This is a genomic window from Brachybacterium sp. AOP29-B2-41, from assembly GCF_052378395.1.
GTDB lineage: Bacteria > Actinomycetota > Actinomycetes > Actinomycetales > Dermabacteraceae > Brachybacterium.
Window position 1 is genome coordinate 57,672 of record NZ_JBQSXR010000008.1, and the last position, 112,753, is coordinate 170,424.

The following is a 112,753-nucleotide window of genomic DNA, read 5'->3' on the forward strand; positions in this document are numbered from 1 at the left end:
CGGCCGCCGCCTGGGCGCAGCAGCACGCACCGGTGCTCGACCGGCAGCCCTTCGCGTTCTTCTCCTGCTCCGGTTCGGCCTCCGACCCGGCCAAGGGCGGGAAGCAGAAGGCGACCGACGCCTTCCTCGAGAAGCTCCCGGTCAGCCCGGTCGCGGTGAAGAACTTCCCCGGCTGGGTGCTCATGGACCGGATCCCCCTGCATGAACGGGTGCTGCTGAAGTCCATGCGCACCCCCACCGGCGACTTCCGCGACCTGCCGGCCGTCGAGGCGTGGGGCCGTGAGATCGCGCCGTTGCTGCGAGGCTGAAGCCCTGGGGCCGCGTCAGGAGGCTTCGGCGGTGCCTTCTGCTCGTCGCACGGCGGCGCTCTCCAGCAGCAGCCGGTGGAATCGCAGCTCTCCGGAGACCTCCGGGTGGAACGCCGTGGCCAGAAGATTCCCCTGCCGGACGGCCACGATGCGGCCGTCCTCGAGGCGCGCGAGCACCTCGACGTCCGGGCCCGCCAGGACCACCTCCGGGGCACGGATGAAGGTCGCCGCGACCGGCTCGTCGCCGAGCGCCGGGAGGAGGAGCGTCGCCTCGAAGGACTCCTGCTGCCGGCCGAAGGCATTGCGGCGCACCGTGATGTCGAGCCCGCCGAAGGTCTGCTGGCCTGCGATGGCATCCTCGAGCCGCTCCGCCAGCAGGATCATCCCGGCGCACGTCCCGTAGACCGGGAGGCCGGCAGCGATCTCCGCCTGCAGAGGCTCTCGCAGCCCGATGGATCGGGACAGCTTGTCGATCACGCTCGACTCGCCGCCGGGCAGCACCAGGCCGTCGAGGCCGACGAGATCCGCCGGTCGGCGCACCCGCACCGTCATGGCGCCGAGGGTCGCGAGCGCGCGCTCATGCTCACGGACGTCGCCCTGCAGAGCGAGGATGCCGATCCGCAGCGTGGGGGACTCCGCAGGCCCCTTCGCGTCGGTGACGGCAGCCCCCTCTGCGGCTGACGACGGTGCGGGGGCGCTGGTCACCAGCCGCGCTCGGCCAGGCGATGCGGAGCGGGCAAGTCGGCGACGTTGATGCCCACCATCGCCTCACCGAGCCCGCGCGAGACCTCCGCGATCACGGAGGGGTCGTCGTAGAAGGTGGTGGCCTTGACGATCGCCGCGGCACGCTGGGCCGGGTTGCCGGACTTGAAGATCCCGGAGCCGACGAACACCCCGTCGGCCCCCAGCTGCATCATCATCGCGGCATCCGCCGGAGTGGCCACGCCGCCCGCGACGAACAGCACCACGGGCAGGGCGCCGGTCTCGGCGACCTCCTTGACCAGCGCATAAGGGGCCTGCAGGTCCTTCGCGGCGAGGTAGAGCTCGTCCTCGCTCTTCGCCGCGAGCGCGCGGATCTCGGAGGAGATGGTGCGGATGTGCTTGGTGGCCTCGGAGACGTCACCGGTGCCGGCCTCGCCCTTGGAGCGGATCATCGCGGCGCCCTCGGTGATGCGGCGCAGGGCTTCGCCGAGGTTGGTCGCGCCGCACACGAAGGGCACGGTGAAGCGGTGCTTGTCGATGTGGTGGAGGTAGTCGGCGGGGGAGAGGACCTCGGACTCGTCGATGTAGTCCACGCCCAGCTCCTGGAGGATCTGCGCCTCGACGAAGTGGCCGATGCGGGCCTTGGCCATCACCGGGATCGACACCGTCTCGATGATGCTGTCGATCATGTCGGGGTCGCTCATGCGGGAGACCCCGCCCTGGGCGCGGATGTCCGCAGGGACCCTCTCGAGGGCCATCACGGCGACCGCGCCGGCGTCCTCGGCGATCTTCGCCTGCTCGGCGGTGACGACGTCCATGATGACGCCGCCCTTCATCATGTCGGCCAGGCCGCGCTTGACGGTGCCGGTGCCGGTGGTCGGCGAACCCGTGGTGGCCGCACTCGTGGTGGGCGTGCTGGTGCTGGGGGTGGTCTTCATGGGGAATCCCTCGTCGCTCGCGCGGCGCGGGCCGACGGCATCCAGCACGTCGGCCCTCCCTGCACCACATTGGCCTAGGTCAAAACGTAGCACGGCCCAGGTCGAAGTACGAGGAGGGGTCCGGGGAGTGGCCCGGGATCGACGAGGCCCGCCTAGACTCGCAGGGTGAGCACGGACAGCGACGTGGTGATCAGCGGCGGGACCGCTGCGGAGATCGCCGACAGCGTGCGGGCCCTCGTGGACCGCGGCGAGTTGGTCCCCGGGCAGAGCCTGCCCCCCGTGCGCGCCCTGGCCGAGCAGCTCGGGATCAACCGCAACACCGCCGTGGCCGCCTATCGCACGCTCGCCCGCTCCGGGGTCGTGGTCTCCCTGGGCCGCGCCGGCACCCGGGTCGCGCGGCGGCAGACCGTCGCACAGGAGGGCTTCGCCGCTGCCGGGTCTCTCCGGGATGTCGCCACCGGGAACCCTGATCCGCGCCTGATCCCGGACCTCGGCCCGGCCCTGACCGCCGCGGCCGGACGCCCCGTGCTCTACGGAGAGCCCGTGATCGACCCCGGTCTCGAGCAGTGGGCCAAGGAATGGATGAGCCCCGACGCCCCCGCGGAACCCACGGACCTGCATCTGACCCTGACCAGCGGTGCCGTCGACGCTGTCGAGCGGCTGCTCGCCCAGGCCCTGATGCGGGACGACGCCGTGGCGCTCGAGGATCCCTGCTTCCTCGCCAGCATCCAGATCGCCCGGCACGGAGGCTACCGGGCCATCCCGGTCCCGGTCGACGCCGAGGGGATGACCGCCGACGGCCTCCGGGCTGCGCTCGAGCAGGGGGTGCGGGCCGTCGTGTGCACCCCGCGCGCCCAGAACCCCACCGGGGCCTCGCTCAGCGAGCGTCGCGCCGCCGAACTGCGCGAGGTCCTCGCCGCGCACCCGTACGTGCTGGTCATCCAGGATGACTACTACTCGCTCCTCTCCCATCAGCCCTTCCACTCGATCGTCGGCCCCGCGCATCGGCGCTGGGCGCTGCTGCGCTCGGTCTCGAAGTTCGCCGGCCCCGACATGTGCCTGGCGGTCACCGCGACCGACCCCGAGACCGCAGGCCGACTCGCCCAGCGGCTCAGCCCCGGCACCACCTGGGTCAGCCACCTGCTGCAACGGATCACCCACGCCGTGCTGACCGACCCCGCCGCGCTCGCCCTCATCGACCGAGCCGGGGCCCACTACGCCGCGCGGAACACCGACTTCGCCGCCCAGCTCACGGCGCAGGGCCTGCCGGTGGAGGCGGGGGACGGGATGAGCCTTTGGGTCCCCGTGCCCGCGCCCGCCCGACTCGTCGCCGAGCGGCTCATGCGACGAGGGTGGCTAGTGCGCACCGGAGACGACTTCCAGCTTGCACCCGGCGCGGAACCGTCCCAGCACCTGCGGCTGACCGTGCACGACCTCGACAAGCAGGCCGCTGAGCGGCTCGCCGCCGATCTCGTCGCCGCAGTGGGGGAGAGCGCCGGCTGAACTGCCGCCCCGTATCGTGAGGCCGGTGGCGCAGCGCCTGCGTCGCGACGAGGTCAGGAGGCGACAGTGCAGATCGAGCTGGCCCTCCTGATCGTGATCGGCGCGGTGCTGCTCGGCGTCACCCTCCAACGCACCAGCGGCATGGGCACGGGCCTGGTGCTGTCACCGGCGCTGGTGCTCGCGATCGGGCCGGTGACCGGGATCCTGCTGACGAACATGACGACCGTGGTCTCGGCGACATTCCTGACTTTCGCTGTGCGCGCCGACATCGACTGGGGTCGCTATCTGCGTGTCGCGCCCGCCATCGTGGCGGGCGCCGTCCCGGCCGCGGTGCTGGTGCACTCGGTCGAGTCGGGCTGGCTGGAGGTGATCATCGGAGTCACGCTCCTGCTCTCGCTCGCCGTCACCCCGCTGCTCCGGGGGCGCGAGGCCGCGCTCTCGGCCACGCCGGCCGGGCTCCTCGCCGGGGCGCTCGGCGGCTTCCTGAACACCGCCGTCGGGGTGGCCGCCGCGGCGATGCTCGCCTACGCGCATGTGACCCGCTGGGACCAGCGGTCCTTCGCCGCGACGCTGCAGCCGATCTTCCTGACCATGGGCCTGATCTCAGTGATCTCGAAGCTGGTGGTGGGGGCCAGCGGATCAGCAGAACCCCCGCCCTGGCCGCTGGTGATCGCCGCCATCGGCTCCGTTCCGTTCGGGGTGCTGCTCGGCGGGATGGTGGTCAAGAAGGTGTCGGCGAGAACTGCTCGCCGGGTGGCGGTCGGGGTGGTCCTGCTCGGATCCTGCGCGACTCTGCTGCGAGGGCTCGGCCAGGTCGTCGGTCTCTGATCGGGTGGGATCGGGGCAGCCCTCTGCGCGGCTGGATGTGCGGCTGGGCTGGGCTGGGCTGCGCTGAGCTGGCGCACACCTCCGGCCCCGCCCTGAAACGCATCGATCCCCTCTCAGCTGTCGTCACGAGGGGCTCGTGACGACAGCTGAGAGGGGATGGACACTCCTGGCGTCTGGCGACTAACAACCAGGGAAGGAACAGCCAGGGAAGGAACAGTCACACGATGAACAGCAGCCCTGGCGCGAACGCCACCAGGAGCACCACGATCAGCCCCAGCCCGTAGAAGGGCAGCAGAGCTCGCGCGGTCTCCAGGATCGGAACCTTGCCGATCGAGGCGGAGATGAACAGCGTGGTCCCCACCGGCGGGGTGTAGAGGCCCATCGCGAGGGTCACCACCATGATGATGCCGAAGTGGATCATGTCCATCCCGATCGCATTGGCGACCGGCAGCATCACCGGGGTGAGCAGCAGGATCGCCGGCGAGATGTCCAGGAACATGCCCACGATCAGCAGGATCACGATCATGGCGAGCACGACCAGCCAGTCCGCCTGGAGGGTGGAGGTCAGGGTCTCGGCCAGGGCCTGCGGGGCCTCCTGGATGGTCAGCAGCCACGCCAGCGCGGAGGAGAACATGATCAGCAGCAGCACCACGGCGCTCGCCGAGGCGGATTCGATCAGTGCCCTCTTGAACTGCTTGACGCTGAGGTCGCGGTAGAGGAGCACCCGCACGCCGAGGGCGTACAGGACCGCCAGCACGGACACCTCGGTCACAGTCGCGATGCCGGTGAACAGCACGATGCGGATCAGGATGATCGGGATCAGGATCGCGGGGGTCGCGAACAGCAGGTCGATCAGCAGGCGCTTCGCGGTGAACTTCGCCCGCACCCGCGGGAATCCGGCCTTCCAGGCCACCAGCCAGCAGCCGATCAGCAGCAGGATCGCGGCGAGCACGCCCGGGCCGATGCCGGCGGTGAACACCGCCGCGACCGAGGCGCCGGAGGCGGAGGCGAACAGGATCATCGGGATCGAGGGCGGCAGGATCACGCCGAGCGAGGAGGCGGAGGCGTTGACCGCGGTGGCGTAGCCGCCGCTGTAGCCCAGGCGCTTGGTCCAGGGGATGACCACCTTGCCGATGCCGGTGGCGTCGGCGACCGCGGAGCCGGAGATGCCGGCGAACACGGCGTTGGTCAGCACGCTGGTCATGCCCACGCCGCCGCGGAGGCGACCCACCACCCGGGTGGCCAGACCGATCACCTGGGCGCCGAGCTTCCCGCTGAACAGCAGGTCAGCGGTGAGGATGAAGAACGGGATGGCGAGGATCGAGTAGTCCCCGACGGGGCTGAACGACTGCTGGGCAAGGCCCTCCATGGGCAGGGAGCCCACGGCGAACAGGCCCACGATGGCGCCCGCGATGATCGACAGCGCAACGGGGATGCCGAGCAGCAGCAGGATGATGAATACGGCGACTGCGATGAGAGCTTCAAGCACCGGGGGTCTCCTTCGGCGAGTCCTGCGTCGAGGCATCGTCCTGCGCGGACGGGGCGTCCGGGCTGCCCGACGGGACGGTCGCGATGACCTCGTCGGGGATCCCGTGGCGGAAGTAGTGGACGGTGCGGGCACCGGCCTGGATCGCCATCACCGCGACCATCACGATGAAGGCGCTGAAGCTGCCCAGCTGCGGCCAGCCCATGATGGGGGTGGACTGTGCGGCCATCGGCGGGATCAGGTAGACCGCCAGATAGGTGAGATAGGCCAGCAGCAGGGTGGAGAACGCCCAGATGGCGATCTGCGCCCGCTCGAACGCCTTCCCGGTGAGCCTGCTGACCAGGACATCCACCGCGATGTGACCACGGCTGCCCTGCGCCACGATGGCGCCGCCGGCGATCAGCCAGGGGAACAGGTAGGTGGGGCCCTCGGCGGCGATCGCCAGGGAGGAGTTCAGGAAGTAGCGCATGATGACGGCGAGGGTCACCAGGGCCACGATGAGCAGGGTCGAGATGATCGCGATCCAGCCACCGATCTGTGCGGTGACCCGGTTGATCGGCTCCTCGGGCTGGGCGTCGTCGCTGTGCCCGTCGGAGGTGTCGAGGGAGGCGAGGTCCTCCTCGGTGATGACGGGATCGCGCTCGATGGCGCCGCCCACGGTGGGGGAGGTCCGGCTCATGATGCACTCTCCTGATGCTCGGCGCGGACGGCATCCGCAGCGGCGGTGATCTGCTCGAAGAACTCCGGGTTCTTCTGCTGCCAGCGGTCGTACACCGGATGGGTGGCCTCGCGGAACAGGGCGCGGTCCGGATGCGTGACCTCGAGGGTCTGCTCGAACTCGGCGTAGATCTCCTCGCTCTGCTCGTTCATCAGGCGCCGCTGCTCCTGCTGCGCCTCCACGGAGGCCTCCTCGATCACGGTGCGGATGGCCGGATCGAGGTTCTGCCACCGGGTGGTCGACATGACGAAGGGGTTCGTCTCGTACTTGTGCCCGGTCACCGCGAGATGGGTCTGCACCTCCTGCAGCGAGGAGCTGAAGATGTTGACCACCGGGTTCTCCTGGCCGTCGACGGCACCCTGGCGCAGTCCCAGGTACAGCTCGCCGAACGCCATCGGCGTCGGGTTCGCGCCCAGCTCGCCGAAGATGTCGATGGTCATCGGATCATCGGGGGTGCGGATCTTCAGACCGGCGAGATCCTCGGGGGCCTCGATCGGGCGCACCGAGTTGGTGATGTCGCGCATGCCGTTGTCCCAGAAGCCCAGGACGTGGAAGCCCTTCTCCTCGGCGAGGGCGGCGATGCTGTCCTGGATCTCGCCGTCGAGCACCTGGTAGGCGTGGGCCGAGCTCTCGAACAGGAACGGCAGGCCGATCAGCGAGGACTCCGGGACGTACGAGGAGAACGGCCCCTGGGAGTTGATCGACATGTCCAGGGTTCCGGCGGCGACGGAGACCATCATCTCGGAGTCGTTGCCCACAGATTCCTGGCCGAGGATCTGGATCTCGACCTCGCCGTCGGACTTCTCCGCGACGAGGCGCTGGAAGGCGAGGGCGCCCTCGGAACGGGGGTTCCCGGGGGCGGCGCCGTGGCCCAGGATGATGCGCACCGAATCGGTGCGGCGGGGGCCGTCACCGCCGGCGCAGGCGCTGAGGCCGACGCCGGCGAGTCCCGCCAGGGCGGCGCCGCGAAGCAGATCGCGGCGACCCGGCGAGCGGCCGGAGATACGGGGAGGGGTCATGGGGGTCCTCCTGGGGCCAGGGAGCGTCATCGCCCCCTGGGTCGGGGTGGGCCGGGCCGACGGCTGTCGGTGCGGCGGGGAGGTCGTGCAGGTCGGCGCCCCGAGGGCGGGATGCCGGAAGAAGTGGTCGTCAGAGTGAAGAAGTGGTCGTCAGGGCGCGGGGGCGAGCAGCGCCGAGATCTCGGCGTGGCTGCGGGCCGCGTCGCGCTCGCGGTCCTCCTCGGCCACGTCATGGGTCTCGAGCTCGAGGATGTAGGTGCCGGTGAAGCCCTGTCCCTCGAGCGCGGTCACCAGCGCGGGGAAGGCGACCTCGCCGGCGCCGAGGGAGAGGTTGAGGTTCCCGGGGACGGCGTCGCGCAGGTGGACGCGCTCGATCCGGTCGCCGAGGCGACGGGCCCAGGCCAGCGGATCCTCGGCGGAGGCCACCACGTGGGAGACGTCGAAGAGCACGCCGAGCTGCTCGGGGGTGCAGCGTTCGAGCAGGGCGTCGGCCGCTTCGACGGTGTGCACGTACCGGCGGTGGTGCAGGACCTCCACCAGCAGGCGCACTCCGTGGGCGGTGCAGAGCTCGGAGATCAGGCCCAGGTTCGCGGCGATCCGGTCCAGATCCGAGTCGTGGTCCACGATCGGGGCGTGGTCGGCCCGGCCGGCGGGCACGATCAGCGCCGCGCCGAGGGCCGCGGCGAGCTCGACCAGCGGCTGGACCACCGCGTTGAGCGCCGCAGCGGTCAGCGCGGGGTCGTTGAGGTCGCCGGGATCCGCGTTCACGGCCCCGGTGCGTAGACCCGCCGCGGTGATCGCGGCGGCATACTGCGCGGGATCGCCCTCGAAGGGCACCGGCACGTGGTCGGTGACCGCCGGGATCGCGCCCAGGTCGATCTCCTGCGCGCCGATGCCGGCGATCAGCTCCAGCGCCTCCGCCAGCGGGCGGTGACGGAAGGAGATCGTCGAGAGGCCGACGCGCGCGGAGGGCGTGGTCATGAGATGTACGCGCCGCCGTTGATGGCCTGCGTGGTGCCGGTGATGTAGCCGGCGTCCTCGCTCGAGAGCCACACCACGAGCGCGGCGATCTCCTCGGCCGTGGCCTGGCGACCCATCGGGATTGAGGCGGACAGCGCCGCCTCCGACTCAGCTGTGGTGTTGCCGCGGATGTTGGTGTCGGCGGCGCCGGGGGAGACTGCGTTGACGGTGATGCCCTCGGGCGCCATCTCGCGCGCCAGGGAGCGGGTCAGGCCCAGCACCCCGGCCTTCGCCGCGGAGTACGGGGTCTTGGAGAACACGCCGCCGCCCTGCTGGGCGGAGACGGAGGACATGTTCACGATGCGGCCGTAGCCGCCCTCGAGCATGGCCGGCAGGAACGCCCGGCAGGTGTAGAAGCTGCCGGTGAGGTTCACCGCGATGATCTTGTCCCAGAGGTCGTTGGTGACTTCGAGGAAGGGCACGGGCGAGGGGATGCCGGCGATGTTCGCGAGCGCTCCGACGGGAGGGAGGTCCGAGGCGGCGATCTGGGCGGCGACCTCGTCCACGGCGGCGGAGTCGGTGACGTCCAGGGCGTAGCCCTCGGCGGCGATGCCGTACTCGGCGGCGAGCTCCCCGGCGAGCACCCGGGCGCCGTCGCCGTCGAGGTCGAGGATCGCGACCGACCAGCCATCACGGGCGTAGCGGGTGGCGGTGGCGCGGCCGATGCTGCGGGGTCCGGCGCCGCCGGTGACGACTGCGGTCCTGGTCTGGCTGCCGGTGGTCTGTGTGTGCATCGGTGCACTCCCGTCACGTCGGTGTGGAGGGGCGCTGGGCCCCGGTTCGGATCGAGCTGACGCTATGAGTGAACGAGTGGTCGGACAACTCCTCGCCGCGTCCGCGAACCCCCTCGCAGAGCGAATGTGCAGTTCAGAGGCTTGAAAGTGCCAGGGTATTGGTCAGACCAGTGTGGATGGAGGGGTGGCCGGGGGTTGTCGCGGCGCGAGTGGTCGACCAATTTTTGGGCCCGCACTCCCGCCGCTGACCTGCATCGATCGTCCATCGGCCGTCGTTCCGGTGCCGCCCTCCGATTGCCCGTCCTGGAAGTGCGTGCTTGCATCATCCCCACATCGACGGCAGCGATCCGACGCCCTTGGCGCCCGGCACCGCCCCGTTCCGAGACCGACCGAAGGAGGTCAGGTGGACGCCGAGACCCTGGAGTTCCTCGACAGCCTCGTCAGCGAGGGCACCGAGGTCGAGGGCGGGATCCTGATCCCCACCGAGCGGAGGCTCGCAGAGGTCAGCGGCATGTCCCGGGCCCGGGTGCGGGAACGACTCTCCGGCCTGCAGATGCTGGGCATGCTCAAGAAGGTGCAGGGGAGCGGGAACGTGCTGGTCACCCCGTCGTTCGACGGTGGCAGCGGCAACGTGTTCGAGCTGATGCTGCGCGCCGGGATGGTGACCGTCGCGCAGATCGCCGAGGCGCGCGAGATGCTCGAGGTCGCGATCGCGCCTCGGATGGTCGAGCGGGTCACCGATCAGCAGATCCATGCCCTCGAGGACCTCGTCTACGCGATGGTCGACGCCTCCGCCAACCGTGACTTCGTGGGCGGCCTGGAAGCTGACCATGCCTTCCACATCGCGCTGTTCGAGATCCTCGGCAACCCGATCATGAGCTTCGTCGTGGGCGGGATGAACCACGCCCTCCACGACCTGCTGCTCGAGCGGCGGCGCGTGGTGATCGGCAAGGAGATCGCCGCCAACGGCGGTGAGGTGCCGGAGATGTTCGCCTCCGACTCCGTCCACTTCGAGATCACCCGCGCCCTGCGCTCCCGTCGTCGGGAGGCGGTCGCCGCAGCGATGAGCGAGCACTTCGACCGCTGGCGACGCATCTCGCGCACCTCCACCCCCGCACCCCCGGACCCGACGGCCGGCCGGAAGCCCGCCGTGCCCCGAGCAGCCACATCCCCGAACTCAGAGACCACCCCCACACGAGGAGAAGAATGACCGTGACGTCCTCCCAGACGCCGCTCGATGCCGAGCGCATCCAGCGCATCCGAGAAGCTGCCTATCGCATCCGCCAGTACGCCCTGATCCAGGGGGAGGTGCAGGGCCAGGGCTACATCGGCCAGGCCCTCGACATCGCCGATGTGCTCGCGGTGCTCTACGCCGACCAGCTCAACCTGGATCCGCTGGACCCCGAGAGCGAGGATCGCGACCGCTTCCAGCTCTCGATCGGCCACTACGCCCTCGCGCTGTACGCGGCGCTCACCGAGGCGAAGTTCTACCCCGTCGAGGAGCTGCAGACCTACGCGAGCGACGACTCCCGCTTCCCGATGTCCTCGATGCGCACCTACACCCCGGGCGTCGAGATCTCCGGCGGCTCCCTCGGCCACGGCCTGGGGATCGCGAACGGTGTCGCGATGGGGCTCAAGCGCAAGGGGTCCGACCGCTTCGTCTACAACCTGCTCTCCGACGGTGAGCTCGGCGAGGGGTCGACCTGGGAGGCCGCCGCGGTGGCCGCCCACCACAGCCTCGACAACCTGATCGCGATCGTCGACTTCAACGACCAGCAGGCGGACGGCAAATCCACCCAGATGCTGTCGATGGAGCCGGTCACCGACAAGTTCGAGGCCTTCGGCTGGATCGCCCGGCGCTGCAATGGCCACGACATCGAGGCGCTGCTGACGGCCTTCATCGAGCTGCGGGAGAGCACGGATCCGCGCCCCCGCGTGCTGATCGTCGACACCACCCTCGGCAAGGGCGTCGACTTCCTCGAGGCCCGCGAGAAGCTGCATTTCATGAAGGTCGACGAGGAGGAGTGGGCGCGCGCCCACGAGGAGCTGACCGAGAGCCACCAGGCGCTGACGAAGGAGAGCGGACGATGAACCAGAACACCCCCACTCAGAATCTCCGCTCCGGCGCGATGAGCGCGGACCTCGCCAAGGCCGGACAGCGCGCGGTCTCCGCCCCGCTTGGCCATGCGCTGGTCGAGGCGGCGCAGCAGGACGAGCGGATCGTCGGCCTCTCGGCGGATCTCGCCAAGTACACCGACCTGCACATCTTCCGTGATGCGATGCCCGAGCGGTTCTACCAGATCGGCATGGCCGAGCAGGCGCTGCTCGGCGCGGCCACGGGCCTCGCGATGGAGGGCTACGTGCCCTTCGCCTCGACCTATTCGGTGTTCGCGACCCGTCGTGCCTACGACTTCCTGCTGCTGGACATCGCCGAAGCGAATCTCAACGTGAACCTGGTGTGCGCGCTGCCCGGCCTGACCACTGGCTATGGCCCTTCGCATGCAGCGACGGACGACCTCGCGATCCTGCGGGCCGCCCCGAACCTCACGATCGTGGATCCCTGCGATGCGATCGACATCCAGCAGGCGGTTCCGCAGCTCGCGGCGTCCGACGGCCCCACCTATATGCGCCTGCTGCGCGGCAAGGTGCCGGCTGTGCTCGATGAGTACGACTACACCTTCGAGCTCGGCCGAGCCAAGCTGCTGCGCGACGGCGCCGACGTCCTGTTCGTCTCCAGTGGTCTGATGACCGAGCGCGTCCTGGACGCCGCCAAGGAGCTCGAGCAGGACGGCATCGGCGTCGCAGTCCTGCACAGCCCGACGATCAAGCCCTTCGACGAGGATGCTCTGCTGGCCCAGCTCGGCAAGGGCCGCCTGGTGCTCACCGCGGAGAACCACTCGGTGGTGGGCGGGCTGTTCGACACCGTCGCCCGCACCGTGGTCTCCCACGGGCTCGGCGAGAAGATCACCCCGATCGGTCTGCCGGACGAGTTCCTCGAGGCCGGCGCGCTGCCCACGCTGAACGATCGCTATGGCATGAGCGTCGAGAAGATCGTGGAGCGGGTGCGCGGGCTGCTGTGAGCAGGGCTGGGCGGGGCTGAGCTGAGCTGGCGCACCACGCCAGCCGCGCCGGTCAGCCCGCTCGACAGTCAGCTGGCGAACCAGAATCGACCGGATCCTGGCTCGCCAGCTGACTGTCGGCGCCGCTGCCGCTGTCGCCGCTGCCGCCACCGTTGCCGCTGCCGCCGCTGTCGCTGCCGGGCAGGGTCGGCGCAGTCGATGGTCAGCTGCCAGGTGACGGCCATGGGGTTCCCCGTAGTCGGAGGGCGCGAGCATATGCCCCGGGTCCGACTCCGGCCCGGGCGCACCTATTCAAGAATGGGGTTACATAATCCGTCCGCGCTGATAGCGTTCAGGTGTGTACGTCACCGCGGCCGCAAGGCAGTCGCACCGTCCGGCGCCCTTGACCACGGCGCCGACCCCCTCCCTGAGGAAGGACCGCCCGCGCATGACCACCACCCCGCACCGCGAGACCGATTCCGGAGTCGCTGCGCCGGCCGAGCCCGCGCGCCCCTGGCGCGTCGGCGTCGTCGGCACCGGCGGGATCTCCCGCGCCCACCTGCCCGGCTGGACCGAGCTCGGTGCCGAGCTGCACTGCTACAGCCTCGCCGGCGCCGAGGAGTTCGCCGCAGAATCCGGCGCGACCGTGCACAGCACCCTCGAGGAGCTGCTCGCCGCGGTGGACGTCGTGGACGTCTGCACCCCCACCCCGGCGCACCCCGAGACCGTGCGCGCGGCGCTGGACGCCGGCAAGGACGTGATCTGCGAGAAGCCGCTCGCCCTGGATCCGGCCGAGGCGCGCGCCCTCGTCGAGCATGCCAAGAAGGCAGGCCGCAGGCTGTTCCCGGCGCACGTGGTGCGGTACTTCCCGCAGTACGTCGCGGCGAAGCGGGCGATCGACACCGGCGCCGTGGGGAACCTCGCCGTGCTGCGCTTCGAGCGCACCGGCTCCCTGCCCAGCCGTGAGTGGTACGCGGACGAGGAGCTGTCCGGCGGCATCGTGATGGACCAGATGATCCACGACATCGACCAGGCGCTCTGGATGGCCGGCCCCGTCGACCGGGTCTACGCCCAGCAGGCGATCGCCACCTCCGACGCCGCGGTGCGCACCGCGCACGTGGTCCTCACCCACCGCTCGGGCGTGCTCAGCCACTGCCGCGGCTTCTGGGGCCCGGCCGGCACCGCCTTCCGCTACACCTTCGATCTCGCCGGGGACGCGGGCCGCCTGCAGTACGACAGCGCCGGCGACTCCGGGATCGAGTTCGACGCGGTCGCCTCCGCCCGCCAGTCCAGCGGCGACGGCTTCCTCCCCGACGTCTCGGTGCTGGCCGACCCCTACGCGGCCGAGATCGCCGAGTTCATGACGGCGCTGACCACAGGCGCCCCCACCCGCGTGGATGCGGCCGACGGCGCCCTCGCCGTGGAGGTCTCCCGCGCCGCCCTCGAGTCCCTGCGCACCGGACGGAGCATCACATGCTGACCGCACGCCCCACCGACCCTGCTGGCCCGCTGAAGATCGCGCTGATGAGCTGCGCGCACACCCATGCCGTGAGCTATGCGGCGCAGCTCGGGGACCGAGCCGAGGTGGACCTGGTGGTCGCCGATCCCGACGGCTACGGCGACGTGCGCGGGGTGCGCGTGGTCGCCTCCTACGAGGACGCCTGGGCCGCCTGGCCCGAGGGCCCCGACGCCATAGTGGCGACCAGCGCGAACGCCCACCACAAGGACCTGGTGCTCGAGGCCGCGCGCCGCGGCGTGCACGTGCTGTGCGAGAAGCCGCTGGCCACGAACGTTTCCGACGCCGAGGCGATGGTCGCGGCATGCCGAGAGGCCGGGGTGGTGCTGATGACCGCCTTCCCCGTGCACTTCGCCCCCGCGATCCAGGCGCTGCGCACCGCGGTGGCCGACGGCACCCTCGGCGAGGTCATCGGACTCACCGGCACCAACAACGGCAAGCTGCCCTCGGCCCGCGACTGGTTCACCGATGTGGAGCTCGCCGGCGGCGGCGCGATGGTGGACCACACGGTGCACCTGGCCGAGATCCTCGACTCGGTCTTCGGCCCTCCCGCGACCGTCCACGCGGTCACCAATCGGATCCTCTACGCCGAGCGGGCGGGGGAGGGCGCCGAGACCGGCGGCCTGGTCACCCTCACCTACGACTCGGGTGTGGTCGCGACCATCGACTGCTCCTGGTCCCAGCCGGCCGACGCCCCCACCTGGGGCGGCCTGCGCCTGCAGGCCCTCGGCACCGGCGGGCAGCTCCAGATCGACGCCTTCGCCCAGCACGTGGGCGGGCCCGGCCAGTGGCTCCCCTACGGGACGAACACCGACGCCCTCCTGCTCGACGCCTTCCTGGGTGCGGTGCGTGAGGGCCGGACGGCGGATCCCACCGGTGAGGTGGGGCTGCGCACTGTCGCGGTCGTCGCCGCCGCCCAGGAGTCCGTGCGCACCGGCCAGCCGGTGGCGCTCGCCGCGACGGCCTGAGATGACAGCACCCGGCACGGTGCTCGATGATCGCGAGCTGCGCTGCGTCCTGGCGGTGGCACGCTCGGGTTCGCTGCGCGGTGCCGCTCGCCAGCTGGGCCTCGCGCCGTCGGCCGTGCAGCGCACGATCGCGGCGGTCGAACGCCGCCTGGACGGGGTGCTCTTCGAGCGCGACGTCGCCGGGGCACGGATCACCGCGCTGGGCCAGGTCGTGGTGCGCCATGCCCAGGAGCGCCAGGACCTCGAGACCGGGTTCGCTGAGGAGATGGCCCGCGCCCGGACCGCCGAGGTTGGGGAGGTGACCCTGGCGGTCGGGCTCGGATTCCTCGAGGACATCGGGTCCCAGGTGCTCGGCCCCTTCCATGCCGCACATCCCGAGGTCACGCTGCGCGTCCGGACCGGGGGCACGGATTCGATGGTCGAGGCGCTCACGGCGGACGTCGCCGACATCGCGATCGCCCTGCACCCCGCGCCGTCGGCCGAGGTGGCCACCGTGCGCAGCCTGCCGCAGCCGCTCGGTCTGGCCTGCGCCGCCGACCACCCGCTCGCCCGGCGGGGCGAAGGAAGCGGGCCGCTCCGCCCTGCGGAGCTCGCGGGAGAGAGGTTCGCGGTGATGCTGCCTGGCTTCGGCCTGCGCGCCCTGCACGACGAGTTCACCAGGGTCCACGGGGTCCACGGCGACGTCGTGCTGGAGACCGACTCCCAGGCGGTGCTGATCGGCGCGGTCGCTCAGGGGCAGGCGGTGTCGCTGCTTCCACCGGTGTTCCTCACCCCCGCCCCGCCTGGCAGCGACGTGGTGCTGCTCGACGTCGCCGATGAGCATGTCCGGGCCGTGCGCGCGGAGCTGATGGTGCGCCGCGGCCGCCGATTGCCGGCTGCGGCCCGCGCCCTGCTGGACACCTGCGCGCACTGGATGGACTCGCAGGCCGCACGCTGAGCGCGAGGCCGGCGCGGGATGATGACCAGATCCAGCTGTCCCTGCCGCGACGAGCTCGCGTTCCCCCGCTCAGGTGTTCTCTCCTGGGCAACGCCCTGTCCTGTGGGAAGGGGCTATACGGGACATCGCCCGGGGCCCTAGTGTCCGAAGGATCCCCGCCGGGACGTTCTCCTCACTGCCGAGGACGCGCGATTCCGGCCTTCCCCCGAGGAGGTCCCATGGAGACCGCACGTGGTCTGCTCCAGCTGTGGCCCTTGCATCTCGCCGTCCTGGTCATCGGCGTGATCAGCCAGCTGATCGGGATCCGCAGCATCCCGATCGGCATCGGCACCATTCTGCTGCTGCCGATGCTGTTCGCCTTCGCGATGGCTCTGCTGCTGAACCCCAACATCATCGGCGCGGTCAAGAAGGTCATGCCCGCCCGCCGCGCCGCCGCCGCGAGCCCGCTGATCGTCATCGCGATCATGCCGTTCATCGCGCGCTTCGGCGCGGACATCGGCCCCGGCATCGAGCTCGTGATCCGTTCCGGTCCCGCTCTGCTGCTGCAGGAGATCGGCAACCTCGGCACCATCGTGCTGGCCTTCCCGGTCGCGGTGTGGATCCTGAAGATGGGACGCGAGTCCATCGGCGCGGTCCACTCCATCGCCCGTGAGCCGAACATCGCGATCATCGCGGACCGCTACGGACTGCGCAGCCCCGAGGGCACCGGCGTGCTCGGCGTGTACGTGATGGGCACCCTGTTCGGCACCTTCATCTTCGCGATCATCGCCTCGGTGCTCTCGACCGCGAACGTGTTCAGCATCGAAGCCCTCGCGATGGCGTGCGGCGTCGGCTCCGGATCGATGATGGCCGCCTGCGCTGGGGCCCTCGCCGCCGCGAACCCCGGATCCGCAGAGTCCATCACCGCGCTCGCCGGTTCCTCCAACCTGCTCACCTACGCCACCGGCATGTACGTCTCCCTGTTCGTGGCGCTGCCGATGGTGGAGTGGATGTACCGCAGGTCCCGCCCCGACGACCCCGCCAACACCCGCCGCCCCGCCGTCACCTCGAAGGGAGAGGCAGCCTGATGACCACCTCCGACGCCGCCGGCCAGAACCCCAGCGACCACCACCCCATCGGCCAGAACCCCGCCGATGACCTCACCGACCTCGACTTCGCCGAGACCGACGAGCGCAAGGTCGCACTCGTCCCCACCCTGCGCGACCTCGCCGTGATCTCCCTGATCTCGGTGCCGATCCAGCTGATCGCCACCGAGCTGACCGTGCTCGACATCGTGATCGGCCTGGTGGTCCTCTACGGCATGTGCGTGCTGGGGCTGCTGCTGACCAAGTACGTGCCCCTGCGACTGCCCTCGGTCGCCTGGATCTCCCTGGTCGCCGTGGTGCTCACCCTGCCGATGCTGCCCTGGGCAGGCGTGATCTTCCCACTGGTCGAGGGGATCAACTTCCTCGCCCTCGCGGTGCCGCCGCTCGCCTACGCGGGCTTCGCGATCAGCAAGCTCGAGATCGATGTCCTGAAGCGCTCCGGCTGGAAGATCCTGCTGGTCGCGATCATGGTCTTCCTCGGCACCTATGTCGGCTCCGCCGCGATCGCCGAGATCACCCTGCAGATCACGGGAGGCGTGTGATGACGCCGGCCGTGAACACCGAGCGCGTCTCGAGCTTCACCCTCCCGGACCGGATCGTGGTGGGGCTGGGGCATATGGGCGCCGGCATGGCCACGAGCCTGGTGCGCGCCGGTCACCGGGTGCTGGGGGTGGACCCCGGACCGGTGCCCACCCCCGCGGGGGTCGAACGCACCACGCTGCCCGAGGCGCTCACCGAGGCACAGGCACCGGTGCTGGTGCTCTCCCTGCCGGGCACCGAACAGGTCGATCAGCTGCTGCCCGACCTCGAGCATGCCCCGTCCCCCGTGCTCGTCATCGACGCCAGCACCTGCCCGCCAGCCGATGCCCGCCGCCGCGCCGCATGGCTCGCGGGGCACGGGCACGTGCTGGTCGACGCACCCGTCTCGGGTGGCCCCTCCGGTGCGGCCGACGGAGCGCTGACCGTGTTCCTCGGCTGCTCCGAGGAGCACCTCGAGAGGGTGCTGGACGCTCTCGATCCGCTGGCCACTCACGTCAACCATGTCGGTGAAGTGGGCGCGGGAAACACCGCGAAGCTGATGAACAATCTGCTGTGCGGCGTCCACCTCTCCGCCGCCCAGGCCCTGCACGGTGCTGCCGAGGCCTCCGGTGTGGAGGTCGAACGGCTGCTGGCAGCGGTCAACACCGCCTCCGGCCGCAGCGCGGTGACCGAGATGAACCTGCCTCGCTGGGTACTCTCCGGCAGCTTCGACTCCGGCTTCCCCGTCGGCCTGATGGCCCGCGACGTGGGACTGGCCGCAGACATGGCCGAAGAGCTCGGGGTCTCCTCCCCGCTGGTCGGGGCCGCACGAGAGATGTGGGATCGCCTGCTCGAGCAGATCGGACCGACAGAGGACTTCAACAAGATGGTGACCACCCGATGACCCCTGCCTCCGCCTCTGCTTCCCCTGCAGCCACCCCCTCCCCGCCCGAGCTCGACATCTGGCAGCACCTGATGGGCACCACCGAGATCGGCAGCCACGTCGCCGGGCAGGTGCTCCCCGGGACGGGGGAGGAGGTGGAACTCGTGGATCCTGCCGCGGAGACGGTGCTGGCCGGCTACCGCGACGGCGCCGAGGCCGCGGTCGATGCCGCGGTCGACGCGGCCACCTCCGCTCAGCGGATCTGGTGGGGGCTGACCGCCTCCGAGCGGGGCCGCATCCTGTGGGGGATCGGAGCGCAGGTGCGCGAGCACCTCGAGCAGATCGCCCGCCTCGAGGCCCGCAGCGCCGGCAAGCCGCTGAAGGACGCGACCGGGGAGACCACGAAGGTCGCCGAGATGTTCGAGTACTACGCGGGCTGGGCCGACAAGCAGCACGGCGAGGTGATCCCGGTGCCCACCAGCCATCTCACCTATACGGTGCGCGAGCCGTACGGGGTGGTCGCCCAGATGACCCCGTGGAATGCGCCGGTGTTCACCGCGGGCTGGCAGCTCGCTCCTGCGCTCGCCGCCGGGAACGGCGTGGTGCTCAAGCCCTCCGAGCTCAGCCCCTTGACCTCGCTGCTGCTCGCGCAGCTCGTCGAGCGTGCGGGCGCGCCCGTCGGGCTGGTGAACGTGATCGCGGGGCTGGGGCCGACGGCAGGCAATCGCCTGGTCACCCACCCGGGCATCGCCAAGGTGGTGTTCGTGGGCTCCCCGGCCACCGGCCGACGGATCGCGGCCGCCGCAGCCGAGCAGCTGACCCCCTGCGTGCTCGAGCTCGGCGGCAAGAGCGCGAACATCATCTTCGACGACGCGAACCTCGACCGCGCCGTCGGCGGAGCGGCATCCGCGATCTTCTCCGGCTCCGGGCAGAGCTGCGTGGCGGGCTCGCGCCTGCTCGTCCAGCGGTCCGTGCACGACCAGGTCGTTGAACGGCTCGGCACACTCGGGGCCGCGATCCGTCAAGGGGACCCGATGGATCCAGCCACCCAGGTCGGCCCGGTGCAGAATCGAGCCCAGCTCGAGCGGATCACCGCGATGGTGCAGGACGCGCGCGCCGGAGCCGAGGTCGTCACCGGTGGCGCACGCCTGGACCGTCCGGGCTTCTTCTACCCGCCCACCCTGCTGGCCGGAGTGGCCAACACCGACGACATCGCCCAGCGCGAGGTGTTCGGTCCGGTCGTCGCCGCGATCCCCTTCGACGACGAGGAGGAGGCGATCGCACTCGCCAACGCCACCGACTTCGGCCTCGCCGGCGCCGTGTGGACCGGGGCCGTGGACCGCGGGCATCGCGTCGCCGCCGCGCTGCGGGCCGGGACCGTGTGGGTCAACAGCTACAAGACCATCAACGTGATGGCGCCCTTCGGCGGGATCGGGCACTCCGGCTTCGGCCGCTCGAGCGGCTACGACGGCCTGCTGGAGTACTCCGAGCCGAAGGCCGTCTGGGTCGAGACCGATGCTGAGGCCCCGCTGGCCTTCGGGTACTGAGCCCTCCGTGCACGTCGATCCCCTCTGAGCCCTCCGTGCACGTCGATCTCCTCTGAGCTGTCGCTTGGTGTGTTCTTAGGCGACAGCTCAGAGGGGATCGACGGGGTCGTGGGGATCCCACGCCCGCTCAGCGCCCGATCCCCCGCAGGCTCACCGCCCGATGTCGCGCCCGATGTCGCGCTCGAGGACCGGGGCAAGGCGGAAGGGGATCAGCTCGCCCATCGCGAGGGAGGTGTCGGTGCGGATCACGCCCTCGCAGCCGAGGATCAGCTTGTTGACCCGGTAGAGGTCGTCGGTGTCGCGGCACACGCAGCGCACCAGGATGTCGTGCAGGCCGCTGAGCCCGTGCACCTGCACCACCTCGGGGATCTCGCGCAGCTGCGCGATGACCTGCTCGAGCCGCGGCTGGTCCACCTGCGTCTCCATGAACGCCGTCAGCGGATAGCCGAGCGACGCCGCGTGCAGCCGACGGTCGTAGCCCTGCAGCGTCTGCCCCGCCTCGAGCGCCGCCAGCCGGGACTGGACGGTGTTGCGCGACAGGCCCAGCCGCTCGGCGAGGGAGACGATCGTCGAGCGGGGGTTCTCCGTCATGGCCAGCAGGAGACGTCGGTCGGTGTCATCCACGGTGCGCATAGTGCGTGATCCTACGCCCCCGTAGCCTCAGGTGTTGAGCATTGTGCTGAAGTCCAGCGGAATCCGTTGTACGTCCTGCACTCCCGGCGTAGCGTGCACGGTGACGATGACGTCACGCGCACCCACCCGGTGCGGACGTCCCATGCGCCTATCCGGCGCGGCGGATTCTGGAGGTCCGAATGTTGACGACCACGTCAGCTCCCGACCAAGACCTGGTCGCTGGACTCGTACAGCCCCTGTACGTCCTCGCTGAGGACGGCACCCGACACCCCGACCCCACTCTTGATCCTCTTCTGCGCGACGTGGACGAGGCACTGCTGACCCGTCTGTATCTCGACATGGCGGTGATCCGTGCCCTCGACGACGAGGCCGTCGCCCTGCAGCGGCAGGGCGAGCTGGGGCTCTGGCCCCCGCTGCGCGGCCAGGAAGCCGCCCAGATCGGCCTGGCCCGCGCCTTGCCGAGCACGGACTTCTTCCTCACCTCGTACCGGGAGAACGGCCTGGCCTGGTGCAGGGGCGTGAGCCCGGGCGAGATGCTCTCTGTCTGGCGCGGCACCACGCTGTCCGGCTGGGACCCCTTCGCCCACCACATGGCCACCCCCCAGGTGATCATCGGGGCGCAGGCCCATCACGCCGTCGGCTACGCCATGGCCACGAAGGCGCAGGGCAAGGACGACATCGCCGTCGCCTGCTTCGGGGACGGCGCCGTCAGCCAGGGCGACCTCAACGAGGCGATGGTCTTCGCCGCCTCGTTCCGCGCACCTGTGCTCTTCTTCTGCCAGAACAACCAGTACGCGATCTCCGAGCCGGTCGCCCTCCAGGCCACGGTCCCGATCGCACTGCGCCCCACCGGCTTCGGGATCCCCTCCCTGCGCGTGGATGGCAATGACGTGCTCGCGATGCGGGCGGCGAGCCTGTTCGCGGCCCGGCACATCCGCTCCGGGAAGGGGCCGATGTTCATCGAGGCGGTCACCTACCGGCTCGGCCCGCACACCACCAGCGACGACCCCACCCGCTACCGCGACGAGGAGGAGCTGGAGACCTGGCGACGCCGCTGTCCGCTCGGGCGCCTCGAACGTCATCTCGAACAGCTCGACATCGACGTCGAGGAGCTCCTCACCGACGCGAAGAGCCGCAGCCTGGAGGCCACCACCGCGCTGCGGGAGGCGGTGACCACGCTGCCCGACCCCGCTCCGGAGAGCCTGTTCGAGAACGTGCTGTCCACCGAGCATCCGGGCCTCGTCCGGCAGCGGGAGCAGTTCCGGGCCTTCACCGCCTCCCTCGCTCCCGAGGCGCCGGAAGCACGGCCGACGGAGGGATCTCCGGCATGACCACCACCACGAGCACGAGCACGAGCACGACGACCACCACCATGACCATGGCCGCAGCGCTGAACGCCGCCCTGCGTGACGCCCTCGCGGCGGATCCTGATGTGCTGCTGATCGGTGAGGACATCGGCGCCCTCGGCGGCGTCTTCCGCATCACCGACGGGCTCCAGGGCAGCTTCGGCCCCGACCGGGTGATCGACTCGCCGCTCGCGGAGTCGGGGATCATCGGCACCTCCGTCGGCATGGCCTATCGCGGCATGCGCCCGGTGTGCGAGATCCAGTTCGACGGCTTCGTCTACCCGGCCTTCGACCAGATCGTCGCCCAGGTCGCCCGCCTCCATTACCGCACCGGCGGGCGCGTGCAGATGCCGCTGACCATCCGGATCCCCTTCGGCGGCGGCATCGGCGCCGTCGAGCACCACTCCGAATCCCCCGAGGCCTACTTCGCCCACACCCCCGGCCTGCGAGTGGTCACCGTCGCCGATCCCCAGGACGCCTACTCCACGATGCGCGCCGCGATCGAATGCCCCGACCCCGTGATGGTGTTCGAGCCGAAGCGCCGCTACTGGTCCAAAGGCGAAGTGGACACCACCCTCACCGCCGACCTCTCCTCCGCGCGCGTGTTGCGGCAGGGGACCGACGCGACGCTCGTCGCCTACGGCCCGCTCGTGGTCACCGCGCTGGAGGCGGCGGTCGCCGCGGAGGACGACGGCATCAGCCTCGAGGTGATCGACCTGCGCTCCCTGTCCCCACTGGACCGGGACACGGTCGCCGCCAGCGTGCGCCGCACCGGCCGCCTGGTGGTCACCCATGAGGCACCGGGCAACGTCTCGCTCTCCTCCGAGGTGATCGCCTCCGCCGTCGAGGACTGCTTCGACCACCTGGAGGCCGCCCCCGAACGGGTCACCGGCTTCGACACCCCCTACCCGCCCGCCGCGGTGGAGGACCACTACCTGCCCGGCATCGACCGGATCCTCGACGCCGTGGACCGCACGCTGGGCCGGCGCAACTCGAGGGAGGCTGCGCGATGAGCGACTTCCGACTCCCCGATCTCGGGGAAGGACTCACCGAGGCCACGATCGTGGCCTGGCAGGTCGCCGTGGGCGACGAGGTGACCCTGAACCAGGCGCTCGTGGAGGTGGAGACCGCGAAGGCCCTGGTCGAGCTGCCGAGCCCCCGCGCCGGGCGGGTCAGTGCGCTGCACGCCGCCGAGGGCGAGACGCTCGCCGTCGGCTCACCGCTGATCGGATTCGAGGAGGTGGGTGCGGCAGCGTCCTCGGGGGGTTCTCCGGCCGACGGGAGCTCCGCGGCCGACGGGAGCCCTGCGGCCGGAGCGGCCGACGACTCCACGGCCGTGCCGTCGAAGCCCGACGCCCCGCAGCGCCAGCAGGTGCTGGTCGGATACGGGCCCGTGCTGCCCGGCACCGGACGGCCTCGCCGTCGGCCGCGCTCCTTCGAGACCGAGCCGTACGTCGGCCGCAGCGCGGGGGTGGCCGTGGGCGGGACCGCCGCCCATGAGACCCCGAAGGCGATGCCGCCGGTCCGTCGACGCGCCCGTGACCTGGGCGTGGACCTCGCGGCGATCCATGGATCGGGCCCGGGCGGCAGGGTCCTGCGCGCCGACGTCGAGGCCAGCGCGAAAGGGGCGACGGCGGCGTGCGCGGGGCCCTCCGCCCGCACCCGCGCGTCCACCCGGGTGCCGGTCACCGGCCTGCGCCGCGAGACCGCGCGGGCGATGACCGACTCGGCCTTCACCGCCCCGCAGGCCTCGGTGCACACCACGATCGACGTCACCGACACCCTCGAACGGCTGCGCCGCCCGGGGCGGGACGAGAGGAAGTCGTCGTTCCTCGCCGCGGTGTGCCAGGCGATCCTGCCGGCCGCCGCCCGGACCCCGTCGGCCAATGCGCGCTACGACGCTGAGGCCGGGGAGATCGAGCACTTCTCCCGCGTCGCGCTCGGCATCGCCGTCGCCACCGAGCGCGGACTGGTGGTCGCCACCGTGCCGGACACCGAGGAGGCGGACGGCGCGACCCTCACCGAGCGGATCGCAGCGCTGGTCGCCACGGCACGGGAGGGGTCCCTGACTCCGGCGGAGCTGACCGGCTCCACCCTCACCGTCACCAACGTCGGCGTGTTCGGCGTCGAGGGCGGCGTGCCGATCCTCAATCCCGGCCAGAGCACGATTCTCGCGATCGGGGCGCTGCGCAGCCAGCCGTGGGAGCACCGCGGCGAGATCGCGCTGCGCACGGTCGTGACGCTCACGCTCTCCTTCGACCACCGGGTGCTCGACGGCGCGGAGGCCTCGCGCTTCCTCATGGATGTCGCCGACGTCCTGTCCGATCCCGCGATCCTGCTGACGAGGTAGCCATGGATGCACTTCACCACGCCTCCCGTCCCGACGGTGCTTCCCGCGCCCAGGCGATGGATGCCCTGGTCGCCGAGCTGCGAGCCCGCCTCGCGAAGGCCGCGGAGGGTGGCTCCGCCGCGGCCCGGGAGAAGCACCGCGCCCGCGGCAAGCTGCTGGCCCGGGAGCGGATCGATCGCCTCCTGGATGAGGGCACGCCCTTCCTCGAGATCGCGCCGCTGGCCGCCGAGGGGATGTACGACGGGGCCGCGCCGGGCGCCGGGGTGGTCGCCGGGATCGGGATGATCCACGGCCGGCACTGCCTGATCCTCGCCAACGACGCCACCGTCAAGGGCGGCACCTACTTCCCACTGACCGTGAAGAAGCACCTCCGCGCGCAGGAGATCGCGCAGGAGAACCTCCTGCCCTGCGTGTACCTCGTCGACTCCGGCGGCGCCTACCTGCCGATGCAGGACGAGGTGTTCCCCGACCGCGACCACTTCGGGCGGATCTTCTACAACCAGGCCCGGATGAGCGGCGAGGGCATCGCCCAGCTCTCCGCCGTGATGGGCTCCTCCACCGCCGGCGGCGCCTATGTCCCGGCGATGAGCGACCAGACCGTCATCGTGCGCGACCAGGGCACGATCTTCCTCGGCGGACCACCGCTGGTGAAAGCAGCGACTGGCGAAGAGGTCAGCGCCGAGGACCTCGGCGGCGGGCTCATGCACACCGAGGTCTCGGGCGTGGCCGACCACCTCGCCGAGGACGACGAGCATGCCCTGTCGATCCTCCGCGACATCGTCGACACCCTCCCCGCCCCCGACCCGGTCCTGCCGCGTGACCTGTCCTGCGCGCCTGCCGTCGACCCCGAGACCATGGGCGACGCGGTCCCCGCAGACCTCTCCACCCCCTATGACGTGCACGAGGTCATCGCCCGGATCGTCGACGCCGGGGAGTTCTCCGAGTTCAAACCCACCTACGGCGCCACCCTGGTCACCGGCTTCGCGAGGATCCACGGGCACCGGGTGGGCATCGTCGCCAACAACGGGGTGCTGTTCAGCGAGTCCGCGCTCAAGGGCGCCCACTTCGTCCAGCTCTGCGACCAGCGCGAGATTCCGCTGGTGTTCCTGCAGAACATCGCCGGGTTCATGGTCGGCGCCGAGTACGAGCGCGGCGGCATCGCGAAAGACGGCGCGAAGATGGTCACCGCCGTCGCCTGCGCCCGCGTCCCCAAGCTCACCGTCGTGATCGGCGGGTCCTTCGGCGCCGGCACCTACTCCATGTGCGGGCGGGCCTACTCCCCGCGCTTCCTCTGGCTGTGGCCGAACGCCCGCGTCTCCGTGATGGGCGGCGCCCAGGCCGCCGCCGTGCTCGCCACCGTGAAGCGCGACCGCATCGAAGCAGGCGGCGGCATCTGGAGCGAGGCAGACGAGGCCGAATTCCGTCGGCCCATCATCGAGGACTACGAGACCCAGGGCAGCCCCTACTACTCCACCGCCCGGCTCTGGGACGACGGGATCATCGAACCCGCCCAGACCCGCACCGTCCTCGGCCTCGCGCTGGACGTCGTCTCCCGCGCCCCGCTTCCCGCGCTCGCCCGCGGCGTCTTCCGGATGTGAGGCCGACGATGCTCGAACGCTCCCAGAACCACCAGCCGGTGACCCGTGACCCCATGCCCAGCGACCCCGTGACCAGCACCCCTACGTCCGGCACCCGCCTGCTCGATACCGTCCTGATCGCCAACCGCGGCGAGATCGCGATGCGGATCCTGCGCACCGTGCACGCCCTGGGCCTTGCCGCGATCGCCGTCCACACCGACGAGGACTCCGGTGCCGCCCACGTCGCCGCCGCCGACAGTGCGGTGCGGATCAGCTCCTATCTCGACGGTGAAGAGATCATCGCCGCGGCGCTCGCCACCGGCGCCCGGGCGATCCACCCCGGCTACGGCTTCCTCTCCGAACGGGCCGACTTCGCCCGCGCCTGCGAGCAGGCCGGGATCGTGTTCGTCGGACCCTCCGCCGCCGCGATCGAGACCATGGGCGACAAGATCTCCGCCCGCGCCGCGGTCACCGCCCGCGGAGTGCCGGTCGTGCCGGGACTCGCCGCCCCGGGGCTGGACGATGCCGCACTGCTCGCCGGCGCCGCGGAGGTCGGCTTCCCGCTGCTGGTCAAGCCCGCAGCCGGCGGCGGAGGGAAGGGCATGCACCGGGTCGCCGCCGCACAGGAGCTGCCCGCCGCGCTCGCCGCCGCCCGCCGGGAGGCCGCAGGCGCCTTCGGCGACGACACCCTCTTCCTCGAACGCTGGATCACCGCACCGAAGCACATCGAGGTGCAGATCCTCGCCGACACCCACGGAAACGTGATCCACCTGGGGGAGCGGGAATGCTCCCTGCAGCGCCGCCACCAGAAGGTCATCGAGGAGGCGCCCAGCCCCTCCCTCACCCCTGACCAGCGTGCACAGTTCGGTCGCGTCGCCGTCGAAGCCGCCTGCGCTGTGGACTATGTGGGCGCCGGGACCGTCGAGTTCATCGTCGATGGCACGGCGCCCGATGCCCCGTTCTTCCTTGAGATGAACACCCGCCTCCAGGTCGAGCACGCTGTCACCGAGGCGATCACCGGGATCGACCTGGTCGCCGAGCAGCTCCGGATCGCGAGCGGCGAACGGCTCTCGCTGGTCCAGGAGGACGTGCACCTCGAGGGCCACGCGATCGAGGCCCGTCTCTACGCCGAGGATCCCGTCGCCGGGTTCCTGCCCACCGGCGGGACCGTGCTCGCCCTCGCCCTGCCAGAGGGTGCGCGCGTGGACCACGCCCTGGCTGTCGGCGCCACCATCTCCAGCAGCTACGACCCGATGCTCGCCAAGGTCATCACCCACGCCCCCACCCGCGCCGACGCGCTCGCAGCGCTGGACCGGGCGCTCGAACAGACGCACCTGCTGGGAGTGGTCACCAACACCGCCTTCCTCCGTGCGCTGCTCGCCCTCGACGAGGTGAAAAGCGGTGACATGGACACCGGCCTGATCGAGCGCCGCCTCGATGAGCTCACCCCGCCCGCGGTCAGCGCCCGCGCGCTCGCCGTCGCGGCGCTGGTGCGCTGGGAGCAGGTGGCACGCTCCCGTCCGCGCGGCCTCTGGCATGCGCCGTCGGGCTGGCGGCTCGGGGCACCAGCACCCTTCGTGGTCCGCTTCGCGGCGGCTGACGGGGTGGGCGGAGCCGACGGGGCCGGCGGAGTGGGAAGCGGCGGTGCGGCCGACGGCACGGGCGCTGACCACGGAGCTGTTCCCGCCGACGATGGCCTGGTGGTGGTCGCACTGACCGGCTTGCCGGAGCAGGCCCAGGCGACGGTGGGAGAGCAGCAGTTCGCTCTCGCGCTCCATGCGGGAGCTGTCACCGTGGACGGCATCCGTCTGCCGCTGCTCCACCACGGCACGGACTCGTCGGTGTGGATCGGCCTGCCGGGCGAGGACCGCGAGCTGAGCCTGCACCGTCCCGTACGGGGCGCAGCAGGGCGGGACGCAGCACCGACTCTCGCCTCGCCGATGCCGGGCACCGTGACGATGGTGCTGGTGGCCGACGGGGACCACGTCGACGCCGGCGACCCGGTGCTGGTGGTCGAGGCGATGAAGATGGAGCACACCCTCAGCGCGCCGAGCTCCGGCACCGTGCACCTGCAGGTCAGCGCCGGAGACCGGGTGGCCCGCGGCGAGGAGGTCGCGCAGGTGGTGCCCGGGGAAGAGGGCCCCGAGGCAGACGGCCCCGAGGCAGAGGGCCCCGAGGCAGAAGGCCGGGAGTCCGATGGCCCCAAGTTCGAGCGACCCGGGACCGAGGGCCCCCATCACGTCGACCAGGAGGCCCGCCCATGACCGATCACGTGCCCGACCCCGTGCCTGATGCGCCGCGCATCGTGCAGCGCGGCCTCTATGCCGAGGAGCTGCAGATCGGGGCGATCTACGAGCACCGCCCCGGCCGCACCCTCACCGAGGCGGACAACGTCCTGTTCTCCACCATGACCATGAACCCGCAGGCCCTCCACCTCGACGCCGCCTGGAGCGAGACCACCGAGTTCGGGCAGCGGCTGGTCAACTCGATGCTCACCCTCGCCACCGTCGTCGGGGCGTCCGTCGCCCAGCTCACCCAGGGCACCTTGGTGGCGAACCTCGGCTTCGGCGAGATCAGCTTCCCCCGCCCCCTGCACCACGGCGACACCTTGTACAGCGAGACGCAGGTGCTCGCCGTGCGGCCCTCGAACTCGCGGCCCGGGCAGGCCGTGGTCTCCCTCGTCCACACCGGACGCAACCAGCACGGCGAGGTCGTGGTCCGCGCCGAGCGCACCACACTCCTGCACGCCAGCGCCTCAGCGCACGCCGCACCCCAGAAGCACGGCCAGGAGGATTCATGAACACCAGGACCCACGAGCACCTCTCGCCGCGCAGCCGCACCACCTGCCGCGAGCGACACGGCGCGAGCGGCGGGCACGACGCCGAGGACCACGAGCTCCTGCCGCTCGGCCCCTCCCTGCTGTTCTGCCCCGGGGACCGCCCGGACCGCTTCGCGAAGGCCGCTGACCGCGCCGACGCCGTGATCCTCGACCTCGAGGACGCCGTCGCCCCGGAGCACAAAGCCGCCGCCCGCGCCGCCGTCGCCGCTCACGGTCTGGATCCGGCGCGCACCATCATCCGGGTCAACGCTCCCGGGGAGTCGGACTTCTCCGCCGACCTGCTTGCTCTCGCCCCGCTGCGGCCGCGCTGGGTGATGCTGCCCAAGGCCAGCAGCCTCGCCGAGGTGGACCGACTCGTCGGCGCCCTGCCCGGGGTGAAGGTGCTGGTCCTGTGCGAGACAGCCCGCGGGATCCTCGCCGCGCCGACGCTCGCCGCCCACCCGGACGTGGTCGCGCTGATGTGGGGCGGGGAGGATCTCATCGCCTCCCTCGGTGGCACCTCCTCCCGCCACCCCGGCGGCAGCTACCGCGATGTGGTCCGCCATGCCCGCTCCAGCGTGCTGCTGGCCGCCCGGGCGCACGGCCGCAGCGCCATCGACGCCATCCACACCGACCTCGCCGACGAGGACGGACTGCGGGCGGAGGCCGAGGACGCCGCTGCCAGCGGGTTCACCGCCAGCGCCTGCATCCACCCCGACCAGGCCGCGATCATCCGCGGCGCCTACGCACCGAGCGAGGAGCAGGCGACCTGGGCTCGCGGGGTGCTGGCCGCCGCCGACCGGCACGGCAGCGGGGTGTTCGAGCACGAGGGCCACATGGTCGACGGCCCGATCCTGCGCCACGCCCGCACGCTGGCCACCCGCGGCCTCGCCAGCTCACTGAACCCGCACCCCTCCGACCCCTCATGAGAACCGCCTGATACGCACCCCCTGATACGCACCCCCTGATACGCACCGACGCGTCATGAGCACCGCCGCCCCGCAGAAGGAGACCCCTGTGAGCACCACCCCCACACCCCCGCCCGGCACCGACATGCTGAGCGAGGAGCACCAGCGCCTGGCCGCGCAGGTGCGCGACTTCGCCGACGAGGTCGTCGCCCCGGCCAGCTATGAGTACGACACCAAGCGGGAGCTGCCGATGGGGATCATCGCCCAGATGGGAGAGCTCGGGCTGTTCGGCCTGCCGATCCCGCGCGAGTACGGCGGGCAGGGCAAGGACTACATGTCCCTCTGCGTCGCCGTGGAGCAGCTGGCCCGGGTGGATCAGTCGATCGCCGTGACCCTCGAGGCGGGCCTGGGCCTCGGTGCGATGCCGATCCTCACCTTCGGCACCACCGCCCAGAAGGAGCGCCACCTGCCGGCGCTGGCCCGCGGCCAGGAGCTCGCCGCCTTCGGGCTCACCGAGGCAGAGGCCGGCTCCGACGCCGGCGGCACCCGCACCACCGCGAGGCTCGAGGGCGGTCAGTGGGTGATCGACGGGACCAAGCAGTTCATCACCAACTCCGGCACCCCCATCACCTCACTGGTCACGGTCACCGCCGTCACCGGTCAGCGCCAGCGCGCCGACGGACGCACCACCCCGGAGCTGACCAGCATCATCGTCCCCACCGACACCCCAGGATTCACCGCCCTGCCGAGCTACGACAAGATGGGCTGGCACACCTCTGACACCCACCCGCTGCTGCTCGAGAACGTGCGCGTGCCCGAGGAGAATCTGCTGGGGGAGCGAGGCCGCGGTTTCGCGAACTTCCTCGCGATCCTGGACCAGGGCCGGGTCGCGCTCGCCGCGCTGTGCGTCGGCGCCGCCCAGGGCTGCCTCGAGCAGGCGGTGGAGTACGCCAAGCGGCGCGTGGTCTTCGACAAGCCGCTCGGCGACAACCAGCACATCGCCTTCACGATCGCCCGTATGCAGGCCCGGGTCTCCGGCGCCCGCGCCCTCATGCATGAGGCCGCCCGCCGCCTCGATGCCGGGATGCCCTTCAGCCAGGAAGCCTCGCTCGCCAAGCTCGTGAGCAGCGAAGCCGCGGTCGCCAACGCCCGCGATGCCTGTCAGATCTGGGGAGGCAACGGCTTCCTCAACGAGAACGTCGTCGCCCGCCACTACCGCGACTCCCGCGTGCTCGAAGTCGGTGAGGGCTCCACCGAGGTGCAGCTGGCGATCATCGCCAAGCACCTGGGGTTCGACAAGGCGCTCGTGGGGTGAGCGGCTGGCGTGAATGGACCTCCGCTGCAGCCAACTTCCTATAGGGTGACTTGGAAGGTGCGTCCGATCCCCTGGCACGACGGGGGCGCGGACCCAGGGAAAAAGAAGGAGTGCCGAGATGGCTGTGCGACGACAGGTGCTCCGTGCCGAGGTCGAGGAGCTGATCCTCCAGCGACTGCTCGAATCGAGGTGGGCACCGGGGTCGCGGCTGAGCATCGACGGGCTTGCCCGTGATCTCGAGGTCTCGCCGACGCCCGTGCGCGAGGCGATGGTCTCGCTTGAGCGCTCCGGGCTGGTCGAGTACGTGGCGCTGCGCGGGTACGTCGTCGCCCCGCCGCTGGATGCCGAGCACATAACAGAGCTGCTGGATGCGCGGAAGGTCGTGGAGTCCGCCGCACTCGGCCGCGCCTTCCGCGATCAGGACGCACTGCTCGTCGACCTCGACGAGGCCCACCGCCGCCACACGGAGGTGCTCTCCCGCATCGACGGGACCAGCTCGGAGGACTACGCACTCCTCAATGAGCACTTCCGTGCCGACTGGGCGTTCCATCAGACCTTCTTCACCCACGCCGAGAACCGCTACCTGCGCTCGATGGTGGAGAACCTCAGCACCTACACCCATCGGATGCGGCAGACCTGGTCCGGTGGCCCCGAGACCTTCGACGGCCATACCGCCCTTCTCGAGCACGGGCTGATCCTCGAGAAGGTCCGGCAGCACAATCATGACGGCGCCCTGCTGGCGCTCACGGCCCACCTCGACGGGGTCCTCGCCCGGTCGCTCACCGGTGTCGAGGAGCGCTCGAGGAACGGGGCGGGCTAGTCGCGCCGAACGTCTGGCTCAGCGGTCGGTGAACGGGTCGTCGGGACCTTCGCCGAAGCGGGCCCGGAGGAACTCGGAGTGCACGTCCAGGGACCGGGTCACGCCCGTGACCAGGGTGTTCTCGACCCTGTCGATGCCCTCGCCGAGCACTGTCAGCTGTTCGTCGATGCTGTCGAGGTTCGCGACCGCCTGGTCCCGCGCCCCCTCGGTGGTGGTGGGGGAGAGGAAGCCGACGGTGTTCTCCAGGGCGTCCACCAGCTCGGGGATGTAGCGGTCAGCCATCCCCTCCAGCAACATCACGTCAGCATCCGAGGCGCGCCTGGACTGCAGCGAGGCCGAGCCCAGCAAGGCGTCGATCCGCAGCAGCAGCGACTCGGTGCGGTGAAGGATCGTGCGCACGGCAGGACTGGGAGCCCGCCGCCGGAGGCGCTGGAGGCGCCGACGCTGAGAGCGTGAGTCCTTCACGATCTTCTCGAGTGTCGCGCGGGTAGCTGCCGGGATCTCTCCGACCGTGGCCCGATTCAGGCGGACTGCCTGCGGTGCGCGATTGCGCAGCAGCAGCCCCGTCCCGCCGCCGACGACCAGGGCGACACCGAGCCCGGCGATCAGCGGGGTGAGGAGCCCCGCGCCACCGATCAGGCTGCTGACGCCGAGCAGGAGGAAGCTGCCGATCCCCATTCCGCCGCCGAGCACCGAGGGCACACCGACGGTGAGCCAGCGGCCGCGACGGCGCGGTACCGAGACCGCCTTCGAGTACGGGGAGTGGATCTTGCCCTCGAGCGGACCCTGGCCCGGGCGTGCACCCGCACCGGGTCCGGGCCGTCGACCGGGGGAACCGTTCCAGCCATTGCCCATGTTCCGCGATGCCCCGACGCCAGGCCGCGAGGGAGCGCTGGCGCGGCGGGCCGAGTGATCTCTGGGCAGGTGATTGTGAGCATTCATGGCACCCACCAGGCTAGCGCGGGCCGCCGAGAGGGGGCTGGGGGATATCCCCCGAGCTGAGTGAGCGGGCGCTCGTCGGCCCGGGGCAGCGTCACGTCGCAGTGCCGCGGCCCCGCGTCATTGTGCCGCGCGCGCGTGCGCCTCCGCGATGCGCAGCAGCTCCAGATAACCCTCGAGGTTCCAGGCCGTGCGGCCCACGAACAGGCCGGTCACGTGCTCGATGCCGAGGAGACTGGCGGCGTTGTCGAGGTTGACCGAGCCGCCGTACAGCAGGCCGGTGACCTTGCCGCTGTAGACCTCGCCGAGGGCGGCGAAGGGGGCGACGAGCTCCTCCACGGTGGCCGGTCGGCCCTTCTCGCCGATCGCCCAGATCGGCTCGTAGGCGATCACCACCCGGGAGAGCTCCTCCTCGCTGAGCCCCTCGAGGGCGCCGCGCGCCTGGTCGAGGATGAACTCGCTCGAGCCTCCGGCGTCCTTCACCTCGGCGCTCTCCCCGATGCACAGCAGCGGGGTCAGCCCGTGGCGAAGTGCCGTGGCGACCTTGAGACGCGTGGTCTCGACGGTCTCGCCGAAGTGCTCGCGCCTCTCGGAGTGGCCGATCTCGACGATCTGCGCACCGGCGTCCTTGGCCTGCGGGACGGAGACCTCACCGGTCCACGCACCCTCATCCTCCCAGTGGGCGTTCTGCACACCGAGCAGGACAGGGGAGTCCTCGCCGAGAATGCCGGCCACTGCGGTGGTCGCCGTGAAGGAGGGGATCACGAAGGGCTGCACCCCGGCCGGTGCTGTACCGTCCAGGCGGTCCCGCAGGCCGGTCGTCCAGGCACCGCCCTCGGCGAGGGTCTTGGTCATCTTCCAGCTGGTGCCCACCCACAGAGCGCTCGTCACGGGTCAGGCCTGCTCGAGGGAGCCGTCGTACGCGCAGATCGCGTCGACCTTCGCGGCGGAGGACGAGGTGGGGTCGAACTCGAGGTCTAGCCACACCTTGATCAGCTCCTTCGCGAGTTCGAGGCCGATCACGCGCTGCCCCATGCACAGCACCTGGGCATTGTTGGAGAGCACGGAGCGCTGCACGGAGTAGAGGTCGTGTGCGGTGACCGCGCGGACACCGGAGACCTTGTTCGCGGCGATCGCGACGCCGAGTCCCGTGCCGCAGATCAGCAGCGCCCGATCCGCGTCGCCGGCGGCGACCTTCTCCGCTGCGGCGACTGCGACGTTCGGGTAGTAGGTGCCGTCCTCCGCGCTGCCCACGCCGACGTCGAAGACCGACTCGACACGGTCATCGGCCTCGAGCAGGGCCTTGAACTCTTCCTTGTATCCGTAGCCGGCATTGTCGCCGCCGACGATGATCTTCAGTGCCATAGGGCTCTCCTTGGTCGTGGTGGTTCTGGTGATGCGTGGTGCGGGTGATGAACCCAGGATCGCAGGTCAGGAGAGGTGCTGCCCGAGTTCCTTCATCAGGATCGAGAAGGAGATCGCGCCGGGGTCGGGCGTGCCGATCGACTTCTCGCCGAGCACGCGCGAGCGGCCCAGCGCGGCGGTGATCTCCGCAGTCGCATCGGCCGCGTCGCGGGCCACGACGGCGCCGGCGAGGATCGCCTCGGCGGCGTTGTCCCCGGTGAAGGCCTCGGCCATCGTGGTGCGGAACGGGGCAGCGGCATCGACCATGGTCTTGTCGCCCACCTGGGCGCCGCCCAGGCGCTGGATCGCGTCGATCCCGGCGTCGATCGCCTCCACGACGCTGCGCGGCTGGCTGCCGGCCTGATCGTCCAAGATGCTTGCGGCGGCGATGAGTGCCGCGCCCCAGAGCGCGCCGGAGGTGCCTCCGGCGGACTCCGACCAGGCGTCCCCGGCGCGGACCAGCAGGGTGCGAGCCCCGGCGCCAGCCTCAAGCGCAGTCTTCGCGGCGGCCGCTGCGCCCTTGGTGCCGTAGGCCATGCCCTGGCCGTGGTCGCCGTCGCCGGCGATCGCGTCGATCCGGCCCAGCTCGGCCTCTTCGCGGAGGCAGACCGCCTCGAACAGGTCCAGCACGCCGGCGATTTGCTGCGCGACGGCGCGGGACTCCTCGCTTGAGGCGGGGGTCTCGTCGGCCCCGGGCTTCCAGAACTCGGTGCGGCGGGGACGCTCGACCTGCGGCATCGCGCCGCGGTGGAAGGCGGGGGTGTCCACGGGGGCGAGCCAGTGCTGCTCGAGCTCCTCGTCGAGGAACACCAGGGTGAGAGACACTCCGGCCATGTCGAGGCTGGTGATCAGCTCGCCCACCTCGGGCCGCACCGGCGTGATGCCGGCGGCCTCGAGCAGCTCCGCGACCTTCGCATAGACGATGAATAGCTCCTCGTACTTCACGGTGCCCAGACCGTTCACGAGCACCGCGGCCCGGCCCTGGTAGCCGCCCTCGACGCGCTCCGGCTGCTCGGCCAGGACACCTTCGACCAGCAGGGTCGCGATCTCGTCGGCCGTGCCGATCGGCTCGTCGCGCACGCCGGGCTCGCCGTGGATGCCCAGGCCCACGCCCATCTGGCCGTCCTCGACGTGGAACAGTGCGTCCTCCGCACCGGGGAGGGTGGGGCCGTCGAAGGCGACGCCGAAGGAGCGGGTCGCGTCGTTCGCCTTCACGGCGATGCGCTCGGCCTCGTCGAGATCGGCGCCAGCCTCGATCGCGGCGCCCGCGATCTTGAACACCGGCAGGTCGCCGGCGATGCCGCGGCGGTCGCGATGGTTCTCGGGGGTGTTGGAGACGATGTCGTCGCTGACCTTGATGATCCGCACGTCGATGCCTTCGGCGCGCAGCTTCTCCGCCGCGCCGCCGAAGTGCAGCACGTCCCCGGCGTAGTTGCCGAAGCCCAGGATCACGCCGCCGCCGTTCTCGGCGTTGCGTGCCACCGAGTAGACCTGCGAGGTCGAGGGCGAGGCGAAGACGTTGCCGCAGGGGGCGCCGTGGCCCATGCCCGGGCCCACCCAGCCGGCGAAGGCGGGGTAGTGGCCGGAGCCGCCGCCGATCACCAGGGCAGGCTGGCCCTTCGGGGTCTCGGTCGGGCGCACCACGCCGCCGTGCACGACGGAGACATGGTCGGGGTGAGCTGCGGCGAGACCTGCGACCGCCTCGGTCGCGAAGGCGGCAGGATCGTTGAAGAGGTACGTCATCGTGTTTTCCTCCGGAGGCTGCCGCGGGGGACCGACGGCGGGTGGTCATGGGTGGTCCTGGTGCGCGAGGAGGCGCGGCCAATTCTGATCCTATAGGAATTTTCTTGCGGCGGAGAGTGCCTTTCGAGACCAACAGGATGCGCACAAAAACTGCGGCCAAGACCAGCACGGATTTCGGCCATCGAGTGTCCTCGGCCTCTGTGTCGCCCCCAGCGGAGGTAGGCGACGATGATTGCCAACATGCGTCGTGCTGAGTTCCCTTCGACGAATCGAGGTACCGAGGAACGCACAGGGGCGACGTGTTCAGACAATCGGAGGCGCGAGGGATGACCAGGTCGGCGGCTCCAGCGCGGGATCCCTCTCGCGGCCCGAGCGGCGGGCGCTCGGGCGGGCGTACCCTTCCGTCAGTCGCAGGTGCGGGGTAGGCGCATCGGAGGACTCGAAGATCGTTTGACTTCCCACTCCCGACGCATATGATGATCGCAGATCCTATTTGATATAGTCTTGGATCGAAGGAGCGGCGCTGGCCCTCCTCCCGCCCCGGGACCGACGACGGAAGAGGACAACGATGCCCGCCACCGCCCCCCGTATTGCCCTGACCTTCGGTGACTTCTCGGGCATCGGCCCAGAACTCGCCGTGCGCCTGCTGGCCGAGCCCGGCAACCTTGACAAGGCTCAGGTCCTCGCCCTGGTCTCCCAGGAGGAGTTCGACCGAGCCTGCGATGCAGCCGGGGTCACTGTCCCGACGGCCGATGAGCCGAGCATCGGTGCTGTGCATCTCGTCGGTTCGTCCCGTCAGGACATCGCGGTGCCAAGCGCCACGATCTCTGTCGATGCCGGAATGCGGGTGATGCAGGATCTTGAAAAGGCGTTGACGATGTTCAAGGAGGGGCAAGTCGACTCGATAATGTTCCTCCCGCTGAACAAGACGTCGCTCCACCTGGCGGGGATGAACGAAGAGGACGAACTCCGTTGGTTCGCCAAGGAGCTCGGCTTCGATGGCTTCACCAGCGAACTGAACTTCGTACCGGGGCTGACCACTTCTCGGGTCACCTCGCACATCCCGATCTCCGAGGTCGCACACCACATCAGCGCAGGCAGGGTTCGACAGGCCATCAAGCTCCTGCACCGAGTTGTACTCGGTGCCGGGGTGGAGAAGCCTCGTATCGCCGTGGCTGCGCTCAACCCGCACGCCGGCGAGAACGGCCAGTTCGGGCGCGAAGAGATCGACCACATTGCCCCGGGCGTGGAGCTCGCTCGCGAGGTGGACGGGATCGACGTCAAGGGTCCGTACCCGAGCGACACCCTGTTCATCAAGGCTCGCGACGGCGAATTCGATGGGGTGGTCACGATGTATCACGACCAAGGCCAGATCGCGGTAAAGCTCCTGGGCTTCGACAAGGGCGTGACCGTTCAGGGCGGGCTGCCGGTGCCGATCGCGACCCCGGCCCACGGCACCGCTTACGAGATCGTCGGCCTGAACAAGGCGCATCTCGGCCCCAGTCAGCGCGCCTTCGACATCTCCGTGGGCCTCGGCATCCAGACCGCCGAGTCCCGCTCCGCCTGACGCTTCCCGGATCGATGGCAGGCGCTTGCGCGCCGCCATCCGGGACGGGGCTGGTCCGACGCGAACCGTATGACGGCACGGCTCCCCAAGGTGAGGGCGAAGTCGTTGCCCGATCGACACCCTTTTCGCCGCATGAATCCAATAGGATCCACGGTAACCTGACACCTGTGGCCGCCGTATTGAGGCCGCGACCCAAGTGGTCGGCCATGAATGGCCGACCGTCTCAACGAGGAGATCTTCATGAAGCGACGTTCACTGGTCACTGCCGGTGCCCTGGGCACTCTCGGCCTGACCCTGGCCGCCTGCTCAGATGGGAACGGCAGCAACGGCACGAACGCCGATGGCGAGTTCAACCCCGGCAATCGCGTCACGATGATCGTGCCGTTTTCCGCTGGTGGTGGCTCCGACATCGCGGGCCGCGCGATCGCCGCCGGTCTTGAAGAGGTCACTGGCTCCACCATCACGGTCGAGAATCGAGTGGGCGGCTCGGGTGCCGTGGGCTACTCGGGCCTTATGAACGCCGAAGGAGACGGCTCTGTACTGCTGGCCTCAGAGACTGCGCTCATCACCCTGCCGATCGTGCAGGATGTGGACTTCACGTATGAGTCTTTCACTCCGATCATGAAGGCTGGCGAGGACTTCAATATCGTCGTCGTCGCCGCCGATTCCCCGTTCCAGTCGATCAGCGACGTGATCGAGGCCGCGAAGACGGAGCAGCTCACCGCGGCCGTCTCTGGCTCGACCGGTCCTGACCACATTGCCTGGAGCCTCATCGAACAGGAGCAGGACATCACCCTGGAACGGGTGACCTTCGAGTCCAGCTCCGAGGTGCTCGCAGCAGTGATGGGCGGCCACGTCCAGGTCGCAGCCTCCAGCCCCGGAGAGCTCATTGGCCAGCTCGAATCGGGTGATGTCCGTGCTCTGTGCGCATTGGCGCCCGAGCGCTACGAATATGAGCTGCTCGCGGACATCCCCACCGGCGCCGAGGAGGGCGTGAACGTCACGTTCGCCCAGTGGCGCGGGTTCATCGCCCCTGCCGGTATCGACGACGCCGCGCGGGAGTACTGGATCGAGAAGGCCAAGGAGTACGAGCAGAGCACGGCCTACGCCGAGTTCATCGAGTCGAACATGCTTCAGCCGGCTACCTCGTATGGCGACGACTTCGTCGCCTACCTCAAGGAATACTCGGCCGACGTCGAGTCCGTGCTCGGAAGCTGACAGGAGAGAGATGACTGAGTCCATGCTCGAGACGCCGAGAGAGCGCACGATGCCGAAGGCCAGCGACGTCGTCGGCACCGGCCTCCTCGCGCTGCTGGGCCTCGTGGCGGTGATCCTGGGGCTCGGATACGGCTTCATCGGTGATAACGATCAGATCGGACCGGGCTTCATGCCGGTCGTGACCGGTGCGTTCATCCTGTTGGCCTCGCTGGCCGAGATCGGTCGTCTGTTCCTCGCTCAAACGGGTCAGCCGACGGCGGGTCTCGGAGCGGTTGCCGAAGAGCTCGCTGCCGAGGCCGCTGCGGCGCAGACCGAGGCGCATGCGGAGCTCGGCGACACCGGGGAGGAGCGCGACACGTTCGGCCGTACTGCGAAGCAACGCAGCCGCACCGTCCCGCTGATCTTCGCGATCCTTCTGGCGGCCATACTGCTCACCCAGGTGATCGGGATGCTGCTCTCCCTGACGCTGATGATGTTCTCCATCGTCGTCTTCGTCGAGAAGAAACCATTGGTCCCGGCACTGCTGGTGTCCGGCGCGGTGCTGGTCGTGGCGTACCTGATCTTCGTCCAGATGCTCGGGGTTCCATTGCCCCAGGGCATGCTCGGAATTCTGTGAGAGGCCCCCGATGATCGACAATCTGATGCTCGGGCTCGAGACTGCGGTCAGCCCCGAGAACCTCCTGTGGTGCGCCGTCGGCGTGGTGCTGGGAACCCTGATCGGTCTGATGCCCGGTCTCGGCTCTGCGACCGGCGTTGCCATCCTGCTGCCGGTGACTCTGACCATGGAGCCGGTGACGGCCCTGATCATGCTGGCCGGTATTTACTACGGCAGCCAGTACGGCGCCTCGACGAGCTCAATCCTGATCTCCACCCCTGGCGACTCATCCTCCGTGGTGCTCACCCTTGACGGTTACCAGATGGCCCGCAATGGCCGGGCCGGTGCTGCGCTGGCAATCTCCGCGATCTCCTCCTTCATCGCGGCGATCATCTCGTTGATGGTCCTGCTCGCGCTCGCGGCTCCCGTCGCCTCCTGGGCGCTGAATTTTGGCCCGCCGGAGACGCTCGCGATCATCATGCTGGGAATGGCGACTATCGTCACCTTCGCGGGCGAGAACATGCTTCGCGGAATCATCATGGCCGCCGTGGGCCTCCTGCTGTCGATGGTCGGCATCGCCTCGGGCTTCACGACCGCCCGGTTCACCTTCGACAGCGTCAATCTGCTCAGCGGACTCGAGTTCGTCGCGGTCATGATCGGCATCTTTGCCCTGGGCGAGGTGCTGCACCAGATCCGACGCGGCGGCGAGAAGCCGATCCGCGCAAGCTTCCGCGACCTGCTGCTGAAGAAGGATGAGGCCAAGCGGATCCCCGGCCCGGCGCTGCGTGGCACCGTGCTCGGTACGGCTCTGGGGGTCCTGCCCGGGGCCGGCGCGACTTTGGCGTCGTTCATGTCGTACGGCCTCGAAGGGCGGGTCGGGAAGCATCGCAAGAAGCTGGGCACGGGCACTGTAGAAGGCGTCGCAGCCCCCGAGGCCGCCAACAACGCGGCGGCGAATGCGAGCTTCATCCCTACGCTGGCGCTGGGCATCCCCGGTTCGGGGACCACCGCCATCCTGTTGGGGGCCTTCGTGATCTTCGGCCTGCAGCCTGGGCCGATGCTTTTCGAGCAGCAGCCGGCTCTTGTGTGGGGTCTGTTGGTCTCCTTCTTCTTCGGAAACCTTCTGTTGCTTTTGCTCAACTTGCCGCTGGCACCGGTCTTTGCCCAGGTTCTGCGAATCCCCTACAGCTACCTGTATCCGATCATCCTCGTGCTCAGCTTGGTGGGTGCCTACGCGGTGGGCAACAACCTGTTCGCCGTATGGGTGGTGTTCTTCGCCGGCGTGATGGGCTACTTCATGAAGCGCTACGACTTCCCGGCCGCGCCACTGGTGCTGGGCCTGGTTCTCGGGCCGATGCTGGAGCGCACCCTGGTCCAGACCTCCGCGATGGGCCACGGCAATCTGCTGATCGTCTTCGAGCGGCCACTGTCTGCGATCTTCATGGTCGTCGCAATCCTGGCCTTCATCGGTCCCCCGATCCTCACCGCCCTCAAGGGCCGCCGCGCGCGGGCTCGAGAGGCGGAGACGTCGGTCTCCATGTGACCGCCGGGCCCCGGGGGGGGCGCCGCGGCGGCGGCGGGCGCCCCCCCCCCCACAACCACACCACGGTCGAACACCCCCCCCCCCCCCCCCCCGCCCCCCCACCCCCCCCCCCCGCCCCGCCCCGCCCGCGCCCCACCGCCGGCCCCCCCGTCCCCCATGCGCCCCCCGGCCCCCCCGCCCCCCTTCCCCGCCCCCCGGGCCCCACCGCGAGATCCGATCCTCAGTGATCAGACCCCCTGCCACCCACGTTGAAGGAATCCCTATGTACACCGCAGAGAACTGGCCGATCGGTGCCAACATGCTCTCGTTCGGCAGCAGGACCTCGGACGGCACCCCCACCCTGGAGGCCTCCTCCTCGGTCTGGGCCTCCCAGCTGCGCCAGGTCAAGGAGCTCGGCGTCGACCAGGTCGACCCCACCGACGCCTGGCTGCCGATGGCCAAGCTCAGCGACGAGCGCGTCGAGGAGTTCCGCCGGGTGCTGGACGGTGAGGGCATGTCGTTATCCTCCATCTCCATGACCCGCAACTCGGTCGTTGATGTCGAGAACGGCGAGCAGAACGTGGCCGACGCGCTGCGGTTCATCGAGCTCGCCCCGAGCTTCGACGTGAGCGTGGTCAACACCGGCTTCATGCAGGCCACCACCGAAGCGCAGAACAAGGCGATCTGGTTCTGGCTGGAGGACGGCCACGTGGACGATCCCGCGCTGCGAGACCTGGCTATCGAGCGCATCCGCACCCTCGGCGACGCCGCGAAGGCTCAGGGCATCCAGGTCAGCCTCGAAATGTACGAGGACACTTATGTCGGCACCGCCGACGACGCCGTCGGCTTCGTCACCGACGTGGACCACGAGGCCGTGGGCCTGAACCCCGACATCGGCAACCTGGTGCGCCTGCACCGCGAGGTCGAGCCCTGGCAGGACATGTTCGAGAAGGTCCTGCCGCACTCGAACTTCTGGCACATCAAGAACTACACCCGCGACGTCGATCCCGCCACCGGCGCGTACTCCTCGGCCCCGATGCCGCTGAAGTACGGTTACATCAACTACCGCCAGGTGATTCGTCGCGCTCTCGAACTCGGCTTCACCGGCGCTTTCTGCTGCGAGCACTACGGCTCCGACTCACTTGCTGTCATCGCGGAGAACGTGCACTACATCCGCCAGATCCTCACCTCCGCTCTCGATGAGACCGGAGTCTGAGGAAAGCACTATCCTCGGGTAGACATCTTGAAGTCGTGGCCTGGCCAGCAAAGGCGCCGCAGGGTCGTCACGGCGCCCTCGCATTCGATGGCGCACCTCTCGGACGAAAGAGTTCACCTCATGACCATTTCCACCGTGACGATCGTCGGCGCCGGCTACATGGGCGGCGGCATCGCTCAGGTCCTCGCCATGGCCGGCTTCGAGGTGACCATCGCCGATGTCGACGTCGAGGTCGCCAACACGTCCCTCGCGCGCCTCCAGAAGGAAGCCCGCGACTTCGAGGAGCAGGGCCTCTACGCCCCCGGCTCCGCAGATCTGGTGGCGAAGAACATCTCCGCCGGCAAGACCATCGAAGAAGCGGTCGCCGACGTCGACTTCATCGAGGAGGCGGTGTTCGAGCGGATCGACGTCAAGCGCGAGGTGCTCGGGAAGATCTCCGAGCACGCCCGCCCCGACGCGATCATCGGCACGAACACCTCGACCATCCCGGTCAAGGAGCTCGAGAGCGCCGTGAAGCACCCCGAGCGGTTCCTCACCGTCCACTTCTCCAACCCCGCCCCCTTCATCCCGGGCGTCGAGCTCGTGGCCGGGCAGGCCACCACCCCCGAGGTCGTCGCCGCGGTCAAGGAGCTGCTGAAGAAGTCCGGCAACCAGGGCGCCCAGGTCGCGGACACCCCCGGCATGGTCCTGAACCGCCTGCAGTACGCGCTGCTGAAGGAGGCCACCTCCGTGGTCGAGGAGGGCGTCGCCACCGCAGAGGACGTCGACACCATCGTGCGCACCACCTTCGGCTTCCGGCTGGGCTTCTTCGGACCCTTCGCGATCGTCGACCAGGCCGGTGCGGACGTCTACGCGAACTCCTTCGTCACCTTCGAGAACGCCTTCGGCGACCGCCTGTCCACCCCCAAGATCCTCGCCGACGCCGTCGCAGCGGACCGCAAGGGCGTCAAGAACGGCAAGGGCCTGCTCGGCGACTACGACGAGGCCACCGCCGCGGAGCTGGTCGCCTACCGCAACAAGGCCTACGCCAAGATGTCCCAGCTCCTCGTAGAGCTCGGCCCGGCACCTCAGGCCACCCCTGAGAAGGACTGACCCCCACATCTCCCCGCTCGTCTCGGGGTCGTAACGCCGCGAGTCCGCCCGTCATTTGCAGATCCCTGTGGATTAGCTCGTTCTCGCGGAGCGGTCGGTCTGGCTGCTACTGACGATCCCGGCCAGCCGAGTTCTGACCAGGACTCCGCCACCGAGGCCGCCCCGACCGGTGCCTGGCGCCCGCGATTACGGCCCGCGACTTCGGCGCGATCGTCGCATGACCTGCGTCTGACAGGGAGAGGGCCGGTGCGCAGCTGCACACCGGCCCTCACCTGCACCCGCTCCGCTCCTGCACCTCGGAAGAAGGCCCTTGTGACCGTCACCGCGTCCTCCCCTCGCCGTCTGCTGATCCTCGACGATGACCCCACCGGCTCGCAGTGCGTGGCCGGCATCGATGTCGCCTTCGACGAGGATCCGGCGATCCCGGTCCAGGTGCTCGCCGAACCCGGCAGCGCCTGCTTCGTGCTGACCAACACCCGCGCCCTGGACGAGAGCGCGGCCACGGCGATGAACCGCCGGATCGTCGGGGGAGTGCTCGACGGCGGGATCCCCGCGCGGGGCCTGCATGTGGTCTCCCGCTCCGACTCGACCCTGCGCGGGCACGTGATCGCCGAACCCGTCGCGATCGCCGACGAGCTCGCCGCCCACGGCGTCGAGGTTGACGCCTTCGTGCTGTGCCCGGCGATGATCGAGGCCGGCCGCTTCACCGAGGACGACATCCACTACGCCACGGTCGACGGGCAGGCGGTCGAGGTCGCCCGGACCGACTTCGCCCGGGACGCGACCTTCGGATTCACCCGCTCGAACCTGCGCGAGTTCCTCGCGGAGCGCTCCGGCGGCACGATCGAGGCGGCGGCCGTGCTCAGCATCTCGCTCGAGGACATCCGCACCGGCGGCCCCGCCCGGGTGCGCGAGATCCTCGCCGGCGCCCGCGAGCGGGCCTGGGTGGTCGTCAACGCCACCGAATACTCCGACATGGAGGTCGTCGCAGGCGCGATCGCCGCGCTCGAGGCCGAGGGCCGCAGCTTCGTCACCCGCTGCGCGCCGTCCTTCGTGCGCCCGCTGACCGGCCAGACCGGCGCCCGGGTGGTCGACGCCGAGGCGATCACCATCCCTGCCGGGCGACTGGACCACGGCCTGGTCGTCGTCGGCTCGCATGTAGGGCTGACCACCACCCAGCTGCGGGCCGTGCAGGAGCGCGGCACGCTGGTCGAGGTCGAGATCGACGTGCCCGCTGTCCTGGACGAGCGGCGCGAGCAGCACCTCACCGACCTCGCGGAGACGGTGCGCGAGAGCCTCACCCGCAGCGACTGCGTGCTCTACACCAGCCGTGACCTGGTGCGCACCGACGACCCCGCCGAGTCCCTCGCGATCGCCCGCAGCGTCTCGGACGCCGTGGTCGAGATCGTCCAGCGGGTGCGCACCGCCCGCCCCGCCTGGGTCGTCGCCAAGGGCGGGATCACCTCCCACGAAGTCGCCGCCAGCGGCCTCGGGATCCGCCGCGCCCGGGTCGAGGGCCAGTTCTGGGCCGGGCAGGTCTCGCTGTTCGCCGCCGAGGAAGCCCCCGAGGAGGTCCTCGGGATGCCGTACGTCGTCTTCCCCGGCAATGTGGGCGGGGCGCAGGCCCTGGCCGACGTGGTCGACACCCTCACCGCCGCCGTCGCGGCCCGCTGACCGTCAGTCCTGCGCTCGCCGGCCCTATCGGATCCCGCCCCGCGCCATCGCTGCCGTCGCAGCCCGCCCGCCCACCTGTCTCGCCGTTCCACCCTGAGGAGCACCCCATGACCACCTCTGACGCTGCCGCCCACGCCTCCGTCGCCTGGATCGGGCTCGGCGCCATCGGCACCCCGATGGCCCGCACCGCCGCCGCGGCCGGCTTCCCCGTCACCGCCTTCGACCTGAACCCCGCCGCCCGCGAGGCCGTGGCCGACGTCGCCACCCCCGCCACCTCCGCCCGCGAGGCCGCACAGGGCGCCGACGTCGTGGTCGTCATGGTCGCGACCCCCGCACAGCTGGACTCCGTGCTCGTCGGCGAGGGCGGCATCGCGGACGTCCTCACCGACGCCACGACGCTGCTGATCATGTCGACCGTCGGTCCCGCCGCGATCGAGCAGACCCTCACGACGCTCGAGGGCATCTCCTCCCACGTGGTCGATGCCCCCGTCTCCGGCGGCGCCGCCCGCGCCGCGACCGGCGACCTGCTGGTGATGGTCGGCGGCGCCGACGCGGATGTCGCAGCAGTGCGCGCCCTGCTGGACGCCCTCGCCTCGAACGCCCCCGTGGTGGGAACGAAACCCGGCGACGGCCAACGCTTCAAGATCGTCAACCAGCTGCTGTGCGGCGTGCACATCGCCGCAGCCGGTGAGGCGCTCGCGCTCGCCGACTCGATGGGCCTGGACCTGGAACAGGTCCACGAGGTCCTCGGCACCGGCGCCGCGGCGTCCTTCATGTTCGCCGACCGCGGCCAGCGCATGGTCGACGGAGCCTTCGACGACGTCCGCTCCGCGCTGACCATCTTCGTCAAGGACATGGGCCTGGTCGCCGAGGCGGCACAGGAGGTCGGCCAGGACGTCCCGCTCGCGACGTCGGCCCAGGGGATCTACCAGCGCGGCAGCGAGCTCGGCTGGGATAGGCGCGACGACTCGATCGTGTACGAGGTGCTGCGCGGCCGGACGGACTGACCGCGTCGCCCGTCTGTTTCCGCACGTCGCTTCACGAGCCGCACCGTCCGTGATGTCATGACGGCACGACGACCGAGGAGAGCTCACCGTGGATGATGCCGAGGCGCGGGACGACGACGGGCAGTCAGAAGAGCCGCCGCAGAGCTCATCGAGGGACAACGTCGTGGGCCAGACTCTCGTGCTCGGCATGTTCATCGGTGCCGCCGTGGGCATGCTCGTCGGCCTGATCCTGTTCGACAGCCCCGGCATCAGCATGAGCCTCGGCATGGGGCTCGGCCTCATCATCGGTGTGGTCGTCGGCTCCTGGAGGGCTGGGCGGCAGGGCCGCGAGGGAGGGCCCGACGAAAGTTGACCCTGGGTCCTCCATCCGGTGGTTCCACCTGCGCGTTGGCCCTTGATGGCATGGTGGACCGACGAGCAAGGAGGCACGCCATGGTGAAGAACGACGTAGATCCGGTCCGCGAGCCCGCCGCAGAGAACACGGAGAACACACCGCCGACGCCGGTGACCAGGGGCGGAACCCTCGCCATCTGGATCATCCTGTGCACGCTGGTCGGCGCTGCCGTCGGCACGCTCATCGGGTCGGTCCTGCCTGGGGACTTCCCCTACGGAAGCGCGATCGGGATCGGCGTAGGTGTGGCGCTCGGCGCTGCGATCGGATCGCGCCGCGCGGATGCGAAGGACCGAGAGCTCGAACGCCGCTCGCAGGGGAGTGACACGCCCACCGATCTCTGATGCCATGGAGTTCCGATGCACGCAGGAGGGCGAGATGACACACGACCGCGATGACGAAACCCCCGGGACTCACACCCCGGAGACCCTGAAGGCGATGCGCAGCAGGGTCGTAGGCCAGGGGGTCGCTGTGGGCATGAGTCTGGGCCTCGCCTTCGGTGCGCTCATCGGTCTGCTCTTCTTCGAGAACGTCGTGTTCGGGGTGCCGATCGGCATCGGCCTCGGCATCGCGATCGGCGCGGTGGTCGGGAAGCGTCGGGCGGATTCAAAGGAAAGGGAGATCGCACGCCGTGCGTCGGAGGAGCCCGACGAGCAGTGACCGATCACGGTCAGCTGCGCGTGCGCACCCCGGTCACGCCGCCGTCGATCGACAGCAGCACACCCACGGTGGAGCGGTTGCGCGGAGAGGCGAGGTAGCAGTGCGCCTCGGCGACCTCGTCGGGCGAGACCAGGCGCCCGTGCGGCTGCCGGGCCTCGAGGGCGGCCCGCTCGGCGATTGGGTCGTCGGCCGCATCCAGCAGGCGCCCCACCCAGGGCGTGTCCGCAGTGCCGGGGAGCACGGCGTTGACCCGGATCCCCTCGCCGACCAGGTCCGCGGCCATCGCGAGGGTCATCGACTGCACGGCGCCCTTCGTGGCGGAGTAGAGCACCCGCTGCGGCAGGCCGACGGCGGAGGCGATCGAGGCGGTGTTCACGATCGCGGCGTGCTCGGAATCGCGCAGATGCGGGAGCGCCGCGCGGACCACGCGCGCCACCGAGGTGACGTTGACGTCCAGCACCCGCGCCCATTCGGCATCGTCGTTCGCGGCGACATCGCCCTGGGCGCCGATCCCGGCGTTGTTGATCACGATGTCGAGGCCCCCGAGCTGTGCGGCCGCGCTGCTCACCGCGTCCTCGACGCTCGCAGTGTCCGCGACATCGCAGTGCAGGGCGAGGGTGCCGTCGGGGGCGCCCTCGGGGTGGAGGTCGAGCACGGCCACCTGCGCACCACGGGCCATCAGCGCCGTCGCGGTGGCGGCGCCGATCCCGGAGGCGCCGCCGGTGACGAGGGCGCGCAGGTCCGAGAACTCCCCGCCCGAGAGCCCGCCGGGCGGGAGTGGCCCTCGCGAGGGCTCCCCCTGCGGTGAGTCCGGGGCGGTCTCGTACGGCGGGGCGGGGGTATGGGACACGGGGGCTCCTCAGGAGGGCGGGATGGCAACGCTGCGAAGTCATCCTAACTCTGCGGGGCCGATCCGCGTCCAGGGGCACGCTCTGCCTGCCTTTTACGGTCCGCTTGAGGGGGGTGGGTTGATTCCGCCCCGACAGACATAGGATGATAGGTGTGGTCGTCGAGGTCCGGGCTCTCGTCGGCGTCGATCCGGTCCGTGCCCGATCTCGAATGGAGTGTCCGTGGAACTGCGACGTCTCGGCCCGGTGGGCCAGGAGAAGCCGGCTGTCGTCTCCGAGGGGGTGACCTACCGGCTCGCGTCGCTGACCGGGGACATCGACGGTGACTTCCTCGCAGCGGGCGGCATCGACCGCGTGCGGCAGGCGCTCGCCGCTGGGGAGCTGCCGGTCTGGGAGGATGCCGCGAACGAGCGGATCGGTGCTCCGATCGCGCGGCCGATGGCGGTGCTGTGTATCGGCCAGAACTACGCCGCGCATGCCGCGGAGTCCGGGGCCGAGCCGCCCACGGCGCCGATCCTGTTCCACAAGCACCCCAACACCGTCGTCGGCCCGCATGATGAGGTCGAGATCCCGCCGGGTGCGCAGAAGGTCGACTGGGAGGTGGAGCTGGGCGTGGTGATCGGCGCCGAGGCCGCCTACCTGCCCGATGAGCAGTCCGCGCTCGAGGTGATCGCCGGCTACGTCACCAGCCATGACCTCTCCGAGCGGGACTTTCAGCTCGCCGAGTCCGGCGGCCAGTGGTCCAAGGGCAAGAACTCCCGCGGCTTCAACCCGCTGGGCCCGGCACTGATCCCGGCCGGCGACGTCGACCCGCAGGCCCTGCGGCTGTGGTCCGCGGTGAACGGCAAGCCCCGCCAGGACTCGACCACCGCGGACATGATCTTCTCCGTCGCCCAGATCATCCAGCACCTCTCGCAGTACATGGTGCTCTCCCCCGGGGACCTCATCAACACCGGCACCCCGCAGGGCGTCGCCCTCTCCGGGCGCTTCCCGTACCTGCAGGCCGGAGACGTGGCCGAGGTGGGCATCGACGGGCTCGGGGTACAGCGCACCCGCTTCGTCCCCGCACGCACCACCCCTGCCGGCCCCACCCCGGCCGCCACTCCGGCCGACGCCACCCCGCAGGGAGAGACCCGATGAGCACCTTCACCGCGCTGGATGTCCGCGACGTCCGCTTCCCCACCAGCCGCAGCCTCGACGGCTCGGACGCGATGAACCCGGACCCGGACTACTCCGCCGCCTACCTCACCCTGCGCACCGACGCACCCGATGAGGGCACGGCGCTGGTGTTCACCATCGGCCGCGGCAACGACGTGCAGAGCGCCGCGATCTCCGTGCTGGCCCCGCACCTGGTGGGCCGGGACGTCGAGGAGGTCCTCGCCGATCTCGGCGGGATCTACCGCGAGCTCACCCATGACTCGCAGTTGCGCTGGCTGGGCCCCGAGAAGGGCGTGATGACGATGGCGATCGGCGCCGTGGTCAATGCTCTGTGGGACCTGCGCGCCCGACGTGAAGGTCGGCCCCTGTGGCTCACCCTCGCCTCGCTCAGCCCTGAGGAGCTGCTGGACCTGGTGGACCTGGGGTACCTCGAGGATGCGCTCAGCCGCGAGGAGGCGCTGGAGATCCTGCGCCGCGGCGCCGAGGGCAAGGAGCAGCGCATCGCTGCGCTGCGCGAGGGGGGCGTGCCCGCCTACACCACCACCCCCGGCTGGCTCGGCTACAGCGACGAGAAGCTCACCCGTCTGCTGGGCGAGGCCCGTGAGGCAGGCTTCGAGATGGTCAAGCTCAAGGTCGGGGCCGACGCCGCCGATGACGAGCGCCGGATGCGGATCGCCCGCGAGGTGATGGGTCCCGGCTTCCCGATCGCGGTGGACGCGAACCAGCGCTGGGACACCGCCGAGGCGATCGAGGCGATCCAGGCCCTTTCCCCTCACGACCCGTACTGGATCGAGGAACCCACCAATCCTGACGACATCCTCGCCCACGCCGCGATCCGCCAGGCCGTGCACCCGGTGCGGATCGCGACCGGTGAACAGGGCGCCAGCCGGGTGCTGTTCAAACAGCTGCTGCAGGCACGTGCCCTCGACGTGCTGCAGGCCGACGCCACCCGCGTCGCCGGCGTCAACGAGAACATCGCGATCCTGCTGCTCGCCGCCAAGTTCGGGGTGCCGGTGTGCCCCCATGCCGGAGGGGTGGGGCTGTGCGAGATGGTCCAGCACCTGGCGTTCCTGGACGCAGTAGCGATCGCGGGGGACGATGAGCGCCGACGCATCGAATTCGTGGACCACCTCCACGAGCACTTCGAGGTGCCGGTGCGGATTCGGAACGGCTCGTACATGCCGCCCGAGCAGCCCGGCAATGGGGCCCGCATGCACGCGGAGTCCATCGCCGAGCACGCCTTCCCGGATGGTCCCGTCTGGGCGGGGGAGCAGGCCGCGCCTGCCTCAGCTCCCGCCCCTGCTCTGCGCTGACCTCAGCCCAGCCCCCGCTCCAGCCCCCTTCCCGACCGTCGCGAATCGAGAGGCCCCACCCCCATGGAACGGATCGCTCTGCACACCCGCATCGCCGCAGGGCGTGAGGCGGACTACGACCGCGAGCACGCCCGCATCTCCGACGAGCTCGATGCCGCCCTGCGCGCGGCGGGAGTGCACACCTGGCAGATCTGGCGCGACGGCCGCGACATCTTCCACCTGGTCGAGGTCGAGGACTACCGCGCGATGCGCCGGCAGCTCGCCGAGGATCCGGTGAACCTCCGCTGGCAGGAGCACATCAACCAATTCCTCGAGGTGGCCGACGACTACGGCGGCGAGGACTCGGGGATCCGTCCCGTCTGGTCCCTGCCGCAGCGGGTCCCCGGGGCGGGGAGCGCATGAGCCCCGCCCCGCAGCTCGAGCTGCCGCGCCTCGGCTTCGGTGCCGCCCAGCTCGGCAACCTCTACCGGACCACCTCCGACGAGGAGGCCGACGGCGCGGTCGCCGCCGCCTGGGACGCCGGCATCCGGTACTTCGACACCGCACCCCACTACGGGATCGGCACCAGCGAACGACGCCTCGGGCAGCGACTGGCCGGCTACCCGCGCGAGGAGTACCTGGTCTCCACCAAGGTGGGGCGCCTGCTGCTGCCGGGGCCCGGCACCGGCGACGACATGGCCAGCGCCTTCGCCGTGCCCGATGACCACGTGCGCCATTGGGACTTCTCCGAGGCCGGGGTGCGGCGCTCCCACGCGGAATCCCTTCAGCGGCTCGGGCTGCACCGGGTGGACATCCTCTTCGCGCACGACCCGGAGGAGGGGCCGACGGAGCAGGCCTTCGCCGAAGGCCTGCCAGCGCTGGCGAGGATGCGCGAGGAGGGGCTGGTCCGCGCCGTCGGCGTAGGCTCCAAGGACGTGGGCGTGCTCCTCCGCGCCGTCAGTACCGGGCTGATCGATCTGGTGATGCTCTCGGGTCGGTACACGCTGCTCGAGCAGGCCGGCGCCGAGGAGCTGCTCGCCGCGTGCGTGCAGCACGACGTGGGGATCGTGGCGGTCTCCGTGTTCAACTCCGGCCTGCTCGCCCAGCATCGGGTCCCCGAGAACGCCACCTACGAGTACGCCCAGGCTCCTGCCGCGCTGCTCGCCCGCGCCCGTGAGCTCGCGAGCATCGCCGAGCAGCACGGCGTGATGCTCCCGGACCTCGCCGTGCAGTACCCGCTGCGACACCCGGCCGTGCGCTCGGTGGTGCTCGGGATGCGCACCGCCGCCCAGGTGCGCTCGAACGCCGAGCGGATGAGCACCGAGATCCCGGCCGTGGCCTGGGGGGACGTCGAACGGACCGATCCCGGTGCTGCCACCGGAGGGACCGCCGATGTCCCCCGGTGAGCCGGTCACCGACACCCACCTGCACCTGTGGGACATCGCCGAAAGCCCCTACGCCTGGCTCGCCGGCGCCGCCCCCGAGCTGCGCCGCACGGTCGAGATCGACCAGGTGCGCCCCGGGCTGCGGGACCTCGGCGTCACCCGCGTGGTCCTCGTCCAGGCCGACGACACCCCCGAGGACACCGACCAACTCCAGCACACCGCCCGCGCGATCGAGGCGCATGCGGCGCAGACCCGGGAGGGCATCGCCCGCGCGGACGTCGTGGGCTGGCTGCCGCTGCGGGATCCTGCCGCGGTGCGCGAGGCGCTCGCCGATCCGCAACGCACCGACCACCTCGTAGGGGTGCGGCATCTGGTCCACGACGACCCCGACCCGGGCTTCCTGGACCTTCCCGAGGTCGCGCAGTCTCTCGAGCTGCTGGCCGCGGCCGGCCTCCCGCTCGATGTCCCCGACGCCTTCGAGCGTCACATGGAGCAGGTGGTCCGCGTGGCGCAGCGCCACCCCGGGCTCACCGTGGTGCTCGACCACCTGGGCAAGCCCCCGCTCGGCGACGCCCAGGCGATGGAGCGCTGGCAGACGCAGCTCGAGGCGATCGCCGCCTGCCCGAACGTCGTCGCGAAGGTCTCCGGGCTCGCCACCAGCGGGAATGGTGACTTCGCCGCCGCGGCCGATCTCGCGCTGTCGCTATTCGGGGCCGAGCGGCTGATGGTCGGTTCGGACTGGCCGATCGCGCCTCGGCCCCTGGATCTGGGCAGCGGCTTCGCGCGCGTGCTCGAGCACGTGCGCAGCTGGTCAGAGGCCGACGTCCGCGCCGTCACGCACGGAACCGCGGCGCGGGTCTACCGCCGGCTGGGCGAGGCGGATCCGACCTGAACGCGCCCGCCAGGTGCCCGCGGTGCGATGCCCGTGCTGCGCGTTCGACCCGGTCGTCGGCGGGGAGATATCAAGATTGTGCGATTCCGAACCAGATCCGCGCCGAAAACGGCTCAGATCCTGCCAATCCTCGACTCGCTGAGCTGAGTACTGCGGGGTCTCCGGGCAGATCTGCCCGCCTCACTCCGTCGGCGGTTCCCCCTGCGCGAGCAGCCAGGACTCGACCCCGGCCACATGCGCCGCAGCATAGGTGCGGGCGAGGTCGGGGCGGCGGGCCCGGAGCGCGTCCAGGATCCGCCGATGCTCGGCGAGGGTGCGCTCCACGGACGAGTCGTCGGTCAGTCCGCGCCACACCCGGGCGCGGGCGGTGGAGCCCGCGAGGCTGTCCAGCAGCGAGCTGAGGTAGTCGTTGGGGCAGCGCTGGTTGATCAGCCTGTGGAAGGTGATGTCCGCGGCAACCAGCTCCTGGATGCTCGAGCTGTCGTCGAGATCCTCCATCGTCTGCTCGAGCTGCGCGAAGTCATCGTCGGTCAGGTGCAGGCAGGCCTGCTCGACCGCGGCAGGTTCGAGCAGTCGTCGGATCTCCAGGATCTCCACGTAGCTGGAGTCCTGGTGGAGATCGAGCACGAAGGCGAGGGACTCCAGCAGCTGCTCGGGCTCGAGCGCGGTCACATAGGTGCCGTCGCCCTGGCGCACATCGAGCACCCGGATCACGGACAGCGCCTTGACCGCCTCGCGCAGCGAGTTGCGGGAGACGCCGATCGTCTCGGACAGCTCGGCCTCGGTGGGCAGGCGGTCACCGGGCTTCAGCGTCCCATCGACCACCATCTGCTTGATCGCGCTGATCGCACGGTCGGTGACGGTCGAGGCCATCAGCGCCGTGCCTCGGCAACGGAGCTCAGGCGCTCCGGGGCAGGAGGGATGAAGGGAGCCGGCATCAAGAACCTCCGAGGTGAGGGAATGCAGTGATCGTTCGAGCCTAGCTCAGAGGTCCGATGAGTCGGCGACCTGCGGAGTCATCCGCAGCAGGACCTTGCTCGCGGTGCTCCGATCACTGGCCGTGCGGAAGGCGAGCTCCGCATCGACGAGGTCGAACTCGTGGGAGATCAGCGGTTCGGGATCGATGTCGCTCGCCAGGAGCGCGATGGCTTCGGCGAACTCGGTGTGGAAACGCCATGAGCCGTGGAGCTGGATCTCCTTGTTCACCAGGGCGTTTCCGAGGATCGCCGTCGTGCCCGGAGGCAGGATGCCGACCTGCACGATCCGCCCGCCAGGACGGACGGCGCGGATGCAGCTGTTCAATCCCGCCGCCGTCCCGGAGGCTTCGATGGCGACGTCGATCTGCCCCGGCAGCTCGTTCGGCGCGGACTGGTCGGCGCGCACGAGGACGTCCGCACCCATCTGCTCGGCCAGTCCCAGCGCGTGGTCGGTGAGGTCAGAGGCGATGACAGTGCCGGCGCCAGCCTGCTTGGCCGCGGCGACGGCCAGGCTGCCGATCGGTCCGGCACCCGTGACCAGCAGGGTCTTCCCGGTGAGCTCGCCCGCTCGACGCACAGCGTGGTACGCGACGCTGAACGGCTCGGCCAGCGCGGCACGGCGCAGGGTCATCCCGGGTGGCAGTGGAAAAGCTCGTTCGGCGGCCACCGCGAGCTGCTCGGTGAAGCCGCCCTGGATGTGCGGGGTGTGCGCGGCTGAGCCGAGATAGCGGCTGGCCCGGCAGAGGTGCGGCTGGCCCTCCAGGCACGCCGGGCACTCACCGCAGACCTCAGCCGGATGCACCGCGACGGGCTGCCCGATCTCCAGCCCGCTCACCCCAGCGCCGAGGGTGCGGATGCGGCCCACCACCTCATGGCCGAGCACCAGCGGTTCGGTGATCGTGAACTCCCCGGCCGCCCCATCGTGGAAGTAGTGAAGGTCGGAGCCGCAGATGCCGCCGTAGGCGATATCGATGACGACCTCACCGGCGGCGGGTTCCTCCTGGGGGCGCTGCTCGACGACGAGCTCGCCGGACGCCCGTTTCACGCATGCCAGCATCGCTGTCTCTCTTCTCTGAAGGTCGTGTGGGCGTCCGGCTCAGTTCCGGTCCTCGATCTCCAGCAGATCCATCGCGCTCGCGCTCTCGATCTCGGCGTGCTCGGGCTGCTCTTTCTGCATCCGCTCGAGGTAGGGCTGGGAGCGCTGCACCTGCTGCTCGAGGCTGTTCACCGTGGCCAGGAAGTTCTCATTGGCCTTGGTGCGGAAGGCGTCGATCCCGTCCATGGTGGTGAACAGGTTGTCGAAGGCCTTCTGGAGGGTCTCGGGGGAGACGCCCGAGGTCGCGGCCTGCTCCTGGATCTTCACGGAGTTGTCCGCGAGCATCTGCGAGGTGCGGGAAATGAGGCTGTCGGTGGTGCGGTTGACCGCGTCGATCTGGTCCAGCACGATCTTCTGGTTCTCGAGCGCCTGGGCGGTGATCACCGCGGTGCGCAGCGCCGTGACGGTGGTGGTGCGGGCCCGCTCCACACCCTGCTGGAGCTTGGTGTTGTTGTCCTCGATCAGGCCCATCGACAGGTAGGCCTGCACGGTGACGGCGATCTGGGTGGCCACATCCTGGCGGCGCTGGCGCACGGCGAACAGCACGTCCTTCTCGAGCGCCGCCGCCTCGGCGGCCTTGCCCTCGGTGCGGGTCTGCTCGGCGCGGCGCACCGTGCGGTCATCCAGCAGGCTCAGCAGGTAGGCGGCCTTCTGCAGCGCGGCGAGGTCCTCCCAGAGCGCCCGACGCTCCACGGAGAGCTCGGCGTTGTCCTTCTGCAGCATCTCCTGGCCGCGGGAGAGCGCGCCGAGCACCTGATCCAGCTGGTCCTGGTTCGACTCGAAGTTGCGGAAGTAGCGCTTGGCGATGTTGCGGCCGGGCAGGAAGGAGAGTGCCTTCTCCGCGAAGGTCTCGTCCTTCGGGGCCAGGTCCTCCATCGTGGTGCGCAGTTCGGAGAGCGACTTCGCGACCGACTCCTGCGCATTGCCCTTCTCCTTCGACTCCCGCAGCGACTGCTGCATGAAGCGGGAGGAGGTCTGGCTGGTGCGCTCGAAGGTCCGCCGAGCCACCGCGCCGAGCGCGTTGACCTGCGCGGTGAACTCCTGCGAGTGCGGGTTCATCCCTGCGACCTGGTCCACCCAGGCGTCGGCCCGCTGCTCGAGCTCCTGCGCCTTCTCCTGGGGCAGATCGGGCAGCACCGAGACCGCGTCGTCGTCGCTGATCTGCTCGATCGGCTCGGCGGGCGTGATCTCTTCGGTGGGTGTGGGCGGCTGCAGCTTGTCCATCGGTGCCTCCTGGGCGGTGCGGTGGTGGATTGGAGAGGTCCAGAGGGTGGTCAGATGTCGATGAGTGGGTTCAGATGCTGGTCGGCGAAGCGGGTGCGCAGGAACTCGGAGTGCACCTCGAGGGAACGGGAGACCCCGCCGACGATGTCGCTCTCGATCTGCTCGACCCCCTCGGCCAGCACGCCGAGCTGCTGGTCGATGCTCTCGAGGTTATCGAGCGCCTCCTGTCGGGCGGACCCTGCGAAGGTCTGCAGGAAGGCGAGGGTGTCGCTCGCGGCATCGACCTGCTCCGGCACGGAGCGGGTGGCGATCCCCTCGAGCATGGTCACCTCCGCGGCCGACGGGCGCAGCGGCTGCAGCTGCTCGGAGCCGACGAGCGCATCGATCCTCTTGACCAGGGAGTCCACGTCATCCAGCACCCGAGCCGCGCCGGGGACGGTCGCGCGCGGTCGCAGCTGGGCGCTGCGCTCACGGGTCTCGGCGTCGGCCTGGAGGATCCGTTCGAGCACGGTGCGGGTGCTGCCGGTGACCGAGGCATCCAGCACCGGGCGTTCCTCGGCAGCGCGGCGCGGGGCATTCAGCACCAGGGCGCTGCCGCCGAGGGTCACCACGCCGATGCCGGCGGCCGCGGCGAGCACCAGCAGCGGGCCGGCAACGGCGGTGCCGAGCCCCAGCACCACCGTCGCGATCGCGGCCAGACCGCCCAGCAGCACCGGGGCGCCGAAGCGCACCAACGGCGAGCGGCGCGGCCCGCCGACGGCCTTCGAGCCGGGGGAGTGGACCTTCCCCTCGAGCGGCTTCTGGATCGGACCCCAGAGGTCACGGCGCTCCGCGGTGGCCTTCCACGGCAGATCCTGGTCACCGGGCGCGAAGGCGAGCGTCGAGTCGGGGCCGAGGTCGGCGTCAGAGCCGCCGGAAGCGGGCGCGAACGGGTCGGGGAACCGGCCGTTCCCGCTGTTCGTCCCATTGCTCGTCGTCCCGCTGCTGTTCGTCCCGCTGCTCGGCCGTTCGGCCGACGGATCGCGTTCTTCGCTCACTGGTTCCGGCTGTCCTCCCCGAGGCGGAAACGAGAGACCCGGCACGGGCCGGCGGTGCAATCCTGAGATCGCTCCCGGCGCCGTGCGAGCGCCTCGTCCTGGGCGTGCCGAAAGGTTATCGCGAGCCACTGGATATCGCCCGAGGATTCGCCGGGCGCGTAGTCAGCAGGTGCGTGCTCAGCTCCTCGGAACCGGCTCCCAGGCCCGCGACGCCGCGGACCGCACGATCGCGTCGCAGATCTCCGCCGCGCTCAGCCCGTCGGCCGCATTCGGGGCAAGCTGCGTGCCGTGCACGACGTCGGAGAGGAAGGCCCCGGCCTCGATGGTCTTGAGGTCATCGAAGCTCATGGGGATGCCCGGCCCGGGCTGGAAGCGGGCGTAGTCGCCGTGGCCGGGACCCGCGAGCACCGTGGTGTAGCCGTGCTCGGTGCCGCCCTCGCCGAGCATCACCTCGAACTCGTTCATCCGGGTGAAGGACCAGCGGGCGGAGCCCTCGGTGCCGAACACCTCGAGCGCGTAGTCGGAGCGGTGCCCGCGCGCCACCCGGGAGGACTCCAGGGTCGCGTGGGCCCCGCCGTCCAGCCGCGCCAGCGCCGCCACCCAGTCCTCGTTGCCGACGAGTCCGCGTTCCTCGCCGACCTCGATGCCGCCATGACCGACCCCTGCGGAGAGGGCGATCGGACGCTCGGTGATGAACACGTCGGAGACGGCGGTGACCTCCGTGAGGCGCTGCCCGGTGACATGCTGGACCAGGTCCGCGCCATGGGAGAGCAGGTCGCCGATCACGCCGCTGCCCGCATTCTCGCGGTCGTACCGCCAGGTCAGGGCGCCGTCGGGAGAGGAGGCGTAGTCGGCGTTCAACCAGCAGCGCACGTTCGTGATCCGGCCCAGCCGGCCCTCGGCGATCATCGTGCGCAGGTGCGCGACGGCGGGGGCGTGGCGGTAGTTGAAGCCGACAGCCGTGGCGACGCCCGCGCCGTCGTTCGCGGCGGCAGCGGCGTCGTGGATCTCGCGGGACTGCGCGGCGGAGACCCCCATCGGCTTCTCGATCCAGAAGGGCTTGCCGGCCCGCGCCGCCGCGACGGCGAAGTCGCGATGGAGGAAGTTCGGCGAGCAGATCGAGACCGCCTCGACCTCGGGGTCGGCGAGCACCTCCTCGATGCTCGCGACCGCCTTCTCGACGCCGAACTGCTCGACCGCGGCCTGCTGGTTCTCCTGGATCGGATCTGCGGCGACCACCAGGCGGGGCCGGATCCCGAGCTCTGGGAAGCGGGAGGGGAGGCGCTGGTAGGAGGAGGCATGCAGGCGCCCCATCCAGCCGAGGCTGACCAGGCCGATTCCCAGTTCCCGCGGCGCGCTCACTTCAGTCCCAGTCCGCACTCGGCCAGGAACTCACGGGTGGCGATCGCGTTGGGCAGCGGCAGGCCCGGGTCGCAGGGGTAGAGATCCTGCTCGCAGATCACGTAGAGCTCACGATCCAGGGTGGCCAGCTTCGCGACCAGCTCCCGCATGTCCGGCAGACCCTTCGGCGGCCGCACCGAGGCCCCCTTGGCCACGGCCTCCCCGAAGGGCCAGTCCTTCTCGTGGGCCTCGCGGGTGATATCCGGGTCGAAGGCCTTGATGTGGACGTAGCCGATGCGCTCGGGGTACTCCTCGATCATCTGCACCGGGTCTCCGCCGCCGTAGACGATGTGGCCGGTGTCCAGGCAGAAGCTCACCAGCTCCGGGTCGGTCGCCTCGAAGACGCGCGCGATCTCCTCCGGGGTCTCGATGTGGGAGTCACCGTGGGGGTGCAGGACCATCGTCAGCCCGTAGTCCTGCTTCATGATCCGGCCCAGCTCGTTGGCGTTGGTGACGTACCGCTTCCAGGCCTCACCGGTGAGCTCGCGGTCGTCCGTGAACTCCCAGGTCTTCTCGTCGCGGTACATCGGCGGCAGGTGCACCATGTACTCCGCGCCCACGGCCGCGTGGGTCTCGGCGATCGCGCGGAAGGTCCGCTCGGTCTCCGCCCAGGCCTCCTCCTTGTGCAGGATCCCCCAGCCGGTCCCGGCCACGACGCGGAAGCCGTGCTCGTCCATCACGGACTGGAGCTGCTTCGCATCCTGGGGGAAGTAGCCCCAGGGCCCGGTCTCCATCACGGAGAAGCCGGCCTGGGCCATCTCGCCGAGCGCGGTGCGCCAGGGGATCTGCTTCTCGTCCTGGGGGAACCACACCCCCCACTGGTCGGGGCACACACCGACGGTGAGCTTGTTGAAGGGCGGCTCGGGGTTGCGGGACTTGTCGATGCGCGCGGCACCGGAGGTGGTGGTCAAGACTCTTGCTCCTTCGGAGGTCATGTGCACGGAGGGGCCGGCCCGGGGTGTGGCCGAGATGCTGTCTCTCGGACCGGGCCCGAGGATCGCGGCGAGGGTACGGAGTCTGGTGGCCTGAGGACCGATGGTGAGCTCAGCTTCGGTCCTCAGGCCACAAAACGGTGGCACCAGACCCCTCGGACGGGTCACTCGTGGGTGGGGAAGCTCATGGAGCTCTCGACGGTCTCGTTCTGGGCGGGCCAGCGGGTGGTGACGGCCTTCTGGCGGGTGTAGAAGCTGACGCCTTCAGGACCGTGGGCGTGGTGCTCTCCGAACAGCGAGTCGTTCCAGCCGCCGAAGGAGTAGTAGCCCACCGGCGTGGGGATCGGGACGTTGATGCCGATCATCCCCACCTGGATCTCGTCCTCGAAACGCCGGGCGTAGTGGCCCGAGTCGGTGAAGATCGCGGTGCCGTTGCCGAAGCGTGAGGAGTTGACCAGGTCGATCGCCTCGTCGAAGTTGTTCACGTGCATCACCACGAGAACCGGCCCGAAGACCTCCTCGGTGTAGGTGGGATGGTCGGCGGCGAGGTCGGTGATGACCGTCGGCCCCACGAAGTTGCCGTTCTCGAAGCCCTCCACCACCAGGCCGCGCCCGTCGACGACGATCGTGGCGCCGGCCTGCTCGGCTTCGTCGGTCATGCGGATCACGCGCTCGCGGGCCTCGGGGGTGATCACCGGCGGCATGTCGGTCGTCGGATCATCTCCCGGGCCCACGACGAGCTTCTTCGCCTCGGCCGTGATCGCAGTCATGAACGCTTCATGGGCGTCGCCCACGGTGACCGCGACCGGGACCGCCATGCAGCGCTCGCCGGCGGAGCCGAACGCGCCCGAGGCGACCTGCGCAGCGGCGAACTCGAGGTTCGCATCCGGCATGATCACGGCGTGGTTGTTCGCACCGCCGAGGGCCTGGACCCGCTTGCCGGCCGCGGAGGCGGTGGCATGGACGTGCATGGCGATCGGGGTGGAACCCACGAAGGACACTGCGGAGACACCCTCGTGGGTGGACAGGGCGTCGACCACGGTCTTGCCGCCGTGAACCACCTGGAACACGCCGGCAGGCAGGCCGGCTTCCTGGTAGAGGCGGGCGACGATGTTCGAGGCGGAGGGGTCGCGTTCGGAGGGCTTGAGGATGAAGGCGTTGCCGGTCGCGATCGCGACGGGGTGCATCCAGAACGGCACCATGGCCGGGAAGTTGAACGGGGTGATCCCGACGACCACACCGAGCGGCTGACGCAGGGTGTGGGCGTCCACCCCGGTGGAGACGTTCTGGGAGAACCCGCCCTTGAGGTCCTGGGTGATGGAGGTCGCGAACTCCAGGGTCTCCAGGCCGCGGGCGATCTCGCCCTTCGCGTCCCCGAAGGTCTTGCCGTGCTCGCGGGAGATGACCTGGGCGGTCTCGTCGGTGTGCTCGATCATCAGCTCACGCATGCGGTAGAGGATCTGGGTGCGTCCGGCGAGGGACACCTTGGCCCATGCCTTCTGCGCGTCCGCGGCGATCTGGACGGCGCGGTCGACGGTGGACTCATCGCCCAGCTGCAGGGTGCCCATCTGGGCGCCCGTGGCGGGGTTCATGATCGGCTGGGTGGAGCCGCCGCCGGTCTCTTCGTGGCCATCGATCCAGTGCGGGACGTCGTAACCCATGAGTGTTCTCCTTGCGGGTCGGGCTTGCAGGTCGGTCGGTGCGCGGTGCCGTGGGGTGGTGCTGTGTGCGGTGCGGGGGCGGGTCAGAGGTAGTGGCGCTGCGGGGAGCGCCGGTCCTCGTAGACGCTCCGGGCGGACTGCGTCGAGTCGAGGGTGGAGACCTCCGAGACGGGTACGTCCCACCAGCTGTTGCCGGGCGGGTTCGGGCCGTACAGGTTCGTCGTGACCACGATCGCGGTGGCCTCGCTCGAGGCCGCGGCGCGGCGATAGGCCTCACGGAAGTCGGCGGCGCTCGAGACCTCCTGGACCTCGATGCCGTAGGAGCGGATGTTCGCGGGGATGTCCAGCGGGACCAGCCCGCCGTCCAGCAGCCCCGACGTCGCGTCGCGCATGCGGTACTCGGTGGCGAAGCGCTGGCTGCCGTGCGATTCGGACAGCGCACCGATCGAGGACCAGCCGTGGTTCTGCAGGATCACCAGGATCACCTTGACCCGCTCGGCGACGATCGTGGCGATCTCCTGGGGTGCCATCTGGAAGGTGCCGTCGCCGATGATCGCGACCACCTCCGAGCTGGGGGAGGCCATCTTCGCGCCGAGCGAGGCCGGCAGCTCGTAGCCCATGCACGAGTAGCCGTACTCCAGGTGGTACTGCAGCGGCGAGCGGGCCTTCCACAGCGCCTGCAGGTCACCAGGCATGGAACCGGCGGCGTTGATGACGATGTCCTCGTCGCCCATCATGTCGTTCAGGGCGCCGAAGATCTCGGTCTGGGCGGGCAGCTCCTGGTCGTGCGGGGCGAAGCACGGCGCCACGAGCTCCTCCCACTCGGCGCGCAGGGCGCGGGCGCGCTCGGCGTGCTCGGCCGGTGCCTGGTAGCCGGTGGCTGACGCGATGTCGGTCGCCGTCGCCCCGGGCGCCGCGTCGCTCGCAGGGGCCCCGGCCAGAGCCCCGCGCAGGGCGTCCAGTCCGGCGCGGGCATCGGTGACGACCATGGTCGCGGAATGCTTGGCGGCGTCGAACGCCTTGACATTGAGGTTCACGAAGCGCACGTCGGCGTTGCGGAAGGCGGTGTGGGAGGCGGTGGTGAAGTCGGTGTAGCGGGTGCCCACGCCGATCACCACGTCGGCCTCGGCGGCCAGGGTGTTCGCGGCATTGTTGCCGGTCGAGCCGACGCCGCCGATGCACAGCGGGTGATCCGCGCTGAGGGCGCCCTTGCCGGCCTGGGTGTCCAGCACCGGGATGGAGGTGGCGTCGGTGAAGGCCGCCAGCGCATCGCTCGCCTCGGAGTAGATCGCGCCACCACCGGCGATGAGCACCGGCTTCTTCGCGGAGCGGATGACCTCGACGGCGCGGTCGAGGGCCGCGGGCTCGGGCACCGGACGGGCCACGTGCCAGGTGCGCTCGCGGAAGAACTCCAGCGGCCAGTCGAAGGCCTCGGCCTGCACATCCTGCGGCAGGGAGAGGGTCACCGCACCGGTCTCGGCCGGATCGGTGAGCACCCGCATCGCCTGCAGCGCCGCCGGAATCAGCTGCTCGGGCCGGGAGATGCGGTCGAAGTAGCGCGAGACAGGACGGAAGGCGTCGTTGACGGAGACGTCCCCGCTGGTCTCGTCCTCGAGCTGCTGCAGCACCGGGTCGACGGTGCGGGTGGCGAAGATGTCGCTGGGCAGCAGCAGCACCGGGATGCGGTCGACGGTCGCGAGCGCCGCGCCGGTGATCATATTCGTGGAACCGGGGCCGATCGAGGCAGTGCAGGCGAAGGTCTGCAGGCGATTCTTGGTGCGGGCATAGGCGACGGCCGTGTGCACCATGTTCTGCTCGTTGCGGGACATGTGGAAGGGCATCGGCGCTTCACCCTCGGCGGGATCCTGCGCGTTCTGCAGCAGCGCCTGGCCCAGCCCGGCGACGTTCCCGTGGCCGAAGATCCCGAAGGTGCCGGGGATGAAGCGCTCCCGGATCCCGTCGCGCTCGGCGTACTGGGCGGTCAGGAAGCGCACCAGCGCCTGGGCGACGGTGAGCCGGATGATCCCGGTGGGGCGAGCGCTCGCGGCGGGGCTCATGGCCCCGGCGGGCGTCGAGAGGTTCTCGCTCATGCTGCCTCCGTTGTGCAAGCCCGCCGCGCAGGGCGGGACGTGGGTGGCACCGCCGGACGCGGACCACTCGACGGTGAGTTCGTTGTCCACCAGCATGGACCGACTGCCCACCCATGTCAAGACAATGTCGGGATGCGGCGGCGTTGCTGTCCGCGCAGGTCGCGGCAAGCTTTGCGGGATCCTCCAGCCCCGACAGGCATGCCGAGGGGCACGTGTGGCGTGTCTGCTGACGGAAGGTGTCGGGCTGCCGGCTCGACTGACGCATGCGTCCATCAGGTAGCATCTTTTGTCTGGACAAAGAGTGGCCTCCGTGGGAGCATGGGCGCACTCGCCGGACCGCCGGGCACCGTCGCACACGGCAGCAGTCACACACAGCGGCAGTCACGGCAGCAGTCGCAGACGGCGGCGATCCAGGTTTTCGACGCAGGGAGGCATGGAGACCCATGGCAGCAGATTTCGACATCATCACGTTCGGGCGCAGCGGCGTGGACATCTACCCGCTGGAGATCGGCAAGGGGCTCGAGGACATCCAGAGCTTCGGCAAGTTCCTCGGCGGCAGCCCCACCAACGTCGCCGTCGCCGCGGCCCGCCTGGGCAACAAGCCCGCCGTGATCACCGGGGTGGGGGATGACCCCTTCGGCCGCTATGTGGTCAAGGAGATGGAGCGCCTCGGCGTCTCGGGCCGCTTCGTGGTGAAGAACAGCGAGCTCAACACCCCGATCACGCTGTGCGAGATCTTCCCGCCGGATGACTTCCCGCTGTACTTCTACCGCCAGCCCAGCGCCCCGGACCTGCAGGTCGCCCCCGAGCACCTGGACCTCGAGGCGATCCGCCAGGTCCCGCTGTTCTGGTTCTCCGGCACGGGACTGTCCGAGGAGCCCAGCCGCTCCGCCCACTTCGCGGCGCTCGAGGCCCGCGGCCGCACCTCCCACACCGTCTTCGACCTCGACTACCGGCCCATGTTCTGGTCCAGCCCCGAGGAGGCCCGCGAGCAGTACCGCGAGGCGCTGAAGCACACCACCGTCGCCGTGGGCAACAAGGAGGAGTGCGAGGTCGCCGTCGGCGAGACGGAGCCCGAGCGCGCCGCCGATGCGCTGCTCGAGGCGGGCGTGCAGATCGCGATCGTCAAGCAGGGCCCCAAGGGGGTGCTCGGCAAGACCGCTGATGACCGTGTGGTGGTCGCCCCGAACCTGATCCAGGTGATCAACGGCCTCGGCGCCGGCGACAGCTTCGGCGGCTCCCTGGCCCACGGTCTGCTGGCCGGCCAGGACCTGGAGACCATCCTGACCCGCTGCAATGCGGCAGGCGCCATCGTCACCAGTCGCCTGGAGTGCTCCACCGCGATGCCCACCGGTGAGGAGATCGATCTGCTGATCGCGGGCGGTGACCCCAACCACGGCCAGACCGTCGAGCAGATGCTCGATGCGCTCCGCAATCGTGGTGTCGTCGAGCCGGCGGGGGAGCGGGCATGAGGCCCTTCGACGTCGGCGGAGCCTCTGCCAGTACCCCCACCACCGACTTCGTCTCCACCTACGAGGACGTCACGCGGGTGCGCGTCGAGGATCCGGGCCGGTTCGCGCGCCTCGCCGCGACCCGCAGGCGTCGCACCGTCGCCGACACGGACGGCACGATGATGATCGTCGCCGCGGACCATCCCGCCCGTGGTGCCCTCGGAGTGGGCTCCCGCGGCCAGGCCATGGCCAGCCGCTCCGAGCTGCTGGATCGCCTGCGTGAGGCGCTCGCCGTCCCCGGGGTGGACGGAGTGCTCGGCACCGCCGACATCCTCGAGGACCTGATGGTCATGGGCGCTCTCGAGGACAAGATCGTGTTCGCCTCGATGAACCGCGGCGGCCTGCAGGGCAGCTCTTGGGAGATCGAGGACCGCTTCACCGCCTATGACGCGGCGTCCATCAAGGCGGGCGGCTTCGACGGCGGCAAGATGCTCACCCGCATCGACCTGGACGACGACCGCACCCCCTTCATCCTCGAGGCGAGCGCGACGGCGGTCTCCGAGCTCGCCCGCCACGAGCTGATCGCGATGGTCGAGCCGTTCATGTCCTCCCGCCCCGGCGGGCCCGGCACGAAGATCGTCAACGACCTCTCCCCGGAGGCCGTCATCAGGTCCATCCACATCGCCCAGGGCCTCGGCACCACCAGCGCCTACACCTGGCTGAAGCTGCCGGCGGTGGACGACATGGAGCGCGTCATGGACTCCACCACCCTGCCCACCCTGATCCTCGGCGGAGACCCGGCGAACGACGACCCGATCGCCCTGCGGGCATCGTGGAAGCGTGCCCTGGACCGGCCGAACGTGCGCGGGCTGGTCGTCGGCCGCACCCTGCTGTATCCGGCCGGTGACGACGTGACCGCTGCGGTGCGCGCCTCGGTCGAGATGATCCGCTGACTGACCCCTTCGGGAGGAGAGCACGATGACCACGCATGACACGAGCACGCACGACAGCTCAGAGTTCCACCTGCCCGCCGGCTCCACCGGTCGCGGCCCCTACGAGACGATCATCGACCCCGGTGCGCGCGACGGCTGGGTCCATACCGGCCTGCGCGTCCTCGCGCTCGGGGCGGGGGAGAGCGAGATCTTCACGGCGAACAGCGTCGAGGTGATGATCGTGCCCCTGGACGGCAGCTGCGAGGTCTCCGTCGATGGCGAGAGATACACGCTGCGCGGCCGCACCGACGTGTTCGCCTCCGCGACGGACGTGCTCTACGTGCCCGTCGGCTCCCTGCCCACGATCTCGTCGGCCGACGGGGGCCGCTTCGCGCTCGCGACGGCGGTCGCGACCGGCAGCCACCCGGTCGCGCTGATCCGCGCCGAGGACGTCCCGGTCGAGATCCGCGGCGGCGGGAACATGACCCGGAAGGTGCGCAACTTCGGCACCGTCGGCGCCTTCGACGCGATGGACAGCCTCATCGCCTGTGAGGTCATCACCCCAGGTGGGAACTGGTCCAGCTACCCAGCGCACAAGCACGACGAGACCGTGGACGACGGGGAGCATCCGGAGTCCGAGCTCGAGGAGATCTACTACTACGAGATCCAGGACGCCCCCGGTGGCGGGCCCGGCTTCGGCTACCACCAGACCACCGCGAGCGGTGACGACAGACCCATCGACGTGCTCACCGAGGTGCGCAGCGGCGACACGGTCCTGGTCCCGCACGGCTGGCACGGCCCCTGCGCCGCCGCCCCCGGCCACGACATGTACTACCTCAACGTGATGGCCGGCCCGGACGCCGAGCGGGCCTGGAACATCACCGACCATCCCGAGCAGACCTGGGTGCGCGGCACCTGGGATGAGGCCGGGATCGACCCCCGACTCGAAGGAGAGGCCTGATGAGCGCAACCATGGCCCAGCCCGCCGCACCCCCGCAGACCGGGCCGCAGGACGCGGCGACGAGCGTCGTCCCCACAGCGCTCCCGCAGGACATCCGCGTGGGCGTCATCGGCGTGGGCCGAATGGGTGCCGACCATGTCGAGCGCCTCTCGCGTCGCATCAAGGGCGCGCGCGTCAGCGTGGTCAGCGACTACCTGCGCGAGACCGCGGAGACGGTCTCCGCCACGGCTCCCGGCTCCCGCGCGGTGGATTCCCCCGAGGAGGTCATCGCCGCCGACGACGTCGACGCCGTCCTCATCGCGAGCCCCGGCCAGTTCCACCGCGACCAGGTGCTGGCCTGCATCGCCGCGGGCAAGCCCGTGCTGTGCGAGAAGCCGCTGGCGATGAACCCCTCCGATGCCTATGACGTGGTCCGGGCCGAGCACGAGGCCGGCCGCGCGTTCGTCTCACTGGGCTTCATGCGCCGCTTCGATGCGGGCTACGGCGAGCTGAAGGACGCGCTAGAAGCCGGTGACCTGGGCACCCCGCTGATCCTGAACTGCAAGCACCGCAATGCCGACGTGCTGCCGGGCTTCACCGACGTGCACATGGTCTACGACTCCGCCGTGCACGAGATCGACGCGATCTCCTTCTTCCTCGAGGAGCCGGTGGTCTCGGTCCAGACGCTCACCGGTCGCAGCTCCGAGAACGCGCCGGACGGGCTCAGCGACCCGATGCTGCTGCTGTTCCGCACCGCCTCGGGCACCCTGGTCACCGACGAGCTCTACGTCAGCACCCACTCCGGCTACGAGGTGCGCACCGAGCTGGTGGGCTCGAAGGGCACGGCGACCATCGGCCAGGAGACCGGCATGGTCACCACCCACCAAACCGGAGGCCGCTGGGGTGGCGCGGTCCCGCTCGACTTCCGGCCCCGCTTCCTCGCGGCCTACGACGCCGAGGTCCAGGCCTGGATCGCGGCGGTGGCCGACGGCTCCTTCGTCGCGCCCCGCTCGGCGACCGCCTGGGACGGCTACGTCGCCGCAGCGGTATGCGAGGCGGCGGAGGCCTCGCTCACGGCCGACGGTGCCGTCGAGGTGTCCCTGCTCGAGCAGCCCGGCACCGAAGCAGGCCCTCGTGGACACTGACAGCCACGCCGGCAGCCCCGCCATCAGCCCCGCCAGTGGCGCTGCCAGCAGCCCCGTCAGCGGCGCCGTCCCTGCCGAGAACGGCCCGATCACCCTCGACCTCGTGGTCGACCGTGACGCCAGCACCCCGCTGTACCTGCAGCTGGCCGGAGGGATCGAGGACTCGATCCGGGGCGGGGTGCTGGGCCCCGGCAGCCGGCTGGAGAACGAGCTGGCGCTGTCCAAGCGTTTGGGGCTCTCCCGGCCGACGGTGCGGCAGGGCATCCAGGAGCTCGTGGACAAGGGCATGCTGGTGCGCAAGCGTGGCGTGGGCACCCAGGTGGTGCAGGCACCGGTGAACCGGAAGGTCGCGCTGACCTCGCTGTACGACGACCTGCGCATCGCCGGGAAGGTGCCCCGCACCGAGGTCGTCGAGTACCGGATCGGCCGCCCCTCGCCGGAGGCCGTTGACCGCCTCCAGCTGCGACCGGGGGAGCAGGTGCTGGACCTGATCCGGGTGCGCTACGCCGACGACGAGCCGCTGGCCGTCATGCGCAACACCATCCCCGAGCGGATCGCCCCGACCCGGGAGGCACTCGCTGCCTCGGGCCTGTACGCCTGCTTGCGCGAGGCCGGGATCACGACCGTGCTGGCCCATGAGCGGATCGGCGCGACCGTCGCCGACGAGGAGCACGCCGAGCTGCTCGACGAGGAGCTCGGCGCGGCGCTGCTGACCATGGAGCGCAAGTCCTTCGCCAACGACGGGTCCGTTGTCGAGTACGGATTCCACGTCTATCGGGCCTCGCGTTACTCCTTCGAGGTCACGCTGGTGGATTCCTGAGCGTCGGCCCCTACGCTGGGGCGGTGCTCATCCGGTTCCAGAGCGCAATGCCGAATCGTCGAGGGTCGTTCCCGGGGATCCTCGCGATGACGAACGGGCTCCGCGACCACGGTCTGCTCGATGAGGGCGACATGGAGTGGGTCCGCCGGCAGAATGCCCACGCCAACCTGGCTTACACCGATCCGAGCACCGTGGTGGCCGACTGCTACGACCCCCGGGCGGGCGTCGCGGGGCCTCGCCGGCGTCGCGGACCGTCGACCGTTGCATAGTTGGCGTTCTCGCCGCTGAGAACGCCGCGAACGCAACGGTGGGCGGGGTAGTGCGCCGCGAACGCAACGGTGGGCAAGGATCTTGACGTTCAACTGCACTCTGACGGCTCGGTGCCACGCTGACGCGGCAGGTCAGCGACCGAAGAGGTCCCTGAATCCAGGTCAGCTCCGGTATGCGCTCTCGCAGCCGCTGTCCGATGCAATCGTGGAGATGATCGGCGGATAGGGGAGCAGATCGACTCGAGATGGGTGGGCTGGCGCCTCGCCCGGGCCCGATCCAGACAGCTATCGCGCCACTCCCAGTGCGAAAGACTCGTGACGTGCAGTGACGTCGCCGTTGCTCGAGGCAAGTGGTCTCCGTTGGCTTCGTTCTCACGGCAACTCCCAGCGCAACTCTCACTGCCACCCTCACTTCCGCCTTCGCTGCAAACCTCAGTGCGACTTTTTTGCAGTGAGAGTCGCGCTGAGAGTGACGGCCGCTCCGGAGCCGATGGTGGCCCAGCGAGCTAGGCCCCGCCGCCAGCCACCACGTCGGCCGCCGTCGGCGCCGGGATCTCGGCGTCGAAGGGGATCATCGGTCGGTCGATGCGGGAGTGGCCGAGCCGCAGCAGGTCCTGGTCCACGCCGCCGGGGGTGAGGGCGAGCAGCCAGCCTTCGGCCGCCTCGTACTGATCGGGCTCGAGATAGCCCATCTTCACGGTGACCACATCGAACCCGGTCATCGACAGACCCAGCCGTTCGAACATCGAGCGGGTCGCCCACTGGGAACGGCGGCCGGTGACCACCACTGTCAGGCCCGTTTCGTGCTCGCCGTCCAGCACTCGAAGTGCTGCTGAGCGGCCGGTGTTCGGGGCGTCGTCCAGGGCCGTCACCTCGGCGCGCAGCGCCACCGGGCCCGGGTCTCGGGCATCGATCTTCCCGCCCACGGCGAACTCTCCCCGCCCACCGACGCCCAGGGCGGTCGCGGCATCGGCCGACCTCGGATCGACCAGCGAGACCATCAGCGCGCTGATCTGCCCGGAGCGGACCTCTGGCCGGGCCAGGAGCCGGGCGAGCGCGAAGGTGGTGTCGTCGGCCCCGCCGGCACCCGGATTGTCCCCGGAGTCGGAGATCCAGAACGGTCGCGCCGAGGAGGTGATCGCCCGGTCGAGGCACTCTTCGAACGTGCCGGTGGGGGCAACGAACTCGAAGTCGTGCCGCTGCTCCCAGACGGCGGTGGCGAGCTCCAGGGCCGCAGCTTCGACCGCTTCGGCGCTGTCTCCGAAGGCGACGATCGCGGCCTTGCATCGGGGCTGGTCCGCCCAGGCGAAGCCGATCCAATAGGACACATCGGTCACGCCCTCGCGGGCGGTCAGCGCCGGGATCCGGGCGTACAGCGACTTCGCCGGCTCGATGCGGGTGGAGGTCTTCTCTCCGGGCAGCAGGATCGGCAGGTGCACCAGGGCCTTGTGGGGGCGAGCGCCGCCGGCCGCGACCCTCGCGGTCACGTCCACCAGGTCCCGCAGGCCTCGCTCGCGGGTCTCCCAGGCGTCGATGTGCGGGGCGTGGCGGTAGCAGGTCAGCAGGTTGCAGGCCTCGAACAGCGTCTCGGAGACGTTGCCGTGCAGGTCCATCGCGGTGCCGACCACGGTGTCCGGCCCGATCACGGAGCGGATCGCGGTGATCAGGTCGCCCTCGGCATCGTCCAGACCCACCACGCTCATCGCGCCGTGGATGTCGAAGAAGAACCCGTCCAGTGGCGCGGTCTCCACGGCGATGGCGAGGCCGTCGACGATCTCGGTCTTCCAGCCCTCGTAGACCTCGCGGTCCAGCTGCCCGCCCGGCAGGGCTCGGGCGTGGAGAACGCCCACATAGTCCGCGGCCGCGCGGAGGTCGAGACCGGCAGGGGAGGGGGTGGCGGGGTCGTCCACGGGCGCGGCCACGGGCTCGGCAGCTGCCGGCGGACCAGGGGCGGAGCCCGGGTCATGCGCGCCGGTGAAGAAGGGATAGCGGTCCAGGATGTCGGCGGTGCCGCGGCGCACCTCGAAGTCCGCCTCGCCGGAGCGGTACGGGGTGAAGGTGGAGGACTCGATGGCGATCCCGGCGATGCCGATGCGGGGGAGCTGGGGGGTCATGCTGACCTTTCGGAGGGGAGGGTGGCAGCCTGCTGAGCCAGGCGGGTCAGACCGATGAGTGCCGCATCGGGCCCGGCCTTGGCGGCTTCGATGCGGAGGTCCTGTGTGTTCATCGCCAGGCTGGAGTCGTAGATCGCGCTGCGCACCGCGGCGACGAAGGCGTCGATCCCCGAGAGCGAGCCGCCGATGAGCACGGCCGAGGGATTGAGGAAGTTGACCAGGGGTGAGAGCGCGTTGCCGAGGTGCCGACCCGACTGGCGCACGGCGGCGGTGGCTGCGGGCTCGAAGGTCACTGCGAGGTCCACCACCTCGCCGACCGATGTGGTCTCCAATCCCTTGGACTGCAGCTCACGACGGATCGCGGCGCCGCTCGCCACGGTCTCCAGGCACCCGATCCGCCCGCAGGCGCAGGGCTGATCGTCGGCGTCGGGAACCGGGACATGGGTGATGTCCCCGGCCACCCCGGACCCTCCATGGACGAGTGCGCCGTCCTGGATGTAGGCGCCGCCGATGCCCGATCCAGCCTTGACGTAGATGAAGGTCGCGACCTCTCCGCCGCGCACCACGAACTCCCCGAGCGCCGCTGCCCGCGCATCGTTCTCCACGAGCACGGGGACCCCGAGGGATTCCGAGAGCACCTGTCCGGCCCGGGTGCCGTGCCATCCGGGCATGCGCGCAGGGGCGGTGAGCTCGCCGGTGACGGCGGAGACCGGCCCCGGCAGACCGACAGCCGCTGAGACGACCGTGGTCCCCGGGTGCTCGGCGAGGAGCGCCTCCCATCCGGCCCGGATCACCTCGAGCGTCGGTCCAGGGCCGTCGAGCACATTGACGGACAGCTCCGAGATGATCAGCTCGTGGCCCCCGGCGCGGGTGAGCCCGAGACGGACGTGCTCGCCGCCGAGCTCCGCGACCAGCCAGGCCACATCGCGCTGCAGGGCCTGGAGCCTGACTGGGCGACGCCCACCGGTCGAGTCGCCGCTGCCCACCTCCTCGATCAGTCCGTGCGCGATGAGCCGACGCACCACGGAGGAGACCGTGGAGGCGGAGAGCCCCAGCTGCTTGCGCAGCTCTCCGCGGGAGCTCGCTGAGCCGTCGAGTATCAGCCTGAGGGCGTGGGAGTCGGAGTCGTTGCGTGCGGCCGGTGCGGCCGGTGCGGCAACGCTGCCGGGTCGGTCTTCGCCGGCTCCGAGAGAGGGGGAGTGCATGGCCGCTCCTGACCGTTCGTCCGATGAGTGCGGCCACTGTAACGGGAGGCCAGTTCGTTCATCCTGTCCCGTCACTTTAGACAGACGTGCACGAAGTGAGGCAGAAAAAGCGGTAACAGTTGGGTAACTGAAGCAAACTGATCCTATGTTTGGCTGAAGTTCGGATAGGTTCTTCCTCATGTCGGTGGTTTCGGTACCCACCGGCCCGATGTTTCACTCACCACCAGGTTCCGGCGATGGACGCCCAGACCTGCGGTAGCTCGGACAGGACACGGAGGTGTGTCCGCGGGCAGTCGACCGGCAGTCGTCGGCCGATCTGGATACGACAGCGGAAGGAGCGTTCCCATGGGGACGTCGACCACTAGTTTCTGGGGCAGAGCGGCTGCAGGCACTGCCGCCCTGGTCCTGTTGATGACCGGTTGCAGCTCGAGCTCCACCCCCGAAGGCGCGACGGGATCCGCAGCGAGCGGGGACTCCGTCAGCGTCGCGATGACCACGCCCAACTGGATCCTCCCGATCTCCCAGCCCGGAAAGACGGGCGGCGAGAACGCGATCTTCGGCGACGCGCTCTACCCCTCGGTGTTCTCCTGGCAGCTCGCGGGCGATGCGGAGTTCAACATCGACACCGAGGCGTCCCTCGCGGAGATCCCCGAGGTCTCCGAGGATGGCCTGACCTACACGATCACCCTCAAGGACCTCCAGTGGTCCGATGGAACGGCGATCTCCTCGCGGGATGTGGAGTTCTGGTTCAACCTCGTCTCCGCCAATAAGGAGGAGTGGGCCTCCTACCGTGAGGGCGGCTTCCCCGACAATGTGGCCTCCTTCGAGGTCGTCGACGAGAAGTCCTTCACCGTGACCACCACCGAGGCCTTCGCCCCCGGCTGGTACCTGGGCAACCAGCTCAACTCGCTGACCCCGATGCCCGCCCATGCCTGGAACAAGACCTCTGACGATGGCGAGGTGTCCGATCTCGACCGCGATCCGGGCACCGCTGCCGAAGTGTTCGACTACCTGATCGCGGCCTCCGAGGATCCGGCCTCCTACGACTCCAATGCGCTGTGGGACACGGTCTCGGGCGCGTGGACGCTCGAGTCCTACACCCCCGGCGGCGAGGTCGTCCTGGCGGCTAACGAGAACTATCAGGGCGTCGACGCGGCCACCCTCGATCAGGTCGTCTTCAAGCCCTTCACCGACGACAACTCGCAGTTCAACGTACTGCGCTCGGGCGATATCGACTACGGCTACATCCCCGCTAGCGCGATCGATCAGCAGGAGGTGATCGAGGCCAACGGCTACACCGTCGATCCGTGGCACGGCTGGTCGATCACCTACATGCCGATGAACTTCAACAACCCTGAGACCGGCCACCTGTTCCAGCAGAAGTACCTGCGTCAGGCGATGCAACAGCTGATCGATCAGGAGACCATCAGCGAGGTCGTCTGGCGCGGTGCGGCGGCCCCCACCTGCGGCCCCGTGCCCCAGGAGCCCGGAGCCTCCGGCACCATGGACGGCTGCGCCTACGGCTTCGATCCGGAGGCGGCCATCGCGCTGCTCGAGGACAACGGCTGGACCGTCAACGACGGTGGCGTGAGCACGTGCGAGAACCCCGGTACCGGCGAGGGCCAGTGCGGCGAGGGCATCGAGGCCGGTGAGGAGCTGAGCTTCACCGTCACCAGCCAGTCCGGTTTCACCGCGACCTCGCAGATGATGGCCGAGCTCAAGAGCCAGTTCTCCCGGGCCGGGATCGAGATGGAGATCCGCGAGGTCCCGGACTCGGTCGCCGTGACCCAGGCGTGCGAGCCCGGTGACGTGGAGTGCGACTGGGACCTGTCCTTCTTCGGTTCGCAGGGCTCCTGGTACTACCCGGTCTACGCCTCGGGTGAGCGTCTGTTCGCCACCGATGCCCCGGTCAACCTCGGTCGGTACTCGAACGAGACCGCTGACGAACTGATCACCGCCACCCAGTTCTCGAGCGATCCCGAGGCGCTGAAGGAGTACAACGACTTCCTCGCCGAGGATCTGCCGGTGCTCTGGCTGCCGAACCCCGTCAACCGCATCAGCGCCTACTCCTCGGACATCCAGGGCATCAGCCCCCAGGACCCGATGCTGACCATGCGACCCCAGGACTGGTCGCGCGGCTGACCTTCATCCGGCTGCGGAGGCACTGATCGGTGCCTCCGCAGCCCGACCGTCGGGGCCCACGGCCCCACCTCCATCCGGACTCTGCAACGAGGAGACAGCCGCTGATGTGGCAGTACGTGCTTCGCAGGACAGGTCAGGCGTTCGTGGTGATCCTGCTGGTCACCTTCATCACCTTCCTGCTCCTGCACAACCTTCCGGGCGGCGCCGCCCGCAGCGCTCTCGGGCTTGCCGCGACTCAGGCCCAGATCGACGCGTACAACATCCAGATGGGCTACGACCAGCCGTTCCTCATCCAGTACGTGCTGTACCTGGGACGCCTGTTCACCGGTGACCTGGGCTTCTCGTTCCAGATGAACCAGCCGGTGGTGGATCTGATCGTCCAGCGCCTGCCCAAGACGATCCTGCTGTCCGTCCTTGCTGCCGTGGTGGCCCTCGTGATCGCGATCCCGCTGGGCGTCGTGCAGGCCACCCGCCGCGGCCGGTGGCCCGACTACCTCGTCACCAGCGTCGCTCTGCTCGCCTATGCGACGCCGCTGTTCTTCATGGGCATGATGCTGATCGTCCTGTTCTCGCAGATGATTCCGCTGCTGCCGGCCCAGGCCCCGCAGGGGTTCGGCATGGTCGACATCCTGGCTGACTGGCAGGGCCTGATTCTGCCCGTCGTCACACTGGCCATCGTCACCCTGGCCGCCTATACGCGGTACGTGCGCTCGACGATGATCGACAACCTGCAGGAGAACTACATCCGCACCGCCCGCTCGAAAGGCATGACAGAAGGTCGGGTCGTGGTGCGCCACGCCCTGCGCAACAGCCTGTTCCCGGTGATCTCCCTGCTGGGCATGTACATCCCGGCGCTCTTCTCCGGAGCGCTGGTCGTCGAGCAGCTGTTCAACTACCCCGGGATGGGATTGATGTTCTGGCAGGCCACCCAGACCCGTGACTTCCCGATCCTGCTCGCGACCACCACCATCGTCGCGATCGCGACCGTGGCGGGCTCTTTGCTCGCAGATATCGCCTATGCCGTCGCCGACCCGCGCGTGCGCCTGAGCGGAGGTTCAGAATGACCGCGATCCCACCACCGGGCACCGAGGAGACTCCCCACGGGGAGCAGCTCGCCGCCAGCGAGCACCTTCCCGCCGGCGCGCCGGTCCCCGAGCTCCCGGGCAGCCCTGATCGACTCGCGCAGAGCGGTCCCTCTGATCAGCTCGGGCACTCGGAGCGCCGCCCGCGCCGTCGCAGCAGCCTCGGCCGCCAGGGCGTGGAGATGTTCCTGGAGAATCGCCTCGCCGTGGCGGGCCTCGTGCTCATCCTCGGCCTGGTCGCCTTCAGCTTCCTCGGCCCCTTCCTGCACCGCACCGATCAGATCCACACCGACCTCGCCAACGCCTATGTCGCGCCCGGAGAGCGGGGATTCTTCCTCGGCTCCGACGGCGTCGGCTACGACCAGCTGGGCCGGCTCATGCTCGGCGGTCAGACGTCGCTGTTCGTCGGCCTCGCCGCCGGCCTGCTGGCCACCGCCTTCGGCACGCTCTACGGCGCGACCGCGGGCTTCGTCGGCGGCTGGGTCGATGCGGTGATGATGCGGCTGGTCGACGCCCTGCTCTCGATCCCGGCCCTGTTCCTGTTCATGCTGATCGCCACGATCATCACGCCCACCGTTCCGATGCTGGTGCTCACCATCGCCGCCTTCGCCTGGCTGAACCCGGCGCGCATGATCCGCGGGGACTCGATCGCCCTGCGCTCCCGGGACTTCATCGTCGCCATGCGCGGCATGGGCGGCGGATCCTCCCGCGCGGTGCGCTCGCACATCGTGCGCAACTCCATCGGCACCGTGATCGTCAACGCCACCTTCCAGATCGCCGACGCGATCCTCTACGTCGCCTACCTGTCCTTCCTCGGCCTGGGGGTACCGCCGCCGGCCGCGAACTGGGGCGGGATGCTCTCCTCCGGCCTGGGGGAGATCTACTCCGGCAACTGGTGGCTCGTCTACCCGCCGGGCATCCTCATCATCCTGCTGGTGCTGGCCTTCAACTTCGTCGGCGACGGCCTGCGCGACTCCTTCGAAGTCCGACTCAGGAAGAGGTGACACATGAGCACATCACCGCAGAACGCCTCCGCACCACAGCCCACCGGTCCCCTGCTGACGATCTCCGACCTCCACGTCTCCATCCCGCAGCGCCGGGGCGAGGTGACCCCTTTGCGAGGCGTGAACCTCACACTCGAGCAGGGACGCACCCTGGGCATCGTCGGGGAGTCCGGCAGCGGCAAGACCATGACCGCCCTGGCGCTAATGGGACTGCTCCCGGCCAACGGCCGCATCAGCCGGGGCACCATCGACTTCGACGGCGTCGACCTCGTCTCGCTCTCGGAGAAGGAGGCCCGCCGACGCCGCGGCACGGACCTGGGAATGATCTTCCAGGACCCGATGACGTCGTTGAACCCGACAATGCAGATCGGCGACCAGATCGGCGAGGGCCTGATCGTCCACCAGCGGCTGAGCAGGAAGGCCGCCCGGGGCCGGGCGATCGAGATCCTGCAGCGGGTGGGCATGCCGCGGCCGGCGCAGATCGCGAAGGACTTCCCCCACCAGCTCTCCGGTGGCATGCGCCAGCGCGCCATGATCGCGATGGCTCTGGTGAACCATCCCAAGCTGCTGATCGCCGATGAGCCGACCACCGCGCTGGACGTCACCACGCAGCGCCAGATCCTGGACCTCATCGAGGACATCAAGGAGGAGTACGGCTCCGCGGCGATCCTGGTGACCCATGACCTGGGCGTGGTCGCCGGTCGCGCCGACGAGGTCGCGGTGATGTACGCCGGGCGGGTCATCGAGCACGCCCCGTCCCGCCGGCTGTTCCAGGACCCCCAGCATCAGTACACGCGGGCGCTGCTCGCGGCCCTCCCCGAGCGGGCCACCGGCTCGGAGCGGCTCTATGCCATCCCCGGTATGCCTCCGAACCTCAAGGAGCCGATCCTCGGCTGTCCGTTCGCTCCCCGCTGCCATCGCGCCCAGGACGATTGCCGCACCGGCACCATCACCGTCGAGGAGCACGGCGGGGGACATCGCGTCGCCTGCCTCCATCCCGGCGGCGAGGAGCAGCTGACAGGACTGGCTGAGCCGACTGCGCTGCCTCTCCCGACGGTGCGGCCCCTGCCGGTTCCCGAGGTGCAGCGGCAGGCACCGACCACGGCGGAGGACGTGCAGGCGCAGGCTGATGTGAGCACGGCCGGATCGGACGTCGAGATCGTGCTCGACGTCGACGGGGTCTCCAAGAACTATCCGGCGCTGGGTGGAAGCGTGGTCCGCCGCCGGATCGGCACGGTCAGCGCCGTCAGCGACGTGACCTTCACGGTCCGCGAAGGGGAGACCTTCGGGCTCGTCGGTGAGTCCGGCTGTGGCAAGTCCACCCTGGGGCGGGTGATCGCGGCGCTCGAGACGCCGTCCGAGGGGATCATCCACCTCGACGGGGTCGACATCGAAGGCGGCAAGGGCCGCAACTCCAAGGCCGTCCACCGCAGCGTGCAGCTGATGTTCCAGGACTCGGCCGCAGCGATGGACCCGCGCATGAGGATCGACGAGATCCTCACCGAACCGCTCGACATCCAGGGAGTGGGGAACGCCGGAGCACGAGCCCGACGGGTCGAGGAGCTCATCGACGACGTCGGCCTGCCGCAGGACTCCCTCGAGCGGTACCCGCACGAGTTCTCCGGAGGCCAGCTGCAGCGCATCGGCCTGGCCCGCTCGCTGGCCCTGGACCCGCGCGTCGTGGTCTGCGACGAACCCGTCAGCGCACTGGACGTGTCCGTGCAGGCCCAGGTGCTGAACCAGATGAAGGACATCCAGGCCGAGCACCGGCTCGCCTATGTGTTCATCAGCCATGACCTGTCGGTGGTGCGCTACATGTCCGACCGCATCGGGGTGATGTACCTGGGCGCCATGGTCGAGCAGGGCCCCGCCGAGGAGGTCAGCTCCCGCCCCCGCCACCCCTACACCCGGGTGCTGATCGACGCCGTCCCCACCGTCGAGCCGGAGGATGACCGCGAGCGTCTGCTGGTCGAGGGTGAGCTGCCCAGCGCCATGGAACCGCCCAGCGGCTGTCGTTTCCGCACCCGCTGCCCCTTCGCCCAGGAGATCTGCGGGACCGCCCCGCCGGTCCTCGAGATGGGAGCCGTGGACGGTGAGCACCAGGTCGCATGCCACTTCCCGCTCCCGGCCGATGGCACGCTGCCCCTGCCCGTCGGGGCCGCCCGATGACGGCCGATGGCGCCGTCATCGGAATGGACATCGGCGGGACCACGATCTCCGTCGACCTCGTGGATCTCGCCGGCCGCTCCCTCTTCACCTCCTCGCGCCCCACCGGGCGCGGTCAGGAGGCTCTCGAGTCGGTGCACGCCCAGCTCGCCGCCGCCCAGAAGGCCGCCCGGCGCGCCGGCGTCCAGGTGCTCGGGGTCGGGATGCTCAGCCCGGGCCATGTCGACGACGTGCGTGGGGTGGTGCGCTTCGCCTCCAACCTCGAGTGGCACGACCTGGAGCTCCAGAGGCAGGCCGCGGCAGCGATGGACGGCTCGGCACCGGTCGCGGTGGGGCAGGACGTGCGCTGGGCCGGGATCGCCGAGGGGGTGCTGGGAGCAGCGACCGGACTCTCGGACTACGCCCTGGTCTCCATCGGCACCGGGATCGCGGCCTGTCTGGTCAGCGGGGGCAACGTGCTCGCGGGAGCGGCCGGCAGCGCCGGCGAGTTCGGCCATGCCACGGTGGCCCCCGGCGGTGACCGGTGCGCCTGCGGCCGCATCGGCTGCACCGACGCCTATGCTTCCGGGGCGGCGCTGCTGCGCCGCTACCGTGCCCTGGGCGGTGAGCGGGACCTGCGGGATGTCCCCACGCTCCTCGGCGTGCTGGCGGAGGACCCGGTCGCCGCGCAGGTGTGGGACGACGGCCTGGAGGCGCTCGCCCGCGGGCTGTGCACGCTCACCCTCACCCTGGATCCGGGGACCATCGTGTTCGCCGGCGGGCTCTCCGGCGCCGGAACCGCCCTGACCGGCCCGCTCCGCTCCCGGCTCGACGCCCAGCTGCTCTGGAAGAGCACACCCGAGCTGCTCATCTCCCCGCTCGGGAACAGCACCGGAAGGGCAGGAGCCGTGCTGCTCGCCCTGACCGCCGCCGAGCAGCGGGACCAGGCCCTGACCTGGGACGCGAGCACGGTCCGCCGCTGGGGGCACGCCGAGGGCCGCACGGAGGTCCCCGCATGACGTCCCCGGTCGACGCGCGGCCCGACACGCGGCCCGACGTGCTCGTGGTCGTCACCGACGATCTGGGCTTCGGGGACCTCTCCTGCTATGGCGCCACCGCCTACACCACCCCGGTCCTGGACTCCCTGGCGCAGCAGGGGCGCCTGTTCACCGACGCCCACGCCACCAGCTCCGTCTGCACCCCGAGCAGATACTCCCTGCTCACCGGCCGCTACCCATGGCGCAGCCCTCTGCGCTCCCGAGTGCTCGGCGGCACCGATGGAGCCCTGATCGACGGGGACACCCCCACGCTCGCCCACGCCCTGGGCGACGCCGGCTACCGGACCGCGGCGATCGGCAAGTGGCATCTGGGCCTGGACTGGCAGCTGCGCGACGGGACCCGGCGCCGGATCGATCCGGCCCAGCCCTTCCGCCCCGCGATGGAGGCCGACGGCTGGGACGTCGACTACACGGCGCCGTTCGAGAACGGACCCCTGGACCGCGGATTCGACGAGTTCTTCGGCATCGCCGGCTCCCTGGACATGCCTCCGTACTGCTTCCTGCGCGGCCGCGAGGTCGTCACCGCTCCGACGCTCGAGAAGTCGCCGCTGATCACCTCCCAGCGACCGGGCCCCGCCGCACCGGACTGGGACGATGCCACCGTCGACCTGCGCTTCGCGGAAGAGGCCGAGAGCTGGCTCGCGAGGACCCGGCCGCTCACCGCTCAGGATCCGCCGCGGCTGCTGTACTTCGCCACCGCCGCACCCCACCGCCCCTGCGTGCCGCCGGCGGAGTTCGCCGGACGCTCGGGCATCGGCCCGCGCGCCGACAGCATCCTGATGATCGACGAGATCGTGGGGCGCCTGCTCGCCGAGCTCGACCGCTCTGCCCGCCCCTGCCTGGTGGTGTTCACCTCCGACAACGGGGCACCCACCGGCTACGTCGAGGACGGGCGGCTGGAGGACCACCTCCCCAACGGGATCCTGCGGGGTCAGAAGGCGGATGTGTACGACGGCGGCCACCGAGTGCCGCTGATCCTCTCCGGCCCCGGCGTGCCGACCGGCGAGGACCCCCGGCTCGTGAGCCTGCTCGACGTGCTGCCGAGCCTCGCCACCCAGCTGGGGGCGCCGCTGGCCCGCACCGGCCTCGATGGTCAGGACCACCTCCTGCGGGATGAGGACCACCTGCTGCGGGATGAGGACCACCTGCTGCGGGATCGCACCCCCGAGGACCAGCCGCTGGTGCTCGGGGCGACGGCCTTCGACGGCTCCCTGGTGCTGATGCGGGAGGGCGAGGCCGCGATCTATTCCACGGGCTCCGGTGGCTTCAGCGAGCCCGTCGGCCATCCGACCGTCCTGGGAGGCGACCAGGGCCAGTTCTACGACCGGCGCGCTGACCCCGCCCAGAGCGCCGACCTGTGGGCACAGCGTGCCCGTGCACGCCACGACATGACCGACGACTTCGTACGACGCACCGGATATGGAGCCACCGATGATCAGCTTCGATGACCGCCACGGGCCGGCCGACGCCGCCCCCGCGACCGCCTACCCCGATCTCTCCGTGCCGGACTGGTACCGCGACGCGAAGCTCGGCATCTTCGTGCACTGGGGCCTGTACTCGGTGCCCGCCTGGGCGGACGTCCTGGACCGCAGCGATGTGACCGCCGCGAACGCCTACGCCCGCCACCAGTACGCCGAGTGGTACGCCAACACCGTGCGCCTCGACGGCAGCCCCACCAAGGCACGTCACGAGGAGCTCTACGGGCTCGGCCACTCCTACGAGGACTTCGCCGATGACTGGCAGCCGGCCGAGAACAGCGTGGAGGAGATCGTGGGCCTCGCCACCCGGGCCGGGGCCCGTTACCTCGTCCCCACCACCAAGCACCACGACGGCTTCTGCCTCTGGGATTCCGCGACCACGCCCTTCAGCGCCGCCGGCCGAGGTCCCGGCCGTGACCTGCTCGAGCAGTTCGACGCCGCGGTGCGGGAGGCCGGGATGAAGCTCGGGCTCTACTACTCCGGTGCCCATGACTGGCATGTCACCGACTACCCACCGCTGACCTCGAACGACGAGCTGTTCGCACTGCGCCGCAATGATCCCGCCTTCGCCGCCTTCGCGGCGGCCCAGCTGCGCGAGCTGATCGACCGCTTCGCCCCGGACATCCTGTGGAACGACATCGACTGGCCCGACGCCGGCAAGTACGACGGCCCCGATTCCCTCCAGCAGCTCTTCCGCGACTACCTCGCCGCGGTGCCCGGCGGGATGGTCAACGATCGCTGGGGCGTGCCCGTCCATGGCGTGCTGACCCGCGAGTACCAGGACATCATCTCCGTTCAGCCCGAGCCCTTCGAATCCACACGCGGGCTGGGCCTCTCCTTCGGGTACAACGCCGACGAATCCGCCGAGCACGCGTTGGACGGCACTGCACTGATCCGACTGCTGGTGGATGTGGTCTCCAAGAACGGGAACCTGCTGATCAACGCCGGCCCCCGTGCCGACGGGTCGATACCGCCGTTGCAGTCCGCTGCGCTCGAGCAGCTGGGGGAGTGGCTCGTTGCGCACGGCGAGGCGATCTACGGTACCCGTCCCTGGTTCCACGAGGCGGTCGCGAACCCGCCCGAGGGCGTGCGCTTCACGCTCGGCACCGGGGCCGACGGCGGCGAGGTGCTGCACGCCCTGCTGCTCGACCCAGCGGCAGGACCTGTGGTCCTCGACGAGATGGTCTCCGCCGCGATCCGGGGGATCGCGCAGGTGCCGGAGGCGATGGTCACCGGAGGCCGAGTCGCGCTGGCGCCCGGCGAGGGGGCGCAGACGGTGGCGGTGGTGACCCTGCCGAGGCGCTGAGCGCCCGCTCGCTCACCCCACCAGCAGCCGCACTCCGGTCCCGAGCGCGAGCAGCGCGCCCACGAAGCCGAGCACCATCACGAAGCGCTGGATGGTCTTCTCGGCCAGGCGCTTCTGGACCGCCTCGCCGAGGAAGATCGAGGCGATCACGATGGCGACCATCGCGGTCCACATCCACCAGGGCAGGTCGGGGACCTGGCCGTCGTCCCAGGCCAGCTTCGAGGCGACGGACACCGAGGAGATCAGGATCCACAGCGGCTGCAGCGTCGCCACCATCGGCAGCACCGGCCAGCGCGAGAGCACCGCGTAGACGGTCACGGCGGGGCCACCCACGCCGCCCAGCACGGTCCCGAGCCCGGAACCGATGCCGGTGACCACCTGGGCGGTGCGCCCCTCCACGGTGGTGTTCACGCGTACCAGCGCCACCGAGATCAGCAGGCTCAGGAGCACCAGGGACGCGGTGACGATGTGCAGCGGGCCGGGCGGAGAGACCGAGGACAGCCAGGCCGCTCCTGGCATCACCGCGACCGCGGGCAGTCCGATCCACGCAACGGTGCGCCACTGGATATCGGGCCAGATCCGGGGCAGCAGCAGCAGAGGCATCAGGGTGCCCAGGAAGTTCGCGAGCATGATTCCCTGATGCGCGCCGATCAGCACCACCGCGTAGGGCGCGAACAGCATGCCCAGGCCCAGCCCGGCGACCCGCTGGATCACGGCGGCGAGCAGCACCAGACCGAGCAGGGTCAGCGCCAGGGGAAGACTCACGCGGCCACGGTATCGGCTCCGCCGACCGCGCTTCCCGACCGGTCGGACGAGGTCTATCGGTGAGCCGAGAGCGGGCATAGGGTGGATAGGCAACCGCATACCCAGGAGGCTCCCGCATGACCACTGTTCCCATCCAGCCCTTCCATGACGGCGCGACCGTCCCCCAGCTCGGCTACGGCGTATGGCAGGTCGAGGACGAGGTCGCGGCCGACGTCGTCCGCCAGGCGATCGACGCCGGCTACCGCCACATCGACACCGCCGCCGGCTACCAGAACGAGGGCGGTGTGGGCCGGGCCGTGAAGGCCTCGGGAATCGCTCGCGAGGAGCTGTTCATCACCACCAAGCTCGCCAACGGTGACCAGGGCTTCGACTCCGCGAAGCAGGCTCTGGAGACCTCTCTCGGCAAGCTCGAGATGGACTACGTGGACCTCTACCTCATCCACTGGGCGAGCCCCCAGCGCGGGACGTACCTCGAGTCATGGAAGGCGCTCATCGAGCTGCAGAAGGAGGGGAAGGCGAAGTCCATCGGCGTCTCCAACTTCCCGATCGAGCAGCTCGAGGAGATCATCGCCGAGACCGGGGTGGTGCCGGTGATGCACCAGATCGAGCTGCACCCCGAGTTCCAGCAGTCCGCGCTGCGGGACTACCACGCCGACAAGAAGATCCTCACCGAGGCCTGGTCCCCGCTGGGGCAGGGCGGCGACATCCTGCAGAACCCCGTGATCACCGCCATCGCTGAGGCGCACGGCGCCGACGCGGGCCAGGTGATCATCGCCTGGCATCTGGCGATCGGGAACGTGGTGATCCCGAAGTCCGTCACGCCGGAGCGGATCGTCTCGAACTTCGCCGCCGCCCAGCTCGAGCTCACGCCCGAGGAGATCGAGAAGATCAACGCCCTGGACCGCGCCGACGGTCGGATCGGGGCAGACCCCGCGAACCCGGGGTTCTGAGCCGGGACTCCGTGATCGCGGCGCAGCGACGGGGGCTCTCAGCCTTCTGCGAGCAGCGCCGCGATCTCCGGGTGCCCGGCGATATATCCCTCGAGCAGCTTCTTCCCCAGCACGGGTGAGCTGACCAGGGGATGCATCGAGAAGCCCTGCCAGGCCGCCTCGCGGGAGCCGGTCATCGCGGCCTCGAGGATCTTCCGCTCGGCGGCGCGCAGGGTGCTCATCATGCCGAGCCGTCCCAGCCCCACCGGGGCGACGGGCTGCGGGTGCACGCCCTCGCCGTCGACCACGCACAGCACCTCGAGCACGGCATCGGCCGGCAGCTCCGGAACGATCCGCTGCTCCGGGGGAGCTTCGCTGCCGGTGGGGGCATTGCCGACGTCCAGGATCATCCGCTCGCTGCGTCCGGTGGCGAGCGCGGTCATCAGCCGCAGCGCCACCTCCTGATAGCCGCCCCCGGCGATGTCCTCCTCGCGGCGCTCCTCGTCGCGGGACTCGGCCATATACGTCGCCTCGCGCTCATGCAGGGTCTCGCGCCAGAGGTCCAGGGGCGAGGCGCAGCAGGAGGCCGGCTCGGAGCTCTCGGCGGCGCCGAGGTAGAAGTCCCCCTGCTGCTTGGCGAGGAACTCGCCGCGGGTGGTCGCGGCGCTCGTGATGCGGTCGATCGCGGCGGCGGTGTGCAGGTAGTAGAAGACGTACTCGTTGGGCAGAGCGCCGTCGGCCCGCACCCAGTCCTTGCCGATCAGGCGCGCCTCCTCGATCTCCTCGAGGGCGGCGTCGTCGGCGAGGAGGGCGGGCAGACGGTCCACGCCGTCAATCGTCACCGAGCGCAGCCAGCCCAGGTGGTTGAGCCCCACGTAGTCGAAGCTCGCCACGCCGTCTCCGGCCACCAGATCCGCATCCAGCAGGCGGCCCACCCGGCGCACGAGCCCGATGGGGGTGTCGCAGATGCCCACCACCTTGTCCCCGAGCACGGTGCGCATCGCCTCGGTGACGATTCCGGCAGGGTTGGTGAAGTTGATGACCCAGGCCGCGGGCGCGACCTCGGCGATCACGCGGGCGGCCTCGAGGGCCACCGGGATCGTGCGCAGGGCGTAGGCGAGACCGCCGGGGCCGATGGTCTCCTGGCCCAGGAGCCCCAGGTTCAGGGCCACGCGCTCGTCGACGGTGCGAGCCTCGGCGCCGCCCACGCGGATCGCGCTGAACACGAAGTCCGCACTGGTCACGGCTTCGCGCAGGTCAGTGGTGGCGGTGAGGCGGGGCAGTGTCTCCGCGTGTCCGTCGGCGGCCAGCTGCGCGCCCAGGCCCTCGATCACGGCGGTGATCGTGGCGAGGCGGGCAGGGTCCACGTCGTACAGTGCGACCTCGTCGACGGTCAGGCCGGTGGCAGCGGTGGCGACCGCTTCGTACACGAGGGGGACGCGGAATCCTCCGCCTCCCAGGATGGCGAGCTTCATGTCATCGCACGCTAGCACCGCTGTGGTGCGATCATGGATCCGTGACCGGCGCGATCGCCGGATCGATCGCAGCCCGCCCGGATGTCGGGCCGCGCGAGCATCTCTGGAGGAACCATGCGACGTCGACACTTCCTTTCGGCAGGAGCCGCGCTGAGCGGTCTCGGCCTGCTGGCCGCCTGCGCCCCCGGCTCCGACGGCGGCGACGACGGGGGCGAGGCACCCGCTCCCGCGGCCGACGAGGTCGACACCGACATCGCCGCCCTCGGCGACATCACCCTGAAGGTCTGGGACCAGGAGGTGCGCGGCGCGCAGAACGACGCGATCGAGGCGCTGATCGGCAGCTTCGAGGAGAAGTACCCCAACGTCACGATCGACCGCAACTCCCAGTCCTTCGACGACCTCCAGCAGCAGACGGGCCTGGCGCTGTCCGGCAACGACGTGCCGGATGTGCTGCAGGTCAACAACGCCCGCGGCGACATGGGCACCTTCGTGGCCGACGGACTGCTCACCGACCTCACCGGCTACGCCGAGGCGTACGGCTGGAAGGACCGCTTCACCCCCAGCGTGCTGGGCAAGATGAGCTACTCGAGCGACGGCGTCACCTTCGGCGAGGGCTCCCTCTATGGCCTCGCCCAGACCGGCGAGGTCTGCGGGATCTACTACTCCCAGAAGAAGCTCGACGCGCTCGGGCTCGCAGCGCCCACCACCTGGGACGAGGTCTTCTCCCTGGTCGAGGCTGCCGCCGCGGCCGACGAGCAGCCGATCATGCTCGGCAACCTCGACCAGTGGCCGGCCCTGCACGTGTTCGGGCCGCTGCAGGCGAACTTCGTTCCCGCCGAGACGATCGTGACCCTCGGCATGGGCAACTCCGGCGCGGACTGGACCACCGACGACAACCTCGCCGCCCTCACCCAGCTCGCCGAGTGGGGCGCCAGCGGTGCGCTCGGCGACTCCCCGAACGGGCTCGCCTACGACGATGCCTGGCCGCTGTTCACCGAGGGCACCGGCGTGCTGCTGATCGGCGGCTCCTGGCTGGGCCCGGACATGGAGGCCGTGATGGGGGAGGACCTGCGCTTCATGGCCCCGCCGGCCGGGGCCGACGGGAAGGTCGCCACCACCGGCGGTACGGGCATCCCCTTCTCCGTCCCGTCGGCCGCCGCGAACCCGGCCGCGGCCGCCGCCTTCATCGACTTCATCACCAGCGACGACGCGATGGCGATGATCGCCGAGAACGGCGGCATGCCGGTGAACCGCACCGCGGAGCTGGCCCCGGAATCTGGCGTGAACAAGGACATCTACGAGGCGTTCGACGCGGTCTCCACCGAGAGGACCCTGCTGCCCTACCTCGACTATGCGACCCCGACCTTCGCCGACACCGCCGGCGCCACCCTGCAGGAGCTGATCGGCGGCCAGACCGACGCTGCCGGTGCCGCCGGGGCCTTGCAGGAGGACTACGCCGGTTTCAGCGAAAGCTCCTGACTCCGTGGCGTCCAGATCGGCCGACGGGCCCCAGCACAGGCGCCTACCCCGGCCCTCGGCGGTGGCCCGTTCGCAGTCCACCCCGTACCTGTTCCTGCTCCCGGCCCTGCTGGTCTACGGCGCCTTCGCGCTCTACCCGCTGGGACGGGCCGCTCAGTTCTCCCTGTTCGAGTGGAAGGGCTTCGGCGCCTCCACCTTCGTGGGACTGCAGAACTATGCGGACCTCGCCGCGGATGCGGACTTCCGCGCCGCGATCGGGAACGCGCTGCTGCTGATCGTCTTCTACTCGGTGATCCCGGTGGTGGTGGGCCTGGCGCTCGCGGCGATCCTGCGCCGCGGGCAGGTGCGGGGGATGGGTTTCTTCCGCACCGTGATCTTCCTGCCCCAGGTGATCGCGCTGGTGGTGGTCGCCGTGGCCTGGCGGCAGATCTACTCCCCGCACGGGCTGCTGAACGACATGCTGCGCACCGTCGGCCTGGACGCCCTGACCCGCGGCTGGCTGGGGGATCCCGGCACCGCGCTGCCCGCGGTGGGCTTCATCGGCACCTGGGTGCAGATGGGACTGGTGATGCTGCTGCTGCTGGCGGGCATGGGCCGCATCCCCGCGGAGCTGTTCGAGGCCGCGCGCCTGGACGGCGCCGGTCCGGTGCGGGAGTTCTTCGCGATCACCCTGCCCGCGGTGCGCGGCGAGATCACGATCGCGCTGGTGCTGACGATCATCGCGGCGCTGAAGACCTTCGACCTGGTCTACATGACCACCTCCGGCGGGCCCGGCAACACCACCACCGTGCCCAGCTACGAGGTGTACCTGCGCGCCTTCGACCTGCGTGAGGTGGGCTCCGCCTCCGCGGTCGCGATCGTGCTGACGATTCTGATCTTCGCGATCAACGTGGGCGTCACGCGGATCGGGGAGCGTGAGTCATGAGGGTCTCCCGCGCCGAGAAGTCGATGAACTACGTGATCCTGCTGGGCTTCGCCGCCTTCGCCCTGATCCCGGTGCTCACGATCCTCGCCACCTCCGTCTCCGCCCCGCTGGGGGAGAGCGGCGGGCTGCACCTGTCCAACTTCGCCAAGGCCTGGACCATCGGCGGATTCGGTCGCTCGCTCGGGAACTCGGTGGTGGTCGCCGCGATCGTGATGACCCTGTCCATCGTGCTGTCGGTGCTGGCCGGCTACGCCTTCGGCACCATGAAGTTCCGCGGGTCCACGGCGCTGTTCTACCTGTTCCTGCTGGGGCTGATGATCCCCGCCGAGGCGACGATCATCCCGCTGTTCTTCGACCTGCGCAGCCTGGGCCTGACCGACACCTATCTCGCGATCGCGATGCCTCAGGTCGCCCAGTCCGTCGCCTTCGGCACCTTCTGGATGCGGGCCCAGTTCCGGGCGATGCCGGTGAGCCTGCTGGAGGCCGCGGCGCTCGACGGCGCCGGCCCCCTGCGCGCCCTGACCCGGATCATGGCCCCCGCCGCGCGGCCCGGGATCCTCACCATGCTGGTGCTGGTGTTCATGTGGACCTGGAACGAATTCCTGATCGCCCTGATCATGGCCCCCGGTGGCCGGCTGCGCACCGCCCCGCTGGGCCTGGCGAACTTCCAGGGCCAGTACACCGCCGAGACCGCGCTGCTCGCGGCGGGCGCGGTGATCGTCGCTCTGCCCACCGTGATCCTGTTCCTGTTCCTGCAACGACACTTCATCCGCGGAATGCTCGAAGGAGCTGCTCAGTGACGACCGACGATCCCACCTTCCCCGCCGATCCCGCTCTGCTCTCCCAGTCCGCTCTGACCGCCGATCCCGCCACCCCCGGCCCCACCCCCGGCTCCGGCCCCACCCCCGGCCGCCCGGCCGATCACGAGCACCCTGCCGGTGCGTCCACTCCCGCCCCGCCCGAGGCCGCCGAGCGCGACGACTGGGACCCGCTGGCCGCCCAGCGCACCCCCGAGGACCCGCCGCTGGACGTGCTGCTCTCGGGCACCGTCTTCTTCGACATCGTCTTCACCGGCATGGATCGCCTTCCCCAGCCCGGCGAGGAGCTGTGGAGCAAGGGCATGGGCTCGAGCCCCGGCGGGATCGCGAACCTCGCCACCGCCGCCGCCCGCCTGGGCCTGCGCACCGGGCTGGTCGCGGGCTTCGGGGACGACGCCTACGCCGACTGGATGTGGCACACGATGGAGAGCGAGGAGGGCATCGACCTCTCCGCCTCCCGCCGCTTTACCGACTTCCACTCCGCGCTGACCGTCTCGATCGCGGCCGACGGGGACCGCGCCATGGCCACCCACGGCCACGAGCTGCCCGAGCCGCTCTCGACCCTGATCGCCGGCGCGCCGGATGCCCGCGCCGCCGTGGTGGACCTCGCGGGGGAGACCTCCTGGTGGGCGCAGCTCGCCCAGCGTGGGTCCCTGATCTTTGCTGACATCGGCTTCGACGAGACTGGCCGCTGGGACGTGGCCGAACTCGCTCCGCTCGCCCACTGCCACGCCTTCACCCCCAATGCGCTCGAGGCGATGGCCTACACCCGCACCGACAGCCCCGACAAGGCAGTGCGCGCGCTCGCCGAGAAGGTGCCGCTCGCGGTGGTGACCGACGGCGCCCACGGCTCCTACGCGATCGACTCGGCCACCGGGGAGGAGGCGTACTGCCCGGCCGTCCCGGTCACGGCGATCGACACCACCGGCGCAGGGGATGTGTTCGCCGCGTCGCTGGTGCTGGGCACCCTGGCCGGCTGGCCGCTCGAGGAGCGGCTGAAGTTCGGCTCCCTGTGCTCGGCGCTCGCGGTCCAGCAGTTCGGCGGCTCCCTCGCCGCCCCCGGCTGGGGAGACATCCTGGACTGGTGGCGCTCCCTCACCACCGCGGCCGACGACGGAGACCTGCGCGCCGCCTACACCCGCACCGGCTACCGTTTCCTCGATGCCGTGGTCCCCGACCACCCCGTGCTGGGCCGCCGCCGCGCCCAGGGCACCTTCGCCCTGCGCTCCGACGCCGGGCGGCACTGAGGCTGGGTCGCTGGTGAACCATTGAGGCTGGCCCTGGTGAGCCACTGAGGCACTGGCTCTGGTGAGCCACTGAGGCACTGGCTCTGGTGAACCGAGGCGTAGGAAGTGCGCACCATCGATCGCCATGGCGCACAGTTCCTACGCCTGGGCAGGCTGGTTCGTGCTCCTCAGCGGAGGCGGCGGGGTCGATGGCCAGGTCAGCCCTTCCGCGGTGTCCAGCGGGTGTAGGTGACGCCGGAGGAGAAGGCGTGGTGCTCACGCAGCTCGAGCCGCTCCTGGAACCCGTCGGGGAACAGACGGCGGCCGCGGCCCTGCACGTAGGGGTAGGTCCACAGCCGGTACTCGTCCACCAGCCCAGCCTCGATCAGGGGATGGCACAGCGAGATGGAGCCGGTCAGCGAGATCTCGGCGCCCGCCTGCTCTTTCAGCTCCCGCACCGCGGCGACGGGATCGCCGGCGAGGAGTGTGGAGTGCTGCCAGTCGGGGTCGGTCATGGTGGAGGTGACGACGTACTTCTCCAGGGCGTTCAGTTCGTCGGTGATGCCGGTGGTGTCGTTCTCCTGGACCGGCCAGAACCCGCGGAAGTCCTCGAAGGTCTGCCGGCCGAGCAGGATCGCGTCGCAGGCGGCGCTGTCGCGCTGCAGGAGCTGTTGCTGGTCGGGTGGGGAGTCGGTGGGGTCGAACCAGTCGTCGAGCATCTCGATGGAGCCGTCGACGGTGATGTTCTGGGTGATCACCAGTGGTCGCACCGGTGCCTCCTCGGTGGCCGTGGAGCGTCGCGTCCTCGGCGGCAGGGGGCCTCCACGAGCATCACTGCCGGGGGCTCGGAGTGTAGTCCTCGCCGCGCCGTGCCGCCATGGGCCCGGGGCAGTGCCCGTCCCGGACCGATCCGCTGCCCTCAGACCCCGCGGACCGGCGGCCCAGGCCGTGACCTGCATGGGGAGTTGTCCCCGGGGACTTCTGCCCAGGGAGTTCACCCCATCGCGCTTCTGGCGGATCAGCCCTAGGTTTCAGGTGGTTGGTGCGGGACTCTCCGAGGGGGAGAGGCACCGGCACGAGGCTCACGCAGGGCGGGAGCTGCTGGATCGACGGTGGGGGCCGACGGTCCGGCAGCGGGGGACCCCGCCGCTGCCCGCCTCGTGACCGGTGCGCACCACCGTTGGCTCTGACAGGCAATCCATCGGGGGCCAGAGGGAAAGGGCCGACGTCAGAAGATCAGCACTGGGGGATCAGCGCCATAGGGTCAGAGCCGCACGAGCCCCTGGACGAGCGAGAGCAGCGCTCCGAGCATCGCGATCACGATCACCCAGCGCATCGCCCGGGCGCCGTGCACCCAGCGGGCCAGCACATTCCCGCCGAGCAGCCCGACCGCGAGCAGCCCCATCAGCACCGCCCATCCGGCGATCGGCAGCGTGGGCAGTGACCATTTCGCGAGCAGGGCGGCCACGCCGAGCACCGCGAAGTGCAGCTGGGCGGTGGCGGCGAAGCTGCGATGCTCCCATTGGGTGGCCAGCGCGTAGACCACCAGTCCCGGCCCGCCCACCCCGGCGGTCACGTTCATCAGGCCCGAGGCGAACCCGCCGCCGGCACCCGTCCAGAGGGAGTTCGGCACCTGCAGCGACCGCGACCCGACGGTGAACAGCAGGCCCACGATCACCAGCAGGCTGATCGCGACCGCGAGCACCGCGGGAGGCAGCCACAGCACCAGCAGCGCGCCGGGGATCGTGCCGACGATCCCTGCCGGCACCACGCGGGCCGCACGCTTCCAGTCCAGGTCCGCGTGGACCACGGCGAGGTTCAGCAGCGCCGCGACGATCCCGCACACGTTGGTGACCAGGATTCCCTCGAAGGGGCCCAGCGCCATCACCAGGAACGGGGAGGAGAGCAGCGCGAAGCCCATCCCGGTGGTGCGCACCGCCACCGCACCGGCCAGGACGGCCAGCGCAGCCAGGCCCAGCTGCCACCACTCGGGATCGATCACGCAGGTCAGAGTACGCGTTGGCGGTGGGCGCCCGGACCGGCGGAGCAGTGACCTTGTGCCCTCGAACTCGCGCCTGTGCGGGGATAGCTTCGAGGTACGAGCACTGCTCGATGCGGTGCACTCACAGGAGGTCTGTCATGACCCGTACCTACATCATCACCGGCGCCGCCTCGGGCATCGGAGCGAAGACTGCCGAGCTGCTGCGGGAGCAGGGCCAGACGGTCGTGGGCGTCGATCTGCAGGGCGTCGAGGTCTCCGCGGATCTCTCCACCCCGGCCGGTCGGGCTGAGGGTGCACGCCAGGCGCTCGAGGCGGCAGGCGGCATCGTCGACGCGGTGATCCCGTCGGCCGGCCTCGCACTGCCGAAGCCCGTCACTGCCGCGGTGAACTACTTCGGGATGACGGAGTTCCTCCAGGCGCTGCAGCCGGCGCTGGCCCGGTCCGAGGCGCCGCGGGTCGCGCTGGTCTCCTCGATGTCCTCCCTGCAGCCGCTGGACCCGCAGCTGCTGGAGGCCTTCATGGCGGACGACGAGGCCGCCTCGCTCGCCCGGGCCGAGGAGCTGGCCGCTGATCCCCTCACCGGGAACCTCATCTACGCCTCCTCGAAGCGGGCGATTTCCCGCTGGGTGCGCCGTGAGGCACCCGGGCAGGCCTGGGCCGGAGCCGGCATCCCGCTGAACGCCGTCGCCCCCGGCATCGTGATCACGCCGATGACCCGCGACATGCTGGCGGATCCGCAGTACGCCGCGTTCCTGGACATGGTGGTGCCGATGCCGTTGAACGGTCACCAGGACGCCGAGAGCGTGGCTCGCCTGCTGATGTGGCTGACGTCGGTGGAGAACTCCCACTGCTGCGGCCAGACCTTCTACACCGACGGCGGCGCTGATGCGGTGCTGCGGGGCGATGACGTGTGGGGTTGGAACGACGAGGCGATCACCGCGAAGTTCGCCGCGTTCAGCGCCTGAGTTCCCCCGCCTCCGGGACTGGAGGAGAGCGGCGCGCCCCCGCGGGCACGAGTGCCGGCGGCGCCCCGTCCGTCACTGCGCGGGGCCCAGCAGCGCGAACGCCGCGCTCACCGCGGCCTCGGTGGCGATGCGGAGCGTCGGCTGCTGATCCGGGGCCCAGAGCGGGGAGTGGTTCGGGGCGGCAACGCGTCCCTCGGCGTAGGCGCCGGTACCCCAGTAGCAGTACGGGACCCCGAAGGCGGCGGGGATGGCGGAGAAGTCCTCGGAGGCGGTGGCCGGGTCCATGTGTTCCACCTGGTCCTCCCCGAACTGGCCCACGAACGCCTCCCGCACCCGCTCGGCGAGCCCGGGGTCGTTGTCGGTGACGGGATAGCGGTTGAACTGCTCGAACTGCGCCGGCTCCGGGGAGCGGGCCGCCTCGCACTCGGCGTTCACGATCCGCTGGGTGCCTTCGACCAGGTGATCGAGGATCTGGTCGCTGTAGGCACGGAAGTTCAGCGCCAGCTCGGCCCGGTCCGGGATGATGTTCGCGCTGGTCCCGGCGTGGAGGGCGCCGACGGTGACCACCCCGAAGTCCCCGGGCGCGATCTCGCGGGCCACCAGGGTCTGGAGCCGGGTGACGATCGCGGCGGCGAGCACCACCGGGTCCACGCCCAGGTGCGGCATCGAGCCCTGGGAGCCTGCGCCGTGCACGATCACCCGCATCGACACCGAGGAGCTCAGCACCGGGCCGGGCGCGACGGCGACCTTCCCCGCCCGTACCCGAACCCGGTCAGCTGCGCGGTGACGATCCCGCGGGTGCGCTCCTCGAGCATCGAGAGCTCAGGGTGGCGGTGCAGGTCCTCGAACAGCGGCCCCTGCCAGGCGGCGTAGCTCTCCAGCGCGCCGGTCATACGGTCGGTCAGGGTGGTCATGAGAGAACTTTCCCGGCTCCGCAGAGCGGCCGGAACGGCCGACGGAACGAGAGCACTTCCGGGGACGCGGGCATGCTTCCGCACCCGAGCGTATCGACCCTCGCACGGGCTGCGGATCCGTCCATGTGATTCGCCTGACCCGGGCCTCTTCCCCCTTTCGCACAGCCCTTCTCGGCCCTACTGTTGTCGCGAGCACGAAAGATGCATGGAAACAGTGTCTGATCAGGCGGTACTCAACCTTGGGTGCCGTGCTCCCATCACATCGAGAAGGAGGGACCCACTATGGAGTCGCGCCATGACCTCACCGTCGGCAACGAGCTGAAGGCTGCCACTGAGACCGGACAGATCCAGGCGGTCCCGATGACCTCGGATGCGGGTGATCAGCCCACCACCTGGCGAAGCAGCCTGGGCGTCACGGCAGCGCTCGTGGCCGCCTTCGTGCTGGTCACTCTCGTGAGTCTCTGAGGGACCGCTGACGGGGGCGCAGCGCACCCCGACGTGCTGCGCCCGGGAAGCACCGCGAAAAGAACTCGCAGGTCGGGAACGGGCTCCGGTAGGTTCCGAGGATCCTGCCGTCTTCCGCCCGAAGGGTCGTCGCTGTGTTCTCCTCCCTCGTCTCCAGTCAGCGGATCCCGGCCGCCCTCACGCCCCACCCCGAGGGGGAGGTGCTGGTCGCCCTCGACCCTGCCCTGACCGGCCTCCGCTCGGTCTCGCTGCTGCGCGTCGAGGGCGAGGCCACACTCCTCTCCCTCTCGCCGGCCCGGGCGGACGAGCTCGGACTCTCCGCGACCGACCGCATCGGGCGCACGGAGCTGAGCGCCCGCCTCGACCGCGCCGGGATGGTGCTCGCCGATCCGGACCACCTGTTCTACCTGCCGCTGACCGAGCAGGCCGCCCTGCGCGAGGAGCCGTGGGAGGGCGCCACCCGTCAGCTGACGGACGCCGATGCCGCAGTGTTCGCGGAGTTCACGGCCCAGGCACCCGAGGATGACCTGGACGAGGCCTTCGTCGAGCTCGACCATTGGCTCGTGGTCGGCACGTTCAGCGGTGACCGGCTGGTCTCCGCGGCGAGCATGTACCCGTGGGGCGAAACCCTGCTGGCCGATCTCGGGGTGATCACGCTGCCGGAGTTCCGCGGTCGCGGGCTGGGCCGCGCGACCGTCCGCGCGATCAGCGCTGCCGCGCTGGCCCGGGGCTACGAGCCGCAGTACCGCTGCCAGCTGGAGAACACCGCCTCCGCGGCGCTCGCGCGCGCTGCGGGCTTCGCGCTCTTCGGTGTCTGGGAAGGCCTGGAATCCGCGGGCTGAGCGGGGGCTTGGTCCCGTCGGCTGTCAGCCCTACGACCTACTCTTGTCGTAGGCACAGAAAGTGAGGAGCGGGCGGCACCGGCCGGCTCCGCGATGAACCCTCGTGCCCTTCCCCCGTGAGCACGAAGGACCTCCCCTGGACACGCGACCGACTCTTCCCCTCGGCCCTCTCTCCACCCACGACTGCACAGACCTCACTCCGCGCGCAGCCCGGCGCCGCGCGGTGTCGCTGCTGGGCATGCTGCTTGCCGCGCTGGTGCTGCTCGGGCCGCTGAGCGCCTGCGGGCCGACGGGCATGGCACGGGACACTGAGGTCGCGGGCGACTCCCGCTCTGTCGAGCAGAGCTCTCCTGCACCGGTCCACTCACCCACCCCGGAGCAGACCATCCCCGCGGAGAGGCCTGCGGCCGAGACCCCCTCCACCACGCCAGAGCCGGAGCAGACCACTGCTGCGCCGACCGTCGAGTCCACCCCCGAGGCTGCTGACGGCACGGCGCTGGCGATGCTGACCGGTCTCGAGGAGAAGGGCCGCGCCCCGAAGACCGGCTACGACCGCGCCTCCTTCGGCTGGCGCGACGACACCGACCGCAACGGCTGCGACACCCGCAACGACATCCTGCGCCGTGACCTGCACCAGATCACTCTGCAATCCGGCACCGACGGCTGCGTGGTGCTGCGCGGCACCCTCGCCTCCCCGTTCAGTGGCGACACCATCGCCTTCGACCGCACGGACTCCACGATCGACATCGACCACCTGGTGGCGCTCTCCGACGCCTGGCAGACCGGCGCCGCCGGCTGGGACGAGCACCGCAAGCGCGAGTTCGCCAACGACCCGCTGAACCTGCTGGCCGTCGAATCCAGCCTGAACCGGCAGAAGGGCGACGGCGACGCCGCCACCTGGCTGCCGCCGAAGAAGGACTACCGCTGCGAGTACGTGGCCCGGCAGATCTCGGTGAAGGACAAGTACGGGCTGTGGGTCAAACCCGCCGAGGCCGACGCGATGGAGCGCGTGCTCGGCGACTGCGAGGGCTTCCACGCGATCACGGGCACGCACGGCTGGCCCGGGACCGGCGACGGCGACGTGGTGGGAACCGAGGCCCAGTCGCCGACGGAGCCCGCCTCTGCACCCGGCCCCGTACCGACGACGGACCCCGCGCCCGCACCCGTGAAGGAAGACGGCGGCAGCGTCCACTTCAAGAACTGCGACGCCGCCCGCGCGGCCGGCGCCGCCCCGGTCCGCGTGGGCGATCCCGGCTACCGCAAGGGCCTGGACCGCGACGGCGACGGGGTGGGCTGCGAATGACCGACCTCGCCTGAGCGCGGCCCCGGGCCAGGGGCCGCGCTCCGGCAATCACCCACCGAGAAGAGTTCAGCCCCCGGCGCCGCCGTGTGCCGGCGCCGCGCGGGGACGGACTCAGACGGCGAGCTGCGGGTACACGACCTCGACCGGAGCCGACAGCCCCGCCTTGGCCCTCACCGAGGTCTCGTCCGCGAGGACTTCGTGCTTCCCCGCCTCGGTCGCATCGAACACCGCGGCGACGAGCACGGCGGGGTCGACCTTCTCGTCCTCGGTGTGGGCGGCCATGGCGGTGTCGACCCAGCCCACATGCACGCCGACCACCTGGACCCCGGCGGGCTGCAGCTCGAGGCGCAGCGAGTTCGTCGAGGACCACAGGGCGGCCTTGGTCGCCGAGTAGATTCCGGCGGTGGCGTACCAGGACAGTGCCGAGTGGAGGTTGATGATCGCTGTGCCGCACTGCTTCGCGGACAGGAGCGGCGCGACGGCACGGGTCAGGAACAGCGGGCCGAGGAAGTTGGTCTCCACGCTCCGGCGGATCTCCTCCTCGGTGTGGGCGAGCAGGCCGGCGCTCGGCACGGAGATGCCAGCGTTGTTGATCAGCACCGTCACGTCGGATGCGACCTCGACCACGGCCTGGATCGAGGCGGGGTCGGTGACGTCGAGGGCGAGCGGCACGATCCGCTCGTCCTCCCACTCCCGCGGGTTCCGCGCGGTGGCGTACACCTTCGCGGCGCCCCGGGCGAGCGCCTCGCGCACGAAGTGGGTGCCGATGCCCCCGTTCGCACCGGTGACGAGGACGGCGGCTCCATCGAGTGCAGTCATGAGCAGTTCTCACTTTCGATCTGTAGGTGGCTGTGCCAGGCGGGGCGGGGCGCGGTCAGGCGCGAACGAGGGTCGGGTAGTCGATGTACCCGTCGGCCCCGCCGACGTAGAGGGTGGCGGGATCGACGTCGTTGAACGGCGCATCGGAGCGCAGTCGCTCGACGACGTCGGGGTTCGCGAGCGCGAAGCGCCCCAGCGGCGCCATGTCCGCCAGGCCCGCGTCGATGTCCGCGGCGATGGCGTCGCGATCGCGACCGTAACGGACGACGAGCAGCGCGGTGGGCCACACCTCGCGCAGTGAACGCAGCAGCTCGTCATCGCCGATGTGGTGGACGTGCAGGTAGGCGAGGTGCAGCGGGGCCAGCTCGCCCACGAGGTAGCGGTACTGGGCGCGGACGGCCTCGGGATCGCCCTCGTCGAGCCCGCCGAGCGGGAAGGCCGGGGAGATGCGGATGCCGGTGCGGTCCGCACCGATCTCGTCGGCGACGGCCCGGGCGACCTCGACGGTGAGCCGGGCCCGGTTCTCGATCGCGCCGCCGTACTGGTCGGTGCGGTGGTTCGCGTTCGATGCGAGGAACTGGTGCAGCAGGTAGCCGTTGGCGGCGTGGATCTCCACCCCGTCCGCACCGGCGGCGATCGCGGAGGCGGCGGCGTGCCGGAACTCCTCGATTACGCCCGGGATCTCCTCGGTGGCGAGCGCGCGGGGCACAGGCATCTTCTCGACGCCGTGAGCGGTGTGGATGTCCTGCTCCGCGGAGATCGCCGAGGGGGCGACAGGCTCGCGGTGGTGCGGGGTGTTGTCGGGATGGGCGATCCGGCCGGCGTGCATCAGCTGGAGGAAGAGGTGCCCGCCCTCCTCGTGGACGGCGTCCGCGACCTCGCGCCAGCCCTCGATCTGCTCGGGCGTGTGGATGCCCGGGGTGTTGGCGTAGCCCTGGCCGCCCGCCGAGGGCTGGGTGCCCTCGCTGATCAGCAGGCCCAGCGAGGCGCGCTGGCGGTAGTAGGTCGCGGCGTGCTCGCCGGGGGTGCCGTCGGGGTTGGCGCGGTTGCGGGTCATGGGCGCCAGCGCGAGGCGGTGCGGGAGCTCGAGCCGGCCGAGGGTGAGGGGCTGCCAGAGGGAAGTGGTGGTCATGAGGTACAGGAATCCTTGACGTGGAACGGATCGCCGCTGCCTCCGTAGGCGGCCGGGTGGCCGCGGTGCGGGGTGGGAGGATGTGCTCGTGCACTTCCGAGTCCACACAACAGTGACTACGCTCAGAACTGAGATGAGTCAGAGTTTATTCCCCAAGGAGAGAGAATGTCAGGGGTGACCCCACCGCTCGGGCGTCGCGAGCGCAACAAGCAGGCCAAGCTCGAGCGCATCACCGCCGCCGCGAGCGAGCTGTTCGCCGAGCACGGCGTCGAGGAGGTCACCACCCAGCAGATCGCCGACGCCGCGGACATCGGCGCCGGAACCCTGTTCCTGTACGCGCGGACCAAGGGTGAGCTGCTGCTCCTGGTGCAGAACACCCACTACGCCGCGGCGCTCGAACGTGGGCGCACCGCGGCCGCGGCCGCAGGGACGGCGCTCGATGGCCTGATGGCCCTGCTCACCCCTGTCGTGCACTGCAATCGCGTCCAGATCGACAACGGCCGCACCTACCTGCGGGAGATGGTCTTCGGTGACCCGAGCGAGCCGCACCATGCGGAGGCGCTGTCCATCGTCGGGCAGACCGAGGCTGCCGCCGCCGACATGCTGGTCGAGAAGGCGGGGATGCCCGCCGAGCAGGCGGCGACCCTCGCCCACGTGGTCTCGGCGATCATGTTCGTGGAGCTCGGCGCGACCCTCAACGCGGGATCGAGCATCGAGGAGCTCCTGGCGAGCCTCCGGGCGCAGATCGCCGCGATCCTCCCCGCCGGCCGGGAGGTCTGAGCCGATGAGCACCACGCCCGAGCAGAGCCCGACCGACGAGCGGTCGCGCACGATCCACTACCAGGTGCCCGGGAAGGACAAGCGGGCGCTGTTCGCCCGGTCCGGGCTCGAGCAGCTGCGCGCCGTCGCCGCGGGGGAGTCCCCGGCCCCGCCGATCGGCAGCCACATCGGGCTCGACGTCGTCTCCGTGGCCGAGGGGGATGTGGTGATGACGGCGGTGCCGGACGACTCGCACTACAACCCCATCGGCTCCGTGCACGGCGGGTTCTTCGCCACCGTCCTGGACTCCGCCTGCGGGTGCGCGGTCCACTCGACCCTCCCGGCCGGGGTGGGCTACACCAGCCTGGAGCTCAAGGTGTCCTTCCTGCGCCCGATCACGGCGGAGACGGGCGCCGTCACCGCCCACGGCTGGGTCACCCGCGCCGGCCGCAGCGCCGCCTTCGCCGAGGCTGACATCCGGGACGCCGACGGTCGGATCCTCGCCACCGCGTCCAGCACCTGCCTGATCGTCCGCCCGGAGCCCGCCGCGTGATCTCCTGCCGCAGGGCCTGAGGAGCAGTGGTCACTCGGCGGTGATCACTCGGCGGTGATCACTCGGTGGTGATCACCCGGCGGCGATGACCACCTTCCCGCGGGATCCGCCCTGGGTGAGCGATTCGAGGGCCTGCGGGGTCTCGTCGAAGGGGAACGTCCTGCCGACGACGGGCCGCAGCACGCCCTCGTCGACCAGGGTGGCGATCGTGCGGAGCTGCTCGCCGCTGGCCTCCATGAACAGGAACTCGTAGGTGACGCCGAGCTTCTTCGCCTGCCTGCGGATCTTCCCGCTCAGGCCCGCGACGGCCAGGCGCACGACGGGGTTCAGGCCGACCTTCTTCGCGAAGGCCGGGTCCGGCGGGCCGGAGATCCCGATCGCCGTGCCGCCCGGGCGCAGCACCCGCAGGGACTTCTTGAGGTTCTCCCCGCCGAGGCTGTCCAGCACCAGGTCGTAGCCGGAGAGCTCTGCCGCGAAGTCCTGGGTGCGGTAGTCGATCACGACGTCCGCCCCCAGCTCGCGCACGAAGTCCGCGTTCCTGCCCGAGGCGGTCGTGGCGACATGGGCGCCGAGGTGCTTCGCGAGCTGGATCGAGATCGATCCCACGCCGCCGGCACCGGCGTGGATCAGGACCTGCTGGCCCGGCTGGACCTTCCCGCGGACCACGAGCGCCTGCCAGGCGGTCTGGGCCACGAGCGGCAGTGACGCCGCCTCGACCAGGCTGATCGAGGCGGGCGCGGGGGCGATGTCGGCCTGATCGACCGCGATGCGCTCCGCGAAGGTGCCGATGCGGTGATCGCGGGGCCGGGCGAACACCGCATCGCCCGGCGCGAAGCCCTGCACCTGCGCGCCGACGCGCACCACGGTCCCGGCGACGTCGTGCCCCAGGATCAGCGGGGCCCGGTACGGGAGGATGGCCTTGAACTCGCCCTCCCGGATCTTCTCGTCCAGCTGGTTCACCCCGGCGGCGGCGACCTCGATCAGCACGTCGTGCGCGCCGACGACGGGCTCGGGCACCTCGACCTCGTGCAGGGGCTGATGGTAGCTGTCGAACGCGAAGGCGCGCATGGTCTCTCCTCGAGGATCGATGGGGCGCGTCGACGAACCACGCCCGTATAGAGTCCAGTCAATCATGAGTGCACTCAGTAAGCGTGTCAAGGGGATCGTCCGCGGTGGTCCGGCGCGGCGATCGTCCAGGTGTCCGCGATGAGGCGAGCGTTCACCCCTTCAGTCGCGGGTCCAGCCCGTACTGGGGCGGGGCGCCGAGGTGGTCGCGCAGGGTCGTGCCCTCGTAGTCCTCGTGGAAGAGCCCGCGCTCCTGCAGGATCGGCACCACGCCGTCGACGAACGTGTCGATGCCGTCCGCGTAGACGTCCGGGGAGACCCAGAAGCCGTCGACCGCTCCGGCTTCGAACCACTCCTGCATGTGGTCCGCTGTGACCTCCGGCGGGCCGACGGGGGTGGGGTGGTAGTCGATCACCCCATGGGCGAGGACCTCCAGCAGGGTCCATCCCTGCTGGGCGACCTCGAACGCCCGCGGGGCGCGCGGGTCGAAGGGGGAGGGCCGTGCGACCGCGAGCTGCTCGGGAGCGAGCGGTCGATCGATCTGCTCGGGGTGCAGGTCGAGGCCGAGCATCTGGCCGAGGTACGGCACGCGTTGGGGCGCTTGGTGCTCGCCGAGCTGCAGCCGGCGGTCGACGGCCTCGCGCACGGTCGGGGCGATCGCTGGCATGAGGCCGGCGAAGAACGAGATCTCGTCGGGGTCGCGGCCGGCGGCGCGGGCGGCGTCCCGGGCGGCCTCACGCTGCGCGCGGGCGTCCTCGAGGGAGAACGTGGAGCCGATGACCCCGCTCGCGTAGCGGCCCGCGATGGTCAGTCCGTTGGCGCCGCCGCCCGCGGAGAACAGCACGGGCTGGCCCTGCTCCGTCGGAGGGATGGGGAGGGGCCCGCGGGAGGAGTAGTGCTCGCCGGCGAGGTTGATCGGCGCGATCCTGTCCGGGTCGAGGAACCGGCCGTGCTCGACGTCGAAGGTCAGGGCATTGGGTTCCCAGCTGCCCCAGAGCGCCTGCACGATCTGGATCGACTCGTGGGCCTTCTGGTAGCGCTCGGGGCGGTCGGCGACCTGCTGACCGAAGTTGGCCGCCGCCGCCGGGCTCGAGGTGGTCGCCGGGTTCCATCCCGCGCGGCCGTGGCTGAGCAGGTCGAGAGTCTTGAACTGCCGGGCGATGGAGTAGGGCTCCATGAAGGTGGTCGAGGCGGTGGCGACCATGCCGATTCTCGACGTGCCCCGCGCGACGGCGGCGAGGGTCAGGAACGGGTCGAAGGAGAACACGGGTGCCTCGCCCGGCTGGAAGTTGTCGATGCCGGGGGTGTCGGGCAGGAAGAGGAAGTGGAACTTCCCGCGCTCGGCCGCCTGTGCGTGGCGCACGTAGGCGTCGAAGTCGGTGTAGCCCTCCCGGGTGGAATGGGGGGAGCGCCAGGCGGTCGCCTGCGCGCCGTAGGTGGTGCCGAGCTGCATGCCGAGCAGGATCTTGCGGTCTGTCATGGTGTCTCCGATCGAGGGGTCAGTGCGTGAGTCAGTGCGTGGGTCAGCGGGCGAGTCGGTGCGTGCGGCTGTCGAAGAACACGAGGGGGAGCTGCTCCTCGTCGCGCTCGAGCTCGAGCACCCGCAGCAGGGTCAGGACGTGGTCGCCGGCGTCCACCTCGTCGACGAGCTCGACGGTGAGGCGGGCGAGGCTGTCGCCGAGGTGCGCGGCCTGGCCATCGGTGGTGACCTCGAGGCCCTCGAAGCGCGTCCGGGAAGGGCGGCGAAGGGCGCTGAGGGTGTCGTCGCCGGTCTCCGCGAGCAGGCTGATGCCCCACCGCGGTGCGGTGCGCAGCTGCGGCCAGGTGGTCGAGGTCTTCGCGAAGGAGACGGAGACGAGCGGCGGGTCGAGCGAGACCGAGGTGAAGGAGTTCGCGGAGAGCCCGACGACGCGCCCCTGGACCACTGCGGCCACCACGGCGATGCCGGTCGGGTATCCGGCCATGACCTGTCGCAGCAGGCGGGGCGGGAGGGCAGGCTGGGGGTGTTCGGGAGCTTCCGGGGGCTGTGTCGTGGACGTCATGGGATGATCCTCTTTCCTTCACATCACTGTGAAGGTCAAGGGTGCGGGCGGCAGGATCTGCGTCACGTCGACGATCCGACCTTGACATTGACATAGATGAGAAGGTTGCAGACTGGTCCCAGCGGAGCGGCAGGCGCCCGCACGACCTGAGGAGAATCCCATGACCAGCATCGGCATCATCGGCAGCGGCTCGATCGGCGCGGGGCTCGCCCGCCTCGCCGTCGCCGCAGGCCACGACGTCCTGATCGCGAACTCCCGAGGGCCTGAGACGCTCACCGATCTCGTGGGCGAACTCGGCGCGGGCGCGCACGCGGGCACCACCGAGGAGGCCGCCGGATACGGGGACCTCACCGTCCTCGCCATCCCGCTGTCGGCCTACGGGTCCCTGCCCCTCGACGTGCTCGACGGCCGCACCGTGCTCTCGACCGGGAACTACTACCCGAGCCGTGACGGACGAATCGCCGCGCTGGACTCCCTGGACCTCACCACCGCCGAGTACGAGGAGACGCTGATCCCCGGAGCGGTGATCGTCAAGGCCTTCAACAACATCGTCGCCCATCACATCCCCTCGCTGGCGCGCCCCGCCCAGGCCGCCGATCGCTCGGGCATGGCCGTCTTCGGCGACTCCGAGAAGGCGAAGGAGATCGTCTCCGAGGCCATCGCGGCCTTCGGGTTCGATCCGGTCGACGCGGGCACGCTCGCGCAGTCCTGGAGGGCAGAACCCGAATCGGGCGCCTACACGCTGATCTACGCCGCCGATCCCGAGTCCTTCTTCGAGAACTTCACGGCGGATACCGGCAGCCCCGTCCCGGCGGCGCGCCTGCGCGAGCTGATCGCCGCCTCCACCCGCCCGGCGGTCGCCGAGCGCGAGTTCTGAGCAGAGGAGAGCGCCCATGAAGATCGGTGAGCTGGCCACGCGGACCGGAGTGCCCACGCGCATGCTGAGGTACTACGAGGAGCAGCGGCTCATCATGCCGCGGCGCCTCGAGAACGGCTACCGGGAGTACGACGAGACCCTCGTGGGCCGCGTGCGCAAGATCCGCGGCCTGCTCGATGCCGGGATCCCCACGCGGATCATCGGCGACATGCTCCCCTGCCTCCACGAGACCGAGGCCACCGTGGTGGCGGATCCCGACCCGGAGCTGCGCGCGCTGCTCGTCGAGCAGCGGGACAAGATGTCCGAGCGGATCCTGTTCCTCTCGCAGAACCGGGACGCCCTGACCCAGTACATCGAGGCGATGGACCGCGCCGGCGCGGAGCTCGCGGTGCGCTGACGGGCCCTGCCCCGGCAGGGCGGGAAGGATCCGAGGCCCTCCTGCGTTCGACCCAGGACGCCACACCCAGGGAGGAACCCACACATGATCGGCATCGATCTGACCGGCCGCACAGCATTCGTCAGCGGCTCCACGCAGGGCATCGGACTCGCGATCGCGCGGCGGCTCGCAGAGGCCGGCGCCCGCGTCGCTGTCAACGGCCGCACGGCGGAGCGGGTCGAGGAGGCGCTGACCTCGCTCGTCGCGGCGGGCATCGCGCCCGAGCTCCTGCTCGCCGCCCCGGGGGACGTCACCACGGACGAGGGCCTGCAGACCGCGCTCGACGCGTCAGGGGAGGTGGAGATCCTGGTCAACAACCTCGGCATCTTCGGCGCCGCACAGGCGCTCGAGGTCACGGACGCCGAATGGCAGCGTTACTGGGACGTGAACGTCATGTCCGCGGTGCGGCTGATCCGCGCCACCCTCCCGCAGATGAAGGAGGCTGGCTGGGGCCGGGTCCTGAACATCGCGAGCGACTCCGCGATCGTCACCCCGGCGGAGATGATCCACTACGGCGTCTCCAAGACGGCGCTGCTGGCCGTCTCCCGCGGCTTCGCGAAGGACGCCGCCGGCACCGGGGTCACAGTGAACTCCGTGATCGCCGGCCCCACCTACACCGAGGGCGTGCAGGACTTCGTCTACCAGCTCGTGGATCCGCAGCTGCCGTGGGCGGAGGCGGAGGCGGAGTTCATGCGCCTGTACCGCCCGCAGTCGCTCGTGCAGCGGCTGATCCGCCCCGAGGAGATCGCGAACATGGTCGTCTACCTGTCCTCGCCGCTGGCCTCGGCCACCACCGGCGGGGCGCTGCGCGTGGACGGCGGATACACGGACGCGATCCTGCCCTGAGGCCCGGCGCGGTGCGGGCCGACGGCGCCCCTCGGGCCTGCTCGACCGGTGTGCTCAGGCCGTCGAACCGGTCCGCTCGTGCGGTGTGCGCGACCCCGCCTGCACCGCACGGGGGACCCCGAGCGTCGAGGTGACGACCGCCGCGACGGTGAAGGGGACCATGCCCAGGGCGAGCATGGCGGTGCCGGTGCCGCCGCCGAAGTCGAGCCCCTCGTGGGTGAGGACCAGCTGGGCCCCGGTCTGGAAGGCGGTGTGGAACCCGATGGACATCCACACCGAGCCGGTGATCAGGCGCAGCCAGCCGAACCCGATCCCCATCGTGAAGAACAAGGAGAGGTCCACCGGATCCCAGCTCTGCCGCAGGAGCGCTCCGAACAGCGTGAACAGCAGCGCTTGGGCGACGATGACCCACCATCCGCGGGCGACCGTTCCGAGGGTGTGCGTCACATAGCCGCGGAACACCACTTCCTCGGGGATAGCCTCGCTGACCAGCACCGCGAGGAGGACCAGGAGCACTGTCCGGGCGAGATCGGACCCCGGCACAGTGACGGCGAGCGGGGCGCCGAGGAGTCCGAGCACACCGAACGTCGCCGCCGCTGGGACCGCCCACAGCAGCGCACCCCACACGGCGAGCCGCCACCCGGCGCGCGGGCTCGTCAGCCCGGCATCACTCATCCGCCGATGATCCGCGACGCGGACCAGCAGGAGGATCACGGCGAAAGTCAGGGCGCTGAGTCCCACTCCGACAGCGATCCGGAGCGCGAGCGTCGTCGGGTCCGAGAGGCCGCGTGCGGTGGGCAGCAGGGCCGGCAGGAGGGCCAGCCCTGCACCGAGCGGGAGCACCGCGAGCATGATCCTCCACGCCGCGGAGGTGAGCCGCCGGGGCTGTGCGGCCTCGGACTCGTCGGTCACGTCCACGGGAGCGTTCACCTTCCGATCGTGCTGAGCGTCGAGTGGGGCGGCCCGCCGCGGTACGACGGACCAGCACCGAGGATCCGCCGTTGAGCCTACCGATCACCGAGGTCACCGCACCTCCTCCGGAAGTAGGAGACGCGGCGCCACGAGCGGCCTGCCGACTTCATGCCGCTCAGCCTGCTTGCCACGGTGGGGCCGATGCTGTTTTCTGTGGGCGAAGCCGACCTGCTACGACACGACGACAGAGAAGACCTCATGACGGACCACGCCTTGACGTTCGATGCCCTGCTCGCGCTCGAGCACCGCGGCTGGGAGGCACTCACCCGACATGAGGGCGGCAGCTTCTACGGCGAGCTGATGACGGCCGACGCACTGATGATCCTCGTCAACGGCATGGTGCTCGACCGGGACACGATCGCGGAGACCCTGAACGAGTCACCGGCCTGGAGCACCTTCTCCCTCGAGGAGGCGCGCCTGGTCTCGACGGGGGAGGCGAGCGCCGCGCTGGTCTACCGGGCCATTGCCTCCCGCGATGGAGAAGACGAGCCCTTCGTCGCCCTGATGTCGAGCCACTACACGCTCGTGGACGGCAGGCCCGCGCTCACCCTCTACCAGCAGACCACCGTGACTCACTGATGGGTGCGGCTGCTTCGCGTGGACGCAGGTTCACGGACGCGATCCCGCACTGAGAGCTGTTCGGCTTGCGAGTCGGCGCAGCAGCGGCAGCTCAACCCGATTCCCGTATGAACAGTCAGGAGTGCATGCGCGCCGTGGTCGGGCACGCATGCACTCCTGAGGACATCTCGTCGAGATGGGGCTCAGCGACTCGTCTCGGCGAGGAGGCGTCGCTCCTCCTGGACCAAAGCGCCCACGCGCTGGCGATCGGCCCGGCCCCAGGTCTCCTTGGTCACCAGGATGCCGACCAGGCCGACGCCTGCTGCCGCCATGTAGAGCATGGCCGCCCCGGGCCACCCGAACACACCGGCCAGCGCGGCGGCGAGCAGGGGAGCGAAGCCTCCGAGCGCAGCCGCGAGCTGGTACCCGAGGGAAGCGCCCGAGGTGCGGGTGCTGGTACGGAACTGCTCTGTGAGCAGCGATCCCTGTACGCCGGTGAGTGAAGCGTGGATCAGGCCGATGCCGATGATGAACACCATCGCGACCATGAGTGGTTCCCCGTCATTGGTGAGCAGGTACATCGGGAAGGCGAACAGCATCGCGGTGATGCAGGCGGTGATGTAGATGGGGCGTCGCCCGACCCTGTCGGACAGGCTTCCCGCGAGGAACGTCACGAAGATCGCGATGACGCTGGCTGCGGTGAGCGCCCCGAGTGCGACCGGCCTCAGCGCCGGGTCACGCTCGGCGATGTAGTTGAGGAAGTACGTGGCGGTCGAGTAGTAGGCGAAGGATTCTGCGATGCGCAGCGAGATCACGCGGAGGATGCCACGCCAGTCGTTCTTCAGGGTGGCGAGGAACGGATTCTTTTCGATCTTTCCGGTGGCCTGCGCCTCCTGGAATTCCGGGGACTCGGACAGGCGCGAGCGCACGAAGAGCGCGGCGATCACCAGCACGGAGCTCAGCAGGAACGGAACCCGCCACTTCCAGTCGCCCTCGAGGTTGGCCGACAGTGCGAACATGCCACTGGCCAGGGCGATTCCCAGAGGATTGCCGGCCTGTGGGATCGCGGCGAACATGCCACGGCGATTCCACGGCGCGTGCTCGTACGCCATCGTGATGGCGCCGCCCCACTCAGCACCGAAGGCCAGGCCCTGCACCATGCGGATGAGGGTGAGGATGATCGGTGCCGCGATGCCGATCTGCGCGTAGGTCGGCATGAGGCCGATCGCGAACGTGGCCGCCCCCATGACGATCATCGCGCCGACGAGGACAGGCTTACGGCCGAACTTGTCACCGAGGTAGCCGCCGACGGCCCCACCGATGGGACGCATCACGAAGCCGACGGCGAGAGTGGTGAAGGCGAGCAACGTGCTCACCAGCGGGTCTTCGGAGGGGAAGAAGACCGGGCCGAAGTACAGGGCGGCGGCGGTGCCGTAGGCGATGAAGTCGTAGTTCTCGACGCTGGTGCCGACGCCGGCGGCGATGGCGGTCTTCAACCGGTCTTTCGTGCCGAGGGCGCTGCGGGTCGGAGGGGCGGCTGTGGTGGTCATCGGATCTCCTTTGATCGGTGCCGGAGGTTCGGCGGAGTCAGTTCTCTGGTGGGGTGGAGCTGAATCTGGGCATGACGGGATGGGGACCTGACGGGACCTCGGTCAGACGTGAGGTACCGCTGTCCGCGGTGTGGTGGGGTCTGTCAGCTCTCAGTCGGTCGCAGAACGCCTGTCGAGTGCGTTGAGCTTCGCGACGCGACGGCGGGTGTCCTCGTCGTCGTCGAAAGTGGCCCCGAGGAACTCCTGCACGATGCTCGGAATGAGAGCACGCGGGACGAGCCAGGCACCCATGGCGATCGCATTGGCGTCGTCATGCTCGACGGCCTGGTGCGCGGAGTACGGCTCGTGCGCGAGGCCGCAGCGGATTCCGGTCAGCTTGTTGGCCGCCATGATGGCGCCCTGGCCGGTCCCGCAGACGAGCACCGCGCGATCAGCATCGCCTCGCTGGACCACCTCGCAGGTGTTGCGGGTGATGTCTGGGAAGTCGACGGCTTCCGTGCCATCGGTCCCGCAATCGATGACCTGGTGACCGAGAGCTTCGATGGCGGCCCGGACTTCAGCCTTCAGGGGGAATCCGGCATGGTCGGCGCCGAGCGAAACGATCATTCAGCAGTCCTCTCTTCGTTGTCGCGAGATTGTGTGACCTCGCGGTGGTGGGGGATGGAGGCAGCGGCACCCGGGCGGGTGACCGCCAGGGAGCCGGCGATCGAGGCCGTCCGGAGATGCTCGGAGAGCGGCGCGCGGCGTCCGAGGCCGGCGGCGAGGTACCCGACGAAGGTGTCGCCGGCCGCGGTCGTGTCCACGGCGCGTACGGCCCGTGCAGCTTCTCTGCCTGAGACGCCACCGACTCTGTACGCGGCCCCGTCGGCTCCGAGAGTGCAGACCACGTCAACGTCCAGGTAGTCGGCGACGGCGCGGATCTGGGCCTCGACCTCGGCAGCCGGCAGTGACAGCATCGAAGCGATCGCGGTGAGTTCGTGCTCATTCACGACGAGCAGGTCCGCGTCGATGATCAGCTCATCGACGGACTCCGGTGCCGGCGCCGCATTCCAGACGACGGTCGCCCCGGTGGCGCGGGCGGCCCGTGCGGCCAGCCGCGAGGTCGCGCTCGGGATTTCGTTCTGCAGGAGGATCACGTCACCTGCGGTGAGTGCGGAGCAGGCCTCCCGCACGGCCTCATCCGGGATCTGGTGGTTCGCGCCGGGCACCACGATGATCGAGTTCTCCCCGCCGTCATCGACCAGCACGAGGGCGCGCCCACTGGGGACGTCCTCCCGGCGGACGAGGTGCTCGGTGTCGATGCCCTCGGCATCCAGAGAGTCCAGGATCCACTGCGCGCTGTCCGTTCCGACCGCGCCGACGAACCGCACTGCGGCGCCGGCGCGTGCGGCTGCAACGGCCTGGTTGGCGCCCTTCCCGCCCAGCTCGGTCACCAGGGAGTGGGCGCTCACGGTTTCTCCTGGCCCGGGGTGCCGGGTCAGCCGAAGGGAGTCGTCCACATTGATGCTGCCGATCACGGTGATGGAGGCGCGGTTCATCGGAGGGCTCCTGCGCGGTCGACGAACGTCGTGGGGACCCGGGTCGACGTGGCTTCGCGCCCATTGATCAGGTCCACGAGCCCGGCGACGCCGAGGCGCCCGATCGCGTGAGCGTCGTTGTGGACTGCGCTGATGGGCGGGTCGGAGAACTCGAACCATTCGAGGTCGTCGAAGGAGACCAGTTCGATCTTCGAGGCCGCCTCGACGCCGAGCCGTTCGCGCAGCGCGCGGAAGACTCCCAGCGTGGTCGGACCATTCGCGCCGAACACGGCAGTGGGATGCACGCCGCGGTCCAGGATCCGCAGCATCGCGTCCGCCGCGCCCTCAGCGAGGAAGTCGCCGGTGTCGACGAAGGCATCATCGGTGCTGATGCCGTGGGACTGCCGACCGGCGAGGTATGCCCTCATCCGCTCAGCACCGGTGGAGATGGTGGAGGGTCCGCCGACGAAGGCGACCTCGCGGTGGTGTCTCTGCTGGAGCCACGCCAGGACGGAGGCGACCCCCTCGGCGTCGTCGGTGCCGATCATCGGCGCGTCGAGGCCCTCGAGGGTTCGGTTCAAGAGGATCAGCGGCAGCCCGGACTCCGAGAGGGCGGAGACCTGAGGGGACAGCTCCCCCTGGGGGGCGAGGAGGAGCCCGTCGATGCGCTGAGAGGCGAAGATGCGCAGGTACTCGTCGACCTGGTCCTGGTCCTCGTTGGCGTTCGCCAGCAGCACCGTGTAGCCGAGGCGGCGCGCTTCCTGCTCCGCGGCGTGGGCGAGCTTCGCGAAGAACTCATTGCGGATGTCCGAGACGAGCAGCCCCAGCACGTCAGTGCGGGAGCGGCGCAGGGAGCGGGCGGGGCCGTTGGCGATGTAGTTCAATGCCGCCGCGGCAGCGAGGACCCGAGTGCGTGAGTCCAGCGATGTCTGCGGGCTGCCGCTGAGAACGCGCGATGCGGTCCCGAGGGAGACGCCGGCCTTGGCCGCCACTTCCTTGATCGTTGCCATGATCCTCACTCCGTCGTGGAAACGTTTCCATGGTGGAAACGATTCCAGAGTAAATCAGGGAGCGACGGAGCGCAAGAGGAGGGCTGAGCCTGATTCGCTCACTGATCGTCCGGTCTGGTGCGTACCCATCTCCCGGGGTCGCCGCTTGACACGAGAGCATTTCCTGAGACGACCCAGCTCACGCCGGTGTCGCCAACCTTCTCCAAGAGGTGTTCTGTCACGCCGCCGTCGAGCCCTACCCGATCGTGAACTGCACATGCTTCCCGCGCGGTCTCTAGAGCGGAGGCGTTGAATGGCGCTCCGGCAGTCCCGGGCTGAATGGACATCACCAGCACATCCACCGTCCGGTCGAGATCCGGCACCGAATGCCCTCCCATCACAGCTACACCTGCTCGGGACCCGCACCGGCGAATGAGCGCCAGCACCTCGTCGAGATCAGGGGCATCATCGTGAACGATGACCAAGTCGCAGAATGCCGCCCACACTGCAACTTCCATGAGCGGTTCGGAGACCATCAGATGGGCTTCGGAGCGTGCGGATACTGCCTCGGAGATGTTGCGCGCGTCGGCCGCGGTTATGCCGCCCGCGGGAGCGTAGACGCCGTCAGCGCGATCCCAATGGAATCGGTTGATACCGGCGTCTCTGAGGCGCCGAGCTTCATCGTGGCGCGCCTCAGGAGGGGTGGACCACAGCGATGCCGCAACTTCGGGGCGTGCGGTCATCGCTGAGCGCGAGCGGCATGATCGCGCTGCGGGATGAACGGCATCTGGAGCATTGCCTCCGCGCAACGCCGACCTGTCACGAGGTCTGTGATCAGGGCCGACTGCGCGACAGCGTGGACCGCACGGGCCTTCTCGGCTTCGGCCGCAACGGCGATGACGCGCGGCACACGAGCGAGTTGGCGGGTCGAGATCGTCAGGCAGCGCTCTGCGAAGCCCGGCAGCAGTCCACCGTTCTCGGTGATCAGGGTGCCGCCGACCTCGGCAACGACTCCTTGAGCTTCGAACTCGTCACGTTCATAAGGAGGCAGGGCGTCCCGCAACTGGGAGATGGGCGGGTCCCAAGAGCCGACGGCGAGGACCGCGACGTCGATCACGTCGAAGTACTCGATGACGCGCGCGATGTCCGGCTGGCGGCGCAGGGTGGAGGCAGTTAGCGCGTCGTCAAGAACCAGTGGAGCGAAGATCGCGTGCGCCTTGCCGCCGGCACTCTCCGAAACCCGGCGCAGTACCTCCACGGGCGATTCACTGACGTCGGACCCGACTGTTCCAGTCAATGCAACGACGTTGACCGACGGAAGCTCCGTGAGGTGCTCGGTCATCGCAGTAATAGTTCTCCCCCAAGCCATTCCTACGGTATCGCCGCCCTGTACCGCTTCCTTGAGAAGGATCGCAGCTGCGCCGCCGACGTCAGAACGCATCTCCGGGATCGAGTTGCGTCCATCGACAACGACGCAGCGCGCCAGACCCAGGTGTGCAGCAAGCCGTTGCGACAGGTCAGGGTCGACCCGCCCGGATTCGTCGATCGTGATGGTGACGACGCCCGAGGTGCGCGCTTCGTCGATGAGCCGGGCGACTTTGAACCGTGAGAGGTTCAGTTCCTGTCCTATCTCGCTCTTCGACCGCGACTCGAAGTAGTGGAGCCGGGCCACTCTTGCCAGAAGGGCGCGATCAGTCGTCGACACCCCGTTCGGAATGCTCATATGAGCACGTCCCCTCTCATCTGTAACGCCTGAGTCATCGTTTGCTCTTGCCAACTCTGTGACCCACGTCTACTATCAAACCACATGAGCAGTCTACTGCTCGTATGAGCAACCCGCTAGGAGGCGGAATATGTCGCTAAGGCGCATACCTGACGAGGCTGGCATCGCCGCGATCTTGATTGTGGTAGTCCTTGTCCTCTCTCTGTTGTCACCCAGCTTCCGAACTGCAGGCAACTTTGAAGTGTTGCTGGTGAACGGCATGGTCGTCGCTCTCCTTGCGATGGGACAGTCGTTCGTACTGCTCACCGGTGGCATCGACCTTTCCACGGGATCCACCCTCGCTCTGACCGGCATGTCAGCTGCTCTTGGGATGCAGGCGGGGCTCCCGTGGTGGGCGGCCGCAGTGGCGGCGATCGGTGTTGGCGTCCTGGTGGGCCTCATCAACGGCACCTTTGTCCACTACCTGAAGTTGCCACCATTCATCGCCACTTTCTCCATGTTCGGTATCGCCGGAGCCCTGCCGATGATCCTCACGGGCGCCGCTTCCATCACTGTCGCTGACAACACTTTCGCCTTCTTCGGCCGGGGGGGAATCTTTGGCATCCCGACGCCCATCCTGATGGTCGCCGTGGTTGCCGTGGTGTTCACTCTGATGCTGACGAGGACCGGTACCGGCGTGCACATCTACGCACTCGGCGGCAATAAGGAGACGGCTCGTCTGGCGGGAATCAATACTGCCCGGACCACTTTGCTCGTCTACGCCATCTCAGGTGCATGTGCGGCATTGGCGGGTGTTGTCACCACATCACGACTCATGGTCGGCTATCCCTCGGCAGGATCGGGCAATGAACTGTTCTACTCCATCGCCGCGGCAGTCGTCGGCGGAGTGAGCTTGTTCGGAGGCGTCGGCACCATCGGTGGCGCTCTCCTGGGCGCTCTATTGATCGCAGCCGTCTCCAATGGCATGAATGTCGTCGGTGTCAACAGCTTCTGGCAGCCCCTGGTCATCGGCGTGATCATCCTGGCGGGCGTCAGCCTCGACACCTACCGACGGAACATGACGGCTTCCAGATCCGCCAGCACTTTAATCGCCAATTTGTTCCGTGGGCCGAAAGCCGCTCCGGCCCGAGCCTGAACTCCGCTGGACCCCGACCAATC

At 70.1% G+C, this 112,753-nt stretch carries 108 protein-coding genes (1 of these 108 running past the window's edge); 67 read left to right on the forward strand and 41 right to left on the reverse strand.

The annotated features are described in order from the left end of the window. Positions 1–308 carry the 3' portion of a flavodoxin domain-containing protein gene (locus ACT3T9_RS09485; RefSeq protein ID WP_444592060.1) on the forward strand. It extends 187 nt beyond the left edge of the window, so 308 of the gene's 495 nt are visible here — the last part of the coding sequence; the start codon falls outside the window, past its left edge; its stop codon occupies positions 306–308. A gap of 15 nt (positions 309–323) precedes the next feature. Here the strand turns inward: ACT3T9_RS09485 and pdxT are convergent, their stop codons facing one another. After that, positions 324–932 carry a pyridoxal 5'-phosphate synthase glutaminase subunit PdxT gene (gene pdxT / locus ACT3T9_RS09490; RefSeq protein WP_444606524.1) on the reverse strand — a complete coding sequence of 203 codons (609 nt, stop codon included), beginning with the start codon at positions 930–932 and terminating at the stop codon, positions 324–326. 77 nt (positions 933–1,009) lie between these two features. Further along, on the reverse strand, positions 1,010–1,948 hold the full coding sequence (gene pdxS / locus ACT3T9_RS09495; RefSeq protein ID WP_444606427.1) for a pyridoxal 5'-phosphate synthase lyase subunit PdxS: 939 nt from the start codon (positions 1,946–1,948) through the stop codon (positions 1,010–1,012). Positions 1,949–2,113: 165 nt separating this feature from the next. Between pdxS and ACT3T9_RS09500 the strand changes: the two genes are divergently transcribed. Both ACT3T9_RS09500 and ACT3T9_RS09505 read left to right on the forward strand, forming a co-directional pair. Beyond that, entirely contained in the window at positions 2,114–3,451 is a 1,338-nt protein-coding gene (locus ACT3T9_RS09500; protein WP_444606428.1) for an aminotransferase class I/II-fold pyridoxal phosphate-dependent enzyme, read from the forward strand. A 66-nt stretch (positions 3,452–3,517) separates the two neighbouring features. After that, positions 3,518–4,279 (forward strand): TSUP family transporter, encoded by a 762-nt coding sequence (locus tag ACT3T9_RS09505; protein WP_444606429.1) that lies wholly within the window; start codon positions 3,518–3,520, stop codon positions 4,277–4,279. 217 nt (positions 4,280–4,496) lie between these two features. Here the strand turns inward: ACT3T9_RS09505 and ACT3T9_RS09510 are convergent, their stop codons facing one another. The 5 genes from ACT3T9_RS09510 to ACT3T9_RS09530 form a co-directional block, all read right to left on the reverse strand. Continuing rightward, positions 4,497–5,768 (reverse strand): TRAP transporter large permease, encoded by a 1,272-nt coding sequence (locus ACT3T9_RS09510; RefSeq protein WP_444606430.1) that lies wholly within the window; start codon positions 5,766–5,768, stop codon positions 4,497–4,499. Next, the gene (locus tag ACT3T9_RS09515) at positions 5,761–6,444 is read right to left on the reverse strand and encodes a TRAP transporter small permease (RefSeq protein WP_444606431.1); all 684 of its coding nucleotides are present in this window, start codon (positions 6,442–6,444) and stop codon (positions 5,761–5,763) included. Before ACT3T9_RS09515 ends, ACT3T9_RS09510 begins: the two co-directional genes overlap by 8 nt. After that, positions 6,441–7,502, reverse strand: a complete 1,062-nt coding sequence (locus ACT3T9_RS09520; RefSeq protein ID WP_444606432.1) for a TRAP transporter substrate-binding protein — start codon at positions 7,500–7,502, stop codon at positions 6,441–6,443. The genes ACT3T9_RS09515 and ACT3T9_RS09520 overlap by 4 nt, the downstream gene beginning before the upstream one ends. 150 nt (positions 7,503–7,652) lie before the next feature. Beyond that, on the reverse strand, positions 7,653–8,483 hold the full coding sequence (locus ACT3T9_RS09525) for a sugar phosphate isomerase/epimerase family protein (protein ID WP_444606433.1): 831 nt from the start codon (positions 8,481–8,483) through the stop codon (positions 7,653–7,655). Further along, complete coding sequence (locus ACT3T9_RS09530; protein ID WP_444606434.1) at positions 8,480–9,256, reverse strand: SDR family NAD(P)-dependent oxidoreductase; 777 nt, start codon at positions 9,254–9,256, stop codon at positions 8,480–8,482. Before ACT3T9_RS09530 ends, ACT3T9_RS09525 begins: the two co-directional genes overlap by 4 nt. Before the next feature lie 403 nt (positions 9,257–9,659). Between ACT3T9_RS09530 and ACT3T9_RS09535 the strand changes: the two genes are divergently transcribed. From ACT3T9_RS09535 to ACT3T9_RS09580, 10 genes are all read left to right on the forward strand, one after another. Next, positions 9,660–10,466 (forward strand): FadR/GntR family transcriptional regulator, encoded by an 807-nt coding sequence (locus tag ACT3T9_RS09535; RefSeq protein WP_444606435.1) that lies wholly within the window; start codon positions 9,660–9,662, stop codon positions 10,464–10,466. Beyond that, positions 10,463–11,347: a transketolase gene (locus ACT3T9_RS09540; RefSeq protein ID WP_444606436.1), complete on the forward strand. Its 885-nt coding sequence runs from the start codon at positions 10,463–10,465 to the stop codon at positions 11,345–11,347. Before ACT3T9_RS09535 ends, ACT3T9_RS09540 begins: the two co-directional genes overlap by 4 nt. Further along, a complete protein-coding gene (locus ACT3T9_RS09545) occupies positions 11,344–12,336 on the forward strand; it encodes a transketolase family protein (protein WP_444606437.1) in 993 nt (330 codons plus the stop codon). The genes ACT3T9_RS09540 and ACT3T9_RS09545 overlap by 4 nt, the downstream gene beginning before the upstream one ends. Positions 12,337–12,763: 427 nt before the next feature. After that, positions 12,764–13,795: a Gfo/Idh/MocA family protein gene (locus ACT3T9_RS09550; protein WP_444606438.1), complete on the forward strand. Its 1,032-nt coding sequence runs from the start codon at positions 12,764–12,766 to the stop codon at positions 13,793–13,795. Further along, on the forward strand, positions 13,789–14,799 hold the full coding sequence (locus ACT3T9_RS09555) for a Gfo/Idh/MocA family protein (RefSeq protein WP_444606439.1): 1,011 nt from the start codon (positions 13,789–13,791) through the stop codon (positions 14,797–14,799). Before ACT3T9_RS09550 ends, ACT3T9_RS09555 begins: the two co-directional genes overlap by 7 nt. Position 14,800: 1 nt before the next feature. Further along, on the forward strand, positions 14,801–15,736 hold the full coding sequence (locus tag ACT3T9_RS09560) for a LysR family transcriptional regulator (protein WP_444606440.1): 936 nt from the start codon (positions 14,801–14,803) through the stop codon (positions 15,734–15,736). 218 nt (positions 15,737–15,954) lie between these two features. Continuing rightward, entirely contained in the window at positions 15,955–16,803 is an 849-nt protein-coding gene (locus ACT3T9_RS09565) for a DUF3100 domain-containing protein (RefSeq protein ID WP_444606441.1), read from the forward strand. Then, positions 16,803–17,363: a hypothetical protein gene (locus ACT3T9_RS09570; protein WP_444601334.1), complete on the forward strand. Its 561-nt coding sequence runs from the start codon at positions 16,803–16,805 to the stop codon at positions 17,361–17,363. The genes ACT3T9_RS09565 and ACT3T9_RS09570 overlap by 1 nt, the downstream gene beginning before the upstream one ends. Before the next feature lie 11 nt (positions 17,364–17,374). Beyond that, positions 17,375–18,244, forward strand: coding sequence for an NAD(P)-dependent oxidoreductase (locus ACT3T9_RS09575; protein ID WP_444606442.1), 870 nt, complete (start codon positions 17,375–17,377; stop codon positions 18,242–18,244). Further along, positions 18,241–19,770, forward strand: a complete 1,530-nt coding sequence (locus tag ACT3T9_RS09580) for an aldehyde dehydrogenase family protein (RefSeq protein WP_444606443.1) — start codon at positions 18,241–18,243, stop codon at positions 19,768–19,770. Before ACT3T9_RS09575 ends, ACT3T9_RS09580 begins: the two co-directional genes overlap by 4 nt. 150 nt (positions 19,771–19,920) lie before the next feature. On the opposite strand, the gene ACT3T9_RS09585 is transcribed toward ACT3T9_RS09580, so the two are convergent. Beyond that, positions 19,921–20,403, reverse strand: coding sequence for an Lrp/AsnC family transcriptional regulator (locus ACT3T9_RS09585; protein ID WP_444598870.1), 483 nt, complete (start codon positions 20,401–20,403; stop codon positions 19,921–19,923). A gap of 179 nt (positions 20,404–20,582) precedes the next feature. Here ACT3T9_RS09585 and ACT3T9_RS09590 point away from each other — a divergent pair, with 179 nt between their 5' ends. The 9 genes from ACT3T9_RS09590 (at position 20,583) to ACT3T9_RS09630 (ending at position 31,537) form a co-directional block, all read left to right on the forward strand. Beyond that, entirely contained in the window at positions 20,583–21,734 is a 1,152-nt protein-coding gene (locus ACT3T9_RS09590) for a thiamine pyrophosphate-dependent enzyme (RefSeq protein WP_444606444.1), read from the forward strand. Then, a complete protein-coding gene (locus ACT3T9_RS09595) occupies positions 21,731–22,762 on the forward strand; it encodes an alpha-ketoacid dehydrogenase subunit beta (protein WP_444606445.1) in 1,032 nt (343 codons plus the stop codon). Before ACT3T9_RS09590 ends, ACT3T9_RS09595 begins: the two co-directional genes overlap by 4 nt. Then, positions 22,759–24,099: a dihydrolipoamide acetyltransferase family protein gene (locus ACT3T9_RS09600; RefSeq protein WP_444606446.1), complete on the forward strand. Its 1,341-nt coding sequence runs from the start codon at positions 22,759–22,761 to the stop codon at positions 24,097–24,099. The genes ACT3T9_RS09595 and ACT3T9_RS09600 overlap by 4 nt, the downstream gene beginning before the upstream one ends. A gap of 2 nt (positions 24,100–24,101) precedes the next feature. Beyond that, the gene (locus ACT3T9_RS09605) at positions 24,102–25,697 is read left to right on the forward strand and encodes a carboxyl transferase domain-containing protein (RefSeq protein WP_444606447.1); all 1,596 of its coding nucleotides are present in this window, start codon (positions 24,102–24,104) and stop codon (positions 25,695–25,697) included. A gap of 53 nt (positions 25,698–25,750) precedes the next feature. Beyond that, a complete protein-coding gene (locus tag ACT3T9_RS09610) occupies positions 25,751–27,940 on the forward strand; it encodes an acetyl/propionyl/methylcrotonyl-CoA carboxylase subunit alpha (RefSeq protein ID WP_444606525.1) in 2,190 nt (729 codons plus the stop codon). Further along, positions 27,937–28,476, forward strand: a complete 540-nt coding sequence (locus ACT3T9_RS09615) for a MaoC family dehydratase (RefSeq protein WP_345075956.1) — start codon at positions 27,937–27,939, stop codon at positions 28,474–28,476. The genes ACT3T9_RS09610 and ACT3T9_RS09615 overlap by 4 nt, the downstream gene beginning before the upstream one ends. Next, complete coding sequence (locus ACT3T9_RS09620) at positions 28,473–29,423, forward strand: HpcH/HpaI aldolase/citrate lyase family protein (protein WP_444606448.1); 951 nt, start codon at positions 28,473–28,475, stop codon at positions 29,421–29,423. The genes ACT3T9_RS09615 and ACT3T9_RS09620 overlap by 4 nt, the downstream gene beginning before the upstream one ends. Positions 29,424–29,547: 124 nt before the next feature. Beyond that, entirely contained in the window at positions 29,548–30,717 is a 1,170-nt protein-coding gene (locus ACT3T9_RS09625) for an acyl-CoA dehydrogenase family protein (RefSeq protein WP_444606526.1), read from the forward strand. 118 nt (positions 30,718–30,835) lie between these two features. After that, on the forward strand, positions 30,836–31,537 hold the full coding sequence (locus ACT3T9_RS09630) for a GntR family transcriptional regulator (protein WP_444606449.1): 702 nt from the start codon (positions 30,836–30,838) through the stop codon (positions 31,535–31,537). Between the two features lie 18 nt (positions 31,538–31,555). On the opposite strand, the gene ACT3T9_RS09635 is transcribed toward ACT3T9_RS09630, so the two are convergent. From ACT3T9_RS09635 to ACT3T9_RS09650, 4 genes are all read right to left on the reverse strand, one after another. Next, positions 31,556–32,479 carry a hypothetical protein gene (locus ACT3T9_RS09635; protein WP_444606450.1) on the reverse strand — a complete coding sequence of 308 codons (924 nt, stop codon included), beginning with the start codon at positions 32,477–32,479 and terminating at the stop codon, positions 31,556–31,558. A 117-nt stretch (positions 32,480–32,596) separates the two neighbouring features. Then, complete coding sequence (locus ACT3T9_RS09640) at positions 32,597–33,367, reverse strand: triose-phosphate isomerase (RefSeq protein ID WP_444606451.1); 771 nt, start codon at positions 33,365–33,367, stop codon at positions 32,597–32,599. Between the two features lie 3 nt (positions 33,368–33,370). Beyond that, on the reverse strand, positions 33,371–33,841 hold the full coding sequence (locus ACT3T9_RS09645) for a ribose-5-phosphate isomerase (protein ID WP_444606452.1): 471 nt from the start codon (positions 33,839–33,841) through the stop codon (positions 33,371–33,373). Positions 33,842–33,907: 66 nt separating this feature from the next. Beyond that, positions 33,908–35,623, reverse strand: a complete 1,716-nt coding sequence (locus ACT3T9_RS09650) for a dihydroxyacetone kinase family protein (protein WP_444606453.1) — start codon at positions 35,621–35,623, stop codon at positions 33,908–33,910. Positions 35,624–36,191: 568 nt separating this feature from the next. On the opposite strand from ACT3T9_RS09650, the gene ACT3T9_RS09655 reads away from it, so the two are divergent. From ACT3T9_RS09655 to ACT3T9_RS09705, 11 genes are all read left to right on the forward strand, one after another. Beyond that, positions 36,192–37,190, forward strand: a complete 999-nt coding sequence (locus ACT3T9_RS09655; protein ID WP_444606454.1) for a 4-hydroxythreonine-4-phosphate dehydrogenase PdxA — start codon at positions 36,192–36,194, stop codon at positions 37,188–37,190. Positions 37,191–37,430: 240 nt separating this feature from the next. Continuing rightward, a complete protein-coding gene (locus ACT3T9_RS09660) occupies positions 37,431–38,408 on the forward strand; it encodes a Bug family tripartite tricarboxylate transporter substrate binding protein (RefSeq protein WP_444606455.1) in 978 nt (325 codons plus the stop codon). A 10-nt stretch (positions 38,409–38,418) separates the two neighbouring features. Beyond that, positions 38,419–39,024, forward strand: a complete 606-nt coding sequence (locus ACT3T9_RS09665) for a tripartite tricarboxylate transporter TctB family protein (protein ID WP_444606456.1) — start codon at positions 38,419–38,421, stop codon at positions 39,022–39,024. Between the two features lie 25 nt (positions 39,025–39,049). Next, the gene (locus tag ACT3T9_RS09670) at positions 39,050–40,546 is read left to right on the forward strand and encodes a tripartite tricarboxylate transporter permease (protein ID WP_444606527.1); all 1,497 of its coding nucleotides are present in this window, start codon (positions 39,050–39,052) and stop codon (positions 40,544–40,546) included. A 262-nt stretch (positions 40,547–40,808) separates the two neighbouring features. Beyond that, positions 40,809–41,741 carry a sugar phosphate isomerase/epimerase family protein gene (locus ACT3T9_RS09675; RefSeq protein ID WP_444606457.1) on the forward strand — a complete coding sequence of 311 codons (933 nt, stop codon included), beginning with the start codon at positions 40,809–40,811 and terminating at the stop codon, positions 41,739–41,741. Between the two features lie 120 nt (positions 41,742–41,861). Continuing rightward, positions 41,862–42,833, forward strand: coding sequence for a 3-hydroxyacyl-CoA dehydrogenase family protein (locus ACT3T9_RS09680; RefSeq protein ID WP_444606458.1), 972 nt, complete (start codon positions 41,862–41,864; stop codon positions 42,831–42,833). A 312-nt stretch (positions 42,834–43,145) separates the two neighbouring features. Next, positions 43,146–44,507: a four-carbon acid sugar kinase family protein gene (locus ACT3T9_RS09685; protein WP_444606459.1), complete on the forward strand. Its 1,362-nt coding sequence runs from the start codon at positions 43,146–43,148 to the stop codon at positions 44,505–44,507. A gap of 107 nt (positions 44,508–44,614) precedes the next feature. After that, the gene (locus tag ACT3T9_RS09690; RefSeq protein WP_444606460.1) at positions 44,615–45,514 is read left to right on the forward strand and encodes an NAD(P)-dependent oxidoreductase; all 900 of its coding nucleotides are present in this window, start codon (positions 44,615–44,617) and stop codon (positions 45,512–45,514) included. A gap of 88 nt (positions 45,515–45,602) precedes the next feature. Next, positions 45,603–45,866, forward strand: a complete 264-nt coding sequence (locus tag ACT3T9_RS09695) for a hypothetical protein (RefSeq protein WP_444601317.1) — start codon at positions 45,603–45,605, stop codon at positions 45,864–45,866. Positions 45,867–45,946: 80 nt separating this feature from the next. Next, the gene (locus ACT3T9_RS09700; protein ID WP_444601316.1) at positions 45,947–46,249 is read left to right on the forward strand and encodes a glycine zipper 2TM domain-containing protein; all 303 of its coding nucleotides are present in this window, start codon (positions 45,947–45,949) and stop codon (positions 46,247–46,249) included. Positions 46,250–46,283: 34 nt separating this feature from the next. Beyond that, positions 46,284–46,565: a hypothetical protein gene (locus ACT3T9_RS09705; RefSeq protein WP_444606461.1), complete on the forward strand. Its 282-nt coding sequence runs from the start codon at positions 46,284–46,286 to the stop codon at positions 46,563–46,565. 10 nt (positions 46,566–46,575) lie between these two features. Here ACT3T9_RS09705 and ACT3T9_RS09710 read toward each other — a convergent pair whose 3' ends face one another. Beyond that, positions 46,576–47,304, reverse strand: coding sequence for an SDR family NAD(P)-dependent oxidoreductase (locus ACT3T9_RS09710; protein ID WP_444606528.1), 729 nt, complete (start codon positions 47,302–47,304; stop codon positions 46,576–46,578). A gap of 331 nt (positions 47,305–47,635) precedes the next feature. Between ACT3T9_RS09710 and ACT3T9_RS09715 the strand changes: the two genes are divergently transcribed. The 5 genes from ACT3T9_RS09715 (at position 47,636) to ACT3T9_RS09735 (ending at position 52,140) form a co-directional block, all read left to right on the forward strand. Further along, entirely contained in the window at positions 47,636–48,553 is a 918-nt protein-coding gene (locus ACT3T9_RS09715; protein WP_444606462.1) for a fumarylacetoacetate hydrolase family protein, read from the forward strand. Beyond that, positions 48,550–49,884, forward strand: coding sequence for an enolase C-terminal domain-like protein (locus tag ACT3T9_RS09720; protein ID WP_444606463.1), 1,335 nt, complete (start codon positions 48,550–48,552; stop codon positions 49,882–49,884). Before ACT3T9_RS09715 ends, ACT3T9_RS09720 begins: the two co-directional genes overlap by 4 nt. Positions 49,885–49,947: 63 nt before the next feature. Then, on the forward strand, positions 49,948–50,286 hold the full coding sequence (locus ACT3T9_RS09725) for an L-rhamnose mutarotase (protein ID WP_444606464.1): 339 nt from the start codon (positions 49,948–49,950) through the stop codon (positions 50,284–50,286). Continuing rightward, positions 50,283–51,269 carry an aldo/keto reductase gene (locus ACT3T9_RS09730; protein ID WP_444606465.1) on the forward strand — a complete coding sequence of 329 codons (987 nt, stop codon included), beginning with the start codon at positions 50,283–50,285 and terminating at the stop codon, positions 51,267–51,269. The genes ACT3T9_RS09725 and ACT3T9_RS09730 overlap by 4 nt, the downstream gene beginning before the upstream one ends. Further along, positions 51,256–52,140, forward strand: a complete 885-nt coding sequence (locus ACT3T9_RS09735) for an amidohydrolase family protein (RefSeq protein ID WP_444606466.1) — start codon at positions 51,256–51,258, stop codon at positions 52,138–52,140. The genes ACT3T9_RS09730 and ACT3T9_RS09735 overlap by 14 nt, the downstream gene beginning before the upstream one ends. 180 nt (positions 52,141–52,320) lie before the next feature. Here the strand turns inward: ACT3T9_RS09735 and ACT3T9_RS09740 are convergent, their stop codons facing one another. The 8 genes from ACT3T9_RS09740 to iolD all read right to left on the reverse strand — a co-directional run bounded on the left by ACT3T9_RS09740 (position 52,321) and on the right by iolD (position 62,525). Next, a complete protein-coding gene (locus ACT3T9_RS09740) occupies positions 52,321–53,013 on the reverse strand; it encodes a FadR/GntR family transcriptional regulator (protein ID WP_444606467.1) in 693 nt (230 codons plus the stop codon). A gap of 111 nt (positions 53,014–53,124) precedes the next feature. Then, a complete protein-coding gene (locus ACT3T9_RS09745) occupies positions 53,125–54,162 on the reverse strand; it encodes an L-idonate 5-dehydrogenase (RefSeq protein WP_444606468.1) in 1,038 nt (345 codons plus the stop codon). A gap of 51 nt (positions 54,163–54,213) precedes the next feature. After that, entirely contained in the window at positions 54,214–55,437 is a 1,224-nt protein-coding gene (locus tag ACT3T9_RS09750; protein ID WP_444606469.1) for a toxic anion resistance protein, read from the reverse strand. Between the two features lie 50 nt (positions 55,438–55,487). Continuing rightward, positions 55,488–56,474, reverse strand: a complete 987-nt coding sequence (locus tag ACT3T9_RS09755) for a hypothetical protein (RefSeq protein ID WP_444606470.1) — start codon at positions 56,472–56,474, stop codon at positions 55,488–55,490. A 177-nt stretch (positions 56,475–56,651) separates the two neighbouring features. Further along, positions 56,652–57,854, reverse strand: a complete 1,203-nt coding sequence (locus tag ACT3T9_RS09760) for a Gfo/Idh/MocA family protein (protein WP_444606471.1) — start codon at positions 57,852–57,854, stop codon at positions 56,652–56,654. Beyond that, positions 57,833–58,786 (reverse strand): TIM barrel protein, encoded by a 954-nt coding sequence (locus ACT3T9_RS09765; RefSeq protein WP_444606472.1) that lies wholly within the window; start codon positions 58,784–58,786, stop codon positions 57,833–57,835. Before ACT3T9_RS09765 ends, ACT3T9_RS09760 begins: the two co-directional genes overlap by 22 nt. A 185-nt stretch (positions 58,787–58,971) precedes the next feature. Further along, positions 58,972–60,468, reverse strand: a complete 1,497-nt coding sequence (locus ACT3T9_RS09770; RefSeq protein ID WP_444606473.1) for a CoA-acylating methylmalonate-semialdehyde dehydrogenase — start codon at positions 60,466–60,468, stop codon at positions 58,972–58,974. A gap of 83 nt (positions 60,469–60,551) precedes the next feature. Next, positions 60,552–62,525 carry a 3D-(3,5/4)-trihydroxycyclohexane-1,2-dione acylhydrolase (decyclizing) gene (gene iolD / locus ACT3T9_RS09775; protein ID WP_444606529.1) on the reverse strand — a complete coding sequence of 658 codons (1,974 nt, stop codon included), beginning with the start codon at positions 62,523–62,525 and terminating at the stop codon, positions 60,552–60,554. A 476-nt stretch (positions 62,526–63,001) separates the two neighbouring features. Between iolD and iolC the strand changes: the two genes are divergently transcribed. From iolC to ACT3T9_RS09805, 6 genes are all read left to right on the forward strand, one after another. Then, positions 63,002–64,030, forward strand: a complete 1,029-nt coding sequence (iolC, locus tag ACT3T9_RS09780) for a 5-dehydro-2-deoxygluconokinase (RefSeq protein ID WP_444606474.1) — start codon at positions 63,002–63,004, stop codon at positions 64,028–64,030. Beyond that, complete coding sequence (locus ACT3T9_RS09785; protein ID WP_444606475.1) at positions 64,027–64,962, forward strand: Cgl0159 family (beta/alpha)8-fold protein; 936 nt, start codon at positions 64,027–64,029, stop codon at positions 64,960–64,962. Before iolC ends, ACT3T9_RS09785 begins: the two co-directional genes overlap by 4 nt. A 25-nt stretch (positions 64,963–64,987) precedes the next feature. After that, positions 64,988–65,902: a 5-deoxy-glucuronate isomerase gene (gene iolB, locus ACT3T9_RS09790; protein ID WP_444606476.1), complete on the forward strand. Its 915-nt coding sequence runs from the start codon at positions 64,988–64,990 to the stop codon at positions 65,900–65,902. Beyond that, complete coding sequence (locus ACT3T9_RS09795; RefSeq protein WP_444606477.1) at positions 65,902–67,026, forward strand: Gfo/Idh/MocA family protein; 1,125 nt, start codon at positions 65,902–65,904, stop codon at positions 67,024–67,026. The genes iolB and ACT3T9_RS09795 overlap by 1 nt, the downstream gene beginning before the upstream one ends. Positions 67,027–67,114: 88 nt before the next feature. Continuing rightward, on the forward strand, positions 67,115–67,846 hold the full coding sequence (locus tag ACT3T9_RS09800) for a GntR family transcriptional regulator (protein ID WP_444606530.1): 732 nt from the start codon (positions 67,115–67,117) through the stop codon (positions 67,844–67,846). Positions 67,847–67,932: 86 nt separating this feature from the next. After that, complete coding sequence (locus ACT3T9_RS09805; protein ID WP_444606478.1) at positions 67,933–68,115, forward strand: hypothetical protein; 183 nt, start codon at positions 67,933–67,935, stop codon at positions 68,113–68,115. A 506-nt stretch (positions 68,116–68,621) separates the two neighbouring features. Here ACT3T9_RS09805 and ACT3T9_RS09810 read toward each other — a convergent pair. Both ACT3T9_RS09810 and ACT3T9_RS09815 read right to left on the reverse strand, forming a co-directional pair. Next, positions 68,622–70,229 (reverse strand): M81 family metallopeptidase, encoded by a 1,608-nt coding sequence (locus tag ACT3T9_RS09810; protein WP_444606479.1) that lies wholly within the window; start codon positions 70,227–70,229, stop codon positions 68,622–68,624. Next, complete coding sequence (locus ACT3T9_RS09815) at positions 70,226–71,434, reverse strand: ROK family transcriptional regulator (protein ID WP_444606480.1); 1,209 nt, start codon at positions 71,432–71,434, stop codon at positions 70,226–70,228. Before ACT3T9_RS09815 ends, ACT3T9_RS09810 begins: the two co-directional genes overlap by 4 nt. A 345-nt stretch (positions 71,435–71,779) precedes the next feature. On the opposite strand from ACT3T9_RS09815, the gene ACT3T9_RS09820 reads away from it, so the two are divergent. The 7 genes from ACT3T9_RS09820 to ACT3T9_RS09850 all read left to right on the forward strand — a co-directional run bounded on the left by ACT3T9_RS09820 (position 71,780) and on the right by ACT3T9_RS09850 (position 81,649). Further along, positions 71,780–73,576: a peptide ABC transporter substrate-binding protein gene (locus ACT3T9_RS09820; protein WP_444606481.1), complete on the forward strand. Its 1,797-nt coding sequence runs from the start codon at positions 71,780–71,782 to the stop codon at positions 73,574–73,576. 104 nt (positions 73,577–73,680) lie between these two features. Then, positions 73,681–74,640, forward strand: coding sequence for an ABC transporter permease (locus ACT3T9_RS09825; protein ID WP_444606482.1), 960 nt, complete (start codon positions 73,681–73,683; stop codon positions 74,638–74,640). After that, the gene (locus tag ACT3T9_RS09830) at positions 74,637–75,662 is read left to right on the forward strand and encodes an ABC transporter permease (protein ID WP_444606483.1); all 1,026 of its coding nucleotides are present in this window, start codon (positions 74,637–74,639) and stop codon (positions 75,660–75,662) included. The genes ACT3T9_RS09825 and ACT3T9_RS09830 overlap by 4 nt, the downstream gene beginning before the upstream one ends. Positions 75,663–75,665: 3 nt before the next feature. Next, positions 75,666–77,831, forward strand: coding sequence for a dipeptide ABC transporter ATP-binding protein (locus tag ACT3T9_RS09835; RefSeq protein WP_444606484.1), 2,166 nt, complete (start codon positions 75,666–75,668; stop codon positions 77,829–77,831). Continuing rightward, on the forward strand, positions 77,828–78,826 hold the full coding sequence (locus ACT3T9_RS09840; RefSeq protein ID WP_444606485.1) for an ROK family protein: 999 nt from the start codon (positions 77,828–77,830) through the stop codon (positions 78,824–78,826). Before ACT3T9_RS09835 ends, ACT3T9_RS09840 begins: the two co-directional genes overlap by 4 nt. Continuing rightward, entirely contained in the window at positions 78,823–80,313 is a 1,491-nt protein-coding gene (locus ACT3T9_RS09845) for a sulfatase-like hydrolase/transferase (protein WP_444606486.1), read from the forward strand. Before ACT3T9_RS09840 ends, ACT3T9_RS09845 begins: the two co-directional genes overlap by 4 nt. Beyond that, on the forward strand, positions 80,297–81,649 hold the full coding sequence (locus ACT3T9_RS09850; protein ID WP_444606487.1) for an alpha-L-fucosidase: 1,353 nt from the start codon (positions 80,297–80,299) through the stop codon (positions 81,647–81,649). The genes ACT3T9_RS09845 and ACT3T9_RS09850 overlap by 17 nt, the downstream gene beginning before the upstream one ends. A 12-nt stretch (positions 81,650–81,661) precedes the next feature. Here the strand turns inward: ACT3T9_RS09850 and ACT3T9_RS09855 are convergent, their stop codons facing one another. Next, entirely contained in the window at positions 81,662–82,414 is a 753-nt protein-coding gene (locus tag ACT3T9_RS09855; protein WP_444606488.1) for a TSUP family transporter, read from the reverse strand. A 116-nt stretch (positions 82,415–82,530) separates the two neighbouring features. Here ACT3T9_RS09855 and ACT3T9_RS09860 point away from each other — a divergent pair, with 116 nt between their 5' ends. After that, the gene (locus ACT3T9_RS09860) at positions 82,531–83,364 is read left to right on the forward strand and encodes an aldo/keto reductase (RefSeq protein WP_444606489.1); all 834 of its coding nucleotides are present in this window, start codon (positions 82,531–82,533) and stop codon (positions 83,362–83,364) included. A gap of 38 nt (positions 83,365–83,402) precedes the next feature. On the opposite strand, the gene ACT3T9_RS09865 is transcribed toward ACT3T9_RS09860, so the two are convergent. Next, positions 83,403–84,818 carry a family 4 glycosyl hydrolase gene (locus ACT3T9_RS09865; RefSeq protein WP_444606490.1) on the reverse strand — a complete coding sequence of 472 codons (1,416 nt, stop codon included), beginning with the start codon at positions 84,816–84,818 and terminating at the stop codon, positions 83,403–83,405. Between the two features lie 114 nt (positions 84,819–84,932). On the opposite strand from ACT3T9_RS09865, the gene ACT3T9_RS09870 reads away from it, so the two are divergent. The 4 genes from ACT3T9_RS09870 to ACT3T9_RS09885 all read left to right on the forward strand — a co-directional run bounded on the left by ACT3T9_RS09870 (position 84,933) and on the right by ACT3T9_RS09885 (position 89,287). Continuing rightward, positions 84,933–86,297: an ABC transporter substrate-binding protein gene (locus tag ACT3T9_RS09870; protein ID WP_444606491.1), complete on the forward strand. Its 1,365-nt coding sequence runs from the start codon at positions 84,933–84,935 to the stop codon at positions 86,295–86,297. Positions 86,298–86,358: 61 nt separating this feature from the next. After that, positions 86,359–87,222, forward strand: a complete 864-nt coding sequence (locus ACT3T9_RS09875) for a carbohydrate ABC transporter permease (protein WP_444606492.1) — start codon at positions 86,359–86,361, stop codon at positions 87,220–87,222. Continuing rightward, positions 87,219–88,022, forward strand: a complete 804-nt coding sequence (locus ACT3T9_RS09880) for a carbohydrate ABC transporter permease (RefSeq protein ID WP_444606493.1) — start codon at positions 87,219–87,221, stop codon at positions 88,020–88,022. The genes ACT3T9_RS09875 and ACT3T9_RS09880 overlap by 4 nt, the downstream gene beginning before the upstream one ends. Further along, positions 88,019–89,287 (forward strand): PfkB family carbohydrate kinase, encoded by a 1,269-nt coding sequence (locus tag ACT3T9_RS09885; protein ID WP_444606494.1) that lies wholly within the window; start codon positions 88,019–88,021, stop codon positions 89,285–89,287. Before ACT3T9_RS09880 ends, ACT3T9_RS09885 begins: the two co-directional genes overlap by 4 nt. 197 nt (positions 89,288–89,484) lie before the next feature. On the opposite strand, the gene ACT3T9_RS09890 is transcribed toward ACT3T9_RS09885, so the two are convergent. Next, entirely contained in the window at positions 89,485–90,036 is a 552-nt protein-coding gene (locus ACT3T9_RS09890) for a dihydrofolate reductase family protein (RefSeq protein ID WP_444606495.1), read from the reverse strand. A gap of 494 nt (positions 90,037–90,530) precedes the next feature. Then, a complete protein-coding gene (locus tag ACT3T9_RS09895) occupies positions 90,531–91,268 on the reverse strand; it encodes a TSUP family transporter (protein ID WP_444601489.1) in 738 nt (245 codons plus the stop codon). 137 nt (positions 91,269–91,405) lie between these two features. On the opposite strand from ACT3T9_RS09895, the gene ACT3T9_RS09900 reads away from it, so the two are divergent. After that, positions 91,406–92,233 carry an SDR family oxidoreductase gene (locus ACT3T9_RS09900; RefSeq protein ID WP_444606496.1) on the forward strand — a complete coding sequence of 276 codons (828 nt, stop codon included), beginning with the start codon at positions 91,406–91,408 and terminating at the stop codon, positions 92,231–92,233. 72 nt (positions 92,234–92,305) lie between these two features. Here ACT3T9_RS09900 and ACT3T9_RS09905 read toward each other — a convergent pair whose 3' ends face one another. Beyond that, positions 92,306–92,938, reverse strand: coding sequence for a M20/M25/M40 family metallo-hydrolase (locus tag ACT3T9_RS09905; RefSeq protein ID WP_444606531.1), 633 nt, complete (start codon positions 92,936–92,938; stop codon positions 92,306–92,308). Positions 92,939–92,952: 14 nt separating this feature from the next. Further along, positions 92,953–93,147 (reverse strand): hypothetical protein, encoded by a 195-nt coding sequence (locus ACT3T9_RS09910; RefSeq protein ID WP_444606497.1) that lies wholly within the window; start codon positions 93,145–93,147, stop codon positions 92,953–92,955. Between the two features lie 282 nt (positions 93,148–93,429). On the opposite strand from ACT3T9_RS09910, the gene ACT3T9_RS09915 reads away from it, so the two are divergent. The 3 genes from ACT3T9_RS09915 (at position 93,430) to ACT3T9_RS09925 (ending at position 95,757) form a co-directional block, all read left to right on the forward strand. Beyond that, complete coding sequence (locus tag ACT3T9_RS09915) at positions 93,430–93,612, forward strand: hypothetical protein (protein WP_299301539.1); 183 nt, start codon at positions 93,430–93,432, stop codon at positions 93,610–93,612. 134 nt (positions 93,613–93,746) lie between these two features. Next, complete coding sequence (locus tag ACT3T9_RS09920) at positions 93,747–94,454, forward strand: GNAT family N-acetyltransferase (RefSeq protein WP_444606498.1); 708 nt, start codon at positions 93,747–93,749, stop codon at positions 94,452–94,454. A 103-nt stretch (positions 94,455–94,557) separates the two neighbouring features. Further along, positions 94,558–95,757, forward strand: a complete 1,200-nt coding sequence (locus ACT3T9_RS09925) for a GmrSD restriction endonuclease domain-containing protein (protein WP_444606499.1) — start codon at positions 94,558–94,560, stop codon at positions 95,755–95,757. Positions 95,758–95,868: 111 nt separating this feature from the next. Here ACT3T9_RS09925 and ACT3T9_RS09930 read toward each other — a convergent pair whose 3' ends face one another. Continuing rightward, the gene (locus tag ACT3T9_RS09930) at positions 95,869–96,576 is read right to left on the reverse strand and encodes an SDR family oxidoreductase (RefSeq protein WP_444606500.1); all 708 of its coding nucleotides are present in this window, start codon (positions 96,574–96,576) and stop codon (positions 95,869–95,871) included. 55 nt (positions 96,577–96,631) lie between these two features. Then, a complete protein-coding gene (locus ACT3T9_RS09935; protein ID WP_444606501.1) occupies positions 96,632–97,708 on the reverse strand; it encodes an alkene reductase in 1,077 nt (358 codons plus the stop codon). 165 nt (positions 97,709–97,873) lie between these two features. Here ACT3T9_RS09935 and ACT3T9_RS09940 point away from each other — a divergent pair, with 165 nt between their 5' ends. Both ACT3T9_RS09940 and ACT3T9_RS09945 read left to right on the forward strand, forming a co-directional pair. Then, complete coding sequence (locus ACT3T9_RS09940; RefSeq protein ID WP_444606502.1) at positions 97,874–98,488, forward strand: TetR/AcrR family transcriptional regulator; 615 nt, start codon at positions 97,874–97,876, stop codon at positions 98,486–98,488. A gap of 4 nt (positions 98,489–98,492) precedes the next feature. Continuing rightward, on the forward strand, positions 98,493–99,020 hold the full coding sequence (locus ACT3T9_RS09945; RefSeq protein WP_444606503.1) for a PaaI family thioesterase: 528 nt from the start codon (positions 98,493–98,495) through the stop codon (positions 99,018–99,020). A gap of 72 nt (positions 99,021–99,092) precedes the next feature. On the opposite strand, the gene ACT3T9_RS09950 is transcribed toward ACT3T9_RS09945, so the two are convergent. From ACT3T9_RS09950 to ACT3T9_RS09960, 3 genes are all read right to left on the reverse strand, one after another. Then, positions 99,093–100,088, reverse strand: coding sequence for an NADP-dependent oxidoreductase (locus tag ACT3T9_RS09950; RefSeq protein WP_444606504.1), 996 nt, complete (start codon positions 100,086–100,088; stop codon positions 99,093–99,095). A 151-nt stretch (positions 100,089–100,239) separates the two neighbouring features. Beyond that, a complete protein-coding gene (locus tag ACT3T9_RS09955) occupies positions 100,240–101,565 on the reverse strand; it encodes an NtaA/DmoA family FMN-dependent monooxygenase (RefSeq protein ID WP_444606505.1) in 1,326 nt (441 codons plus the stop codon). A 43-nt stretch (positions 101,566–101,608) separates the two neighbouring features. After that, positions 101,609–102,127: a flavin reductase family protein gene (locus tag ACT3T9_RS09960; protein ID WP_444606506.1), complete on the reverse strand. Its 519-nt coding sequence runs from the start codon at positions 102,125–102,127 to the stop codon at positions 101,609–101,611. 160 nt (positions 102,128–102,287) lie between these two features. Between ACT3T9_RS09960 and ACT3T9_RS09965 the strand changes: the two genes are divergently transcribed. The 3 genes from ACT3T9_RS09965 to ACT3T9_RS09975 all read left to right on the forward strand — a co-directional run bounded on the left by ACT3T9_RS09965 (position 102,288) and on the right by ACT3T9_RS09975 (position 104,286). After that, entirely contained in the window at positions 102,288–103,004 is a 717-nt protein-coding gene (locus ACT3T9_RS09965; protein ID WP_444606507.1) for an NADPH-dependent F420 reductase, read from the forward strand. Between the two features lie 16 nt (positions 103,005–103,020). Continuing rightward, a complete protein-coding gene (locus ACT3T9_RS09970) occupies positions 103,021–103,401 on the forward strand; it encodes a MerR family transcriptional regulator (protein ID WP_444606508.1) in 381 nt (126 codons plus the stop codon). Between the two features lie 87 nt (positions 103,402–103,488). Next, a complete protein-coding gene (locus tag ACT3T9_RS09975; protein WP_444606532.1) occupies positions 103,489–104,286 on the forward strand; it encodes an SDR family NAD(P)-dependent oxidoreductase in 798 nt (265 codons plus the stop codon). 54 nt (positions 104,287–104,340) lie between these two features. On the opposite strand, the gene ACT3T9_RS09980 is transcribed toward ACT3T9_RS09975, so the two are convergent. Continuing rightward, positions 104,341–105,216, reverse strand: coding sequence for a lysostaphin resistance A-like protein (locus tag ACT3T9_RS09980; protein ID WP_444606509.1), 876 nt, complete (start codon positions 105,214–105,216; stop codon positions 104,341–104,343). A 240-nt stretch (positions 105,217–105,456) separates the two neighbouring features. On the opposite strand from ACT3T9_RS09980, the gene ACT3T9_RS09985 reads away from it, so the two are divergent. Continuing rightward, entirely contained in the window at positions 105,457–105,837 is a 381-nt protein-coding gene (locus tag ACT3T9_RS09985; RefSeq protein ID WP_444606510.1) for a nuclear transport factor 2 family protein, read from the forward strand. 182 nt (positions 105,838–106,019) lie between these two features. Here the strand turns inward: ACT3T9_RS09985 and ACT3T9_RS09990 are convergent, their stop codons facing one another. The 6 genes from ACT3T9_RS09990 to ACT3T9_RS10015 all read right to left on the reverse strand — a co-directional run bounded on the left by ACT3T9_RS09990 (position 106,020) and on the right by ACT3T9_RS10015 (position 111,595). Beyond that, a complete protein-coding gene (locus tag ACT3T9_RS09990) occupies positions 106,020–107,366 on the reverse strand; it encodes an MFS transporter (RefSeq protein WP_444606511.1) in 1,347 nt (448 codons plus the stop codon). Positions 107,367–107,516: 150 nt separating this feature from the next. Then, positions 107,517–107,972: an RpiB/LacA/LacB family sugar-phosphate isomerase gene (locus tag ACT3T9_RS09995; protein WP_444606512.1), complete on the reverse strand. Its 456-nt coding sequence runs from the start codon at positions 107,970–107,972 to the stop codon at positions 107,517–107,519. Further along, entirely contained in the window at positions 107,969–108,904 is a 936-nt protein-coding gene (locus tag ACT3T9_RS10000; protein ID WP_444606513.1) for a ribokinase, read from the reverse strand. The genes ACT3T9_RS09995 and ACT3T9_RS10000 overlap by 4 nt, the downstream gene beginning before the upstream one ends. Then, a complete protein-coding gene (locus ACT3T9_RS10005; protein ID WP_444606514.1) occupies positions 108,901–109,893 on the reverse strand; it encodes a LacI family DNA-binding transcriptional regulator in 993 nt (330 codons plus the stop codon). The genes ACT3T9_RS10000 and ACT3T9_RS10005 overlap by 4 nt, the downstream gene beginning before the upstream one ends. 98 nt (positions 109,894–109,991) lie before the next feature. Next, positions 109,992–110,615, reverse strand: a complete 624-nt coding sequence (locus ACT3T9_RS10010; protein ID WP_444606515.1) for a hypothetical protein — start codon at positions 110,613–110,615, stop codon at positions 109,992–109,994. Then, on the reverse strand, positions 110,612–111,595 hold the full coding sequence (locus ACT3T9_RS10015) for a sugar-binding transcriptional regulator (protein WP_444606516.1): 984 nt from the start codon (positions 111,593–111,595) through the stop codon (positions 110,612–110,614). Before ACT3T9_RS10015 ends, ACT3T9_RS10010 begins: the two co-directional genes overlap by 4 nt. 130 nt (positions 111,596–111,725) lie before the next feature. Here ACT3T9_RS10015 and ACT3T9_RS10020 point away from each other — a divergent pair, with 130 nt between their 5' ends. Beyond that, positions 111,726–112,730 (forward strand): ABC transporter permease, encoded by a 1,005-nt coding sequence (locus ACT3T9_RS10020; RefSeq protein ID WP_444606517.1) that lies wholly within the window; start codon positions 111,726–111,728, stop codon positions 112,728–112,730. Positions 112,731–112,753: the final 23 nt, after the last annotated feature.

Coding starts and splice junctions, on each gene's coding strand:
- ACT3T9_RS09515 (WP_444606431.1), bottom strand. CDS start 6,444: ATGAGCCGGACCTCCCCCACCGTGGGCGGCGCCATCGAGCGCGATCCC.
- ACT3T9_RS09990 (WP_444606511.1), bottom strand. CDS start 107,366: ATGACCACCACAGCCGCCCCTCCGACCCGCAGCGCCCTCGGCACGAAA.
- ACT3T9_RS09555 (WP_444606439.1), top strand. CDS start 13,789: ATGCTGACCGCACGCCCCACCGACCCTGCTGGCCCGCTGAAGATCGCG.
- ACT3T9_RS09630 (WP_444606449.1), top strand. CDS start 30,836: ATGGCTGTGCGACGACAGGTGCTCCGTGCCGAGGTCGAGGAGCTGATC.
- ACT3T9_RS09955 (WP_444606505.1), bottom strand. CDS start 101,565: ATGACAGACCGCAAGATCCTGCTCGGCATGCAGCTCGGCACCACCTAC.
- ACT3T9_RS09635 (WP_444606450.1), bottom strand. CDS start 32,479: ATGAATGCTCACAATCACCTGCCCAGAGATCACTCGGCCCGCCGCGCC.
- ACT3T9_RS09655 (WP_444606454.1), top strand. CDS start 36,192: ATGCCCGCCACCGCCCCCCGTATTGCCCTGACCTTCGGTGACTTCTCG.
- ACT3T9_RS09900 (WP_444606496.1), top strand. CDS start 91,406: ATGACCCGTACCTACATCATCACCGGCGCCGCCTCGGGCATCGGAGCG.
- ACT3T9_RS09595 (WP_444606445.1), top strand. CDS start 21,731: ATGACCACCACCACGAGCACGAGCACGAGCACGACGACCACCACCATG.
- ACT3T9_RS09985 (WP_444606510.1), top strand. CDS start 105,457: ATGACGGACCACGCCTTGACGTTCGATGCCCTGCTCGCGCTCGAGCAC.
- pdxS (WP_444606427.1), bottom strand. CDS start 1,948: ATGAAGACCACCCCCAGCACCAGCACGCCCACCACGAGTGCGGCCACC.
- ACT3T9_RS09950 (WP_444606504.1), bottom strand. CDS start 100,088: ATGCGCGCCTTCGCGTTCGACAGCTACCATCAGCCCCTGCACGAGGTC.
- ACT3T9_RS09730 (WP_444606465.1), top strand. CDS start 50,283: ATGAGCCCCGCCCCGCAGCTCGAGCTGCCGCGCCTCGGCTTCGGTGCC.
- ACT3T9_RS09915 (WP_299301539.1), top strand. CDS start 93,430: ATGGAGTCGCGCCATGACCTCACCGTCGGCAACGAGCTGAAGGCTGCC.
- ACT3T9_RS09670 (WP_444606527.1), top strand. CDS start 39,050: ATGCTCGGGCTCGAGACTGCGGTCAGCCCCGAGAACCTCCTGTGGTGC.
- ACT3T9_RS09530 (WP_444606434.1), bottom strand. CDS start 9,256: ATGCACACACAGACCACCGGCAGCCAGACCAGGACCGCAGTCGTCACC.
- ACT3T9_RS09525 (WP_444606433.1), bottom strand. CDS start 8,483: ATGACCACGCCCTCCGCGCGCGTCGGCCTCTCGACGATCTCCTTCCGT.
- ACT3T9_RS09680 (WP_444606458.1), top strand. CDS start 41,862: ATGACCATTTCCACCGTGACGATCGTCGGCGCCGGCTACATGGGCGGC.
- ACT3T9_RS09995 (WP_444606512.1), bottom strand. CDS start 107,972: ATGATCGTTTCGCTCGGCGCCGACCATGCCGGATTCCCCCTGAAGGCT.
- ACT3T9_RS09725 (WP_444606464.1), top strand. CDS start 49,948: ATGGAACGGATCGCTCTGCACACCCGCATCGCCGCAGGGCGTGAGGCG.
- ACT3T9_RS09590 (WP_444606444.1), top strand. CDS start 20,583: ATGTTGACGACCACGTCAGCTCCCGACCAAGACCTGGTCGCTGGACTC.
- ACT3T9_RS09770 (WP_444606473.1), bottom strand. CDS start 60,468: ATGGGTTACGACGTCCCGCACTGGATCGATGGCCACGAAGAGACCGGC.
- ACT3T9_RS09705 (WP_444606461.1), top strand. CDS start 46,284: ATGACACACGACCGCGATGACGAAACCCCCGGGACTCACACCCCGGAG.
- ACT3T9_RS09565 (WP_444606441.1), top strand. CDS start 15,955: ATGGAGACCGCACGTGGTCTGCTCCAGCTGTGGCCCTTGCATCTCGCC.
- iolB (WP_444606476.1), top strand. CDS start 64,988: ATGACCACGCATGACACGAGCACGCACGACAGCTCAGAGTTCCACCTG.
- ACT3T9_RS09880 (WP_444606493.1), top strand. CDS start 87,219: ATGAGGGTCTCCCGCGCCGAGAAGTCGATGAACTACGTGATCCTGCTG.
- ACT3T9_RS10020 (WP_444606517.1), top strand. CDS start 111,726: ATGTCGCTAAGGCGCATACCTGACGAGGCTGGCATCGCCGCGATCTTG.
- ACT3T9_RS09820 (WP_444606481.1), top strand. CDS start 71,780: ATGGGGACGTCGACCACTAGTTTCTGGGGCAGAGCGGCTGCAGGCACT.
- ACT3T9_RS09690 (WP_444606460.1), top strand. CDS start 44,615: ATGACCACCTCTGACGCTGCCGCCCACGCCTCCGTCGCCTGGATCGGG.
- ACT3T9_RS09905 (WP_444606531.1), bottom strand. CDS start 92,938: ATGCGGGTGATCGTGCACGGCGCAGGCTCCCAGGGCTCGATGCCGCAC.
- ACT3T9_RS09815 (WP_444606480.1), bottom strand. CDS start 71,434: ATGCACTCCCCCTCTCTCGGAGCCGGCGAAGACCGACCCGGCAGCGTT.
- ACT3T9_RS09610 (WP_444606525.1), top strand. CDS start 25,751: ATGCCCAGCGACCCCGTGACCAGCACCCCTACGTCCGGCACCCGCCTG.
- ACT3T9_RS09970 (WP_444606508.1), top strand. CDS start 103,021: ATGAAGATCGGTGAGCTGGCCACGCGGACCGGAGTGCCCACGCGCATG.
- ACT3T9_RS09585 (WP_444598870.1), bottom strand. CDS start 20,403: ATGCGCACCGTGGATGACACCGACCGACGTCTCCTGCTGGCCATGACG.
- ACT3T9_RS09795 (WP_444606477.1), top strand. CDS start 65,902: ATGAGCGCAACCATGGCCCAGCCCGCCGCACCCCCGCAGACCGGGCCG.
- ACT3T9_RS09600 (WP_444606446.1), top strand. CDS start 22,759: ATGAGCGACTTCCGACTCCCCGATCTCGGGGAAGGACTCACCGAGGCC.
- ACT3T9_RS09935 (WP_444606501.1), bottom strand. CDS start 97,708: ATGACCACCACTTCCCTCTGGCAGCCCCTCACCCTCGGCCGGCTCGAG.
- ACT3T9_RS09620 (WP_444606448.1), top strand. CDS start 28,473: ATGAACACCAGGACCCACGAGCACCTCTCGCCGCGCAGCCGCACCACC.
- ACT3T9_RS09810 (WP_444606479.1), bottom strand. CDS start 70,229: ATGACCCCCCAGCTCCCCCGCATCGGCATCGCCGGGATCGCCATCGAG.
- ACT3T9_RS09870 (WP_444606491.1), top strand. CDS start 84,933: ATGCGACGTCGACACTTCCTTTCGGCAGGAGCCGCGCTGAGCGGTCTC.
- ACT3T9_RS09675 (WP_444606457.1), top strand. CDS start 40,809: ATGTACACCGCAGAGAACTGGCCGATCGGTGCCAACATGCTCTCGTTC.
- ACT3T9_RS09825 (WP_444606482.1), top strand. CDS start 73,681: ATGTGGCAGTACGTGCTTCGCAGGACAGGTCAGGCGTTCGTGGTGATC.
- ACT3T9_RS09865 (WP_444606490.1), bottom strand. CDS start 84,818: ATGAAGCTCGCCATCCTGGGAGGCGGAGGATTCCGCGTCCCCCTCGTG.
- ACT3T9_RS09960 (WP_444606506.1), bottom strand. CDS start 102,127: ATGACGTCCACGACACAGCCCCCGGAAGCTCCCGAACACCCCCAGCCT.
- ACT3T9_RS09840 (WP_444606485.1), top strand. CDS start 77,828: ATGACGGCCGATGGCGCCGTCATCGGAATGGACATCGGCGGGACCACG.
- ACT3T9_RS09785 (WP_444606475.1), top strand. CDS start 64,027: ATGAGGCCCTTCGACGTCGGCGGAGCCTCTGCCAGTACCCCCACCACC.
- iolC (WP_444606474.1), top strand. CDS start 63,002: ATGGCAGCAGATTTCGACATCATCACGTTCGGGCGCAGCGGCGTGGAC.
- ACT3T9_RS09860 (WP_444606489.1), top strand. CDS start 82,531: ATGACCACTGTTCCCATCCAGCCCTTCCATGACGGCGCGACCGTCCCC.
- ACT3T9_RS09520 (WP_444606432.1), bottom strand. CDS start 7,502: ATGACCCCTCCCCGTATCTCCGGCCGCTCGCCGGGTCGCCGCGATCTG.
- ACT3T9_RS09740 (WP_444606467.1), bottom strand. CDS start 53,013: ATGGCCTCGACCGTCACCGACCGTGCGATCAGCGCGATCAAGCAGATG.
- ACT3T9_RS09720 (WP_444606463.1), top strand. CDS start 48,550: ATGAGCACCTTCACCGCGCTGGATGTCCGCGACGTCCGCTTCCCCACC.
- ACT3T9_RS09645 (WP_444606452.1), bottom strand. CDS start 33,841: ATGGCACTGAAGATCATCGTCGGCGGCGACAATGCCGGCTACGGATAC.
- ACT3T9_RS09835 (WP_444606484.1), top strand. CDS start 75,666: ATGAGCACATCACCGCAGAACGCCTCCGCACCACAGCCCACCGGTCCC.
- ACT3T9_RS09945 (WP_444606503.1), top strand. CDS start 98,493: ATGAGCACCACGCCCGAGCAGAGCCCGACCGACGAGCGGTCGCGCACG.
- ACT3T9_RS09850 (WP_444606487.1), top strand. CDS start 80,297: ATGATCAGCTTCGATGACCGCCACGGGCCGGCCGACGCCGCCCCCGCG.
- ACT3T9_RS09845 (WP_444606486.1), top strand. CDS start 78,823: ATGACGTCCCCGGTCGACGCGCGGCCCGACACGCGGCCCGACGTGCTC.
- ACT3T9_RS09605 (WP_444606447.1), top strand. CDS start 24,102: ATGGATGCACTTCACCACGCCTCCCGTCCCGACGGTGCTTCCCGCGCC.
- ACT3T9_RS10005 (WP_444606514.1), bottom strand. CDS start 109,893: ATGGCAACGATCAAGGAAGTGGCGGCCAAGGCCGGCGTCTCCCTCGGG.
- ACT3T9_RS09545 (WP_444606437.1), top strand. CDS start 11,344: ATGAACCAGAACACCCCCACTCAGAATCTCCGCTCCGGCGCGATGAGC.
- ACT3T9_RS09560 (WP_444606440.1), top strand. CDS start 14,801: ATGACAGCACCCGGCACGGTGCTCGATGATCGCGAGCTGCGCTGCGTC.
- ACT3T9_RS09650 (WP_444606453.1), bottom strand. CDS start 35,623: ATGACGTACCTCTTCAACGATCCTGCCGCCTTCGCGACCGAGGCGGTC.
- ACT3T9_RS09805 (WP_444606478.1), top strand. CDS start 67,933: ATGACGAACGGGCTCCGCGACCACGGTCTGCTCGATGAGGGCGACATG.
- ACT3T9_RS09580 (WP_444606443.1), top strand. CDS start 18,241: ATGACCCCTGCCTCCGCCTCTGCTTCCCCTGCAGCCACCCCCTCCCCG.
- ACT3T9_RS10000 (WP_444606513.1), bottom strand. CDS start 108,904: ATGAACCGCGCCTCCATCACCGTGATCGGCAGCATCAATGTGGACGAC.
- ACT3T9_RS09660 (WP_444606455.1), top strand. CDS start 37,431: ATGAAGCGACGTTCACTGGTCACTGCCGGTGCCCTGGGCACTCTCGGC.
- ACT3T9_RS09540 (WP_444606436.1), top strand. CDS start 10,463: ATGACCGTGACGTCCTCCCAGACGCCGCTCGATGCCGAGCGCATCCAG.
- ACT3T9_RS09700 (WP_444601316.1), top strand. CDS start 45,947: ATGGTGAAGAACGACGTAGATCCGGTCCGCGAGCCCGCCGCAGAGAAC.
- ACT3T9_RS09570 (WP_444601334.1), top strand. CDS start 16,803: ATGACCACCTCCGACGCCGCCGGCCAGAACCCCAGCGACCACCACCCC.
- iolD (WP_444606529.1), bottom strand. CDS start 62,525: ATGAGCCCCGCCGCGAGCGCTCGCCCCACCGGGATCATCCGGCTCACC.
- ACT3T9_RS09910 (WP_444606497.1), bottom strand. CDS start 93,147: ATGACCACCCTGACCGACCGTATGACCGGCGCGCTGGAGAGCTACGCC.
- ACT3T9_RS09930 (WP_444606500.1), bottom strand. CDS start 96,576: ATGACTGCACTCGATGGAGCCGCCGTCCTCGTCACCGGTGCGAACGGG.
- ACT3T9_RS09550 (WP_444606438.1), top strand. CDS start 12,764: ATGACCACCACCCCGCACCGCGAGACCGATTCCGGAGTCGCTGCGCCG.
- ACT3T9_RS09940 (WP_444606502.1), top strand. CDS start 97,874: ATGTCAGGGGTGACCCCACCGCTCGGGCGTCGCGAGCGCAACAAGCAG.
- ACT3T9_RS09615 (WP_345075956.1), top strand. CDS start 27,937: ATGACCGATCACGTGCCCGACCCCGTGCCTGATGCGCCGCGCATCGTG.
- ACT3T9_RS10010 (WP_444606515.1), bottom strand. CDS start 110,615: ATGACCGCACGCCCCGAAGTTGCGGCATCGCTGTGGTCCACCCCTCCT.
- ACT3T9_RS09625 (WP_444606526.1), top strand. CDS start 29,548: ATGCTGAGCGAGGAGCACCAGCGCCTGGCCGCGCAGGTGCGCGACTTC.
- ACT3T9_RS09750 (WP_444606469.1), bottom strand. CDS start 55,437: ATGGACAAGCTGCAGCCGCCCACACCCACCGAAGAGATCACGCCCGCC.
- ACT3T9_RS09735 (WP_444606466.1), top strand. CDS start 51,256: ATGTCCCCCGGTGAGCCGGTCACCGACACCCACCTGCACCTGTGGGAC.
- ACT3T9_RS09665 (WP_444606456.1), top strand. CDS start 38,419: ATGACTGAGTCCATGCTCGAGACGCCGAGAGAGCGCACGATGCCGAAG.
- ACT3T9_RS09830 (WP_444606483.1), top strand. CDS start 74,637: ATGACCGCGATCCCACCACCGGGCACCGAGGAGACTCCCCACGGGGAG.
- ACT3T9_RS09965 (WP_444606507.1), top strand. CDS start 102,288: ATGACCAGCATCGGCATCATCGGCAGCGGCTCGATCGGCGCGGGGCTC.
- ACT3T9_RS10015 (WP_444606516.1), bottom strand. CDS start 111,595: ATGAGCATTCCGAACGGGGTGTCGACGACTGATCGCGCCCTTCTGGCA.